This window comes from Veillonella parvula (assembly GCF_048309325.1).
In the GTDB taxonomy this organism is placed as follows: Bacteria; Bacillota; Negativicutes; order Veillonellales; family Veillonellaceae; genus Veillonella; species Veillonella parvula_T.
On record NZ_DBFBTX010000005.1, the window covers coordinates 521543 to 636885 of the forward strand.

General features: G+C 36.0%; 114 protein-coding genes and 2 riboswitches (2 of these 116 running past the window's edge). Of the genes, 28 read left to right on the forward strand and 86 right to left on the reverse strand.

Annotated features, from left to right (window positions below; translation table 11 throughout):
• On the reverse strand, nt 1-24 hold the start of the coding sequence (lgt, locus tag ACMKPP_RS07240; protein ID WP_418369552.1) for a prolipoprotein diacylglyceryl transferase. 801 nt of this gene lie to the left of the window's left edge; only the first 24 of its 825 coding nucleotides appear in the window; the start codon lies at nt 22-24; its stop codon lies beyond the left edge, outside the window.
• 156 nt (nt 25-180) lie between these two features.
• On the opposite strand from lgt, the gene ACMKPP_RS07245 reads away from it, so the two are divergent.
• The 3 genes from ACMKPP_RS07245 to ACMKPP_RS07255 all read left to right on the forward strand — a co-directional run bounded on the left by ACMKPP_RS07245 (nt 181) and on the right by ACMKPP_RS07255 (nt 4985).
• Nucleotides 181-1863, forward strand: coding sequence for a glycosyl hydrolase family 18 protein (locus tag ACMKPP_RS07245; RefSeq protein WP_418369553.1), 1683 nt, complete (start codon nt 181-183; stop codon nt 1861-1863).
• Nucleotides 1864-1953: 90 nt separating this feature from the next.
• Entirely contained in the window at nt 1954-4422 is a 2469-nt protein-coding gene (gene leuS, locus ACMKPP_RS07250; protein ID WP_418369554.1) for a leucine--tRNA ligase, read from the forward strand.
• Between the two features lie 83 nt (nt 4423-4505).
• Entirely contained in the window at nt 4506-4985 is a 480-nt protein-coding gene (locus ACMKPP_RS07255) for a deoxycytidylate deaminase (RefSeq protein WP_004697136.1), read from the forward strand.
• 78 nt (nt 4986-5063) lie between these two features.
• Here ACMKPP_RS07255 and ACMKPP_RS07260 read toward each other — a convergent pair whose 3' ends face one another.
• Nucleotides 5064-6293, reverse strand: coding sequence for an aminopeptidase (locus ACMKPP_RS07260; protein ID WP_418369555.1), 1230 nt, complete (start codon nt 6291-6293; stop codon nt 5064-5066).
• Between the two features lie 111 nt (nt 6294-6404).
• Here ACMKPP_RS07260 and ACMKPP_RS07265 point away from each other — a divergent pair, with 111 nt between their 5' ends.
• The 6 genes from ACMKPP_RS07265 (at nt 6405) to ACMKPP_RS07290 (ending at nt 14685) form a co-directional block, all read left to right on the forward strand.
• Entirely contained in the window at nt 6405-6974 is a 570-nt protein-coding gene (locus ACMKPP_RS07265; RefSeq protein ID WP_295815867.1) for a ComEA family DNA-binding protein, read from the forward strand.
• On the forward strand, nt 6931-9153 hold the full coding sequence (locus ACMKPP_RS07270; protein ID WP_418369627.1) for a ComEC/Rec2 family competence protein: 2223 nt from the start codon (nt 6931-6933) through the stop codon (nt 9151-9153). The genes ACMKPP_RS07265 and ACMKPP_RS07270 overlap by 44 nt, the downstream gene beginning before the upstream one ends.
• A gap of 11 nt (nt 9154-9164) precedes the next feature.
• Nucleotides 9165-10142 carry a DNA polymerase III subunit delta gene (gene holA, locus ACMKPP_RS07275; protein ID WP_418369556.1) on the forward strand — a complete coding sequence of 326 codons (978 nt, stop codon included), beginning with the start codon at nt 9165-9167 and terminating at the stop codon, nt 10140-10142.
• A gap of 2 nt (nt 10143-10144) precedes the next feature.
• Entirely contained in the window at nt 10145-13930 is a 3786-nt protein-coding gene (locus tag ACMKPP_RS07280) for a PolC-type DNA polymerase III (protein WP_418369557.1), read from the forward strand.
• A gap of 136 nt (nt 13931-14066) precedes the next feature.
• Complete coding sequence (locus ACMKPP_RS07285; RefSeq protein ID WP_278601231.1) at nt 14067-14447, forward strand: hypothetical protein; 381 nt, start codon at nt 14067-14069, stop codon at nt 14445-14447.
• A gap of 28 nt (nt 14448-14475) precedes the next feature.
• Nucleotides 14476-14685: a hypothetical protein gene (locus ACMKPP_RS07290; protein WP_418369558.1), complete on the forward strand. Its 210-nt coding sequence runs from the start codon at nt 14476-14478 to the stop codon at nt 14683-14685.
• Between the two features lie 86 nt (nt 14686-14771).
• On the opposite strand, the gene poxB is transcribed toward ACMKPP_RS07290, so the two are convergent.
• Nucleotides 14772-16514: a ubiquinone-dependent pyruvate dehydrogenase gene (poxB, locus tag ACMKPP_RS07295; protein WP_323727177.1), complete on the reverse strand. Its 1743-nt coding sequence runs from the start codon at nt 16512-16514 to the stop codon at nt 14772-14774.
• Nucleotides 16515-16806: 292 nt separating this feature from the next.
• A riboswitch (FMN riboswitch) is annotated at nt 16807-16922 on the forward strand.
• A 68-nt stretch (nt 16923-16990) separates the two neighbouring features.
• Between poxB and ribD the strand changes: the two genes are divergently transcribed.
• The 9 genes from ribD to ACMKPP_RS07340 all read left to right on the forward strand — a co-directional run bounded on the left by ribD (nt 16991) and on the right by ACMKPP_RS07340 (nt 26509).
• On the forward strand, nt 16991-18205 hold the full coding sequence (ribD, locus tag ACMKPP_RS07300) for a bifunctional diaminohydroxyphosphoribosylaminopyrimidine deaminase/5-amino-6-(5-phosphoribosylamino)uracil reductase RibD (protein ID WP_418369559.1): 1215 nt from the start codon (nt 16991-16993) through the stop codon (nt 18203-18205).
• Nucleotides 18186-18842 (forward strand): riboflavin synthase, encoded by a 657-nt coding sequence (locus tag ACMKPP_RS07305; RefSeq protein WP_418369560.1) that lies wholly within the window; start codon nt 18186-18188, stop codon nt 18840-18842. Before ribD ends, ACMKPP_RS07305 begins: the two co-directional genes overlap by 20 nt.
• 17 nt (nt 18843-18859) lie before the next feature.
• Nucleotides 18860-20062: a bifunctional 3,4-dihydroxy-2-butanone-4-phosphate synthase/GTP cyclohydrolase II gene (locus tag ACMKPP_RS07310; RefSeq protein ID WP_418369561.1), complete on the forward strand. Its 1203-nt coding sequence runs from the start codon at nt 18860-18862 to the stop codon at nt 20060-20062.
• Between the two features lie 71 nt (nt 20063-20133).
• Nucleotides 20134-20595, forward strand: a complete 462-nt coding sequence (gene ribH, locus ACMKPP_RS07315; protein WP_004697404.1) for a 6,7-dimethyl-8-ribityllumazine synthase — start codon at nt 20134-20136, stop codon at nt 20593-20595.
• 197 nt (nt 20596-20792) lie between these two features.
• On the forward strand, nt 20793-21671 hold the full coding sequence (hslO, locus tag ACMKPP_RS07320; protein WP_418369562.1) for an Hsp33 family molecular chaperone HslO: 879 nt from the start codon (nt 20793-20795) through the stop codon (nt 21669-21671).
• A 109-nt stretch (nt 21672-21780) separates the two neighbouring features.
• Nucleotides 21781-22575, forward strand: a complete 795-nt coding sequence (mtnP, locus tag ACMKPP_RS07325; RefSeq protein WP_418369563.1) for an S-methyl-5'-thioadenosine phosphorylase — start codon at nt 21781-21783, stop codon at nt 22573-22575.
• A 42-nt stretch (nt 22576-22617) separates the two neighbouring features.
• On the forward strand, nt 22618-23682 hold the full coding sequence (gene mtnA, locus ACMKPP_RS07330) for an S-methyl-5-thioribose-1-phosphate isomerase (RefSeq protein ID WP_418369564.1): 1065 nt from the start codon (nt 22618-22620) through the stop codon (nt 23680-23682).
• A gap of 173 nt (nt 23683-23855) precedes the next feature.
• Complete coding sequence (locus tag ACMKPP_RS07335; RefSeq protein WP_004697218.1) at nt 23856-25100, forward strand: adenosylhomocysteinase; 1245 nt, start codon at nt 23856-23858, stop codon at nt 25098-25100.
• Nucleotides 25101-25219: 119 nt separating this feature from the next.
• Complete coding sequence (locus ACMKPP_RS07340; protein ID WP_195394809.1) at nt 25220-26509, forward strand: amidohydrolase; 1290 nt, start codon at nt 25220-25222, stop codon at nt 26507-26509.
• Between the two features lie 70 nt (nt 26510-26579).
• Here the strand turns inward: ACMKPP_RS07340 and ACMKPP_RS07345 are convergent, their stop codons facing one another.
• Nucleotides 26580-27329 (reverse strand): class I SAM-dependent methyltransferase, encoded by a 750-nt coding sequence (locus ACMKPP_RS07345; RefSeq protein ID WP_418369565.1) that lies wholly within the window; start codon nt 27327-27329, stop codon nt 26580-26582.
• Nucleotides 27330-27478: 149 nt separating this feature from the next.
• Between ACMKPP_RS07345 and ACMKPP_RS07350 the strand changes: the two genes are divergently transcribed.
• The 3 genes from ACMKPP_RS07350 (at nt 27479) to ACMKPP_RS07360 (ending at nt 30210) form a co-directional block, all read left to right on the forward strand.
• Complete coding sequence (locus ACMKPP_RS07350; RefSeq protein WP_418369566.1) at nt 27479-28417, forward strand: DUF1848 domain-containing protein; 939 nt, start codon at nt 27479-27481, stop codon at nt 28415-28417.
• Between the two features lie 139 nt (nt 28418-28556).
• Nucleotides 28557-29465, forward strand: a complete 909-nt coding sequence (locus ACMKPP_RS07355) for an HAD family hydrolase (RefSeq protein WP_308520999.1) — start codon at nt 28557-28559, stop codon at nt 29463-29465.
• Between the two features lies 1 nt (nt 29466).
• Complete coding sequence (locus tag ACMKPP_RS07360; RefSeq protein WP_418369567.1) at nt 29467-30210, forward strand: DUF4241 domain-containing protein; 744 nt, start codon at nt 29467-29469, stop codon at nt 30208-30210.
• Nucleotides 30211-30318: 108 nt separating this feature from the next.
• On the opposite strand, the gene ACMKPP_RS07365 is transcribed toward ACMKPP_RS07360, so the two are convergent.
• On the reverse strand, nt 30319-30468 hold the full coding sequence (locus ACMKPP_RS07365; protein ID WP_008713935.1) for a hypothetical protein: 150 nt from the start codon (nt 30466-30468) through the stop codon (nt 30319-30321).
• A 210-nt stretch (nt 30469-30678) separates the two neighbouring features.
• On the opposite strand from ACMKPP_RS07365, the gene ACMKPP_RS07370 reads away from it, so the two are divergent.
• Together ACMKPP_RS07370 and ACMKPP_RS07375 are read left to right on the forward strand one after the other, a co-directional pair.
• Nucleotides 30679-31278 carry a hypothetical protein gene (locus tag ACMKPP_RS07370; protein WP_418369568.1) on the forward strand — a complete coding sequence of 200 codons (600 nt, stop codon included), beginning with the start codon at nt 30679-30681 and terminating at the stop codon, nt 31276-31278.
• 152 nt (nt 31279-31430) lie between these two features.
• Nucleotides 31431-31982: a WG repeat-containing protein gene (locus ACMKPP_RS07375; protein ID WP_316146111.1), complete on the forward strand. Its 552-nt coding sequence runs from the start codon at nt 31431-31433 to the stop codon at nt 31980-31982.
• Between the two features lie 172 nt (nt 31983-32154).
• On the opposite strand, the gene ACMKPP_RS07380 is transcribed toward ACMKPP_RS07375, so the two are convergent.
• Nucleotides 32155-32772, reverse strand: a complete 618-nt coding sequence (locus ACMKPP_RS07380) for a phosphatase PAP2 family protein (protein ID WP_008600961.1) — start codon at nt 32770-32772, stop codon at nt 32155-32157.
• A gap of 190 nt (nt 32773-32962) precedes the next feature.
• The gene (locus tag ACMKPP_RS07385) at nt 32963-34309 is read right to left on the reverse strand and encodes a VanW family protein (protein ID WP_128114435.1); all 1347 of its coding nucleotides are present in this window, start codon (nt 34307-34309) and stop codon (nt 32963-32965) included.
• 106 nt (nt 34310-34415) lie between these two features.
• Between ACMKPP_RS07385 and ACMKPP_RS07390 the strand changes: the two genes are divergently transcribed.
• The gene (locus ACMKPP_RS07390) at nt 34416-35426 is read left to right on the forward strand and encodes a site-specific integrase (RefSeq protein WP_128114436.1); all 1011 of its coding nucleotides are present in this window, start codon (nt 34416-34418) and stop codon (nt 35424-35426) included.
• 123 nt (nt 35427-35549) lie between these two features.
• Here ACMKPP_RS07390 and ACMKPP_RS07395 read toward each other — a convergent pair whose 3' ends face one another.
• Nucleotides 35550-35858 carry a LysM peptidoglycan-binding domain-containing protein gene (locus ACMKPP_RS07395; protein ID WP_105086501.1) on the reverse strand — a complete coding sequence of 103 codons (309 nt, stop codon included), beginning with the start codon at nt 35856-35858 and terminating at the stop codon, nt 35550-35552.
• Nucleotides 35859-36112: 254 nt separating this feature from the next.
• Between ACMKPP_RS07395 and lexA the strand changes: the two genes are divergently transcribed.
• Nucleotides 36113-36784: a transcriptional repressor LexA gene (gene lexA / locus ACMKPP_RS07400; protein ID WP_008600953.1), complete on the forward strand. Its 672-nt coding sequence runs from the start codon at nt 36113-36115 to the stop codon at nt 36782-36784.
• 60 nt (nt 36785-36844) lie between these two features.
• Here lexA and ACMKPP_RS07405 read toward each other — a convergent pair whose 3' ends face one another.
• From ACMKPP_RS07405 to cobU, 29 genes are all read right to left on the reverse strand, one after another.
• Nucleotides 36845-37780 carry a bile acid:sodium symporter family protein gene (locus ACMKPP_RS07405; protein WP_008713926.1) on the reverse strand — a complete coding sequence of 312 codons (936 nt, stop codon included), beginning with the start codon at nt 37778-37780 and terminating at the stop codon, nt 36845-36847.
• Between the two features lie 11 nt (nt 37781-37791).
• A complete protein-coding gene (panC, locus tag ACMKPP_RS07410) occupies nt 37792-38634 on the reverse strand; it encodes a pantoate--beta-alanine ligase (RefSeq protein WP_105086502.1) in 843 nt (280 codons plus the stop codon).
• Nucleotides 38635-38706: 72 nt separating this feature from the next.
• A complete protein-coding gene (gene panD, locus ACMKPP_RS07415; protein WP_101928273.1) occupies nt 38707-39099 on the reverse strand; it encodes an aspartate 1-decarboxylase in 393 nt (130 codons plus the stop codon).
• Between the two features lie 272 nt (nt 39100-39371).
• Nucleotides 39372-40259: a 4-hydroxy-tetrahydrodipicolinate synthase gene (gene dapA / locus ACMKPP_RS07420; protein ID WP_195394802.1), complete on the reverse strand. Its 888-nt coding sequence runs from the start codon at nt 40257-40259 to the stop codon at nt 39372-39374.
• A 21-nt stretch (nt 40260-40280) separates the two neighbouring features.
• Complete coding sequence (locus ACMKPP_RS07425; protein ID WP_004695831.1) at nt 40281-41312, reverse strand: aspartate-semialdehyde dehydrogenase; 1032 nt, start codon at nt 41310-41312, stop codon at nt 40281-40283.
• A gap of 23 nt (nt 41313-41335) precedes the next feature.
• Nucleotides 41336-42133 carry a 4-hydroxy-tetrahydrodipicolinate reductase gene (gene dapB / locus ACMKPP_RS07430; RefSeq protein ID WP_008713918.1) on the reverse strand — a complete coding sequence of 266 codons (798 nt, stop codon included), beginning with the start codon at nt 42131-42133 and terminating at the stop codon, nt 41336-41338.
• Between the two features lie 76 nt (nt 42134-42209).
• A riboswitch (Lysine riboswitch) is annotated at nt 42210-42382 on the reverse strand.
• Nucleotides 42383-42423: 41 nt separating this feature from the next.
• Nucleotides 42424-44088, reverse strand: coding sequence for a DNA repair protein RecN (recN, locus tag ACMKPP_RS07435; RefSeq protein ID WP_205112421.1), 1665 nt, complete (start codon nt 44086-44088; stop codon nt 42424-42426).
• Nucleotides 44089-44092: 4 nt separating this feature from the next.
• Complete coding sequence (argR, locus tag ACMKPP_RS07440; RefSeq protein ID WP_004695825.1) at nt 44093-44548, reverse strand: arginine repressor; 456 nt, start codon at nt 44546-44548, stop codon at nt 44093-44095.
• A gap of 320 nt (nt 44549-44868) precedes the next feature.
• Nucleotides 44869-45444: a tRNA 5-(aminomethyl)-2-thiouridylate-methyltransferase MnmM gene (mnmM, locus tag ACMKPP_RS07445; protein ID WP_008713914.1), complete on the reverse strand. Its 576-nt coding sequence runs from the start codon at nt 45442-45444 to the stop codon at nt 44869-44871.
• Between the two features lie 24 nt (nt 45445-45468).
• Nucleotides 45469-46353 carry an NAD(+)/NADH kinase gene (locus ACMKPP_RS07450; protein ID WP_024061669.1) on the reverse strand — a complete coding sequence of 295 codons (885 nt, stop codon included), beginning with the start codon at nt 46351-46353 and terminating at the stop codon, nt 45469-45471.
• Between the two features lie 9 nt (nt 46354-46362).
• Entirely contained in the window at nt 46363-47166 is an 804-nt protein-coding gene (locus ACMKPP_RS07455; protein ID WP_008713910.1) for a TlyA family RNA methyltransferase, read from the reverse strand.
• The gene (locus tag ACMKPP_RS07460; protein WP_004695814.1) at nt 47163-47642 is read right to left on the reverse strand and encodes a divergent PAP2 family protein; all 480 of its coding nucleotides are present in this window, start codon (nt 47640-47642) and stop codon (nt 47163-47165) included. Before ACMKPP_RS07460 ends, ACMKPP_RS07455 begins: the two co-directional genes overlap by 4 nt.
• 28 nt (nt 47643-47670) lie before the next feature.
• Nucleotides 47671-48549: a polyprenyl synthetase family protein gene (locus ACMKPP_RS07465; protein ID WP_008713907.1), complete on the reverse strand. Its 879-nt coding sequence runs from the start codon at nt 48547-48549 to the stop codon at nt 47671-47673.
• A 9-nt stretch (nt 48550-48558) separates the two neighbouring features.
• Entirely contained in the window at nt 48559-48765 is a 207-nt protein-coding gene (gene xseB / locus ACMKPP_RS07470) for an exodeoxyribonuclease VII small subunit (protein WP_008713906.1), read from the reverse strand.
• Nucleotides 48740-49963 carry an exodeoxyribonuclease VII large subunit gene (gene xseA, locus ACMKPP_RS07475; protein ID WP_008713905.1) on the reverse strand — a complete coding sequence of 408 codons (1224 nt, stop codon included), beginning with the start codon at nt 49961-49963 and terminating at the stop codon, nt 48740-48742. Before xseA ends, xseB begins: the two co-directional genes overlap by 26 nt.
• 2 nt (nt 49964-49965) lie before the next feature.
• Complete coding sequence (locus tag ACMKPP_RS07480) at nt 49966-50919, reverse strand: Kae1-like domain-containing protein (RefSeq protein ID WP_008713902.1); 954 nt, start codon at nt 50917-50919, stop codon at nt 49966-49968.
• Nucleotides 50919-51323: a transcription antitermination factor NusB gene (gene nusB, locus ACMKPP_RS07485; RefSeq protein ID WP_008713900.1), complete on the reverse strand. Its 405-nt coding sequence runs from the start codon at nt 51321-51323 to the stop codon at nt 50919-50921. The genes ACMKPP_RS07480 and nusB overlap by 1 nt, the downstream gene beginning before the upstream one ends.
• Complete coding sequence (locus ACMKPP_RS07490) at nt 51313-51708, reverse strand: Asp23/Gls24 family envelope stress response protein (protein ID WP_004695803.1); 396 nt, start codon at nt 51706-51708, stop codon at nt 51313-51315. Before ACMKPP_RS07490 ends, nusB begins: the two co-directional genes overlap by 11 nt.
• A gap of 11 nt (nt 51709-51719) precedes the next feature.
• Nucleotides 51720-52100 (reverse strand): Asp23/Gls24 family envelope stress response protein, encoded by a 381-nt coding sequence (locus ACMKPP_RS07495; protein ID WP_004695801.1) that lies wholly within the window; start codon nt 52098-52100, stop codon nt 51720-51722.
• Nucleotides 52101-52235: 135 nt separating this feature from the next.
• Nucleotides 52236-52793, reverse strand: coding sequence for an elongation factor P (gene efp / locus ACMKPP_RS07500; protein WP_004695799.1), 558 nt, complete (start codon nt 52791-52793; stop codon nt 52236-52238).
• Between the two features lie 15 nt (nt 52794-52808).
• Nucleotides 52809-53882 carry a M24 family metallopeptidase gene (locus ACMKPP_RS07505; protein ID WP_008713897.1) on the reverse strand — a complete coding sequence of 358 codons (1074 nt, stop codon included), beginning with the start codon at nt 53880-53882 and terminating at the stop codon, nt 52809-52811.
• 70 nt (nt 53883-53952) lie between these two features.
• Nucleotides 53953-54651 (reverse strand): pseudouridine synthase, encoded by a 699-nt coding sequence (locus tag ACMKPP_RS07510; protein WP_008713895.1) that lies wholly within the window; start codon nt 54649-54651, stop codon nt 53953-53955.
• The gene (gene cobC / locus ACMKPP_RS07515) at nt 54651-55289 is read right to left on the reverse strand and encodes an alpha-ribazole phosphatase (RefSeq protein WP_004697091.1); all 639 of its coding nucleotides are present in this window, start codon (nt 55287-55289) and stop codon (nt 54651-54653) included. The genes ACMKPP_RS07510 and cobC overlap by 1 nt, the downstream gene beginning before the upstream one ends.
• 7 nt (nt 55290-55296) lie before the next feature.
• A complete protein-coding gene (locus ACMKPP_RS07520; protein ID WP_008713893.1) occupies nt 55297-56427 on the reverse strand; it encodes a pyridoxal phosphate-dependent aminotransferase in 1131 nt (376 codons plus the stop codon).
• 24 nt (nt 56428-56451) lie between these two features.
• Nucleotides 56452-57336: a GHMP family kinase ATP-binding protein gene (locus ACMKPP_RS07525; RefSeq protein ID WP_008713891.1), complete on the reverse strand. Its 885-nt coding sequence runs from the start codon at nt 57334-57336 to the stop codon at nt 56452-56454.
• A 73-nt stretch (nt 57337-57409) separates the two neighbouring features.
• Nucleotides 57410-58303 (reverse strand): adenosylcobinamide-GDP ribazoletransferase, encoded by an 894-nt coding sequence (gene cobS, locus ACMKPP_RS07530; protein WP_418369569.1) that lies wholly within the window; start codon nt 58301-58303, stop codon nt 57410-57412.
• Nucleotides 58303-59295 carry an adenosylcobinamide-phosphate synthase CbiB gene (cbiB, locus tag ACMKPP_RS07535; RefSeq protein ID WP_004695785.1) on the reverse strand — a complete coding sequence of 331 codons (993 nt, stop codon included), beginning with the start codon at nt 59293-59295 and terminating at the stop codon, nt 58303-58305. Before cbiB ends, cobS begins: the two co-directional genes overlap by 1 nt.
• Nucleotides 59296-59307: 12 nt before the next feature.
• Nucleotides 59308-60825 carry a cobyric acid synthase gene (locus tag ACMKPP_RS07540; protein ID WP_004697395.1) on the reverse strand — a complete coding sequence of 506 codons (1518 nt, stop codon included), beginning with the start codon at nt 60823-60825 and terminating at the stop codon, nt 59308-59310.
• A complete protein-coding gene (gene cobU / locus ACMKPP_RS07545; RefSeq protein WP_004695782.1) occupies nt 60818-61396 on the reverse strand; it encodes a bifunctional adenosylcobinamide kinase/adenosylcobinamide-phosphate guanylyltransferase in 579 nt (192 codons plus the stop codon). Before cobU ends, ACMKPP_RS07540 begins: the two co-directional genes overlap by 8 nt.
• Nucleotides 61397-61459: 63 nt before the next feature.
• On the opposite strand from cobU, the gene ACMKPP_RS07550 reads away from it, so the two are divergent.
• Complete coding sequence (locus tag ACMKPP_RS07550) at nt 61460-61795, forward strand: hypothetical protein (protein WP_004695781.1); 336 nt, start codon at nt 61460-61462, stop codon at nt 61793-61795.
• A gap of 46 nt (nt 61796-61841) precedes the next feature.
• Here ACMKPP_RS07550 and ACMKPP_RS07555 read toward each other — a convergent pair whose 3' ends face one another.
• From ACMKPP_RS07555 to ACMKPP_RS07605, 11 genes are all read right to left on the reverse strand, one after another.
• The gene (locus tag ACMKPP_RS07555) at nt 61842-62357 is read right to left on the reverse strand and encodes a cob(I)yrinic acid a,c-diamide adenosyltransferase (protein WP_004695779.1); all 516 of its coding nucleotides are present in this window, start codon (nt 62355-62357) and stop codon (nt 61842-61844) included.
• A gap of 64 nt (nt 62358-62421) precedes the next feature.
• Nucleotides 62422-62829, reverse strand: a complete 408-nt coding sequence (ndk, locus tag ACMKPP_RS07560; RefSeq protein ID WP_004695778.1) for a nucleoside-diphosphate kinase — start codon at nt 62827-62829, stop codon at nt 62422-62424.
• 22 nt (nt 62830-62851) lie between these two features.
• Entirely contained in the window at nt 62852-63727 is an 876-nt protein-coding gene (gene htpX, locus ACMKPP_RS07565; RefSeq protein WP_105086512.1) for a zinc metalloprotease HtpX, read from the reverse strand.
• Between the two features lie 55 nt (nt 63728-63782).
• Entirely contained in the window at nt 63783-64697 is a 915-nt protein-coding gene (thrB, locus tag ACMKPP_RS07570) for a homoserine kinase (RefSeq protein WP_004695774.1), read from the reverse strand.
• A 2-nt stretch (nt 64698-64699) separates the two neighbouring features.
• The gene (locus ACMKPP_RS07575; RefSeq protein WP_004695772.1) at nt 64700-65989 is read right to left on the reverse strand and encodes a homoserine dehydrogenase; all 1290 of its coding nucleotides are present in this window, start codon (nt 65987-65989) and stop codon (nt 64700-64702) included.
• A gap of 24 nt (nt 65990-66013) precedes the next feature.
• Entirely contained in the window at nt 66014-66463 is a 450-nt protein-coding gene (locus ACMKPP_RS07580) for an ACT domain-containing protein (RefSeq protein ID WP_004695770.1), read from the reverse strand.
• Between the two features lie 13 nt (nt 66464-66476).
• A complete protein-coding gene (locus ACMKPP_RS07585; RefSeq protein WP_012864341.1) occupies nt 66477-67469 on the reverse strand; it encodes a lysylphosphatidylglycerol synthase transmembrane domain-containing protein in 993 nt (330 codons plus the stop codon).
• Entirely contained in the window at nt 67466-68320 is an 855-nt protein-coding gene (locus ACMKPP_RS07590; protein ID WP_120054764.1) for a ChbG/HpnK family deacetylase, read from the reverse strand. The genes ACMKPP_RS07585 and ACMKPP_RS07590 overlap by 4 nt, the downstream gene beginning before the upstream one ends.
• Nucleotides 68321-68481: 161 nt before the next feature.
• A complete protein-coding gene (locus tag ACMKPP_RS07595) occupies nt 68482-69276 on the reverse strand; it encodes a TrmH family RNA methyltransferase (RefSeq protein WP_349234007.1) in 795 nt (264 codons plus the stop codon).
• Nucleotide 69277: 1 nt separating this feature from the next.
• Complete coding sequence (locus ACMKPP_RS07600; protein ID WP_390525750.1) at nt 69278-71023, reverse strand: ABC transporter ATP-binding protein; 1746 nt, start codon at nt 71021-71023, stop codon at nt 69278-69280.
• Nucleotides 71010-72737 (reverse strand): ABC transporter ATP-binding protein, encoded by a 1728-nt coding sequence (locus tag ACMKPP_RS07605; protein WP_314050926.1) that lies wholly within the window; start codon nt 72735-72737, stop codon nt 71010-71012. Before ACMKPP_RS07605 ends, ACMKPP_RS07600 begins: the two co-directional genes overlap by 14 nt.
• A 411-nt stretch (nt 72738-73148) precedes the next feature.
• Between ACMKPP_RS07605 and tpx the strand changes: the two genes are divergently transcribed.
• Entirely contained in the window at nt 73149-73664 is a 516-nt protein-coding gene (gene tpx, locus ACMKPP_RS07610) for a thiol peroxidase (RefSeq protein ID WP_004695758.1), read from the forward strand.
• Nucleotides 73665-73774: 110 nt separating this feature from the next.
• The gene (locus ACMKPP_RS07615; RefSeq protein ID WP_004695756.1) at nt 73775-74170 is read left to right on the forward strand and encodes a phosphate-starvation-inducible protein PsiE; all 396 of its coding nucleotides are present in this window, start codon (nt 73775-73777) and stop codon (nt 74168-74170) included.
• A gap of 105 nt (nt 74171-74275) precedes the next feature.
• Here ACMKPP_RS07615 and ACMKPP_RS07620 read toward each other — a convergent pair whose 3' ends face one another.
• The 38 genes from ACMKPP_RS07620 to pknB all read right to left on the reverse strand — a co-directional run.
• The gene (locus tag ACMKPP_RS07620) at nt 74276-76180 is read right to left on the reverse strand and encodes a type I glutamate--ammonia ligase (RefSeq protein WP_004695754.1); all 1905 of its coding nucleotides are present in this window, start codon (nt 76178-76180) and stop codon (nt 74276-74278) included.
• Nucleotides 76181-76416: 236 nt separating this feature from the next.
• A complete protein-coding gene (locus tag ACMKPP_RS07625; protein WP_004695753.1) occupies nt 76417-76860 on the reverse strand; it encodes a GatB/YqeY domain-containing protein in 444 nt (147 codons plus the stop codon).
• Nucleotides 76861-76942: 82 nt separating this feature from the next.
• On the reverse strand, nt 76943-77122 hold the full coding sequence (gene rpsU / locus ACMKPP_RS07630; protein WP_004695751.1) for a 30S ribosomal protein S21: 180 nt from the start codon (nt 77120-77122) through the stop codon (nt 76943-76945).
• A gap of 157 nt (nt 77123-77279) precedes the next feature.
• Nucleotides 77280-77624, reverse strand: coding sequence for a histidine triad nucleotide-binding protein (locus tag ACMKPP_RS07635; RefSeq protein ID WP_221740999.1), 345 nt, complete (start codon nt 77622-77624; stop codon nt 77280-77282).
• A gap of 11 nt (nt 77625-77635) precedes the next feature.
• Nucleotides 77636-78931, reverse strand: a complete 1296-nt coding sequence (gene mtaB / locus ACMKPP_RS07640) for a tRNA (N(6)-L-threonylcarbamoyladenosine(37)-C(2))-methylthiotransferase MtaB (RefSeq protein WP_024061685.1) — start codon at nt 78929-78931, stop codon at nt 77636-77638.
• Between the two features lie 24 nt (nt 78932-78955).
• On the reverse strand, nt 78956-79687 hold the full coding sequence (locus ACMKPP_RS07645; RefSeq protein ID WP_418369570.1) for an RsmE family RNA methyltransferase: 732 nt from the start codon (nt 79685-79687) through the stop codon (nt 78956-78958).
• Nucleotides 79684-80547 carry a 50S ribosomal protein L11 methyltransferase gene (locus ACMKPP_RS07650; protein WP_021148129.1) on the reverse strand — a complete coding sequence of 288 codons (864 nt, stop codon included), beginning with the start codon at nt 80545-80547 and terminating at the stop codon, nt 79684-79686. The genes ACMKPP_RS07645 and ACMKPP_RS07650 overlap by 4 nt, the downstream gene beginning before the upstream one ends.
• 55 nt (nt 80548-80602) lie before the next feature.
• Nucleotides 80603-81760 (reverse strand): molecular chaperone DnaJ, encoded by a 1158-nt coding sequence (gene dnaJ, locus ACMKPP_RS07655; protein WP_004695739.1) that lies wholly within the window; start codon nt 81758-81760, stop codon nt 80603-80605.
• A gap of 16 nt (nt 81761-81776) precedes the next feature.
• A complete protein-coding gene (dnaK, locus tag ACMKPP_RS07660; RefSeq protein ID WP_221741001.1) occupies nt 81777-83618 on the reverse strand; it encodes a molecular chaperone DnaK in 1842 nt (613 codons plus the stop codon).
• A 27-nt stretch (nt 83619-83645) separates the two neighbouring features.
• On the reverse strand, nt 83646-84191 hold the full coding sequence (gene grpE / locus ACMKPP_RS07665; protein ID WP_004696996.1) for a nucleotide exchange factor GrpE: 546 nt from the start codon (nt 84189-84191) through the stop codon (nt 83646-83648).
• A complete protein-coding gene (gene hrcA / locus ACMKPP_RS07670) occupies nt 84191-85219 on the reverse strand; it encodes a heat-inducible transcriptional repressor HrcA (RefSeq protein ID WP_418369571.1) in 1029 nt (342 codons plus the stop codon). Before hrcA ends, grpE begins: the two co-directional genes overlap by 1 nt.
• Nucleotides 85220-85616: 397 nt before the next feature.
• On the reverse strand, nt 85617-86219 hold the full coding sequence (locus tag ACMKPP_RS07675; RefSeq protein ID WP_024061690.1) for a nitrite/sulfite reductase domain-containing protein: 603 nt from the start codon (nt 86217-86219) through the stop codon (nt 85617-85619).
• An 81-nt stretch (nt 86220-86300) separates the two neighbouring features.
• Nucleotides 86301-87485, reverse strand: a complete 1185-nt coding sequence (gene hemW / locus ACMKPP_RS07680; RefSeq protein WP_418369572.1) for a radical SAM family heme chaperone HemW — start codon at nt 87483-87485, stop codon at nt 86301-86303.
• A 4-nt stretch (nt 87486-87489) separates the two neighbouring features.
• Nucleotides 87490-89289, reverse strand: a complete 1800-nt coding sequence (gene lepA, locus ACMKPP_RS07685; RefSeq protein ID WP_418369573.1) for a translation elongation factor 4 — start codon at nt 89287-89289, stop codon at nt 87490-87492.
• 38 nt (nt 89290-89327) lie between these two features.
• The gene (gene mnmA, locus ACMKPP_RS07690; protein WP_418369574.1) at nt 89328-90389 is read right to left on the reverse strand and encodes a tRNA 2-thiouridine(34) synthase MnmA; all 1062 of its coding nucleotides are present in this window, start codon (nt 90387-90389) and stop codon (nt 89328-89330) included.
• A gap of 198 nt (nt 90390-90587) precedes the next feature.
• Nucleotides 90588-91826 (reverse strand): methionine gamma-lyase family protein, encoded by a 1239-nt coding sequence (locus ACMKPP_RS07695; RefSeq protein WP_418369575.1) that lies wholly within the window; start codon nt 91824-91826, stop codon nt 90588-90590.
• The gene (gene miaA / locus ACMKPP_RS07700) at nt 91823-92752 is read right to left on the reverse strand and encodes a tRNA (adenosine(37)-N6)-dimethylallyltransferase MiaA (RefSeq protein ID WP_418369576.1); all 930 of its coding nucleotides are present in this window, start codon (nt 92750-92752) and stop codon (nt 91823-91825) included. The genes ACMKPP_RS07695 and miaA overlap by 4 nt, the downstream gene beginning before the upstream one ends.
• Nucleotides 92749-93561: a class I SAM-dependent methyltransferase gene (locus ACMKPP_RS07705; RefSeq protein WP_287508913.1), complete on the reverse strand. Its 813-nt coding sequence runs from the start codon at nt 93559-93561 to the stop codon at nt 92749-92751. Before ACMKPP_RS07705 ends, miaA begins: the two co-directional genes overlap by 4 nt.
• Nucleotide 93562: 1 nt before the next feature.
• A complete protein-coding gene (gene mutL, locus ACMKPP_RS07710; protein WP_418369577.1) occupies nt 93563-95608 on the reverse strand; it encodes a DNA mismatch repair endonuclease MutL in 2046 nt (681 codons plus the stop codon).
• Nucleotides 95608-98241, reverse strand: a complete 2634-nt coding sequence (gene mutS, locus ACMKPP_RS07715) for a DNA mismatch repair protein MutS (protein WP_418369578.1) — start codon at nt 98239-98241, stop codon at nt 95608-95610. Before mutS ends, mutL begins: the two co-directional genes overlap by 1 nt.
• Before the next feature lie 26 nt (nt 98242-98267).
• The gene (locus tag ACMKPP_RS07720; RefSeq protein ID WP_155086238.1) at nt 98268-99068 is read right to left on the reverse strand and encodes a class I SAM-dependent methyltransferase; all 801 of its coding nucleotides are present in this window, start codon (nt 99066-99068) and stop codon (nt 98268-98270) included.
• A gap of 228 nt (nt 99069-99296) precedes the next feature.
• The gene (gene miaB / locus ACMKPP_RS07725) at nt 99297-100610 is read right to left on the reverse strand and encodes a tRNA (N6-isopentenyl adenosine(37)-C2)-methylthiotransferase MiaB (RefSeq protein WP_060919772.1); all 1314 of its coding nucleotides are present in this window, start codon (nt 100608-100610) and stop codon (nt 99297-99299) included.
• Nucleotides 100611-100618: 8 nt separating this feature from the next.
• The gene (locus ACMKPP_RS07730; protein WP_004695710.1) at nt 100619-101494 is read right to left on the reverse strand and encodes an Asp23/Gls24 family envelope stress response protein; all 876 of its coding nucleotides are present in this window, start codon (nt 101492-101494) and stop codon (nt 100619-100621) included.
• Between the two features lie 15 nt (nt 101495-101509).
• Nucleotides 101510-102337 carry a PHP domain-containing protein gene (locus tag ACMKPP_RS07735; protein WP_004695708.1) on the reverse strand — a complete coding sequence of 276 codons (828 nt, stop codon included), beginning with the start codon at nt 102335-102337 and terminating at the stop codon, nt 101510-101512.
• Nucleotides 102338-102453: 116 nt separating this feature from the next.
• Nucleotides 102454-104172 carry a proline--tRNA ligase gene (locus tag ACMKPP_RS07740; protein WP_004695705.1) on the reverse strand — a complete coding sequence of 573 codons (1719 nt, stop codon included), beginning with the start codon at nt 104170-104172 and terminating at the stop codon, nt 102454-102456.
• Complete coding sequence (gene ispG, locus ACMKPP_RS07745) at nt 104166-105251, reverse strand: flavodoxin-dependent (E)-4-hydroxy-3-methylbut-2-enyl-diphosphate synthase (protein WP_278621941.1); 1086 nt, start codon at nt 105249-105251, stop codon at nt 104166-104168. Before ispG ends, ACMKPP_RS07740 begins: the two co-directional genes overlap by 7 nt.
• Before the next feature lie 18 nt (nt 105252-105269).
• Nucleotides 105270-106286: an RIP metalloprotease RseP gene (gene rseP / locus ACMKPP_RS07750; protein WP_287507821.1), complete on the reverse strand. Its 1017-nt coding sequence runs from the start codon at nt 106284-106286 to the stop codon at nt 105270-105272.
• A gap of 8 nt (nt 106287-106294) precedes the next feature.
• Nucleotides 106295-107440 (reverse strand): 1-deoxy-D-xylulose-5-phosphate reductoisomerase, encoded by a 1146-nt coding sequence (locus ACMKPP_RS07755; protein WP_004695700.1) that lies wholly within the window; start codon nt 107438-107440, stop codon nt 106295-106297.
• 18 nt (nt 107441-107458) lie between these two features.
• Nucleotides 107459-108283 carry a phosphatidate cytidylyltransferase gene (locus ACMKPP_RS07760; RefSeq protein ID WP_024061702.1) on the reverse strand — a complete coding sequence of 275 codons (825 nt, stop codon included), beginning with the start codon at nt 108281-108283 and terminating at the stop codon, nt 107459-107461.
• A gap of 3 nt (nt 108284-108286) precedes the next feature.
• Nucleotides 108287-109051, reverse strand: a complete 765-nt coding sequence (locus tag ACMKPP_RS07765) for an isoprenyl transferase (protein ID WP_008600848.1) — start codon at nt 109049-109051, stop codon at nt 108287-108289.
• Complete coding sequence (locus ACMKPP_RS07770; protein ID WP_004695694.1) at nt 109032-109283, reverse strand: hypothetical protein; 252 nt, start codon at nt 109281-109283, stop codon at nt 109032-109034. The genes ACMKPP_RS07765 and ACMKPP_RS07770 overlap by 20 nt, the downstream gene beginning before the upstream one ends.
• The gene (gene frr / locus ACMKPP_RS07775) at nt 109283-109843 is read right to left on the reverse strand and encodes a ribosome recycling factor (RefSeq protein WP_024061704.1); all 561 of its coding nucleotides are present in this window, start codon (nt 109841-109843) and stop codon (nt 109283-109285) included. Before frr ends, ACMKPP_RS07770 begins: the two co-directional genes overlap by 1 nt.
• A 5-nt stretch (nt 109844-109848) precedes the next feature.
• A complete protein-coding gene (gene pyrH / locus ACMKPP_RS07780) occupies nt 109849-110574 on the reverse strand; it encodes a UMP kinase (protein ID WP_008713845.1) in 726 nt (241 codons plus the stop codon).
• A gap of 62 nt (nt 110575-110636) precedes the next feature.
• Nucleotides 110637-111317: a translation elongation factor Ts gene (gene tsf, locus ACMKPP_RS07785; RefSeq protein WP_004695689.1), complete on the reverse strand. Its 681-nt coding sequence runs from the start codon at nt 111315-111317 to the stop codon at nt 110637-110639.
• Between the two features lie 98 nt (nt 111318-111415).
• A complete protein-coding gene (rpsB, locus tag ACMKPP_RS07790) occupies nt 111416-112168 on the reverse strand; it encodes a 30S ribosomal protein S2 (protein ID WP_004695687.1) in 753 nt (250 codons plus the stop codon).
• A gap of 253 nt (nt 112169-112421) precedes the next feature.
• Complete coding sequence (gene rpe, locus ACMKPP_RS07795; protein ID WP_008713843.1) at nt 112422-113072, reverse strand: ribulose-phosphate 3-epimerase; 651 nt, start codon at nt 113070-113072, stop codon at nt 112422-112424.
• Between the two features lies 1 nt (nt 113073).
• A complete protein-coding gene (gene rsgA, locus ACMKPP_RS07800; RefSeq protein ID WP_418369579.1) occupies nt 113074-113937 on the reverse strand; it encodes a ribosome small subunit-dependent GTPase A in 864 nt (287 codons plus the stop codon).
• A gap of 8 nt (nt 113938-113945) precedes the next feature.
• Nucleotides 113946-115343 carry the 3' portion of a Stk1 family PASTA domain-containing Ser/Thr kinase gene (gene pknB, locus ACMKPP_RS07805; protein WP_042466902.1) on the reverse strand. 528 nt of this gene lie beyond the right edge of the window, so the window shows 1398 of its 1926 coding nt (coding positions 529-1926); its start codon lies beyond the right edge, outside the window; its stop codon occupies nt 113946-113948.

Sequence of the window (115343 nt, forward strand, 5' to 3'; positions counted from 1 at the left end):
TATGAAAAATAAATATTGATGCATATAAAACTCCTTATGTGATAATTTTTATTAGTACATAAATTAAATTATAAATTACATATATCCTTCATGCAAGAAAAAAGATGAACTATATATAATATGGTATAATATAGAGATTGGTATTGTATCCCAGTATGGGACCTAGAATTAGGAGAGTACATGATTCGTAAATCTACTATTATAAAATCATTAACAGCTTTAGTAATGTCTGCATTATCTACTACAATCGTACAAGCAGAGGTATTGGTACCATTAGATCAATTTTTAGCCACTACTACACGTCATTACGAAGCAAATCAATATAAAACAGCATATACAGTATATGTTCCACAAAGTGAATTACAAGGTGATACGGTTATTTTAAATCCTGCAGCCGTAGGTGAACCTGTTAAATTGCCCATTACCAAAAAAGATGGTATATCCTATGTAGATATTGAGTCTGAGCCAGCTATGCTGGGTGTTAGCTATACAAAAAATAATGGTCAACTTATTTTAAGACCTGCACCAGAAGCATCTACGGTGAAAGCACCTTATACATTGCAAACACCATTGGCTTGGGCTTTTGATCCATGGACAACAGAGGGAATTCCGTATCAGGCCAAACTCAATACGAGTGGTGATAATATTATTTCTCCAAGTTGGTTTAAATTGCATAGCTTAGGTTTAGAAGCAAGTTCAAATGTAAATATTGATTATGTGAAAGCGTATAAGGATAAAGGCTATCATATTTGGCCGTTAATTACTAATCGGTTTGACTCTAATTTTACAAGTGGTATTTTGTCGGATCAATCGGTATGGAAGAAATTTGCTCATAACCTTGTTCAATATGCCTATATATATGGGTTTGATGGTTATAACTTTGACTTTGAAAACATTGATTATGCTGACCGTGATCGTTTAACAACATTTGTAGCTTATTTGTCTAATCATTTACATCAGTATAATATTAAAACTTCTATCGATGTGACTGGCTATTCTGATAGTCCAGAATGGTCATTAGTGTATAACCGTAAAGCTTTGGCAGATACAGTAGATTATGTAGTTCTTATGGCGTATGACGAAACTTGGGCTAAGAGTACTACTGCAGGTCCTGTTGCAAGTTATCCTTGGGTTCGTAGCCATACAGAAAGAATGCTATCTGAAGTTCCTTCTCAAAAGTTAATATTAGGCGTACCATTCTATATGCGCTTATGGCATGACACGAATGGTTATGCTAAAAGCGAAACATTGGCTATGAAGAATACAAGTAATTACTTTGCTAATTACAGGGATAAAATGACTTGGGATGATCGATTAAAGTTATATTATTTATCTATTCCAACAGCTTCTGGTTCAGATCGTATTTGGTTTGAAGATAATACATCGTTAGGATTAAAACTTGATCTGGTAAAAGAATTACACCTTGGTGGGTTTGCTGCATGGCGTAAAGGGTTTGAAGATACTTCTACGATTGCTATGATTCAAGAAAAAGATTTAGGTCGTGGTATGCCTAAATCTGCTAACCATGTTGTTCCAGAACCTAAAGTAGAAGAAGCTAAGCCGTTGTCTAAACTTGATGCTTATAAATTGCGCTTAGAAGAAAAACAAAAAGAAAAAGAAGCTAAAGCGGAAGCAAAACGGAAAGCTAAAGAAGAGAAAGAAGTTGCTAAACGCAAAGCAAAAGAAGAAGTTGAAAAAGTAAAAGCTGAGAAAAAACGCTTAGAAGAAGAGGCTAAAGCTAGAAAAGAACACAATAAACAAACTGTTAAAGAGCAAAATGATTTATATACTAGTCATAGTTCTGGTCAAAATACAAGCCCTAAAAATGATTTAATAAAAACTATTCAAGTCGTAAAACGCTAGTGTTTGACTGCTTTTACAGTACGTAGTAAAATAAAAACATTAATTATAAAATGGCAACCTATGAGGTTGACCATATGAGGAGGCCCCTACATGAACGAAAAGTATGTAGCCCAAGATATTGAAAAAAAGTGGCAACAGTATTGGGAAAATAACCATACATTTAAAACAGAATATGATGAATCTAAAGAAAAATACTATGTATTAGAAATGTTCCCGTACCCATCTGGTAATTTACACATGGGGCATGTGCGTAACTATTCCATTGGTGATGTAGTAGCTCGCTTCAAGAAAATGAAGGGGTTCAACGTGTTGCATCCAATGGGGTGGGACTCCTTTGGTATGCCTGCAGAAAACGCCGCGATTAAACATGGCATAGCACCTAAAACATGGACTCTTGATAACATCGAGAACATGAAATTGCAACAAAAAGCACTTGGTTTGTCCTATGATTGGGACCGCGAAGTAGCAACATGTAAAGAAGATTACTATAAATGGACTCAATGGTTCTTCCAACAATTTTATAAAAAAGGCTTAGCGTACAAAAAAGAAGCTAAAGTAAACTGGTGTGAAACTTGCCATACTGTATTGGCAAACGAACAAGTTATTGACGGTGCTTGCTGGCGCTGTGATAACCCAGTTGAGAAAAAAGACTTGTCTCAATGGTTCTTGCGCATCACTGAATATGCAGATCGCTTGTTAACTGATTTGGATACTCTTGATCACTGGCCACAACGCGTTAAATTGATGCAAAAAAACTGGATTGGTCGTTCTGAAGGTACAGAGTTCTCCTTTGAAGTACCATCCATTAATAAACGCGTATCTGTGTATACAACTCGTGTAGATACTATTTATGGCGTAAGCTATGTAGTATTGGCTCCTGAACATCCATATGTAGAACGCCTCATTGAAAACGCTCCTAATAAAGCTGAATTAGAAGCTTTCATTACGCGTATGCGGAATATGAGCGATATTGACCGTACATCTACAGAGGCACCTAAAGAAGGTATGTTCACAGGCTCTTATGCAGTAAACCCTATGTCTGGCGAACAAGTTCCAGTTTGGATTGCTAACTATGTATTAGTAGACTATGGTACAGGCGCTGTAATGGGTTCTCCTGCACATGATGAACGTGACTGGGAATTTGCTCATAAATACGATTTGCCAATTAAACAGGTTGTAGCTTGTGAAGGCGAAGAATATAGCCTTGAAAAATGGCAAGAATGGTATCATGAAGATGGCATTCTAGTTAACTCTGGCGATTATAACGGCCAAACATCTGAAGTGGCTCGTAAAAATATTACAGCTGCTCTTAATGAACGCGGTATTGGTGAAGGGAAAGTCAATTTCCGCTTGCGTGACTGGTTGATTTCTCGTCAACGTTACTGGGGCGTGCCAATTCCTGTAGTATACTGTGAAACATGTGGTGAACAACTCGTTCCTGAAGAAGAGTTGCCAGTACGCTTGCCAGAGGATGTTACATTTGAATCTGGTGCCGTATCTCCATTGGCTACATCTGAAAGCTTTATGCATGCTACTTGTCCTAAATGTGGTGGTACTGCACGTCGTGAAACAGATACAATGGATACATTTATCGATTCTTCTTGGTATTTCTTGCGCTATGCAGATGCTAAAAATGACCAAGCTCCATTCGATAAAAAAATTGCTAACTACTGGATGAACGTAGACCAATATATCGGTGGTATTGAGCATGCTATCTTGCACTTGTTGTACTCTCGATTCTTTGTGAAAGTTATTCACGATTTAGGCCTTATCGAATCTAACGAACCATTCCGTGGTTTGTTAACACAAGGTATGGTACTTAAAGAAGGCAGCAAAATGTCTAAATCCAAAGGTAATGTAGTTTCTCCAGAAGAAATCATCAATACTTATGGTGCAGACACTGCCCGCTTGTTCATTTTATTCGCGGCTCCTGTTGATCGTGACCTTGATTGGTCTGATCAAGGCGTTGAAGGCTCTTATCGTTTCTTAGGTCGTGTATGGCGTATCGTTGATGCGTACAACGAAGAAGGTAAGAAAAATGTAACTGGTGAACTTACAAAAGACGAATTTGCTTTGCGTCGTGAGTTACACCGCGTCATCAAAAAAGTTACGGAAGATCTCGATAACAACTTCAACTTCAATACAGCTATTTCAGCCATTATGGAACTTGTTAATGCTATGTATGCACATAAAGACAAAGCAGAAACAATTAATAGCGCCTTAGCTAATGAATTGATTCGTTCTTTATTGCTTCTATTAGCACCATTCGTTCCTCACATGACAGAAGAGTTGTGGCATGAATTAGGTGAAACTACATCTATCCACACTGAAAACTGGCCTGTATACGAAGACGCTGCTCTCGTAGTTGACGAAGTAGAAGTAGTATTGCAAGTAAATGGTAAAGTTCGTGATAAACTAACTGTTTCTGTAAATATTACGAAAGAAGAATTAGAAACTATGGCTAAAGAGTCTAGCCGTGTTCAAGAGTTTACAGAAGGTAAAAACATTGTAAAAGTTATTTATGTACCAGGTAAACTTGTAAATATCGTTGTTAAATAAATATAAATGATGATATTTTTGGTTAATAATGTAAGCCCCCAACTACATAGGTAGATGGGGGCTTATTTTTAAGAGAGGTAACTATGGCAAAACGTAACGATTATATTTCCTGGGATGAATACTTCATGGGTGTTGCCATTTTAGCGGCACAGCGTTCTAAAGATCCAAACACACAAGTAGGTGCCTGCATTGTGAGCAATGATAATAAAATATTGTCTATTGGTTATAATGGGATGCCTTTAAATTGTAGTGATGATGATTTCACATGGGAACGCGATACGGCGGATGATAATAAATACTTTTATACCGTTCATAGTGAACTCAATGCCATACTTAATTATCGGGGCGGTTCTTTAGAAGGTTCTAAAATATATGTAACACTTTTCCCTTGTAATGAATGTGCGAAAGCCATTATTCAAAGTGGTATTAAGGCCGTTATCTATCGTGATGACCTATATAAGGATACGAAAGAGGTTAAAGCTTCTAAACGGATGTTGAAAACCGCAGGTGTAGAAATTATTGAATACAAGCCTACAGGCCGCACATTGAATATTACATTGTAATGTAATAAAAATTTAATTGCTTTTAAAATCCCCTATATACAGTTGTATATGGGGGATTTCGTTATCTTTTATTTATGTTTATATTTGTAAGCGACCGTCAATCATAATATCAACTTCTTGGCCGTCACGAGTGTAGCCTTTGATATTCATATGTTTATGACCAATCATAAAGTCTACATGTGTTAAAGAGTGGTTCAAACCACGTTCTTTTAATTCGTCGTCAGATAAACCATCACTGTTTTTGAGGCATGTAGGGTAAGAGGCACCAATTGCTAGATGGCATGATGCATTTTCATCAAATAATGTTTCATAGAAGATTTGATTAGATTGGCTGATTGGACTAAAATGATCAACTAATGCAACTTCGCCAAGGTAGTGTGAGCCTTCATCTGTCTCAACTAATTCTTTTAGTACTTCATAACCTTCTTTTGCAGTGTATTCTACAATTTTACCTTTTTTGAAAGTGAAGGAGAAATCAGAAATCGTATTGCCATGGTAAATTAAAGGTTTTGTGCTATATACAATGCCGTTTACACCATTGTACTGTGGTGCAGAGAAAATTTCTTCGGTAGGAATATTAGCATTGAAGATAGTACCATCTTTAGACGCTTCTTCACCGCCTTGCCAAATATGACCTTCTGGTAATTCTAGTAAGAGGTCAGTACCATTTTCACAAGTGTAACGTAATGCTTTTAAGTCTAGTTTATTAATTGCTTCGCGACGACGGCGTAATTTAGCCATGTGGTGACGGTATGTATCCTTTGCCTCAATGCCTTCGATGCGACAAAGTTTAAGCAAAGTTGCCCACAATTGGTCGATTTTTTCTTCATCGGTACCTTCATAACCGAGTAAATCTGCCCATAAAACAGTTGGCACAGAAGCAACGCACCAAGTAACAGAAGAATTCATAATGGCTGTGTGATAGAAGGATAAGGCTTTGTTTAAATTGCGTGACTGTAAAGAAATACGTTCTGTCGGGATGCCAGCAAGGGCTTTAGGGTTGGCACTAATTAAAGATAAGAATGCCGCTTTATCATCGATGTATTGTTTGTAGAATTCAGGAATCCAGTTAGCAGGTTTTTCTAAGACTATTTCTTTGGCATGCATTAAACGTTGACGTGCAATAGGTGAACAGCGCCAGTTGAGAACAACCTCTTTAGCCCCCAATTGATAGGCTTCTTCTGTAACGATAACTGCAAAGTCTTTATTTTCCACATCAACAGAAATAACTAAAGTTTGATCTTGTTGTAAATTTACGCCGTATTGTAATAATGTACGGGCATATTTTCTTAATGTATCTTGATTCATTGAGTCTCCTTATATTCGACATCAATTATAAAACTCCTACTTGTGTGACCAATAGAGTCAACAGTAGGAGTTTACTTTTATATTGGAAAATCCTTTAGTAGGAGGTGCATTATGAAAAGTAAATTGAAGCCGTATACGATAATTATATTAATCCTATGTATTTTAGTAGGAATTTATTTCCTATGGCCTATTATAACAGATGAAAGCGATTCTGTCCTAGCTGAAGGGGCAATAGATGGAAATTCTTCTATATCAAATGTAGAACAATTGCCCAATAAACCAATTGCGTATATTACAGGTGCTGTTGTATCACCAGGATTGTATGAATATGAAAATTCAGCTACTTATGGAGATATGGTAAAGCTTGCAGGTGGGCTACTACCTTATGCTGATGTAGAATCAGTCAATATGGCAAAACCAGTAAATGCGGGAGATCATATCCATATAGTATTTAACTTTCACGGTAATCCAGAGGTTTTATTGCGCGGTAACAAAATTAATATCAATACGGCAACTGCAAAGGAATTAGATTCATTACCAGGTATTGGTCCAGCTATGGCGAAGAGAATTGAAGAATATCGTTCGCAAAAGGGTCCCTTTACATCCATTGAAGGTATTAAGGGGGTGAAGGGCATTGGTGACGGAGTATTTAAGAAGATTAAAGACAAAATTACGATTTAGTCATCAAGATAGCAAGAATGATGACCCCTTCTTTGATGCAAATGATTTTAATTGGAACACTAAGGTTTTAACCTATAGTCAATGGGCACATACTATATTGGGTTCTATAATTATGGGTACAATATTAGGCTATGGTCAGTATTATCCTGTACTTATGCAGATGCACTACATCTTTGCTATTGGGTTAGCTATTATAGTTGTGGGTATTTTCAAAGCATTACAATCGTCTGATAGATGGCATTCACTTAGCAAGTTAATCATCTTAGTCTTTGTTTTAGTTGGTTTATCCTATTATCAAACAGATTTACAAATTATTAATTATAATAGCTATACATCATACTATTTACAGCAAGAAGGAGAATATCTAGGTACTGTTGTATCATCTCCTGAAATAGTAAATCTAAATGGACAGGAATATTACAAATATAATGTTACTCTTCATGGATTACATCCCTATAAAGATAGCGCAAAAAACTCCTATATAAAGGCTCAAGGTCGTTTACAAGTATACTCTAAGGTATCAGCTACAAATAACAAAATAAGATTGGGAGAACAAGCCATTATTGAAGGAACTCCAAAGCCTTTATTCCTAATTGAAGAGGAAGGTCGAATTAATCTTAGAGGCAGATATATGAGCTCTAATACAAGAGGGCGAATTTATGATGGAGTTTATCGACCTGCCAGTGCTAAAGATTTACAAACATTTTCATATAAAGAGAGTATTAATGAAGAAATATATGTGAGAAGTTTATATCTATGTGGTCAAATACGAGAATCTATAGAAAAGAATATTGCTAGTAATCTAGATGGTCCACAAAAGGTATTAGCACAAGCCTTATGTTTGGGTGGTCATTATAGTGAATTAGGGGAAGATCGAATGAAAGATTTTGCCTATACTGGCCTGATCCACATTCTATCTATATCTGGCTCGCATATTGCTTTACTATTAGCTTTAATTTATGGTCTAGGAAGGTTTGTTAAATTACGGAAGCGTACATGTTTAATTTGGGGTATATTAGTAGCTTGTATATATTGCTGTATCGTTGGTGGAGATGCACCAGTTGTACGTGCAACGATGATGAGTATACTCATGTGCATGGCTTATGTTAAAGGGCGATTATATCAAGCTAAACAGGCTTTATGTATATGTGCTATTCTATATCTAGTATATGATCCTTTTTCTTTGTTTGATGTAAGCTTTCAACTATCCTTTGGTGCAACCTATGGTTTACTCATATGGGTGAAGGTACTGTATGAACGGATACAATGGCTTCCAAGATGGATAAAAACACCTCTTGTATTATGTGTATCTGCACAGTTACTCATATTGCCATTACAACTCTATTACTTTCACTATATTAGTATTGCTAGCTTACTCGCTGCTTGTGTTGTAGCACCTTTACTAGATATATCTATTGTTTTAATTTTTATAAATACTTTAGTTAGTTATGTACTACCTGTATCATTCTTATGGATTTTAGTAGATCTATTATTACGTGTATCTTTATATTTAAATCATGTTTTAGGGCGAAGTGGTAGTCTACTTTGGCTTGGTATGATGCATCTTTATTGTGTTTATATATATTATGCTTTTCTAGGTTTATTTACGTATTTTTTGACACATAAGAAAAAGTATACTGTATATGTAGTGATGTCCTTATTATGTATGGTTGCAACCTTTGGGTCTTCATACTATGTGACTCAGCATCACAAGGACACAAAAATCCATTATATTCCTATGAAACAATGTAATGTGCTGTTGTGCATAGCTCCAAACCATAAAAAGGCACATTTATTAATAGATGCACCAGATTATATTAAAACTATACCTAATGAAAGACTTATTAATCAGGCCATAAGGGCATATGGTGTAAATCCTAAAGATGTAAAAGTTGAGTACTTTCACAGTAACGGTTCTGCACAGGTGGTATATAAAAATGGTATGAACCAAATCGTCGTATATAATGGACAAAGTAGAGAAAAAAATCTAAAATTAAATGATAAGATTAATTCATTATATATAACGAGTCGATCTAGTGTAATGAATGAAATAGGGCGTATTTCTCCTCATAGTACAATTCTATTTGGCAGTCCACACGGTGCGTTACGCGATGTGGATCCTTCGTCAGAACACATGTATATTATGGGGTATAGCTATATTAAGGATATCTATCTGTGAAAGGAGGCACTATGGCACATATTGAACTCATTTATGGTGATGAGCCACAATTAATTGAAGAAGAAAAACGCAAATTTTTAAGTGCCTATCCTGACCTACCGGTGACTGTATTAGACGATGAGGCGGGCCCACAGAAGATTAGTGAAAAGCTCTGTGAAGATTCACTCTTTGGGGATCAAAAAGTGTTTTGCTTAGTTAACTTGCCTATCATTCGTAAAAGCGGTAAAAATAGCGATGCTTGGATTCCATTATATGAGCTCATCATGGAATATAATGGGGATAATCCAATTGTTTTGATTTATCATGACATGATAGATAAACGAATCAAGCAGAATAAAGAGCTTTTAAATAAAATACCGAATCGTGAATGTAAGCGTCTTGAAGGGGCAGACCTTGTGATGTGGATACGTCAGTATTGTACGTCTAATGGATTTAAAATGACTTCTGATGCACAGGAATATGTAGCTCATCTCATCGATTTGTGGCAAGATGTACCTGTTTCTTTTATGAGAACTGAGTTTGACCGATATTTCTTGCAAATTACTGGAGAAAAAGTAATTACCAAAGAATTCTTAGAGGAAAATGGCAGTGACTATGGAGCTAAAAATATATTTACCTTTAAAGAGGCTCTGTTAAAACGAGATATTGATACATTACTTGAACTATTTCCATTTATGTTCGGCTATAAAGAATTAGACCGTGCTATGAGCTATATTGAGGGGCAATTACGTTTACAGCTACTGGTCAGTGAATGTCGACAAGCGGGAATGACTGTTCAAGCTATACAGAATTTATGTAAGGACCATGATTCGTCATTTAAACCGTATCCGATCAAACTGGCTTATGAAGCGAGCTCTCGGATTTCTACTAAAGCATTACGAGCTTTATTAAAAGGTTTGTATGAGATTATTTTAGATAGTCGTAGTAGTAAGGGCGATATTTGGAGATTTAGAGATTTATGTATTACCTATTGTGGGTATAAGGGATAAAAATGAAAGTACGTTATCGTGTTGTACCAAAACAGAATAAGAAATCATCCTTCTATGTGAACTGTCATAGCCAACATGTGACGATACAAGCTGCAGACTCTGCATTTTCTACGCTACTAAGCCTACGTGACAGATTATCTGCATGGTATAAGGAGAAGAATATATCCTTTGACGATATTCCAACAAATACGGATACAGCATGTTGTTTTGCTTGGAAAGTAGATACTGAAACAGGGGAAGGGTTAGATACCTATTATTATGGCGGTGGATGTGGTGCTGGTGAATGGATTGAGGCCGCAGAGGCGCAACGTGAGGCTGAAGAGGCTAAAAACCAAGCGCCTAAAGGTAAATCCTTTGCTGGCTATGATTATGAAGATGACTATGCCGAGTTTGATGATTTTGCACCGTTCGTAGAAGCTGTAGAACTTGGTTATTTCAATAATAGTCCAGTCGTCCTTTCTCGACCTCATCAAACAGCTGCAGCATCTAGTGGTAATGATACCGTAGCATCTGTTAGTAGCGCACCTAAAACAAGTAAAGGTTTTGCTCCTAAAAGCGCTACCAAATCCACATCTAAAGGTAGTGAAGGGGATGAAAAATATCCTCGTCGTGCACCGAAGGATGTTCCTACAGATGAGGGCATGATTGTAGGCCCTAAAATTGAAGGGGTCGCTTCTAAAATTATGGGGACCATGGATACACCTAGTGTTATCTTTGAAGGTGTATTAGTAGGCTTAGATAAACGTGATACTAAGACTGGTAAAAGTATCGTTAACGGCAGCATTGTAGATGATACGAATAGTATTAAGTTCATCAAGTTTGCGAATAGTCCTGAAGAAGGGGACGCCTTACTTAAACAGTTAAAAGGTTTAGAACGCGTTCGCGTACAAGGCAGCGTAAACTTTGATGATCGCTTTGATAAAGACTATATCCTATCTATTCGTAGTATTGAAGCTTTGGAAACGACTAGTGTAGAACGTACTGAAAACCGTCCGGACTCTCGTGTAGAGCTTCATTTACATACTAAGATGAGTGATAAGGATGCCCTTGTATCTGTTAAAGATTTATTCAAAACAATAAAAAAATGGGGTCATCCAGCAGTAGCTATTACTGACCATGGCGTTGTTCAAGCCTTTCCAGAGGCGCAAGCTCTTGGTAAGGAGTTGGGCGTTAAGGTTATTTATGGTGTAGAAGGTTATCTCATTGATGATGAAATTGTTGCTCGTGATGAAGAACCTGTAGTAGATAAGAAGAAGAAAAAAGAAAAAGATAAACGTTACCATATTATCTTATTAGCTAAAAATATGGTAGGTTTGCGCAATCTGTACAAGATGATATCTATTTCTCACCTTGAACACTATAAGGTACGTCCTCGTTTGCCGCGTTCTGTTATTGAAGAACATCGTGAAGGCATTATCATTGGTTCTGCTTGTGAAGCTGGTGAACTTATGCAATCCATTGTTCGCGGCGCTACAAAGGAAGAACTATTAGAGGTTGCATCTTTCTATGATTATTTAGAAGTTCAGCCACATACAAATAATATGTTCTTGGTTCGTAAAGGCCTTATGCCAGATGAGCAAGCTCTTATCGATATGAACAAAACGGTGATCGAATTAGGTGAGGCCTTAAACAAACCTGTATGTGCTACTTGTGACGTTCACTATTTAACGCCAGAAGAAAAGATTTATCGTGAAATCATGTTGACTGCCTGTGGCTATCCAGATGCAGATGAACAACCAGATTTACATTTACGTACAACCGATGAAATGTTGGCATCCTTCCCTTATTTAAGTGAAGAAAAAGCTTATGAAATAGTTGTTACAAATACGCGTGCTATCAATGATAGCATTGAAGATATTAAACCAGTTCCAGATGACACCTATTCCCCTAAGATTGAAGGTGCCGATGAAGCTTTCACAGAAATGTGTTATAGAAATGCAAAGGCCATTTATGGTGATCCATTGCCTCGCGTAGTACAAGAGCGCCTCGATTATGAACTAGATTGTATTATCTCCAATGGTTATGGTGTATTGTATTACATCGCGCATAAACTAGTAAAAAAATCTCTTGATGATGGTTATCTCGTTGGATCTCGTGGTTCTGTAGGTTCTTCCTTTGCAGCAACCATGTCTGAAATTACAGAGGTAAATCCATTACCGCCACATTATGTATGCCCTAATTGTAAGCATTCTGAATTCTTTGAAAAGGGTGAATACGCAGGTGGCTTTGACTTACCACGTAAAGATTGTCCTGAGTGCGGTCATGCGCTGCAAACTAATGGCCATGATATTCCGTTTGCTATCTTCCTTGGTTTCGAAGGTGATAAGGTTCCAGATATCGACCTAAACTTCTCTGGTGATTACCAAGCAAAGGCACACAAGTATACGGAAGAACTATTTGGTCGTGACAATGTATTTAAAGCGGGTACAATCGGTACTATTGCGGATAAAACAGCATTTGGTTATGTTAAAAAATACGCCGAAGTTCGAGATATTCAAGCCCGTAGTGGTTTCTTTGAACATCTAGCAAAAGGCTTTACCAATGTTAAGAATACTACTGGTCAACATCCTGGCGGTATCATGGTATGTCCTCGCGATATGGATGTGCATCACTTTACGCCTATACAGCATCCTGCGAATAAAAAGGAAAGTGGTGTATTAACAACACACTTTGACTATCACTCCATCGAAGGCCGTATGACTAAGCTCGATATTCTGGGCCATGATGATCCGACTATCATTCGTATGCTAGAGGATTTGACAGGTATAGATGCTAAAACTATACCGTTCGATGATCCTCGTACTTTAAGTCTATTCTCTTCCACAGAGGGTATTGGCTTAACACCTGAGCAATTACAAGGTGACCAAGTAGCTAGCTTGGCTGTGCCAGAATGTGGTACGAAGTTCGTACGGGGCATGCTTGAAGACTCTCGTCCTCAAACGTTCTCCGACTTAGTACGTATCTCTGGTTTCTCTCATGGTACTAATGTATGGCTCGATAATGCGCAAGACCTCATTAAAAATGGTACTTGTAAATTGAACGAAGCCATCTCTACTCGTGACGATGTAATGAACTTCTTGATTCATCGCGGTATGGATCGAAAGCATAGCTTCTTCGTAATGGAAAACGTACGTAAAGGGAAGGGCATTGAAAAACGAAATAAACAAGGGCAAGCGACGACTGAGTTTGAAGCAGAAATGCGGGAAAACAATATTCCTGAATGGTTTATTGAATCTTGTAAAAAGATTTCCTATCTGTTCCCACGTGCCCATGCGGTAGCTTATGTAATGATGGCCTTCCGTATAGCCTGGTTTAAGGTATACCACCCATTGGCATTCTATGCAGCGTATTTCTCCATTCGAGCAAAGGCTTTTGATTTGCGCATTATGACGGGTGACCTTAAAACACAAATGACTGAGTTCAATCGTATTAAGGCTCTTGATCGCGCCGCCAGTCCTAAGGATAAGGACCTTATGAGTGCCTTAGAAGTATCTATGGAAATGTACCAACGTGGTTATCGTTTTGTTAATGTAGATATTCAACACTCCGAAGCTAGACGCTTTAGCATTAAAGATGGTGCTTTATTACCGCCATTCCTGGCTATTGACTCTTTAGGTGAAACAGTAGCTGATGCTATTGTAGCTGAACGAGAAGAACGTCCGTTTACATCTCTAAAAGACTTACAACGCCGTTGTAAAGTATCTAACACCATCATTGATCTTATGAAAGAACTCAAATGCTGTGGTGAACTACCTGAAGACGAACAAATGTCACTCTTTGGGGCATAATGAAATACAAGATAAAACTTAAATACAAAATAAGCACTATACCTAAAGTGGATATAGTGCTTATTTTACTATATTTTGCTAAAATACAATTAATAATTAATAATGTTACCTACTATAACTATACTACGAGGAGAAAATGATTTTTCTTTTTTTAACATTAATGGCTGTTATTACAGTAGTAGTTCTAGCTAAATCAAAAGAAATATATTTTGTATCTGCTTCTTTTAAAAGAAGTAAATCTTTTTTACTTATACAAATCTTCCAAGTTTTAGTAATTTATTTAGGTTTAATTTTTGCTGATTATAGTAATAAAATATTTGCTATAGTTCTATTCTTAGTATCTATATCCGAAATGCTTAAATTGGTTTATTTGAAGAAGATTGTAAATAAAGAGATTAATAAAGAAACCAATATGCCTTATAAATTAACTGATGTTATTAGTAGATTAAACATCTATAGTCGAATTATCTTTATTATTGTATTCAACACTTTTGTTAATTTTCTTGTATTTAAGTAGATTTTTCTGATAAAGGGAGTGTTCGGACATGATAAATAAGCATAAAAATCAATCTGTAGAAATAGAATTTTGGGATATTGAGCCAGAGGATATACCTGTTTTAGAAGAATCAGATATTCCAGGTGTATACTTTAACGAATTCCGAGAATATGTTGATGAAGAGGGGAATGTGCTATCCCCATCAGAGGTGGATGCAATACGGTATAAAGACGATTACGAGGACGATTATTATAGATAAAAAAGGTGTCATCATTTGATGACACCTCTTTTTTTGAAAGTTTTGCAGTTTATTTATTTTGACAGAGTTTGAATATTTGGCAGATTTTAGAACAGAGATTTATATTTCATCCAATTTGTTTTGGCCATTTCTTTAAGTTCTGTACCGCGGCCATCAAGGATTGCATTAATCAAGTATTTACTGAAGCCTTTCGCTTGTTGGTAAGCAATTTTTGGAGGCATAGCAAGTTCTTGTTTATCTACGCGAACATTGACGATAACAGGACCATTATGGTTAAGAGCCTCCATAATTTTTTCGTCTACTTCACTAGAATTTTGAATACTTACACCTTTAATACCAGCCGCTTCTGCAAGTTTTCCGAAGTCTGGATTTACAAAGTCTGTAGCATAGTCTAAGTAACCAGAAGCTTTCATTTCCATTGCAATGAAGCTAAGTTCTTCATTATTAAATACGAAGATTTTAATTGGTAGGTTTAATTGTTTTAACGTTAGCATTTCACCCATCATCATAGTGAAGCCACCATCACCGGAGAGGGAAATGACTTGACGGTTTGGACATGCATTTTGAGCTCCGATGGCATGCATCATAGCATTGGCCATGGAACCATGGTTATAGGAACCTAAGATGCGACGTTTACCATTTGTTTTTAAGTGACGCGCAGTCCAAATAACTGGAGTACCTACGTCAAAGGTAAAGATGGCATCTTCACTTGCTAGCTTATTCAAACGATTAACGAAATATTGTGGATGAATTGCTACACCATCTGGTTCAGCCGCAGCATAGCTATCCAAATTCTCTCTGAATTTTGTATATTCCTTACGTATTGTATCAATAAATTCAGTATTTTCACGTTGACCTACGAGAGGTAACAACTCTTTTAATGTATCTTTTACTGTACCAATAATCCCTTGTGTAAGAGGTACACGGCGACCTAACGCACTAGGATCTCTATCCACTTGAATTACTTTTGCATTTTCTGGATAGAATGGACGGTAAGGGAAGTCTGTACCAAGCATAATGAGTGTATCGCAATGCTCAATAGCACGATAACCAGATGTATAGCCTAATAGGCCTGTCATACCTACATCATATGGGTTATCCCATTCAACCCATTCTTTACCTCTGAAGGCATGTACTACAGGAGCTTGTAAGCGTTTTGCTAATTCTACGACCTCATCATGTGCACCTTCACAACCTGCACCACAGAAGAGGGTAATGCGTTCACCTTTTTCTAAATGAGCGGACATTTCTTCGATATCTTCCCGTTGTGGAACGATATGAGGTAAGCGAGGGTGATGCCATACTGGTAATTCATCTATTTCCGTTTCCATTACTGCTACATCGCCAGGAAGGACGATAACAGCAACATCTTGGTTGCCAACTGCTGCATTCATAGCACGGAATAGAATTTCCGGCATTTGTTTTGGATTAGAAATAAGTTCACAGAAACAAGAACATTCTTTGAATAAGTTTTCTGGATGTGTTTCTTGGAAGTAATTTAAGCCTACTTCAGATTGCGGAATATGAGACGCAATAGCCAATACTGGAACACGATTGCGATGACAATCGAAGAGACCGTTGATCAAATGTAAATTACCAGGACCAGAACTACCTGCACAAACTGTAAGTTTTCCAGTTAAAGAAGCTTCTGCACCTGCAGCAAAGGCTGCTGTTTCTTCATGTCGAACATGTTCAAAAGCAATCTTACCATTGCGACGTAAACTATCGTTTACAGAATTTAAACTATCGCCAGTGATACCATAAATGCGTTCGATACCCGCATTGGCTAAGACTTCTATAAGTACATCAGAAATTCGTTTTTTTGCCATATTATCACCTATATTTAATAAATACTATCAATTGAGTGTAATTCTCAAAACCATATATATTATATTAGACATCTTTGTAGTGTAATTATATGATAAATGTTACTATTTTATGTATACATAATATATATATGTTTATATTGTTATTATAATATATTTTCAATCTAATAAAAATAGAAATATTATAATAGTTATTTTACTCTAGGTTATATATTTAACATCTTTTCTCAATACAAAACTCTTATTGTTGCATAACGTTAATAAAAGTGTTACTATTAATTCAGAAACAAAATAGATGAGTCTTTGGGGATAGGTGAAATTCCTTACCGGCGGTATAGTCCGCGAACCTTTTAGGTATGAATCGGTGTAATTCCGATACCGACAGTACAGTCTGGATGAGAAAAGACGAGGCACATTTGACGTGCGTATTTATGATTACCCAAGGACTATGTATATAGTCCTTTTTTTATTGAGGTGATATGGTGGATGACGTAGCATATATGAAACGCGCCATTGCACTGGCAAAATTAGCCACAGGTCACACTTCGCCAAATCCTTTGGTGGGTGCTGTAGTGGTTAAAGACAATACAATAATCGGTGAAGGTTATCATCACAAAGCTGGTACAGCTCACGCTGAGGTTCATGCCCTAAATCAAGCTGGTGATAATGCTAAGGGTGCTACTTTATATGTAACATTAGAGCCATGTTCTCATTATGGTAAAACTCCACCTTGTGCGCTGCGTATTATCGAGGCTGGTATAGCTAAAGTCGTAGTAGGTAGTACAGATCCTAATCCACTAGTATCTGGAAAGGGCATGGATTTACTCCGTGAAGCAGGCATAGAGGTTGTTTGCCCCGTATGTAGTGAGGAATGTGCTGAACTAAATGAACATTTCTTTACATATATACAGACAGGTAAACCTTTTGTAACTATTAAAAGTGCCATGTCACTAGATGGTAAGATTGCCACTTTTACAGGTCAATCTCAATGGATTACGAATGAGTCCTCCCGCCGAGATGGACATGTACTGCGTGCCACACATGATGCTATGCTCATTGGCATTGGTACAATTTTGGCAGACAATCCTCAATTAAACTGTCGTTTAACTGATACTGAATTATCAGAAGCTTTATTAGATACAAGCATACTTGATGAACCGATTCATGTTCATCAGCCTGATGTAATTATCTTAGATAGTCTAGGTAGAACACCTACGACTAGTCGTGTGTTTGAAGTAGAAAATCGTAAGGTTCATATCTTTGTATCTACAGGTTGTCCAAAGGATCGAATTCAAGCTTTAGAAAACGCAGGTGCCATTGTTACGGTTGTCGAATCTATATCTACTCGTAAAAGTAAAAGTACAGATATTGTAATAGATATTAAAAAATTATCCATTGATGATATTTTAACTAAACTTGGTGAAATCGGTTATACCTCAGTTCTTGTTGAAGGTGGTTCAGCTATCATTAGCTCCTTTGTAGAAACGATGAATTTTGATAAAGTTGTAACTTACATAGGAAATACAATTATCGGTGGTACTGAGGCAACGCCCGCTGTAGGTGGTCGTGGCTTTGAAAGTTTAGAATCTTCTCCACAGTTAACTTTTACAAAGACTAACATATTAGATAATAACATTCGCATCGAAGCGTATCGTCAAGGAAGGAGGGGTACTTATGTTTACGGGAATCGTTGAAGAAATCGGCCGTGTAGAGAGCATTAAAAAGGGCCCTAAATCCTTAGCCATAACAATTCGGGGGAATAAAATATTTAGCGATTTAAAAATAGGTGACTCCGTAGCTGTTAATGGTGTATGTTTGACGGCTACAACGATTGGTAATGGCGTATTTACAGCTGATGTTATGCCTGAGTCAATCAAGATGACTACTTTTATAAATTTGAAAGTTCATCAACCAGTCAACTTAGAGCGTGCTATGCTCGCTAACGGTAGATTTGGTGGTCACATTGTGGCAGGTCACGTAGATGGGACGGGCCGCATCATTAATCGCGAACAAACGGATAATGCTATTATCTTTACCGTAGAGGCCCCGAAATCCGTAATGGATTACGTTATTTATAAGGGTTCTATTACAATCGATGGTATTAGCCTCACAATTATGCGACGAACGGACAGCAGTTTTTCCGTATCTATCATTCCTCATACCCTGAGCGAAACAATTTTAGGCTCTGCCCATATTGGTACGGAGGTTAATTTAGAAACGGATATCGCTGGTCGATACATTCGTCATTTTATGAATCTCGGTAGCGAAGCTACTGAAGACAAACCTAAGAAATCTATGCAATCCCTCTTAGTAGAGAATGGATTTATATAAAAGTAAGGAGCGTTCCTATGAGCGAACAATTACATTCTATTGAAGAGGTCTTAGAAGACCTTAAAGCTGGCAAACCTGTTATTATTGTTGATGATGAAAGCCGTGAAAACGAAGGCGATCTTATCATTGCAGCTGAGTTTGCTACACAAGAAAATATTAATTTTATGGTTAAATACGCGCGCGGTATTGTATGTACCCCTATGCGTCGTGAAGCTTTAGAAAAACTTGGCATTCCTGCCATGGTTACCAAAAATACAGATAACCATGAAACTGCTTTCACCGTTACTGTCGACCATGTAGATACTACAACAGGCGTTTCTCCAGCAGAGCGTGCTTATACAATTCAAAAACTATTAGATCCTAATGCTAAGCCTGAAGACTTCCGTCGTCCTGGTCACGTGTTCCCTCTAGTATATAAAGAGGGGGGCGTTCTAGTACGCCAAGGTCATACAGAAGCATCTATCGATCTTTGCCGATTAGCAGGTCTACAAGAGGCAGCTGTTATTTGTGAGATTACAAAAGATGATGGTGATATGGCACGTCTACCAGATCTCATGGAGTTTGCGAAAGAGTATGATTTGAAAATTGCTTCCGTAGCAGAGCTTATTGAATACCGTAAACTGCATGAAGATATGGTTGATCTTGGTGCTTGTTCTAAATTACCTACTAAATTTGGTGATTTCAGTATTTTTGTATTCAAAAATGAATTAGATAAAAAAGAGCATTTAGCTATCGTCAAAGGTGATGTGCAAAACTGTAGCGATGTTCTTGTACGTATTCACTCTGAATGTTTAACTGGCGATGTGTTCGGCTCTAAACGTTGTGACTGCGGTGAGCAATTAGATAATGCGTTACGTGCTATCGAAAAAGAAGGTCAAGGCGTTGTAGTATACATGCGTCAAGAAGGTCGTGGCATTGGTTTAACAAATAAAATTAAAGCCTATGCATTACAAGAGCAAGGCCTTGATACTGTAGAAGCTAACGAACAATTGGGCTTCCCTGCAGATATGCGTGAATACTCCTTAGCAGCGCAAATCATTCGTTTCTTAGGGATTAAGAGCATTCGCTTGTTAACGAACAATCCTGAAAAACGCCATGGCTTAGAACATTGGGGTATCAATGTAACTAGTCGTGTACCGCTCATCATTGCGGCAAACAAATTCAATGCAGGTTACTTGAAAACAAAAGAAGAAAAAATGGGTCATATGTTAGATGAATAATATTTATCTGTTAGCATATTACTCAATCGTTACATATACATTTCCTAAATGGAATATAGGAGGTCATTATCATGATGGTTCAAGAAGGTAACTTATTAGGTACTGGTAAAAAATTTGCTATTATTGGTTCTCGTTTTAACGAGTTCATTACATCTAAATTAATCGGTGGCGCTGAAGACTGCTTACTTCGTCACGATGTTAAACAAGAGGATATAACAGTAATTTGGGTTCCAGGTGCTTATGAGATTCCTTTGATTGCTAAGAAAGCAGCTTTATCTGGTCGTTATGATGCAGTTATTTGTGTAGGTGCTGTTATTCGTGGGGCCACTACTCATTATGATTATGTATGCAACGAAGTAGCTAAAGGGATTGCTCATGTATCTTTGGAAACTGGTATTCCTGTTATGTTTGGTGTAGTAACTACTGAAAACATTGAGCAAGCTATCGAACGCGCAGGTACAAAAGCGGGTAATAAAGGTTATGATTGTGCGATGGGTGCAATCGAAATGGTTAACCTTATCGATCAAATCTAAGAATTGTATATATAACACTCAGTATCTTATGGTACTGGGTGTTTTTATATCATCGAAAATATGTTCTTTTGAATTTAAATAAGACTAGACGAACATATATTCTCTATTATTGAAAGTTAAATATTTGACATGATATACTATATAAGCAATATAAAAGTAATACCTTAATAAAATAAGTAGAAATAAGGAATGATAGAATGGATTATATAAAACGTTTTACAACCCGAGAAGGGGTTCGTATGTCTTTAGCGGTAACAACCGATACAGTTGAAACAGCTCGTGTACGTCATGATTTATGGCCTGTAGCAACAGCTGCTTTAGGTCGTGCTATGACGGGAGCTATTTTGTTAGCTGGGGATTTTAAAAACCATGAGAACGTAAGTCTTCGTATCAAAGGTGATGGTCCACTAGGTGTAGTTCATGTAGATGCATTCTCTGATAATACGGTTCGAGGCTATGTAGATGATCCACATGTTGATGTACCTTTAAAGCATGCTGGTAAGCTAGATGTTGGTGCTGCCGTAGGTCATAATGGGGAAGTGCAAGTGACTCGTTTCACGCAGTTAGCGCAAGACTATACTTCTACAAGCCCGATTCAAAGTGGTGAAGTAGCAGAGGATTTGGCATATTATTTATATGCATCTGAACAAGTACCGTCTACGATTAGTTTAGGTGTATTAGTAGATCCAGATTACCATACAGTTGTAGCTGGAGGTTTTATCGTACAAGCCTTACCGGATGCTACAGATGAAGCATTAGCACAAGTAGAAAAGAATATTAATGAACTTGGTCCTATTACAGAATATTTGAAAGCAAATCCAGATGGTAAAGGTCTTATGGAACGCGTTCTCGATGGTTTAACTGTGAATGAAGTATATAATGAACCAATTCATTTCCAGTGTCGTTGTGGTCGTGATCGCTTTGCCAGTGTGCTAATGACATTACGTGAAGAAGATAAGAATGCTATTTTGGAAGATGACGTAACAGAGCTTGTTTGCCATTATTGTAATGAAAAATATCATTTCACACGTGAAGAGTTACAAAATATGTTCACCCAAAAAGGTCCAATTCAATAAAAACTTTATAATATGTAGAAAAAATACAGGCTACTAGGTTTTTCCTATAGCCTGTTTTTCTATTCTATGAGAAAATAAAAGATAGAGTTATTAATAATAGGAGGTCACAATGAGTGCAATTGGCGTAATTGGTGGTACTGGTGTTTATGATCCGTCTATCTTTGAAAATATACATGAAGAATCCTTAATGACACCATATGGTGAAATAGATTATGTACAAGGTACATACCATGGGAAAACTGTAATCTTTGTAGCTCGTCACGGCAAAGATCATACAATTCCTCCACACAAAATTAACTATCGTGCTAATATTTGGGGCCTCAAAAAACTAGGCGTTACATTTATTATCTCCACGACAGCAGTAGGTTCTTTAAATGAGAACTTTAAGCCAGGTCATTTTGTGTTGACTGACCAATTCTTAGATTTTACAAAGAACCGCATCACTACGTTTTATGAAGGTGGGAACCGTCCAGTGGCACATCTTGATGTAACAAATCCATACTGCCCTGAATTACGTGATATTCTTCAAAAGGTAGGTACGGAACAAGGCCTTACAATACACAATGGCGGTACCTATGTATGTACTGAAGGCCCTCGTTTTGAGACTCCTGCAGAAATCAAAATGTTCCACATGCTCGGTGGCGATACAGTAGGTATGACAAATGTACCGGAAGTAAATTTAGCGAATGAAGCTGAAATGGCATATGCTACAATCTCTATGATTACCAACTATGCAGCAGGTATTTCTGAATCTGCTTTGACACATGCGGAAGTTGTAGAAATGATGGGTAATATGGCGACTCAATTAAAATCTCTTATCTTAGGAGCTATTGATGCAATCGATGTGGATGCTCATTATGATGCTCATAATCGCATGCATGAATATGGTGGTTTTAAACTATAATCAACTCATAATGATACACAATAGTTCATCGAAGGAGAAGTTATGATTAATATTGAATGGCGTAAAGATACGCTGGTACTATTAGATCAAACTAAATTGCCTACTGAAATTACATACGTTCACTGTACAGATTGGCGCCAAGTGGCCGAAGCTATTAAAATGCTTCGCGTTCGTGGCGCACCTGCTATTGGCGTAGCTGCTAGTTATGGTCTCATTTTAGCTGCTATGGAAGCAGGACGTTTAGAGGCGCCATTTAGTGAACAACTTACAAGCTTGTATGAGTTTAGTGAGATCTTAAAAGAAACTCGCCCTACGGCAATCAACTTAGCTTGGGCTGTAGATCGTGTCATTTCTCTTGTGAAAACTAATGTTGACAGTATGTCCTCAATGAGTGAAGTAGTAGACCTCATTACAAAAGAGGCTATTATCATTCACGAAGAAGATGTGTCTTTGAATAGACGTATGGCCGAAGCAGGTTCTACATTATTTGAAGGTAAAAAGAATATTCGCATCTTAACTCATTGTAATGCGGGTGCACTAGCTACAGGTGGTCTAGGAACAGCACTTGGTGTTGTTCGTAAATTACATGAAAATGGACAACTGGAACGCGTGTATGCTGATGAAACACGTCCATTATTACAAGGTGCTCGACTCACAGCCTTTGAACTTCACGAGGAGGGTATTCCTATTACTCTTGAAACAGATAATATGGCAGCCTATGCGATGCAACATGGATTAATTGATGCCGTTATCGTCGGTGCTGACCGCATCACTACAAAAGGAGATGTAGCCAATAAAATTGGTACCTATGGTGTGGCCGTACTAGCTAATTTCCACAATATTCCGTTCTATGTAGCCGCTCCTTATAGTACATTTGACTTTACTCTGGAAAATGGTGGAGATATTCCTATTGAGATGCGCAATGATGATGAAGTAACAGCTTTACACGGTGTTCAAATAGCCCCTAGTGGTATTGGTGTACTTAATCCTGCATTCGATGTAACACCTCATGAACTTGTAACAGCGATTATCACCGAAGAGGGAGTATTGACTCCAAATTATGAAGAGTCAATTGGTAAGCTACGCCAGATTGTAGAATCTAAATAGTCTATTATCTTAATGATTAACTTATTAAGCATTCTATATAAGCAATATATTATCTATATAAGTAAGTATCTACAACGATATTAACAAAATTATATAGTATCAATAAATCTAAGTAGATTTACTATCAACTATTTATTTTATTGTATCTACTTGTATGAGTAAAAGGAGATATTATGCAATCTTTAATTAGAGATATAAATTTAGCAACAGAAGGTCGCAAAAAAATTGATTGGGTTTCTAACTTTATGCCTACATTAAACACATTAGGTGACCGTTTTGAAGCAGAACAAACTTTCAAAGGCCAAACAATTGTTGTTAGTGTTCACTTGGAAGCAAAAACAGCATACCTTGCGACTGTATTAAAACGCGGTGGTGCAGATGTAATTGTAACGGGCTCCAATCCGTTGTCTACACAAGACGATGTAGCTGCAGGTCTTGTAGATATGGGCATTACTGTATATGCTTGGTACGATTGTACTGATGAAGAATATTTTAACTTCCTCCATAAAGCACTTGATCATAAACCACATATTATCATTGATGATGGTGGTGATTTAGTAAATCTATTGCATACTACACGTCAAGATGCAAAAGAACGTTTGTTAGGGGGGAGTGAAGAAACCACAACAGGTGTACATCGTTTATATGCATTAGAGAACGCTAAACAATTAACATTCCCTATGATTGCTGTAAATGACTCTTACTGTAAATATCTTTTCGATAATCGCTATGGTACAGGTCAGTCCGTTTGGGATGGTATCATGCGCACTACGAACTTGACTGTAACAGGTAAGAACGTTGTTGTTGCTGGTTATGGCTGGTGTGGTAAAGGCGTTGCAATGCGCGCAAAAGGCCTTGGTGCACACGTATATGTAACTGAAGTAGATCCAATTAAAGCTATAGAGGCTGTATTTGATGGTTTCAAGGTATTGCCTATGATTGAAGCCGCTAAGGTTGGGGATATCTTCTGTACTGTAACAGGTTGTAAAGATGTTATTGTAAAAGAGCATTACAAAGTGATGAAAGATAAAGCTATCTTATGTAATGCTGGTCACTTTGACTGCGAAGTGAATGTTTCTGATCTTACTGAACTTGCTGTAAGCCACGAAAGGGTTCGCCAAAACATCGAAGGCTATACTATGTCTGATGGTCGTAAACTCTATGTATTGGCTGAAGGCCGTCTAGTAAACCTTGCAGCTGGCGATGGTCACCCTGCAGAAATTATGGACTTGTCTTTTGCTATGCAAGCCCTTGCTGCAGAGTATATCTTGAAAAACGGTAAAGAAATGGATCCAAAAGTATACGTATTGCCTCATGAATTAGATGTGGAAATCGCTAAACTTAAGTTGAACTCCATGGGCTATGACTTAGATTCTTTAACACAAGAACAAATCGATTACCTAACAAAAGTAAACTAATACTGTATTGAAATATAATGGTTTCTGTAATACATTTTGTATCTAAACTATTACTAGCTTTCAAATTAAACAAATATAACCGAGCTATCATGGCTCGGTTATACCTATGAGGGAAGACTATGTCTGATTTATTGATTACTCATGTAGACGTCCTCACCGATGAGGGGGTTTTAAAAAATCATGCCATTGAAATTAATAATGGTTATATTACAGCTATTTTAAACGATAGTGAAGCCGAAAAGGTAAAAGACTCTGCTAAGGAAGTACTAGACGGTAAAGGTCAATTGGCTACGCCAGGTTTTATAAATACACATACTCATATTGCGATGGGTCTATTTAGAAACTATGCAGATGATCTTGAGCTTATGGAATGGCTTGAAACGGCTATTTGGCCAACAGAAGCAAAATTAAATGACGATTATGTACGGTACGGCACACAACTCGGTATTGCTGAAATGTTGCGCACTGGCACCACTACATTTAGCGATATGTATTTCTTTATGAATACTACTGCTGAGGTGGTAAAAGAAACAGGTATTCGCTCTGTATTGTCACGTGGCTTAGCCGGTGTATCCCCAACAGCAGATCAAGCATTAGTTGAAAATGCTGACTTATTCCGCACTTGGAACGGCTTTGATAATGACCGCATCAAAGTATTGCTTGGACCACATGCACCATATACTTGCCCTGATGATTATATGGAAAAGGTGATTGCCTTATCTCATGAATTAAATTGTGGTATTCATATGCACTTGTCCGAAACAAAAGGAGAAGTGGAGACTGTTATGAAAGCTACTGGTAAGACACCAATTGCGCATATGCATGATTTAGGTTTATTCTGGAATACTACCTTAGCCGCACACTGCGTTCATGTGACAGACGAAGATATGGCTATTATGTCTGAAAATAATGTAGCCGTAGCTCATAACCCACAATCTAATTTAAAATTAGCTAGCGGTATTGCACCAGTACCTGAAATGATTGCCAAAGGTATTACGGTTGGTCTTGGTACAGATGGCTCCGCTTCTAATAATAATGCTGATATGCTTGAAGAAGTACGTCTTGCAGCAACATTACATAAAGCACGTCTTTATGATCCAAAGGCTATTCCTGCTCAAGCCGCATGGAACATGGGCACTGTAGAAGGTGCAAAAGCATTGGGATATACAGATCTTGGTGTATTAGATAAAGGCTATCGTGCAGATATCGTGCTATATGATGTATCTGGTATGCACTGGATGCCTCGTTACAATGATTTAGCAGCTCTTGTATACTCTGCTAATAGCTCCGATGTAAATACTACAATTGTGGGTGGTAAGGTTCTTATGAAAGACAAAGAACTGCTTACAATTGATGAAGAAAAACTACGGGCAGAGATTGATAAAGCTCAGGTATATTTTAGTAATTAGCAGTTAATCTAAACACAAAACCCACTCATGATAATCATAGAGTGGGTTTTGTGTTATATACTATATAGATTTATTTAATTGCTTTCACCAAGAACATGGGTACAGGAATATAAAACTCGTCTTCCTCATTGTAAATGCGCGGACCTACAGTTAGATCAATGGTAACAGAACTAGCACCTAATTTAGTAAGTAGTTCTTTATCCCATTGAGGTCGTGTATAAGAAGAAATATCGAGCATATGATAAATGGTGTGACATCGTTCTTTTAATTCGTTGCTTACATGTTCATGGGCATGATGAACAGATTGTGATACATTATGATGATTACGAGCATGTTCCGCATCATAGTTTAAAATCAAACCGCCTGGGCGAATGACGCGAAACCATTCAGCATAGGCTTTGTCAGGATGGGGTAAATTCCACGTTACATTTCTGGCCACAACGATATCAAAAGTATTAGTAACAAATCCTAGATTCTCTGCATCCATCACGGAGAAGGTTGCATCACAATCGAGGGATTCTGCTAGTTGATTTGCCTCATCTATCATATTAGGTGTAATATCAATGCCATGCACTGTATGACCAAGCTGGGATAGTATAATACTAAAAAAGCCGGCTCCACATCCAATATCCAATATTCGTAAAGATCTATCAGAATCAAATATATGACTAGTTAATTCTTCTCTCCATAATTTCAGTTTGGGACTTTCTAATTCTTTTGCACGTAAAGCACCAAAATCGTGAGCTCGATCTGCCCAATAGGATATAATAAATTCTTTATCATCCTTCATAGGATGGTTGCGTTCAAAAATATCATTCATAATTTAGTTCTCCTCATATTCTATAGTATGTATAGTACCATAAAATAATAATGAACTATACAGCAAAAATCACATTAACTCCATAAATACTTACTATTAGATATGATATAATACTTCTATGTTTTTATTTTACTGAAAGGGCAGGGACTATGATATTACAGACTGGGCAACGTACAGATATTCCTGCTTTTTATGGGCAATGGCTAATCAATCGTATACGTGAAGGTTTTGTAGATGTTCGTAACCCTTATAATCCCCTACAGGTGACACGGTATCCAATTAATCAAGAGGTGGTAGATGGTATTGCATTCTGTACAAAGAATCCTTTACCGTTTATTCCACTACTAAATAAAATTGTTGATTACAGACAATACTGGCATATGACTATAACGCCTTATGGAACTGATATTGAACCCTACGTGCCAACTTATGCGTCTGTTATAGAAGGGTTTAAACACATTTCTAAACTACTTAATCCTCAATCTATGGTGTGGCGTTATGATCCTATCATTTTAACCAATGAGTATACAGTAGATTTTCATTTTGAAAGCTTTCACAAAATGGCTCAAGCCCTTAAGGGCTATACAGATACAGTTGTTGTTAGTTTTTTAGATATATTTGATAAGGTGGCTCAGAATTTTCCAGAAGGATATAGACCAAGTTTAGATGTTCAAACTAAGATCATTAAAGAATTTGTTTCCATAGCTCATTCCAATCATATGAATCTTAAAACCTGTGGAGAAGGGGATATCTTTAAAGAGCTTGGTGCTGATACAGAGGGGTGTTTAACCTTAGATTGTTATGAAAGAGCTTGGAATATAAAATTAAAAGCACCTAAACGTGCGCCAGCACGACCAGAATGTAATTGTTATTTACATGGCGATATTGGTGCCTACGATAGCTGTAGCCACTTTTGTCGATATTGTTATGCCAATACTAATCAAGCGGCAGTTCGATATAATCGTTTACATCATGATCCAAATTCTAGTTTACTGATTGGAAGACTTACAAAAAGAGAAATTATTAAAGAAAGTACGGAAAAGAGTTGGATTATAAACGAAACTGTAACACAAGATAGCTTATTTTAGAGAGAATTACGAGGAATTATTAAATTAAATGAATTGACTTATCGTGTAAAATAGATACCAAAGGGGTTGTCAAGCAGGTATCTCAGGAATATAAGAGAGTGTAAATGTATTTTTGTTTAGTTTAAAAGGAGGTGCATTTATGATAACGTATAAGAGAGATAGTAAAGATAATTTACAATCATCTGACTCATCTATGCCCGTGTTAGCAATGTGTTACGACTTTGATAAGACTTTAACCCCTGACGATATGCAGGCACAAGGATTCATTCAATCGGTAGGCTATAACGAAGAGCAAATCAAACAATTTTGGCATGAATCAAATCAATTGGCTAAAAAACATGATATGGATAATAACTTAGCCTATATGTACAAAATGATTCAAGAAGCTGTAGGCCATTTCTATGTAACAAAAGATAAGCTCATGGAATACGGCAATCAAGTAGAATTATACGAAGGGGTACGGACTTGGTTTGAACGCATTCGTCAATATGGCTTAGAACAAGGCGTTAAGATTGAACATTATATTATTTCGTCTGGCTTAAAAGAAATGATCGAAGGCACTGAAATGGCAAAAGAGGGGGCTTTCACTAAAATCTATGCCAGTGCATTTATGTTCGACGATAAAGGTGTAGCTGTTTGGCCTGCACAAGCCATTAACTATACGAATAAGACACAATTTTTGTTCCGCATTCAAAAAGGAATTCTCGATATTAATGATACTGGTGTTAATGATTACATTAAGCCTGAAAATCAACGTGTGCCGTTCCGTAACATGATTTATATTGGGGATAGCGATACAGATATTCCTTGTATGAGTCTTGTGAACGCTAATGGGGGTCATTCTATAGGTGTATATGATCCATTTAAGAAGGATAAAGAAAAGGTATATAAGATGATGCGTCATCATCGTATCCGTTATTATGCACCTGCAGACTATTCTAATGGTTCAAAACTAGATACATTAGTGAAGCAAATAATTCGTAAAACCGCAGCCTATGAAGTATTAGAAGGCGAATATATTCATTGTAAATACGAAGCCGAGGAGTAATATGGAACAATCTAAATTAACTAGCGAATGGATTCAAACCTTTAACCGATTAGGTTCTGAAGGTAAATTAAAACCTACCGTACCATATCACGATTTATTTAACCGAAAAGAGTTAAAAGGATTTCCGTTACACACATTACCTATGTGGACGGTAAATTTTCCAACAGGTTATATTACGTGTTGTGATCCTCTAGTAACATTGCCAAGCAAACCAGATACATATCTTAGACAGGTAACACCAGGTACGTATTTGTTAGAGACTAAGATAATTGAAATGGAACCAAATGAGTATCGTTATGTAGCTAGTCGAGTTATTTTTAGTGGCAATGAGCCTGTATACTATGAATTAGCATTAAAAGGGACAGAGGACTTAACCGATTTAGATGATGGAGATACCTATATTGGATTTCCTGTAGATTCGGGTTTAGCTACAATTGTAGATGCACAAACAATTGAAACATATAATAAGTTTTATGAACAATGGCATATAAACTATCCTGAAAAAAATATATACGATGACTATTATAGTGATTTATTCCAATTAAATGCTATGGCATATCCACAATACCAACGTTCTAAAGGCGATTGGATTAACTTTACAATTCCTGATACAGAATTGACAGTACCGATGATTCAATCTGGATTTGGCGATGGTTTATATCCAGTATACTGGGCATTTGATAAAGATGGCCAGATCTGCCAAATTATTATGGAATACATTGATTGCAGTGAAGCATATGAATAATACACTAGGTGGTGCAGTTAAGAAACCAATTTTATAAATCAAAAAATATAAAAATAAGGCGCTTAGATAACTAAGCGCCTATTAATATGTTCATATTCATCTGAGAAATTAGATACCAAAAATCCAGTTAACTAACACGCGAATAATACTTAAACCAACAACCATTTCAGCAAGAAATCTTAAAGAACTCTCCATGCCATTTCCTAAATGTTTTAAACCGCCAATTTTGGCTTTACTTACAATATCACACCAGCACATAAAATTCCTCCATAAGAGTATGAGTAAATTAGATAATTTATATTACTATTTTACAATCTGATTCTAAAAAATTCAATATAAATTTTATGTAATAATAATACTTTATTGGCATACAGAATAATTAAGAATATGAAAAGTATAGTTTATTTAAAGAATATAAATATGTTAATATGAAATCAACTATTGATGTGTTGTGTAATGGAGTGCTTTATGAGAAAGTTTATATTAAGCTTTGCAATAGCATTGGTTGCATGTAATATAATAGCTGCAAAAGAATATATTACATTAGAATCCCAAACTGGCAATACCATTGTTGATGAAAAAGGACAATGGATATTGGGCCCATATGATAACTTACATGTGGAGTATATAAAAGGATATAATAATAACTATGTATATGGATCATTTTATGAAAATGGTCAAAAACGATATGTAAATTTAGTTGAACTAGCCTATTTACCAGTAGGGTATGAATATGAGTTCTATTATAAATTTGCTAAAGCTTTCACTAATGGGGGCTTTAAATTATTAAACTTAGATGGTACATATGCTATTAATGATGTGATTACTGATTATGATGATTTAAGTGATACTATAATATTAGGTAAAAAAGGAGAATATTGGTATGTATATAATAGAGTAAGCGGCAATCCAATTATTGATAGTCCTATTAGAAGTATCAATGAGAGTATTACCAAATATTGGTCTAGAAAAGATAAAAAATATCTTTATAAATTATATACTATAGATGATTATACAAAATATCTTACAGAAAATGGTGTTTTATACTTAGTGTTGATGAAGCTATAGACCTTATTAACAGAAATGATTATATAGAAATACGTAATAATGATGGTGCGGGAGGTGATTCATATTCTGATGAGAATTTTTATAGTAGAGCTCCATCAGATGTTTATGATTTATTTTCAGAAGTAGATGATAAAGGTAATACTTTATATGGTATGAAGACAAAGGATAATATAATCGTTATTCCTCCTAAATATAAATCTATAAAACATTTAGGTAAAGAGTTTAAGTACTTTGTTGTGACTGATGAAAATAATAGGTATGGTATTGTAGACTCATTAGATCAAACTATAGTTGCTACGAATAACTATTCTTATGAAAGATTAAGTGATCGTAGCTTTATTTTGAAAGATTCATATGGTAATAGTATTTTTAATGCTAGTTCAGGTGTATTTTATGCTGATGTTTTTGATAGTATAGATACATCAAAGCCTAATTATGTATTAAATAAAGTTACTACAGCAACTTATGATAAAATAAAATATGTAATTGATACAAACTCAGGTTATAAATTATTTAAATTACCACATTATGATGACGATATAACATCATTTTATAAAGCTTTATTTGTTTATAAATCTAAAGGGAAATATGGCCTAATGGATTATAACGGTAATATAATTATTGAACCTAAGTTTGATAAAGTTACTATTGATGAACCTGAGTTAGCGGAATATATAAAAGAAATAGATTCATATGATAAATAATTAATTTTTTACTGATTATTTTGATTAACTAAAATAAACTAGCTTATAGACTTATAGGCTAGTTTTTGTTTTTAATATAAATAACTTCCGATAACGATATATTATCGGAAGTAATTTGATGTCAAAAATTGGGCCTAAATGGCCCAATCCCTTGTGTTATATAGTTTTTTGCTTATTTACGTTTAAATGTGTATGGTTCGTATTCTACATCATTATGGCGGTTAGTCCACCAGTTCCAGCCGATTCTTGCTAACTTCCAGGCAATGAATCCTACGATGATTCCTAATACTAAACCAGTTAATACATCTGTTGGATAATGTGCAAATAAGTAAACTCTAGAGAATGCTACTACTATTGAACCTAACAATGCTAAAATCCCTAAATATCGCTTCTGAGGTGCTATTTGACCTAAGCCTAGGTAAATAGTCATGGCTGATGCGAATGAACCAAAGCTATGACCTGAGGGGAATGAATAGCTTGTAGCTTTTGGTAGTGCAGATTCCAACGGTACCGTTACATTTGGAAAATCAACAAATGGTCTTAATCTAGCTACATTTGGTTTTAAACCTTGGTCGCCAATTATAAATACAAATCCTAAAGCAATAATAATCGCCACGCCTAAAACACGATATTTTTTTTGTAGCATTAATAATAAGGCTATTATAATCCATAATGCGCCATTACTTGTAATTTTTGAAATAAATGCCATAATTGGTGTTAAAAAACTATATACAAAATGTTCATGTACATAGAAGATTAAAGAGTGATCAAATTGTAAAATTGTGTCCATAAATTCCTCTTCTATTCTACTCTCATCTAAATGATAATTATTGAGAATGTCTTATGCTTTTTATTTTAATAATTAATCTATACTAATTTATTTACGTCTATAATGATTTCTCATTTACAACCCAAATTATAGCCTAAACTATTTATATCTAATGGTCAATAGTTTAGGCTATATTTCATAAAAACTATAATTATGTTTTCTTTTTGTCACCTTTTTTTACTGTTGCTTCAGATGTAGTAGGCATTGTAATAATTGTATCTACTGGGTCATATACAGACTCAAAGGAATCAGTTTGAGTAACCCAGTTGCCATATGTAATGGTTCTATATGTATTCATTTTCAAGCCTACATGCCCTTCTTGTACCTCTTTTTCTTTTAAAGATGGATCTACCTTTGTTATTGTTTTATTAGGAATCTCACTGTAATCACCTACAGAGATAGATACATTCTTTGGTTTATCTTGGGCTGTACCTATAATATAAATAGTTAAGGTTCCATTATTCATAACGCTTAAGATATAAATAGAATGCTGATATGGATTTCTAAACTTAAAATCTAAATAGCCCCAAGCTACTGTAGCATCTCTGCCAGCTTGAATATATCCAACTGGCTCAAAATGAGGAGTTCGTTCAACAATATTCATTCCGGATAATAAAGCTGTATTAAAAATAGTAGAACTTACTTGGCAAATACCGCCACCAATGCCAGGAACTAATTTGCCATCAATCATAACAGGTGCATCATCATAGCCAGCTTCTGCAGTACGTTCGCCTACAACATCGTTAAAGGAGAATTGTGCGCCTGGCTTAATGAGTGTACCATTTATCTTATCAGAAGCTAGTTGGATATTATGTGTTCTGCTTTCATTACCTGGATTATACTCCGTTGTGAAAGATGCTAATACAGTATTTAAAGGTTTTAGATCAGTATCGGTAACTTTTACTGTATTCTGCGTAGTAAATACCATAGAAAGTGAATTTATACTATCGCCAGATTGTAAATCATCTTTCAGCTTTTTGAGGGTGGCATCGATATCAATACGTTTTCCTTCTTTTGCGGGATGTATTACTACTTGTCCATTTTCAACAGTAAGATATGCATCATGACCAGGTGTATCTATTGTTTTTGCTAACTCAGTGAGATATGTTTTCCCCTTTACTTCGTCTAACTTATATTGTGGTTTAAAATGATGACCATAAAATAAGCCATTAAATCTATGTGACAGTACTGTCCACATATCATCCTCATAGCCGTATGTGGAAATAGCTTTTACCATACCCTCTGTATCGAATTGAATGCCTAAATCATGATATGTAGCTTGTTGTTTTTTATTATTTCCCATATCGATAGATATAGTCTGAGGTATCTTATCGTTCAACTCTTGTAAACGCGCTTGTAATTTGTTCTTTGGTGTATTTGATAGATCTGTATCATTATAATATACACCATAAGAAATATTTTCTGTTGGAATGTATGAGCAGCCAGTTGTACCTAAAAGAACAAGGACCGTTCCTACTAATATGTATTTTTTCGTCATATATTGGTAAATTCTCCCGAATAAGTTATCATATACTCTAATTATAGCATATATAGATCTAATCTATGGTACAATTATATTGATATTTTAGGGGTAAGGGTGAATTATGTCAGAGTCTAAGAAACAACAAAAACATTTCTATTTGCGCAATAACGATGCGCTTATGAATAGTACAAAGTTGTCTATGAAAGCAAAACAAAGCATATTGTTATCTAAGGCCGAGAATACTGTTGATGCTTACGAATCGGATTGGGACGATTTTGTAGATTGGTGTACCTATCAAAAGGTATCTTATTTTCCAGCTACACCAGAAACAATAGTAAATTATATTAACGATCTAGCAGATTATGCAAAGGCAAATACAATTTCACGTCGTATAAGTGCTATATCTGAAAATTTTAATGCTTCTGGTCAAAGAAATAATCCATGTATGGCACCTATTGTAAAACAGGCCTTACGTGGCATTAGACGGTTAAAAGGAACGTTTCAACAAGGGAAAACACCAGTTTTATTAGAAGATATTGAAGATATTATAGACTGTATGGCTAAGCTAGATGTTCCGGAACTTCAATTATTGCGTGATAAAGCTATTCTTTTGATTGGCTTTATGGGTGCCTTCCGTCGCAGTGAGATTGCGGCTATTACAGTAGAAAATCTTCAATTTTCACCACAAGGTGTTGAAATCTTTGTAGCATCCTCTAAGGCCGACCAAGAAGGTCAAGGTGCAGTGGTAGCTATCCCACATTTATCTGGTTCTCCGTTAGATGCAGTACGAGCCTTACAACAATGGTTACGTGCTTCTGGTATTACTGAGGGACCTGTATTTAGAGGGTTTACAAAAAATATGTCTTTACGTAAAACAGCTATATCCGATAAGATGATTTCAGAAATCGTAAAAAAATATATTTCTCTTATTGGTCTAGATCCGACTATGTATGGCGCTCATAGTTTACGTCATGGCTTTGCAACGACTGCAGCAGCTTATGGTGTTGAGGAGCGTAATATTATGCGTCAAACCCGTCATCATAGTGTAAATATGGTTCGTCGTTACATTAATGAGGCAAACAAATTTGTAGATAATCCTATTTCAACGATCTTTGAAAAACGATTTAGATAACAATCATAAATCAGTTGATTTAGACAATAACTATAAATCGTTTAATAACATACATTAGATAACAAAAAGCAGCTATCTCTGTTAGAGTAGCTGCTTTTTTGCGTGGGATTAACCCATATATATTTAGTTTTGAGCCACATAGTCCAAAGCTCTAACTGGACTATCAGATTTCTTTGTTGGTACTTTTAAAACCGTACCAGGTACAAGAGCACCAGAATCACTAATATTGTTAAGTTCCTTCATGGTATATACCATTTCACGAACATCCATATCTTTATGAGCTGTACGTGCTGCAATATCCCACATTGTATCGCCTACTTGAACCTTTACTTCACGTACATTATGTGTATTTACCTCTGTTGCAGGATTTGACATATTATAACCAAATAATACTGTTAAGCACATTCCTACCATCATCAATATATTTTTCATCTCATACCTCACATTTATATCGAACATAATATCTGAGAACATTTGTTTGTTTACATGCTTATAATAGCACACGAACGAATGTTCGGTCAAGTGTTTTAGAACAAATGTTTGCAAAAAATTTTAAAATTGCCTATAATAGGTATATAAGTTAAGTAAATATCTTATATTTTTATTATATAGTACATTATGTGGTAATTTTTACTCATAGATATATTGATACTATTTTGACCTTAGATTGGCTTTGGAGGTTTATCATGAGACGCCCTGCTACAGATATCAATACAAAACAGCGCCGTATATTAGAATTTATAAAAGATTCATTACATAATGAATATCGTTGTCCTACAGTTCGTGAAATCTGTACACATGTAGGGCTAAGTTCTACTTCCACCGTTCAATCTCACTTAAATACTTTAGAAAAATTTGGTTATATTAAACGTGATCCCAATAAAAATCGTGCTATTACTGTATTAGAAGATACTAAACCTTCTATTTCAGTAGCCGGTAATGAAACGTCTAGCTCTGATAACTTTGAGTTTTTAGGTGCTGGACTTAAACAAGTACCTCTTATCGGCACTGTACAAGCAGGTATGCCTATTACTGCAGTAGAAAACCTAGAGTCCACGCTTACATTGCCAGTTCAATTGACTGGTGATTCTGACTGTTTCTTATTACGTGTTCAAGGCGAATCTATGATGAATATAGGTATGTATGAAGGTGATATGCTCATCGTGCGGCATCAAAATACTGCTAATAACGGCGATGTTGTTGTTGCTCGTATTGATGATGAAGCTACAGTAAAACGTTTTTATAAAGAAAATGGTCACATTCGTTTGCAACCTGAAAATGATGACTTTGATCCAATCATTGTAGATGATTGTCATATTGAGGGCCTTGTAATCGGTCTTGTACGAGATAGAATATAAGCAACAAAAAAACGGCAACATATTGTTGCCGTTTTTTTGTTGCATGTAAAAAGTTTATTTTTAATGTAAACTATTTTCTCTCCGTAGAGTAGCAAAAATAGCACCTGATATATTATGCCATACACTAAAAATAGCCCCTACTAGCGTTGCTAATGGATTTAATGCAAAATTTGTTGCTGCCAATGTTACGGCTAAACCACTATTTTGCATTCCTACCTCTATTGCTAGCGCTGTAGTTTTATCATATCTTAATTTAAGCAGTGCTCCTACACCTAATCCTAGTAGTAGACCTAGTATATTATGTATACCAACAACAATAAGTGTTTCAAGCCCAGAAATCAATAGTTTATCTTTGTTGATAGCAATAATGGCTGCTATTAACAGTATAATAGCAATCATTGAGAAAATCGGACTAATGCTGGTTAAAGTATTGATATGTGATTTACATACATATTGGATTACTGCGCCCAATAAGATTGGCACAATAATAACTTTTACCATAGTAATCATCATAGGTAGAACTTGAACATCTACCCATGCGCCACCGATATATAAGATTAATAATGGTGTAACTATGGGAGCTATTAATGTTGAAGTAATTGTCATTCCTACAGATAAAGGGACATCACCATTGGCAATATAGGTTATAACATTACTGGCTGTTCCACCAGGACAACAACCTACTAATATTACACCAATAACAATATCTGGTGATAATGTGAATATATGGCAAATTCCCCAAGCTAATAGAGGCATTATCGTATATTGTGCAAGTACACCAATACAAATATCTTTTGGATGCCTAAGGATACTACATAAGCTTTCAAACTTAATAGTAAGCCCCATTCCAAACATGGCTATACCAAGTAAAAAAGGTGTATAAGCGATTGCCCAAGTAAAGTATTCTGGTACTATATAGGCAATGCATGAAAAGCCGAGGATTATAAAAATCAAGTATTTGGAAAGAACGTTGTTGAGTGTAAGTAAATGATTCATAACCTCTCTCCTTATTTTGGATCGTATGAGAAGTTATCAATAAGTCGTGTAGGACCAATATATATGGCCATAGCCACTAATACTGGAGCAGTAACCTCTTGTACAGGTTGCATAGTCTTAGCATCAACAACTGAAATATAATCTATTTTAGCAAGCGGTTCGGTTTGTATAGTGTCTGTCATAGTATCAATGATACATTTAGCAGAGCAACCATATTGTATAGTTTGTTTTCCCAATTGAATAGCTTTATACAATATGGTAGCGGCTTTCCGTTCTTCACTAGACAAATATGTATTACGCGAAGATTTTGCTAAACCATCTTTTTCACGAACAATGGGAACACCAATAATATTGACAGGAAAATTTAAATCAAAGACCATTTTACGTATAATGGCTAATTGCTGTGCATCTTTTTCACCAAAATACGCATTTGTTGGTTGAGTAATATTAAAGAATTTTGCCACCACAGTGCAAACGCCTTTAAAGTGAATTGGTCTGCGAATACCACACAATGTATCAGATAAATCCGCAATGTTTACAAATGCCTTTTTATCTTGGTACATTTCCTCCGGATTTGGAGCAAAAATAAGATCGACACCATGTGATTCACATAACTTTTTATCACTATTAATATCACGAGGGTAAGTACTCAAGTCTTCATTTTCTCCAAATTGAATAGGATTTACAAATATAGAGACAATGACCTTATCGTTATTTTTTCTAGCTTGATCAATTAATGCAGCATGTCCTTCATGTAAGAATCCCATGGTTGGTACAAAACCAATTGTGTAACCTTCTTTTCTCCAGCTATTTACTATATTCCGTACATTTTCGATAGTTGTTATAAATTCCATTATATTCCTCCGTTATATTGTAAATACGAAGATAGTCTCCTATACAGTCTACTGTAATTCGATCAATGACAATTATTTTTGATCAACTAATAAACCATGTTTCTCATAGTTTTTTATATGACTTATCTTGTTATTGTTATCTACAAATACAACGAGAGGATTATGGCTCTCAACTTCGTTTTCATAAAGCTGTGCATAACACATGATAATTATCTTATCATGTACTTGCACATGTCGTGCAGCAGCACCATTTAAACATATAACACCACTACCTGCTTCTCCGGCAATAGTATATGTACTAAAACGTGCTCCATTATTAATATTTACAATTTGAACTTGTTCATATTCTCGTATTCCGGATGCATTCAATAAATCTGTATCAATTGTAATACTCCCTACATAATCAAGCTCTGCTTGTGTCACAGTAGCTCTGTGAATTTTACCTTTTAACATTGTTAGTATCATGCTAAACTCCTTGTGTTTTAAATGTACCCGCCATATTGGTCGGTTCGAACTTTCACAATTTATCTGTTTATCATGAATTAACAGTAGACTAGAGTATAGTTAAAAATACTATCTCCAGAGAAATTATACCATAATTATAAATTTTTACATTAAAATACAATTAATATAATACAAATAATGTCACTCTAATCAAAAATAACAGTAAGATTGTAGTGTAAAATAAAAACCAGTAGCTACAATGTAGTTACTGGTTTTTATTTTATACTGATATTTTATTTTAGATATTCTGCTAATGCTTTATCAATATATGCTGCTTCATCAGCCGTTGGTTCACACATTGGTAAATTAAATTTTCCCACAGGTAAGCCAATTTTACGGGCTGCATATTTAACAGGAATCGGATTTGTGGTGATGAACATCGCTTTTATAATTTCTGATAAAGCTTGATGAATACGAATCGCTTCGTAGTTATGGCCAGATTCATAAGCTTGAATCATAGCATTCATATCTTTGCCTGCAATATGAGATACTACGGATACTACCCCACATCCTCCAATAGAAAGCATCGGTAATGTAAGACCATCATCCCCACTATAAACCATGAAATCATCTCCAGGCATTAAGCGCTTAATTTCAGAAGCAATCATTAAATTACCACTTGCCTCTTTGATAGCACAAATATGTGGATATTCGTTATGTAGTTGAACTAAGGTAGTTGGGAAAATACCTGTCCCCACACGACTTGGTACATTATACACCATAATTGGCAATGTAGTAGCTTCTGCAATAGTTTTAAAATGCAAATATTGGCCTTGTTGGTTCGGTTTATTGTAATAAGGTACTACAACTAGCAAACCATCGATACCATCGATTTTAGAGACTTCCTTTACAAATTCTGCAGAAGCCATTGTATCGTTACTACCTACGTTAGCAATAATCGAACCTTTATGTCCACATTCTTTTGCAATCGCATTAAATAGAGCTAATTTTTCGTCTCTAGACATAGTTGGGTTTTCACCCGTTGTACCACAAACCACAAGACCATCAGAGCCATTATCTAACAGATGATTGGCGATAGCAACACAATTTTCAATATTTACGGATCCATCACTATTAAAGGATGTCACCATAGCTGTTAACACTCGACCAAAGGTTTTCATATATGTCCTCCCCTTGATAGATTAAAATGCTTGTTTTTCCACCAAGTACTCAGCAATTTGCAACGCGTTAAGAGCTGCACCTTTACGAATTTGATCCCCTACAATCCAGAAGTTCATACCTTTGTCATTATATAAGTCTTTACGAATACGACCAATTTCACAGTCGTTTTGATTAGATGTATACAATGGCATAGGGTAAATTTGTTCAGCAGGATTATCTTTAACTTGTAAACCAGGGAATTTTTCACATGCCGCCTTGAAAGCCTCTACAGATACAGGCTCCGCTGTTTCTACCAAGACAGATTCAGAATGGGAGCGATATACAGGAACACGAACTGTAGTTGGGACTACTTGAATAGTTTCGTCATGAAGAATTTTTTGCGTTTCGTAAACCATCTTCATTTCTTCTTTAGTATAATCATTTTCTAAGAACACATCAATTTGTGGCAATAAGTTAAATGCTACAGGATAGTGTTTAGGAGCAGAGCCGGTTGGCAACAGATTTGCTGTCATTTCTTCGCCTGCAGTATATTGTTTTACTTGATTTTCAAGTTCTTCAATACCTTCTTTACCTGCCCCAGATACAGCTTGGTATGTACTTACAACTACACGTTTAATTGGAGAGAGATCATGAAGAGGTTTTAATCCTAAACTCATGATAATTGTAGAGCAGTTAGGATTTGCAATGATACCTTTATGTTTCAAGATATCTTCTGGGTTAACTTCTGGTACTACGAGTGGAACTTCAGGATCCATACGGAATGCACTAGAGTTATCGATTACAATAGCACCGCGTTTAGCGGCTTCTGGCGCTAATGTTTTAGATATAGAGCCACCTGCAAATAGCGCAATATCAATATTATCAAAAGATTCAGGTTTTGCTTCTTCTACAATATATGTTTTACCATTCACAGTAAGTTCTGTACCTGCAGAACGAGCGGAAGCTAATAGTTTTAAGTTTTCATAAGGAAAGTTACGTTCTTCAATAAGTGTAATAAATTCAGCACCTACTGCACCAGTAGCACCTAGAATTGCAATATTAGGTTTTTTCATTGATACATCTCCTTGCACAAATATTATAAATAATGTTCTAAACCGTATGTTAAGCCAGTTTTAGAACTAATTTTTTTACATGCTAATACTACGCCTGGCATAAAAGATAAACGGCTTAAGCTATCATGACGTATGGTTAATGTTTCATCATAACCACCAAATAATACTTCTTGATGAGCCACATAACCTGGAAGGCGTACACTATGAATTGTTACATCGTCAACCTTAGCACCACGAGCACCTAGTAAGCTTTCACGAGTTAAATCCTCATCAGCAGTTACCTTAGCAGCTTGTTTAGCATCGTTAATCAATTTAGCTGTTAAAATAGCTGTGCCAGAAGGCGCATCGTATTTGTGATTATGATGTAATTCTATAATTTCTACATTAGGGAAATATGGAGCGAGCTCTGCAGACACTTTCATCATCATTACCGCCCCAAGAGAAAAGTTTGGAGCCACTAAGCAATTCGCTTGATTGGAACGACCTATTGTATCAAGTTCATCACGTTGTTCTGCGGTCAATCCTGTAGTACCGATGACTACATGAATACCAGCGGATAACATTTTCTTCGCGTTTTCATAAATAACTGCAGGATTAGTGAAATCTACAATCACATCAGGTTTATTTGTATCTAATACCTCATCGATGGAGGCATTCATCTTGATACCTAATTGTTCGATTCCTGCTACAGAGCCTACATCTTCCCCTGCCTTAGTCGGATCAATACCACCAACTAATGTTAAATCAGGATCGTTATGTACTGCTTTGACCACTTCACGACCCATTTTGCCGCCAGCGCCATTTACCATTACTCGAATCATATATACCTCCAAAAAAGCCAGTGGATGCATCCACTGGCCTTATAGATTATATAGCTATATATACTCTTACGAAAAGCTCAATGATAGCACTCCACCAATACAAGATTGATGACAGTTGTCTATCTATTAAATAGACAACCAGAACGATGAGTCGCAATCATCGAACTTCGGCAAGCATCCCTTTTATCATGGATCAATGCATGCCTACTCCTCATGATTACTCTTAATACTCGCACCTCTATCAACATATTCATTTAATACTATTAGTATAAGTAATTATGCGATTTTAGTCAATTAAAATGGTCAATAAGTTCTTTCGCCGCCGCAAGTGCTGTAGCAGACATTCCCTTACCAGACATCATAGACGCAATTTGTGTTACTCGTTCTTCCTCATTTAAGACTACTAATGTAGAGATTGTACGATCATCTTGCTCGATTTTAGATAGATGATAGTGTTGTTTCGCAATACTTGCAGTTTGAGGCAAATGGGTAATACAAAATACTTGATTTGTTCTAGATAAATTAAGTATTTTTTCTGCCACCTTAAGTGCTATATCACCACTGATACCAACGTCAATTTCGTCAAATACCATCGTTTTAAAAGCGTCACTGCGGAATACTGATTTAAAGGCTAATGCAATGCGAGCTAACTCACCGCCAGATGCTACTTTATGTAGAGGTAATAACTGTTCCCCTTTATTCGCAGAGAATAACATTTCAATAGACTTTGCACCTAATGAGGATAACTCAGTCCCCTCTTCAATATGAAATTGAATATCCCCTTTGGGCATCCCTAGATCCACTAATTCTTGATGTAAGGCCGTAGCAATATCTTTTGCATTTTTTTGACGTACCTCGTGTAAAACTGTTAACGCTTCTTCTGCTACCTTTTTTGCTTCTTCAAGACGAGTTTCTAATTCATCTTGAGCAAATACAAGGCCTTCTAGTTCTTCTAAACGAGATTGCGCCTTTTCTTCGTATGCTAGAATATCTTCTACGGTTTCACCATATTTTTTCTTTAAGCTATAAATTGTGGTATCTCTGTCTTGGCAATACTTATAACGCTCTTCATCGTAGCTGATAGTATCCCTGTAACGATCTAAAGATTGTGCAGCTTCTTCTAGTTGGAAATAAGCAGAGTCCACCATTTCTGAGACTTCTTTTAACTCGCTGTCATATTTTACTAGATCATTAACCTCTACCTTAATCGAGTTAATCGTATCAAGTAATGGTTGACGTCCATTATAAAAGGCATCATAACAAGAACCTAAAACCTTATCAATATGTTCAAAACTGTCAAGACGCTTAAGTTCTTCTGCAATAGTTACATCTTCACCAACACTCAGACCAGCATCTTCAATTTCGTCGATTTGGTATCTAAGCATATCAAGCTCCCGGGCTCGCTCAGACATATTTTCTTGTAAATGATCTACATCTTGTTTTGCTTGCTTATACATTTTATACGCATCAGTATAAGCTTTATAGGCTTCTTTTCCTTCTTTATTAAAAGTATCTAAATATTCATGATGTGTATCAGCGTCTAGTAAACGTTGGTTGCTATATTGTCCGTGAATATCTGCTAAGTATTGACCAATCTCCTTTAAAGCTTTTAAAGGTATTGGTTGATCATTAGCCAATATACTAGATTTGCCATTACGGTTAAAAGATCTAGATAGAATTAACTGGCCTTCTTCTATCATGATATTTTTAGACTCTAATAGGTCTTGAATACTTTGGTGATTAGCAATATCAAATATTCCATCAATAACAAAACTATCTTTACCGTGACGAATAAACTCGCTACTTGCGCGTTCTCCTAATAGGATACTAAAGGCATCCATAAGAATGGATTTCCCTGCCCCAGTTTCGCCGGTAAAGATAGTAATGCCATCATTAAATGAAATATTCATTTGCTCAATCAACGCAAAGTTGCGAATGCTCATTTGCGTTAACATATTATTAGTCCTTCATTAAATCTTGAATTTTCGCTAAAATTGCTGGAACTTCAGCTTCGGATTTTGCAATTAACAAAATAGTATCGTCCCCTGCTAATGTACCAATAATTTCAGTCCATTTTGCATGGTCGATAGAAAATGCTACAGATTGAGCAGAACCAGGGATTGTATGTAATACAACTTGGTTTAAACTGTGATCAACCTTAATCAAAGAATCTTGGAATAGTCGGTTAATACGACTACGAGATAAAACTACATTTTCCTCTGGAGATAATGCATAACGATAATGTCCATCGCCTGTAGGAATTTTGATTAACATTAATTCCTTAATATCACGAGAAACTGTAGCTTGTGTAACTTCAATACCTTCTTCTAGTAAAGCCGCAGCTAATTCCTCTTGTGTTTCAATCGCCTTGGACTGCACGATCTCTTTAATTTTGTTATAGCGATAGCGTTTCATTTTGAACTCCCTTTTTTAAACCTTGCACATAAAAGAGAATAGTATCTTTCTGATAATATTATACCATATATTCATAATTAATATATGGTATAAATCGCATATATTATACGTCTTATGCATATTATATTAATATTTAAAATATTGTTAATATTCTATATATTGATAACGTGCAAATTCATAGCTCATAAGGTTCATCTATTTATAGGGAATTAATAATTTAAAAATAAAAAAATATACATGTATAATTAAAATCCCCTATAAAGGGGGTTTTACTAACTGAGTATGAGTTTTATTCATAATGAATAAAGATATATTTCGTTTTATCGTTTTTGCAATATAAATAACTCAGGTGGATTATGTATTTGGTTCATCGGATGCCAATGACATACATTATATATTTTCTGATTTAAATCTGATAAATACGATTTAAGAGACTGCATTTCTTCAAATCCCTCTGTTGTTCCAGGGTAAGCAACTATTGTAATAACTCCAGACTTGGAAAGTTTGTGTAAACCTTCATTTATGGCATCAATGGTTTGATGCGGTTTTGTTACAACCTGGTGATCTCCTCCAGGTAAATATCCTAGGTTAAAAATCATTAAATCAATAACTTCATCCTTTAATTGATGAGCTACCGCCAAATCATGAGAGTCATGAATAAATGTTAAACTCACTTCTGGCGCAATATCATTTGATTGTAAAAGCTCCTTGCTAGTTTTAATAGCTTTCATTTGAATATCAATTCCATATAGATGGCATGCTTTTTGTGCCCGTTTAGAAAGGTATAAAAGATCATGGCCATTACCACATGTAGCATCTACTACCACTTTGGCATTTTCCATACATCTATCCCAGATTAAATGTTGGAATTGAACAGCATTGTTAATGTTAATCACAAAACCACCCCACTTGAGATTTGGTTATAACAATTCATCTCGACGAGATGCTAACTTTTTAAATAGTGTACCAAAGAAACATTGATCCTTGAATCGTACAAATAAACAATATACAGGGTTAGAGCTTATATGTAAGGTTTCTTTATTTGTAAAAGTATAGTCAAATGTACCATCAATACAAATATGTAATTGTGGTTCTCTTTCCGGCATTGTAATTTGAATCGTATCATGTTCCTCTAAAACAAGGCTTACACCTTGAATTAAATGTGGTGCTACTGGGGTGACAATGATAGATCGATTATCTGGTTTCATGATTGGACCACCAGCCGATAGATTATAGCCCGTAGAACCTGTAGCAGAGGAAATAATTAAACCATCCGATGGATACATTTGCGTGTGTTGATTATTTATGGACATATTAATTCGAGCCATTTTAGCAGGCTCAGCACGAGTGATAACAATTTCGTTAATGATAGGAACTAGTTCTTCCTCTTTACCCTCATGACGTTCTATATAAGCATATAAATGTCCACGCTTTTCAATATTATAATCACCATTAGCAATACGTTTAATATGACTTTGCATTTGATGAATTTCAATTTGATTTAAAAAACCTAGTTCGCCAAGATTAATACCACAAACAGGTACATTATATGGATAAATTTGTCTTGCAAGATGGATGATGGTACCATCACCACCAAAACTAAAGGCAATATCTATTTGTTTGAAGATTTCTGGGCGACTTAAAATATGAGTTTCAGGAATCTTAAGTACTCGTGCAGGTGCATCTGATTCGAGATCATCTGGCAAAAATACTTCGATACCTTCATCTTTACAAATATGTGCAGCCATTTTTAGAACTGCCATAATATTGCTTTTCCCCATATTGGGGAAGAATCCGATACGCATAGTAATCTCCTATAATGAATGAGCTTCTGCAACCACTGTATCAATCAAAGTATCATCAATGGTTAAGGCCCCTTCTTCGTACTTTTTAAAATAACCTAAAAACTCTATATTACCTTCCATACCTTTAATTGGTGAGAAAGTTAAGCCATGTGTATACAATCCACAATCATACGCAACATGTAGAATACGATGTAATACTTCTTTATGGATTTCACTATCTCGCACTATACCGCCCTTACCAACATTTTCTTTACCAGCCTCAAATTGTGGTTTTATTAAGGCCACAAGTGAGCCCGTATCTTTTAATAAATTAGTAGCTACTGGTAAAACTTTGTCTAAAGAAATAAATGCTACATCAATAGAAATAAAATCAACAAGTTCACCTATTTGTTCAGCAGTAACAGTACGGATATTTTGCTTCTCCATATTAATTACACGTGAATCTTGGCGTAATTTCCAAGCTAATTGATTATATCCTACATCGATGGCAAAGACCTTAGACGCACCGTTTTGTAATGCGCAATCTGTAAAACCACCTGTACTAGCTCCTATATCAATCATCACAGCCCCATGTAAATCGATAGGGTAAGTTTGAATAGCCTTTTCTAATTTAAGTCCTCCACGGCTTACATAAGGTAAAGTATTGCCTTTTACAATAATATTAGCATCCGCAGGAATCTTGGTGCCTGCTTTATCTATGCGCGTAGTATCCATAAATATAAGGCCCGCCATAATAGCTGCTTTTGCTTTTTCTCTACTTTCAAAAAGGCCTCGATTAACGAGGAGTATATCTAATCGTTCTTTATTGTTCATATTACACCATGATAAATACAATAAAACTGAATAAAGGCCACAAGAATACCGAGAATTAAACCACCAAATACTTCGATAGGTGTATGTCCCAACAACTCTTTTAATGCTTCTTTACGTGTAATGACAACAGGTATATTCTTTTTGGTAAAATAATCTACAATTTGATTAAGTATTTGAGCTTGTCGTCCTGCCTCTAATCGTACACCAGACGCATCATACATAACAACAATTGAAAATACTAAGGATAATATAAATAGATCCGTTACACCATTTTTAAGGTAAATCGCTGTTGTTGTAGCAATTACAAATGATGTATGTGAACTTGGAAAACCACCAGATCCAACAAGGCGCTCTGGTCGGAATTTACCATGTCTTAAGAGTTGCCATACAAATTTGATAGCTTGAGCCGTAAACCAGCCCCAAAATGCAGCTTGTGCGATATAATTATGTGCTATTTGTGGTAATATATCAATCATTGTTTATACCTTCTACAGGTAATACCCATTAATTCGTACGTTCTAAAAGATAATCAATTAATGCTGATAGTATAGTTGTATCATAAGAAACCAAGTTTAACGCATCATGAGCTTGGCTACCTACTAGGTAGGCTTGATGTTTTGCTTGCTCTAAACCTAGTAAAGATACATAGGTAGATTTATGTTGGCGAATATCACTACCGGGTGTTTTCCCTAATTCTTCAATAGTACCGGTTACATCTAAAATATCATCAGTAATTTGGAATAATAATCCCAGGCAATTAGAATATTCCATAAGGAATGTTCGCGTGGTATTATTAGCACATCCAAGAATAAGACCTAATTCTACAGAAGCGTTAAATAGTGCACCTGTTTTACCAGTATGTAAAACCTTTAATTCTTCTAAAGGAATATGTTTATCTTCACTGAGCAAATCAAAGGCTTGTCCCCCAACCATACCTTCTGGACCAGCCGCAGTAGCAACACATTGTATAGCATCTAGTTTTTGCTGTGCACTAGCAACTGTATTTGAAGTCATCAATTGAAAGGCATATGTTAATAACCCATCACCGGCTAAAATAGCAAGTCCCTCACCGTATACTTTGTGATTGGTCAAATTACCTCTGCGATAATCATCATTATCCATAGCTGGTAAATCATCATGAACTAATGAATACGTATGGATACACTCCATAGCACATAGAAATTCCTTATAATCAGCTGGCTCTTTATGAAGCATTTCTAACACAGCCTTAGTTAAAATAGGTCGTATTCGTTTGCCACCTTGCATTAAACTATAATTCATAGATTCATAAAGTTGTTCAAATTCTTGATTTGGGCTATTAAGTACTTCGCCTAACCATTGTTCAATATTTTGTTTGCTAGATGCTAAATAATCTTTGAACATAGAATCTCCTTATTCGCTGATGCGGACTTCTTCGATAATTTGTTGTACTTCATTTTCAACAGAATCGAGCATTTCAGCACATTCTTTTACCAAAGTTAAGCCCTTTTTATATTGTGATAAAAGCTCAGAAATGGTCATATCCCCATCATCTAATTGCTTAACAATATCTTCTAAGGCCTTATATTTTTTCTCATAACTTTTTAGTGATGCGGCCATCCTTGTGCGCCTCCTTTACCGTAGCAGTAATATAACCATCAGCTAGTGTAACTCGTATATCGTCATTTGGTTGTAATTGGGCAACCGAAGTAATAGGTTTGTTATCATGCTCAACCTTTGCAAAACCTTTAATCATCATTTGTAATGGATTTAGTGACTCTAACTGTTGTGCCAATAATGCTAAGCTATGTCTCTCTGCATTACATCGTTCTTTAGTTGCATTAGTTAGAGTTTGAGAAAGCTCTTGTAAGTGTGATTTTTGCTTATGTAAAAATTGCAGAGCTGGAATGCCAAGTTTTCGATTAAAGAGCAATGTTAAATCTGTACGTTTTTGTTGTAGTGTATAGCGTATATATTCGTGTAAATACTCTTCTTTTTCTGTCAACTGATCTTGTAATATAGTAATTGGAAGTACTGCCATTTCTGCAGCATGGCTAGGCGTAGCACCACGTACATCAGCTACATAATCACATAAGGTGTAATCTGTTTCATGACCTACCGCCGAAATAATCGGTGTATGAGCATTATAAATTGCCTCTACAACAGCTCTATCATTGAAACACCACAAGTCCTCCATAGATCCACCACCACGACCAACGATGATGACATCAATATCTGGATCAGCATCTGCCGTAGCAATTCCTTTTGCTATAATTGGGCCTGCGGTACTACCTTGTACAGGAACGGAAAACAATTTAAATTGAACTAGTGGATTGCGTTGTTTACTAACATGTAGAATATCATGTAATACAGCACCAGATTGGGATGTAACAATACCAATGCAACTCGCCATATAGGGTAAACCTACTTTATGGCTATCATCAAAGTACCCCAAAGCAGTTAACTCTCGTTTTAGAGCGTCAAATTCGAGCTGTAACGGACTTTTAGCACCTATTTGCATATCTGATGCAATGAGATTTAAACGGCCCATTTTATTGTAAAAGTTAACAGATGCTTTTACAGTTACTAATAAACCATTTTGAATGGCATTAGCTAGTCCCTTTTGCATGACGGTACTAGACCACATTGTCACATCAATAGCAGATTCCTCATCTTTTAAAGAAAAATACATATGACCACTGCTATGACGTTTTGCATTAATAATGGTACCACTTACATATACATTCTTTAATAGATATTCACGATCTAAGGTACGTTTTATGAGATTGTTTAATTGTGTAATGGTTAATACATTCACGATTATCCTCTAGATTCTTGTAAATAAGCAGCACCAAAAGCATTACCTGTGGCATTATCAACAGAGAATTGTGGTTGCGCCACATGTAATTGGAGATGATTTCGTTTACAATAGGTTTCCATCCGCTTACGAAGTAAACTATTACTCATCACACCACCTACAGCAATGAGTGCACGTACAGGTTTCTCTTTAGTATGATAAGTAATCATTTTTTCTAGAGCATTTCCAATGGAAGTAAAAACAGCTCTAGCTAACTTAGATTTATCTATATCACTCATAGCGTTATTTATACGCCGCATAGCAGCACTACAAGGACCGGCAAAGCTAATCCATCCGTCTTTTACAGATGATGGCAATGGTTCATATTCTGTAGTTTGTAATGCTAATGCCTCTAAATGTTTACCTGCAGGAAATGGTAAGCCCAACGCGACACCTATGCGATCAACATATTGTCCCCCTTGTAAATCTCTAGAACCACCAACGATATGAGATTCAAAAATACCGTTTCCTTGATAATGGCAATATAATAGTTCTGTCGTGCCACCTGATAGATGTAATGCCAAAAATGGGTCATTAGGAATATTTTTTAAATCCCTCAAAGCAGCTAATATATGATTCTCTTGATGTGCAAAAATATGTAAAGGCACATTCATAAGATGACTCAAGGTTTGCCCCTGTCCTAACCCGACCATAAAGGCAGGCATATAAGAGCGTTCTTCACGGCGCGGAAAGCCACTAACACCTATGCCGCTAATTGGTACCTGAGGCAACTCTGACATTAACTTAGGCAACGCCTTTGTATGCTGAAAGACCATATTTGATTGTTGTAGTCCTCGCTCACCCAGTTTTACCTCTAAGATTTTACGTGCTTCCCCTACTATGTGAAAGTCGCTATCTACAATGGCACAACTTGTGGTGTAACAACTCGTATCAATGCCTAAGTAATATCGTTTCATTATTTACTCTTATTATATGCGTCTAAGATTGCATTAATTAATTTATAAGATGCATCAGAGCCAAACTCTTTAGCTAATTGAATGGCTTCATTAATAGCAATAGATGGCTCTAAAGGTTCCACTTTATTGTTCATTTCCCAAACTGCAATACGTAAGATAGAACGATCCACCTTATCTAAATTTGCTACTTTACGAGATTTACAGAATGGCTGTAATGTAGCATCAATTGCTTCAACATTTGATAGTACACCCTCTATAATACTATTTGCATATGCCTTATCCATTGCTTTATGAATGTTTCCTTCGGGAAATTGAACATCATTTTGATCAGTATGAAATTCATTGGCATATAACATTTGGAATGCGTATTGACGAGCCTCTCGCCGATTTCGCTTAGTTACCATGTAAAACTGGCTCCTTTTCTTTTACAATACCTTCAATATGCACATCAACCTTAATATGATCAAGATCTAGCATATTTTTTAAGGTTTGTTTGATTTCTAATTGCAATTGTTTCGATAATTCAATGAGATTATATCCATACAATGCTTTAATATAAATATTAATTTCAATAAAACCTTTACGATGCTTTACATTGATACCAGGTAAGCTACGCTGACCAAAAGCATGGGTAATACCCTCTACCAACTCATCGTAAAAGCGTGGGCTTAAAGAATGAATACCAGGAATGGTTCCTAAAGTTTTTGTTGCTACATCAATGATGACAGAATCTGCAATATCAATGGTATCCGTGTCTAAACCATAATTTAATTGATTATCTGAACTCATAGAGATACCTCCTATGGCTGTTGAGGTGTTACTAAATCATCAAAAATAATGTCTTGTACAACTACATCAATAGTTTGAACCTCAATTTCTGTATAAGAGACTAAAGCAGTTTTAATGCGCTCTTGTAGACGTAAAACAACATCAGGAATACGATATCCATACTGAATGCACACATATAGTGTAACTGATATTGCTCCTTCATCGTTAAAGGATATCTTAACACCTTCATGATCGGATTTACGTCTAAAAAAAGTGTTAACGCCATCATTAAAGGTGGAACTCATATGATGAATTCCCTTTGTGTCAAGCGCTGTCATTGTTACAATTGTAGCATATACATCATCATTAATCTTAATCTTACCCGACTCTAGTTCAGTATTTTTCTTGGTCATACTGGCCTCTTTCAAAAAAAGCACCTGTCCCTATATATAATTACATAGACGACAAGTGCTTACAGTGCAAATGTTACGATATATGGGGAATAAGATTCCTTGAAAAGATCTTGCCCCAATACATATCAATGAGTATTAGGCACGTTCGATGTATTGTCCTGTACGAGTATCAATACGAAGTACATCATCTACTTCAATGAAGAGAGGTACTTTTACAGTGTAGCCTGTTTCTAATACGGCTGGTTTATTACCACCAGTTGCAGTATCGCCACGGATACCAGGATCTGTTTCAACTACGCGAAGTTCAACAGCTACAGGTAAATCAATACCGATTACGATACCTTGGAAGAACATGATGGATACTTCCATATTTTCAAGAAGGAAGTTTTTAGCATCACCTAATTGTTCAAGGGTAAGTTCAACTTGATCATAAGTTTCGTTATCCATGAATGTATAAGAGCCATCAGATTCATATAAGTATTGCATACGACGACGATCAACATGTGCTTTAGGCACTTTTTCACCTGCATTAAATGTACGCTCAACTACAGAACCAGTTTGCAAGTTTTTCATTTTAGTACGTACGAATGCAGCACCTTTACCTGGTTTAACGTGTTGGAAATCAACTACTTGCCATACATTACCGTCAATTTCAACGGTTACACCTGGACGAAAATCATTACTGGAAATCATCTAACTCTTCTCCTTCTAAATACCTATTTCAATTAACTCTTTTGGACTATGTGTCAACACCTCATAGCCGTCAGATTTGACGATGACACTATCCTCTATTCTCAATCCGATAGTACCTGTTATATAAATGCCAGGTTCTACCGTAATGATCATATTTTCTGTAAATACCGTATCGGATTTAGTATTGGCTACTGGTTCTTCGTGAATCTCAAGACCTACGCCATGTCCAGTACCATGATTAAATTCCTTGGTATATCCATGTTCTTTAATATAATCACGACAAACTGCATCAAGTTCTTTACCAGTAATACCAGCCCGAACTGCAGCTACGCCACGTTTTTGTGCTTCTAAAACTATACCATACAGCTTCTTTTGTAATTCAGAGGCAGGCCCCATTACAATAGTTCTAGTCATATCAGAATGATAACCCTTATATACTGCACCAAAGTCAAAGGTAACAAAATCACCTGCTTCAATGACCTTATCACTGGCTACACCATGAGGCATACTAGAACGATTACCAGAAGCAACAATGGTTGCAAAGGAAGGTTCCTCTGATCCACGTTTTAACATTTCTGATTCTAATATAATGCGCGCTTCGTTTTCTGTCATCTCTACCTTTAGTTGTGGTAGCAAGGCAGCAAAAGCATCATCACCAATTTTAGCGGCTTTACGCAATAAGTCTAATTCGTCTTCACGCTTAACCGCACGTAGTTTTGCAAAATTGATAGATGTAAAATTAAAGCGTTCATCTAATGTATCACATAAAGTTTCATACGTATCCACAGGCATTTGTTTGCCTTCTATACCGAATAAACCTTCGTGAATATGATGTTCATTGAATATATCTACAAGAGTATCCATAACAGTTGTTTCATATTGAATAACTGTGTACCCTTCACATTGTTTTGTTGCTTGTTCAGTATATCTGAAATCAGTAATCATAAAGGCTTTATCTTGAGTAATGATAGCAAAGCCTGTAGTACCAGTAAAGCCTGCAAAATAATGTAGATTTATAGGGCTTATTAAAATGACGCCTGTTAATTCTTGCTCTTTAATATACTGTTGTAGCAGATTTAATCCATTCATAATCTTGCTCCTAGTCTATAAAGTACAATTAATCTTACCATAAAATACCTATATTGAATAGAATTTTATGCTATTTTTTAAAGCCCTCTATCTGTTCAACGGTCAATTCCATTGCAGAACCAACCTCTTCAATGCCACTTAAATCAATATGACCAATCGTAAGACGTTTCAAATATGTTACAGTACCACCTGCAGCACCAATCATGCGCTTAACTTGATGATACTTACCTTCTTCAATTGTTACATGTACTGAATGTAACGATACAAATTCAATTTCTGCCGGTTTACATTGCGTACCATCTCCAAGAAGAATTCCCTCTTTAATACGTTGTATACCTTCATCAGATAGCGTTCCTTCAAATTCTACGTAATAAACCTTAGGCACATGTTTATTACCATTGATGATAGAATGTCCCCACACACCATCATTAGTTAATAGTAAAAGTCCTTCTGTATCCTTATCTAATCTGCCTACTGGAACTACTCCCATTTTTATGAATTCTGGAGGGAGTAAATCCATAACAACAGGGTGACTAGAATCTTCTACGGCGGTAACATAGCCCTTTGGCTTATGAAATTTTACATAATATAGTTGAGTAGTACTAACAATCTTACCATCAACAGCAACTATATCAACATCAATATCAATATGAGTATCTTTTTTCGTTGTTATACTACCATTGATGGTAACCCTTCTATCTTTTATGATTTGATGGACTTCTTTTCGACTACCATAAGCTTTATTGGCTAATAATTTATCTAGTCGCATTATGCATGACCTTGTAATACATCTACGTGTGCTGTATCATTGAGCAAGTTTAAAATATTATGATCAAATTCTCCCATGCCATTATAGAATATACGATTTATTGCTGTATTACCTTGACTAAAATTCCAACAATGACTAATGGAAATATCTAATAATTTACACAATAATGTTCGTATAGTTCCACCATGACAAGCAATGAGAAGTGTTTCCTCCTCATTATTAACATTGATGAATTCCTCTAGACCTGCCCATGCACGGTCTTGTAAATTCTTAAAGCTTTCACCATTAGGAACCTTAACTAGATGTGGTCGCAAATACATTTCATCTATCAAACCAGGCCAACGATCTTCGATATCTGAAAATAACATAGCTTCCCAATCACCAAAATTAAGTTCTCGTAAGCGTTTATCTACCGTAATAGGAGTAGTACGTTCACCGCGAATGACTTCAGCTGTAACTAAAGCACGACTCAAATCACTAGATAATATGCGATCAAATTTAACATCTTTAAGAGCCTGACCACATGCCTTTGCTTGATTTAAACCATTTTCATTAAGTGGAACATCTGTGATGCCTTGGTATTTTCCCATTTTGTTCCAATCAGTTTCACCATGGCGCACAATATACAATGTTTTCATAGTCTTCCTATACTTTCAAAATATCTGTTAATTTTTCTACTAACTTAACATTAGTATCATGATCTTTTATTGCAACGCGAACCCATTGATTATTTAATCCCATATAAGAATCACAGTTGCGAACAATCATATTATATTTTTTAAGCGCTTCATTAATCGACTCTGCTGTTATTCCTTCTTGTTCAATGTGGAACAATATAAAATTAGCTGAAGGCGGATATACAGTAATACCATTTATAGTATCTAATGAGTTATACATAAAAAGTTGCTCTTCATGTAATACTTGTTTTGTTCGTTTCACATACTCTACATCATTCAAAGCCGCCTCTGTATAGGATTGAGCTAATGTGTTAACAGACCAAGTTGGAATAAAACTATTTAGTTGCTCAATGATAAGAGGATTGCTGAAAGCAGCACCAATTCGTAGCCCTGGCACGGCATAGAATTTTGTAAAAGAATGAACCACGATAATATTATCAAACTCGTTAACTAGGGAGCGCATGGAGTATTCATTATCTTGTAATGTGTCGTTACCAACAAAATCGATAAAGGACTCATCTATAACAAGTAAACTATTAGCATCTTTCAGCATGCTTGCAATAGTACGAATATGGTTCTTATCAAGTAACGTACCATCTGGATTATTGGGATTACCTAGAAATACAATAATACGACCATCTTGCCCTTTTAACTCGGCTGCAAAAGTTTCTAATGCTAAATAAGGAACCTCAAAATAAGGTTTTCCATGTTCATCTTCCCGTGGTCTATAATAAATATCGCGTACTGGAATTCTACTTGCTTCTAAAGCCGCTTTATATTCAGAAAAACCTGGTGCGGGAACAAAAGCGCCCGTATAGCCAGGTAACCGACAAATTGCATATAATAGCTCTGCCGCTCCATTGCCAACTACAATTTGATTTTTATTCATACCATAGATATCAGCAATGGCATTTAATATATCATCATTTGTAGCATCCGGATAATGTGATATATATCGCAATTGAGGTTCTAATGCAGATAAGCCACGTTGGCTAGGGCCTAGTGGATTGATATTAGCACTAAAGTCAATAACCTCATATGGTTCAATTCGTTGTTCATGGGCAAACTGAAAGATATTGCCCCCATGTATTTTAGACATACTATTCTCTTTCTATGAAATACTTTATCGTTTGATATAAGTTAATCCTTCATTCGTAGTTTCAACCGTATCTACATAGGATAATTGTGGCAACTTACGCAAAATCTCATTCTTACAATCATTAATACGACCATAATCAACGGGGAATAATAGTCCCATAATGGTTCCGCTATGAGCGATGATTGTTCCTACACTATTATAAGAATTACCTACATCGTGAAAGTCATATAAATTAGGTTTATATAAAATACGCTGATTGCCAAAGGCACTCAATGTAGCAGCTTGGCCAATAAGCTTTATATCATGCGTTGTAAGCCCCTGTTTAAACAAATCAAAGGATTCTTGTATAATAGATTCTTTTTCTAAAATTTTATTTTGTAAATCTGCTTGTTTATTAAAGCTAACTGTATCAATGCTACCGCCTTCGTCAAAAACGAGGATTTTTAAAGGTGGGCACATACCTAATGGCTTAGAGATAGTCCCTTTAATATAATCAAACTGAGTTACACCTTGATAAAAAGAGGCATCTGTAGGCTCTACAGATAGACAAATTTGCTCAAGTTCTTTTAATGATAAATCATAGTCCATGGCCAAAGCTGTAGCCATAGCTGTTACAGAAATATCTGCCGAACTTGAAGCCATGCCTTTTCCTTGTAGAATATCAGATCTTACATACACAGGCGGGCAAATTTGATTTTTATTTTTTTGTTGGACCAACTCTTGTACTAATTTACGAGCTTGTGCAGACTTTGGTTGAAGTGCACAAAATTCTTTAGAAAAAGGTTGTATTACATTACTCAATGCATAGGAGTATCGATTAATTGGACATGTCACTAAAAATGACTGACCATCAATAGAACCTTGTAGAAATTCCCCACATGTACCTGGGGCTCTTACATAATAGGTCACATTAAACTCCTTTCACATCAAATAAAGTATACGTTCTAAAAATATTAAAACTTTGAAAATCAAAAATTTAGAGTTAGAACATAGTTGGATTATTAACTACCGTAGCTGATAGTATAGATACAATTATGCTATATACCAATATCAATAATACTTCAGTTACTTCCACAACAAATCCATATGTATCACCAGTAGTGCCACCTAACGCTTTTACAATATAGCGGTTTAATAATCGGTTAATAATATACGTAATAATCATGCTAACAATATTGATTTGGAAAATACCTATAGTAGCATATACTAACACACCTAATCCTACTAAATACCCTACATCAGGTGCTGAAAAAATTGCATAAGCACCATATAAAAGTGTATATAATACTAAACCGATTAATAGTAATAGAATAGGCATAAAGAACGTAGATATGGTGTTATAAGTAATAACATGTTTAGGTGCTAAATTAGCAAATGCTGCCCCCATCCCCTGTTCTCTAGCATATGGATAGGATCGAATACTAAAAACCATAGACCAACGGCTCATTAAAGGCATCATAATGAGTGCCATAGATATAAATTCAGCCGATGGAATCGAAGCTAATAATTGCCATTTCAAAAGTGTAACAAATACAAAAGCAACAACTCCAAAGGAGCCTATACGACTATCTTTCATGATTTCTAGTTTACGTTCTCTTTCACGGCCGGAAAACAAACCATCGCTTGTATCCATCAAACCATCAGCATGAAGGCCACCAGTTATTAAAAACTCAGCCACAACGATAATTAACATCAATGGCATAATCGGAATAAATGGCGATAATACGCCATATAATATAGCTAATATGAGACCAATAATAAGGCCCACATAAGGAAATGCTACAACAGATTTACCAAAGTCCTCTACAGACCATTCAGTTTGATTTACAATTTTTAAACGCGTTAAAAATTGTAGTGCTATAAAAAAAGGTGTCATTATACATTCATCCCATAGGTAATGACTGTACTAATGATAACCATTAGTATAGTCGTAACATACATCATATAAATTGTTCGAGTAATATGGTTACGGTTTAGCTTTTCAATAGGATCGCCCATATATTCACGGAAGGTCATTTTTTTGAAATACTGATTGTAACCACCTAAACGGATATGTAAGGCCCCTGCCACAGGTGCTTCTGCATACCCCCCATTAGGACTAGGATGTTTTTTTGCATCACGTAAACCGATTTCTATTGCCTTTTTAGCATCAAAGCGTAAAAAGAATGCAGAAATTACAAATAATACAAAGGTAATTCGGGCAGGAATCCAATTTAATATGTCATCAAAGCGTGCAGCTACGCGACCAAAGTACAAGTACTTTTGATTCTTATAGCCTAACATAGAATCCATAGTATTAGCAGTTCTATAAAGAATAGCCCCCATAGGGCCACCGATAATAAAAAAGAAAAAAGGTGCAATAATACCATCTACCGTATTTTCCGCAATCGTTTCTACTGTAGCCCGAGTGATTTCGCTTTCATCTAAGTCTTCCGTATCTCGTCCCACAATCCATGATAAACGTTTGCGAGCATCTACAATATTACCTTGTTTTATTAACTGACTAATGGTAAAACCTGCGCCAGCCAATGAACGTGGAGAAATGGCAATGTAGAGGATCACTACTTCGAAAGCATAGTATACCCATTCGTCTACTACTCCACCTAGCCATAACAATAAAGATACTATGATATATACCGATATAAGAATTAAACCTACTGCAATACCACCGTACCACAATTTCTTCGTATCATTATCAGTGTCTTTATAAAGAACGGCTTCAAAAAAAGATATTATACGTCCAATAATGGCCACTGGATGATATTTACTATTGGGATCTCCAATAATTAAATCCAATAAAAATGCTAAAACTGGTATGCACACAAAGTTATACTTTGAAAACCAGTGAAAAATTGCTAAATGTTCCATATATCTCCTCTACTATCCCAAGGTAGACATAATATAATCCATATCTAGATGTTCCTCCACAATATCAGCTAAGCGATTATATGCCGCATTTTTATGGTCAAAATAATGGAATACTACATCTAATGGTTGTAATCCCTTGCGTTCACGTAATTGATTGATAATAAAACGTCTAAACTCGTCATTATCAAATACACCGTGAATATATGTACCCATTACTTGATGATTACCATCAATAAAACCATCAATAACATTGACAGCCTCTTCACTGCGACTTGTAATTGTAAAGCAACGAGACACCGAATCTGCTAGTGGCGTAGTATCCCCCATATGAATTTCATAGCCTACTAATTTTTCACCCCTGAAAGTACCATTTAAAAACTGTAAATTAGATACATTGAATTGTACTTGATGGGTAGTTTTTTGAGCCTTCATAGTCGTGGAGGATTCAACAAGGCCAAGTCCTTCAATTTCCTCGATATCACCTTCCATATGATGCGGATCATAAATAGTTTTACCTAACATTTGGTTACCGCCACAAACACCGATAACAGGTGTACCTTGAGCAGCCAATTTTTTGATTTCATCAGCAAAGCCTGTATCACGTAAATATGTTAAGTCAGCCAATGTATTTTTAGAACCAGGTAATATAATTAAATCTGGCGTACCGATAACATCTCCAGGGCCTACAAAACGGACAGATACATCTGGCTCATAATTAAGTGCATCAAAGTCTGTAAAATTAGAGATTTTAGGTGTTTGCATAACTACGACCTGAATATCTTTAGTACCACTATTGCGTTTGTTCTCTAATGCAACAGAATCTTCTTCATCAATATCGAGGTTCTCAATGGCAGGAATAACACCTACCACTTTTTTACCTGTTTTTTCTTCAATAAATGTAAGAGCTGGTTCTAATAGTTTGATATCACCACGGAATTTATTGATAACGATACCTTTAATAAGATCGCGTTCTTCTGGTTCTAATAATTCTAAGGTACCAACAATGGACGCAATAGCACCACCTCGGTCAATATCTGCAATGAGAAAAACTGGAGCTTGAGTCATCTTGGCAATACGCATATTTACAATATCATTTGCTTTTAAGTTAACTTCTGCAGGACTACCGGCACCTTCGATAACCATCATATCAAAATTTGAGTCTAAGAAATCAATAGATTCTTTAACCTTATCTAAAGCGGTTAGTGAATATTTTGTATGATATTCTTTGGCACTATATACGCCAACAGGTTTCCCCATCAATACAACTTGAGACGATTGATTTCCTGTAGGTTTTAATAACACAGGATTCATTTGAACAATTGGATCAATACCAGCGGCTTCGGCTTGAGCGACTTGAGCACGGCCAATTTCATCGCCCCATTTTGTCACATAAGAATTGAGGGCCATATTTTGTGCTTTAAAAGGAACGGTCTTAAAACCTTTTCTATAAAAAATACGGCATAATGCAGTACAAAGAATACTTTTACCTACATTAGAACTCGTTCCTTGAAACATGATTTTCTTAGCCATTTATATGAACCTCCTGTGATTTCAATTCAATGGTAACACCACTAATTGTTAAATAGAGTTTATCTGCAACAGAAGCTACTGCTCGATTCACACGACCAGCAATATCTCTAAAATATCTAGCCAGTTTATTATCCGGCACAATACCTAACCCAATTTCATTGGTCACAAATATAACTGTTTTACCTTCACATGATTGTATCGAGTCTAATAAAGTGTCTAATTCTGAAAGTATTGTCTGTTCTAATCTATTAGCATCTTCTTGACCACGAATGGAGCCATAAGCCATCATGTGATTGGTAGTGAACATGGTTAAACAATCTATAAGAATTACATCTGCTGATTGACTGATATTTTCCCATTCATCAGCTAAATGTAAAGGTACTTCAAAATTATTCCATATTTTTCCTCGTCGCTCTTGATGTTTTTTGATGCGATCCACCATTTCCTCATCAAAAGCTTGGCCCGTAGCTACATAAGCTTTTGGCCCCTTTGTAGCCAATGCTAAACGTTCAGCAAATTCACTTTTTCCACTGCGTGCCCCACCGGAACACAATATAATTTGTGATTTCATAATGCACCTATACAAGAATTTATAATTTCAGTATCATTATAAGTATAACAAAGGAGCGATACTATGGAAATTATGAATATGAAACTAAAAATGATGGCTACGCTATGGGATAATACATATCGTGTTGCCATCGATGACGGACAAGGTAAATATATTGGTACTGCACGAGTAGTAGTAAATGTTCCTCTACCACCAGAAGCTTTACCTGAAAACGCACCGCAAGTTGAAGCACAACTATTAGTATTAGTTGAAGACTTTGATTTCGGCGCTGATAAAATTATAAACTTTGAAACAACATTAGCCAATTTATTAAGAGAAAAATTCCGTTATGAAATTCCTCATATCTTCTTTTACTATCCTAGCCCTCAAGATGTTTTAAACCAAACAATTTCACAATAGGTCTATAACGAGCAAAAAGCTATGTAAAATACATAGCTTTTTTTGTTTATTCAGCCCCAAGTTCTTCCTCTACACGACACAAGATAAAGCAAAGGTCGGATAGACGATTTAAGTATTTTAAATTAGATTCGTGAACACTTTCACCAGCGTCTAATACTCGCCATAAAGCGCGTTCCGCACGTCGAGTAATCGTTCTAGCTACATGTAAATAAGCAGAAGATTGTTTTTCACCGGGAATGACAAAACTAGATAAAGGTTCTAACTTTGCATCAAAGCGATCAATAACTTTTTCTAAATGCTTTACATATTGCTCAGTAATTACCGGAGCAGTATTTAAACTTGCAATATCGGCCATTAATGTCCATAAGTTTCGCTCAATATCGTATAATTCAGCAGCAACACGTGGATTTTCAGCATAAGCGCGAGCCAATCCTAAAAAAGCTTGTAATTCATCGATTGTACCATAAGCTTCTACGCGTAAAGATGATTTCTGTACACGTTCTCCCGTGTATAAACCAGTTGTACCAGCATCACCTGTTTTTGTATAAACACTACTTGCCATATGATTACCTCCTATAGATATACATGGATGTAGAAATAAAAGCTAAATAATACCAACCTTGAGATTATTTGTATTCAGGGAACCAAAGATGAATTTCACGAGCAGCAGCTTCTGGAGAATCAGAAGCATGTACTACGTTAGCATCCATTGTTAGGGCATAGTCACCACGAATACTACCAGGGGCAGCATCTACAGGATTTGTTGCTCCGTTTAAAGCACGTACGGATACAATTGCGTTCTCACCAGCTAACACAAAAGCAAGAACTGGGCCTGATGTAATAAAATCAACTAATTCACCAAAGAATGGCTTTTCCTTATGTTCTGCATAGTGTTCTTCCGCTAATTCACGAGGTACTTGTAAAAGTTTTAATGCTTTAATAACAAGGCCTTTACGTTCATAACGGCTAAGGATTTCACCACTTAATTGACGTTTAACTGCATCTGGTTTAATTAAAACTAATGTTTCTTGCATGATACCCTCCAGTAGATACTAATTATAATATTGCCTTTTCTTTATACTTTGGATTCATAGCTTGTTTCTTTAACTTTTGAATACGTTCTTCCGTGCGAGGATGTGTACTAAAAAGATTGCTCAAGCTTTCACCAATTCCCATCATAGGGTTAATAATAAACATATGGGCTGTAGCATTACTTGCATTAGGCAATGCACCATGTTTAGAGTAGTAGTCAATTTTTGCAAGTGCAGAAGCCAGTGCTAATGGGTTGCGACACATATCTCCGCCTCCCTCATCAGCTAAAAACTCACGAGTACGGGAAATACTCATCTGAATAAGACCAGCTGCGATAGGTGCAATAATGATCGTACCAAGAAGCGCCAAAGGGTTAGTGCCTTCTCGATCATCAGAGCGCCCAAATATGGCAGTGAATTGAAGTATATTGGCTATCATAGAAATAGCACCAGCCATCATAGCTGCAATTGTACTAATCAATGTATCTCGATTCTTAACATGTGTTAATTCATGTGCAAGCACACCTTCTAATTCTTCATCAGTTAATAGACGTTGGATACCTTCTGTAACAGCAACTGCTGCATGACTAGGATTTCTACCTGTTGCAAATGCATTCGGTACTTCACTGGGAATGATATAAACCCTTGGCATTGGTAAATTACCATTTTTAGTCAATTTCTCTACCATTGCATATAGTTTTGGATTAGACTGTGCAGTAACAGGTTGAGCATTGTATTGGGCTAAAACGATTTTATCGCTGTACCAATAAGACATAAAATTCATACCCATGGATATGACAAACATCATAATCATACCGCTTCTGCCGCCAATCATATCACCAATAACCACTAAAATGGCCGTTAGCGTAGCTAACAAAAGTGTTGTTTTTATATTGTTCATAGTTTCCTCCAATTATTGTTATGGACTATGCCTAACACTATAATTATACCATAAACTATATAATTAACGCTCCAGTTGTATCAGCTTCTAAGCAATATATTTTATTTTCAATCTCATTTGCTGTGAATACAGCCCCCATAGCCTTTGCTACCTCTTGTACATGAGCTTTATCAACATATGCAATTAGAGTAGAACCCGATCCACTGATAGTTGCACCGTAAGCTCCAGCAACTTTTGCGGCTTCAAAAACTTCATCACAATGAGGAATCAATGTCTTACGATAAGGTACATGCAAGTTGTCATCTAAGGCAACAGATAAATTACTTAATTGATGCGTAATTAAGCTTGTTACAAATAATGAAGCATGACTTACATTTTGTACAGCTTCTTTGAATGGAATATGATTTGGTAGCACAGAACGAGCATACTCAGTAGATACCATGACTTCTGGTACTACAACAGCAAAATGTAGCTCCGGAGGAATAGAAATGACCGTGTTTAGTACCTTATTTTTTAAACCTGTAGCACAACATAAATTTCCGTAAATAGCTGGCGCTACATTATCTGGATGACCTTCCATACGATTTGCTATAACCAGTAACTCTTCTTTTGAAAGTGGATGCTTTACTAATGCGTTCGCCAGTAAAAGTCCCCCTACTATAGCCGTACTACTACTACCTAGTCCACGAGAGGGAGGAATCAAGGTTTCAGAAGTTATATGACCATATCGAATTGGTTCTTGAGCAGTAGCAAAAACTTGATCCATAGCGAAACCAATTAGATTCTTTTTAGGATCTTCAGCGCGTAAAATATCTGCACCAAAACCTTCAAAAGTATATGTATATTCTGTAGCATTTTCATCTGGTGTAAAGCTGAATATATTATAAAGATTTAGTGCTAATCCTAAGCAATCAAAACCTGGGCCACAGTTTGCACTAGTGGCAGGTACTTGTACACGAACAGTATTCATAATTAAGCTTCCATAATACGAATAACACTATTAACAGCCTTAACGGAGCGCAAGCTATTAAAAGAGTCTATAAGATTTAAAATATAAGATCTTGGGCATTTAGATGTAACAATGGCAAGAACTGCAGTTTCTGGATCCATATTTCGTTGAACGATGGATAAAACAGAAATTTTTTGTTCTGCTAATTTTGCAGAGATTTTTGCTAGAACACCTGTTTTATTATCCACTGCTAAACGCAAGTAGTAGCTAGATTGGATTTTACCTGGAGAATAAATATCTTTTTGATCATAATAGAACGGTTTCAAGCGCCCTGTTTCATTATAAGAGACATTCTTTGCCACTTCCATTATGTCAGATACTACAGAACTACCTGTCGGTAAGCTACCTGCACCACGACCATATAGCATGACATCATCGATACCATTGCCCTTAACATAAATTGCATTGTAGGATCCTCGAACAGATGCTAATGGATGTGTCGTAGGAATAAATGCAGGATATACATTTAAAGATAATCCTTGAGCAGTTTCTTTAGCAATACCTAATAATTTAATATTGTAACCAAACTCTTTCCCAAATTTTATATCTTCAGTATCAATACAAGTAATACCTTCTACAGTTACATCTTCAAAGAAAATACGACGGTTAAAGCTAATAGATGCAAGGATTGCCAATTTACGAGCTGCATCAAGGCCTTCTACATCAGCTGTAGGATCTGCCTCTGCATATCCTAAATCTTGTGCTTCTTTTAATACATCTTGGTAGCTTAAACCTTCTTCAGACATTTTAGTCAAAATAAAGTTTGTAGTACCATTCATAATACCAATGATTTCAGTAATACGATTACCGGCTAACGATTCATATAATGTGCGGATTATAGGAATACCACCTAGAACAGATGCTTCAAAACGTAGATCTACCCCATTTTTACTCGCTAAGTCTAATAAGTATGGACCAGCTTCTGCTAATAAGTCTTTATTGGCAGTTACCACATTCTTCTTAGCTTTTAAAGCTCCTTCTACGCAATCCTTAGCAAAGCTTGTACCACCCATCAATTCCACTACCATTTGGATGGAATCGTCTTTTAACACTTCATCAATATCAGTTACATATTTAGCTGTTTCTGGTAATGTAATATGACTATATTTTTCTGGATTTCGTACATAAATTTTTGAAATTTCAACATTGACACCTGTACGATTTTTAATTAATTCAGCATTGTCTTGCAATAAGTTAAAAGTACCTTGTGCAACAGTACCAAAACCTAATAAAGCAATTTTTATAGTGGTCATAATCGTCCTACTCTCTTAATTAGCCTATGCTTGGCCTAAAATTTCTACCTTGATAATACCCTTCATAGAGCGAATATCTAGCAATAAATCTTCTAATGAACCTTGTAAATCCTTGGTTTCAAAAGAAATGCTACTATTCGCAATGCCTTGTAATGGAATATCTTGATTAATCGTTAAAATACTACCGTTACGTTCAGCAATGGCTTTCAAAACGCTTGATAACATACCAGATTCATTTGACATAGAAACATAAATACTAACAATTTTTCCTTGAGCAATTTCAAAAAATGGAAAAACATAATCCTTGTATTTATAATACGCAGATCGACTTAAATCCATTTTTTCAACTGCTTCGTTAATTGTTTTAACCTCACCTAGTTTTAGAATTTCTTTTACTTTTATCGTCTTTTTTATAGCCTCTGGTAAAATATCTTCTTGAACCAGATAAAATTTATCTTTTTTTGGTTTAGACATAGAGCACACTCCCTTATTGTTTTCTTGAAGTTTCTTGGGCAACGAATTGTCGTCCATATAATGTTAATACTGCATACATACCGATGAAGAATGGCATATACTCAGCCACAACACGCCATCCTACAGCGATGATTCCCACTGTTCCATTAGGTACAAAGGCACTAAATAATACTACAAATAGACCTTCTGCAATGCCTGTTCCCCCTGGGGTTGGTGCAAAATACAAAATAAGATTTAATAAAATCATGCGATCTAAAATATCGATAATAGGAATATCTGGTGTGAAAGCATACATTAAGGCGGGTGCAATACAATATAAGCATAATAAACTCAAACCAGATTCAATAAAAACTATTAAAGATTGGACAGGTTGTTTATAAAGTAAACCAAGACCTTGATTTAGTGTTTCTAATTTAGAAAGCCAATCTTTAGTGTTATGTGCTTTAAATCGTTGTGCTAGATTATAGACAAATTGACGCATATACTTAGTCTGTAATATATAAGTTCCCACTAAGGTCGCTATAACAGCAAGCACGGCAAAAATCAAAAGCATATCACGAGAGATATATGGAATTTCAATAGCATCTCGTAAGAATACTAATGGCAGCATAATGACCAAAAACATAATGGAAAATACGGTACGTATTAATACAATCGGTGTACCTTTAGATATAGGTACGCCATAACTTCTCAACACCAGTACTTGCGCGACAGCACCACCGCTAGCTCCAGGTGTCAACATAGCCATAAAATAATTACTAAAAATAACTCGTAGCACTGCTCGTATCGATAACTTGTAACCACCAATTTTTACGAGCCTTTGAAGTCGTAATCCATCAAAATACATACCTGCTACTAAAGCAACTAAAGCTAATAATAAGGAAATACTATTAAAAGATGATATGGCTTTCAATGCATCTAAATCAATAGTATAGTAAATAATACCAATTGATACAGCCAATAACAAGAGAAACATAAAGATGCCTCTCTTCATCATTTTACTCATACCAAGTCTCCATAATTAATGAGCTCTATATCATGTTGACTTATATATAATCGCGTATGACTGGAACAGAGTGCATGCAACTCATCTTCCCAATGATAACCCCAATTATAAAGCTTACTAAGAATACTACTATTACTACCTGGGTGAACCATCAATTCATGTGTACCAGAATGTTTATTTACCGCTTTTAGGATACCCATTAGAGATTTCTGATTTATATGACCTCCATTTACCATGCCCCAAAAATATTGGGTTGTAGTCATACAATTATTTCGTATGATTGGTCGCGCATTAGCCGCAACCGTTGATAAACCAACTTTACCAAGAAATCGAATTGGGGAATACATATAATTCATAAAACCAGTAGACTCATCGGGTATACGTATAGCATGTATACCAAAGGATTTTGCCTGTTCAATCACAATTGGCAATACCGTTGGTAACACATGCAAATGTTGATGTCCATCAATATGAGTTACCCTTAAGCCGGTATCCATTATTTGAGCTATTTGTGCATGAATCTCTTTACGTAATTCACTATAATTGATTTTGCCAGAGTAAATACGTTTAATAAATTCTACATAGTTCTCTGGAAATACACCTTCTGGTGTGAGAAGTGATGAAACTTCTGATGGATCACATACTGGTTTGACCCCACCCACCAAGGTAATATGAATACCAATGCCCAACTTAGGGTTTTGTTTTGCCATACTTACGGCTTCTGTAAAAGCTTCTCCTCCTGCCATTAAAGAGGTACTGGTAATAATACCTCTACGGTGACCATCAATAATACCAGCATTAACTGCACTATGAAGGCCAAAATCGTCTGCATTTACAATTAATTTGGACATAGTTATCTTCCTTTTCATGAAAAAAAGGGAGAACTTTGTTCTCCCACAAAGGATATATGTTATTTTACCAAATACACAACTAAAAAATCAATACAAAAGCCCTCTACTTGTTTACTAGTAGAGGACTTTTTATAAGGTCATAAAATTTTATCATATATATACTAAGGCATTAATTGTTCTTGTACTTTATACATACATAATGCAGCAGCTACGCTTACATTTAAGGATTCCATATCACCATACATAGGAATCATAATACGATTTGTACATAGATTCATAACCCCTGGTGTTACACCATTTCCTTCGTTTCCTAATACTAGCATAGTTCGCTTAGCATAACTTACAGTATGATAAGGATTGGAATGTTCTAAAGCTGTTACATAGCTAGTCATATTAGACTCGGTTACCATATCATGTAACAGAGATAACGTAATGTCTTCATATAAAGGTATTTTATGTAAGGCGCTCATGGTACTGCGGACTGTCTTGTCATTAAAAGGGTCCACAGTTCCTTTCATCAAAAATATCCCTTTAACACCTGCTGCAACAGCAGTACGAATAATGGTACCTAGATTGCCGGGATCTTGAACACCATCTAATGTAATATATAAACCATCCACAATAGAAATTGATTCAATATCATATGTAGGCTTTGATACAATAGCAACTACACCTTGTCCATTTACGGTATTATCTACTTTATCAAACACTGGATCTTGTGCGATATATTTAGGTACAGATTGAACAGTATCTAAGTCTAATAAATCTAATATATTTTTATCTTGCGCTTTAGATTCACGTATAACGATTGTTTTTACTGCACCCATAGCTGCAATATCTCGAATAGAGCGAATGCCTTCAACGATGTACTCTCCATTTTTTTGGCGATTTTTACGTTGCCTTAATGAGATAATTCGCTTAATCGTTTTATTATCTTTAGATTGGATAAATTCCATACTAACTCCCACTGTGTTGATTATTCCATAGATTATAAAAGGCCCCTTTTAAGTTGATAAGCTCATTAAAAGATCCTTTTTCTATTATTTTACCATATTCCATATACACTATTTTATTGGCATCTTCTACTGTTGAAAGACGATGAGCAATACTTACGATTGTTTTACTACCTCGAATATTTTCAATACTTGCTTGAATTTGCTTCTCCGTATGACTATCGATATTAGCCGTTGCTTCATCTAGCAATAGAATTGGTGTTTTTTTAATCAAGGTACGGCCAAAAGCCAATAATTGTTTTTGCCCATCAGATAATAAGGAGCCTAAATAACCAACCGGTGTATCATACCCTTCCGGAAGTTGTTCAATCATAGAATCCAAATTAACTTGTTTTACTGCATTGATCATTTCCTCATTAGAAATTGATGTATCAAAAAGTGTTAAGTTATCTCTAATGGAACCCTTAAATAGATAAGCTTGCTGAAAAACATATCCCATTAAATGACGAAGCACAGAACTATCATATTGGGCAATATTTATACCGTTAATATAGATAGCCCCTCTTGTTGGTTTGTAGATTCCCATCAACAATGATAAAAGTGTTGATTTACCACTACCAGAAGGACCTACAATACCTATGAATTCTCCAGCTTTAATAGTGAATGTAAAGTCCTCTAGCGCATAAACGTCGTTATTTTCATAGGAAAACCATACATGCTCGAATTCAATAGTCTCTATATGTTTAAATTCATCAGGAACTTCATTAGCCATCTGACGCTCTTCTTCCTCTAATAAGGGAACTAATCTTTCAGCACCAGCTAATGCGCTTTGTAGAGAGTTATATTTATCTGCAATTTCCTTTAATGGTTGGAAGAATCGGTCCATATATTGTATAAAGGCAAATACTGTACCAGCATCAGCTACGGAGTCTATTAAATTCGTAGTTGTAAAAATAACAATTAGCGCAACAAAGAATAGACCATCTACGAGCGGTCTAAAAATAGAAAATGTGGTAACCTCAAAAAGACCTGCTTCTAAGAAACCTTTATTAACAGTATTATAACGTTCCTCAATTGCTCTTTCGCCACCATAGGATTTTACGATTACAATATAATTTAACAGTTCCTTGATGCTTGCATTAGAAGCAGCTACAGAACGTCTTACCTGACGGAATGCTTTGCGAGAAAACTTTTGAAACACCCAAATAATTCCACCCATTATAGGTAGTAAAATTGTCATGATTATTGCTAAAGGTACATTAATGGCATACATAAATCCTAATATACCAATAATCATTAAACCGCTACTTGCCAAATTCAGAATTACATCTGTATATAATGTACGTAATGACTCTACATCATTAGTAATGCGAGTTACCCAATTCCCAATTGGCAACTTATAAAATTCATCATGTGGTTTATTAAGAATCTTTTGGAATATAATACTACGAATATTATAGATAATTTTTTGACCAAAACTTTTTAAAAAGTAATTCTCTACAAAAATAAATAAAACACTACCAATGATAGTAAGGCCATACATTAGAGCATAATATTCAATAACAGCGATATCATTAGTGGCAAATCCAAGATCGATAACTTGCTTAGTTAAATATGGGCGTAAAAGTAATAGTACTAAATTTCCTGCGAGCGCAACCGTTGCTAAAAATAGAATACCTAAATAAGGCTTAATGTAGCCAGTTATATAGGAGAATAGAGCCCAGTCATTTCTTAGATCACGCTTCTTCATGATGGCCCCCTCCATTCTGCGCTTCATATAAGGTACGGTATAAACCATTGTTACCTAATAATTCTTCATGAGTACCTTCTTCTACGATACGCCCCTCATCAAATACTAGTATTTTATCTGCTTTCTCTACAACCTCTAATCGTTGTGAAATACATAGAATCGTCTGATCTTTTACATTATGTAATGAATTTAATATGGTTGTAACTGTTACTGCATCTAAAGCGGAAAAACAATCATCTAGTAATACATATGGCGCATTTTTATAAAAGCCGCGAGCCATATTGATTCGCTGCTTCTGTCCACCTGATAAATCATGACCTTCTTCAGCAAGCTCATGTAAATCATCGTTTAACAAATCGCCTAAATCTCTATATAAGTCTGCCTTTTGTGCTGCCAACTCTACAGTTTCATGCATGGATAAAGCTTTACCAAATTTAATATTATCAGCAATGGTCGTACTTAATAGGTAAGATTGTGTCGGCACATAAGCAATTGAGTTTCTAAGCTTTGATAAAGAAACAGTAGCTAAATCTTGACTGCCAAAATAAATAGATTTTTCCGGACACTCTTGTAATCCAATAAGCAATTTAAACAATGTACTTTTGCCAGAACCGGGTTTACCAACTAAACCAATAAAAGAACCTTTTGGTATTGTCGTTGTCAACTGAGATAATGCATGCCCTTTAGAGTTTTCATAAGTAAAATCTAAGTATCGAATATGAATATCCTCAAGCGGCAGTACTTCATCGGTATCATCTATTGTTTCTGTAGGCAAATGTAAGAAGTCCATGATACGATCTAAAGAAGCAAGACCTTTTTGTACAATAGAAATAAGGCCACCAAACCCTATTAAAGGTCCCACAATTAACATTATGAATGAATTAATAGTAACAAATTCGCCTATAGTCATTTTGCCTTCTACAGCTAAATGTCCACAAATAAAAATACTAATACTGATACAAATAAAGGGTGCAATTCTTGTCAACGGTGTTAATATTGCATCTAGTAGTGCAACATCCATATTCTTCTTATAATTAAGTTTATTTATTTTTTCAAAAGAATTAGAGATAATGCTTTCACGATTAAAAGCGCGAATAACATCCATCCCTTGAAATAACTCTTGTCCAAACTCTGTTAAATCGCTATAAGTAGCTTGTGCACTACGTTGTTTAATACGTAGCTTTCTGCCTAGTACAAATATAGCCACAATAATTAAGAATACAGGTGTCATAATTTTAAAAGCTAATACAGTATTAATCTTTTGAATTAAAATTATGGAACCCACAATGGAATAGAAAATAATATCCACTATAATCATTACACCTAGACCAAGGGCAACACGTAGCGATGTTACATCGTTAGTCATGAGCGCCATAACCTTACCAGGTCCATTAGCCTCATAGTACGTTGTTTTTACTTGTAATGCTTTACTACACAAAATCTCACGAAAAAGATACTCCATGCGACGAATAGAGCCTAATAGGGTTCTGCGTGAGATAACTTTTAAAATAGTGATAATAATAAATAATAAAATGAAATAAAAAATATAAGTGACTAACCCTTCCTTATTATTGCTCAACGTATCTATAGCATTACCAATAAATTGGGGAACAAATAAAAAAGCCACATCAATTGCCATCAACATAGTTAAGCCAATGGCATAGATCCAGCCTTCACGCCGGAAAAACTGCATAAATAAATCTATTGGTTTCATAGGTCCTCTCTAACATATCCTATTAAGTCTAATCAAAATCATTGCCTATATAATTACTAGTATCATTATATTGTAAATGAATTTAAATCAATACTGTAAAAGCTAAATCAACAAATTTTATTACGTTAACTTTTCTCTTTATAGTATACACATTTTTTATGATACATTAATACACCTATACGTATAACAGTTAGATTAAATATTTTATTACAGTAGTAGTTCTATTTCATCAATATTAATATTAGTTAAATGGCCTCTTTAAATTTTTACAGTAATCAATCGTAACGATCTTTTTAATTAATACTATATCGAATTTTTTAGTTTACTTATGGTAATGTAAATGTTATACTATGCATATAAAGAAATTATATTTTACATAATTAGAATTAAAACTCTTAGGAGGAATACAACATGGAAAAACGTACTGGCGTAGTAACATTTGCAGGTGGCCCTATCACATTAGTTGGCCCAGAAATTAAAGTAGGTCAACAAGCTCCAGACTTCACTGTATTGAGCAATGACTTGCAAGCTAAAACTTTAAAAGACTTCGAAGGTAAAGTAAAAGTTATCTCCGTTGTTCCTTCCCTTGATACAGGTGTTTGTGATGCTCAAACTCGTTGGTTCAACCAAGATGCAACAGCACTTTCCGAAGATGTAGTCGTATTGACAATTTCTATGGACTTACCATTCGCTCAAAAACGTTGGTGTGGTGCTGCGGGCGTAGATAAAGTTGTTACTTTGTCTGACCACAAAGATGCTTCCTTCGGTGAAAACTATGGTTTCTTGATTGAAGAGCTTCGTCTTTTAACTCGTGGCGTTGTAGTAATCAACAAAGATAACAAAGTAACTTATGTTGAATATGTACCTGAAGTAACTCAAGCAGTTAACTTCGATGCTGCATTAGAAGCTATTAAAGCTGATATCTAATTCGTAGATATTCATTTGATTATAGTACAATGTAATCGAAAAAGACCGTACGGTGTACGGTCTTTTTTATGTAGTATAGTATTTAGATTTTTATTGTAGGTAAATTATATATGTGGATTCGTATTTCTAAACTATTATTAACGATAAAAAATATAGCCCTTGTAGGCGTTGGTATTGCACTTTGTATTGCACTTATTAATACATTGATTAGTCTTGTCTATGTTACGTGGGCGAATATTCAAGGTTATAGTACATACTCTTTATTGATTGAAGAACTAATTACCTTCTTTCTATACTTTGAGTTTATTGCACTCATCGTCAAATACTTTAAAAATAACTTCCACTTTCCACTTAACTTCTTTTTATACATTGGTATAACTGCAATTGTAAGACTTCTAATTATCAATCATGAATCATCATTTGATAATTTAATTTGGTCTGTTGCAATTTTTGTACTTGTATGTAGCTTAGTATTAGTAGAAAAATTTATTGGACATAACGAATAAAATTTGAATCGTTATGTTTGAATATATCTAATTTATTTAGATATATTTAAATGAAAAATGGCCTCTACCGTAGTAGAGGCCATTTTTATTAATAAATTGATTTTATTAGAAGATATTTTTAGCGTAGTTAGCGTACTTAGCTTCTAATTCTTCCATTTTATCATTCATTTCAATTTGTAATTGGGATGCTAGATCATATTCACCATCATTAAGTGCATCAATTAAACGAGTGAATAAGGATTTACGATCGTCACTATCTTTAGCAAGGTAGAAACGTAAGTCATTAACTTCTGCAAAGCGTTTATCATCTACACTATTTCGGCTATCAGTATGAATTGCAACCATGCTACGAACTGTATCCAAATTATTTGGAATTAAGCGATTAGCCAATACTAGTTTCCAACGTTTAAGAATGGAGGCAATAAAGGAGTCCATTAAATCTTTAGCAAATGCATTGCCTTGAGCCAATGTTTCTACTAATTCAGGATTATTTTGGTAACCCTTTATGTTTTCCCATACAGTAGCTGGAGCAACACCAAACATTTGATTACGTTCTTCTTGTGTGAAATCATCAAACACATCTTTTTCAGTACGGTATGCACGATTTGTAGCAAGATAATCAGATGTTTCACCTACTTCTTTGGAAAGCTCTGCTTCCAATTGAGCTTGTGTTTTACCAGATGTAATGGCATATTTCATACCATCAAATGCAGAAATAAAGATCAATGCTAAAGCAGTATATGTATTGGTGTAAGGATTTGGAGAACGCAATTCATAACGTGTCGCCATAGGATTATCGATATCTCGAATTAAACCGCAAAGGATTGTACGGTTACGGCTAGGTTCAGATGGATCAGTACCTAAAGATGTAACAATACATACTGGCGCTTCAAACCCAGGTTTTAAACGGTTTAAAGAATCTGTTGTAGAGCTGATGAATGGATTAATGGCTTCATAGTGTTTTAAAAGTCCCATAATTGCACCAATGCCTAAAGAGCTAGCAGATTCTTTACGCATATCTTCTGGGCTAAATAAGTTAACAACTTTACCAGATTTTAATTTAGCCATAACACCAAAATGAGTATGTTCACCAGAACCAGCTACACCAATTATTGGTTTTGCATTAAATGTTACATCAAGACCATTTTCACGGAATACTTCACGAACAATGATACGAGCTTGTAATTCATTATCTGCTGTTTGTAATGGATTATTTGAGAATTTCCAGTCGATTTCTAATTGTTCTAATACAACTGCTTCATGACCATCTTCATCAAGTTTAGCTTTAACGCCACCTACTTCTTTATGACCCATTTCAGCAACCATACCATATCTATCAAGGCGTTCAACAGCTTGTTCTAAAGCAGTGCGAACTGTACCATGAGTACGTTGCCAGTATTGTTCTTGTAATTTTTGAGATACGGATAATTCTTTTTTTGTAACTGTTCTAGATGGAGTTTTTACCCAGAATTCTAGTTCTGTTGCTGATGTGAAAATGATATCTACAACTTCATCAGCTTTCACATGCGGCATACCGGGTAAGCCATGTTCTTTAATCAAAGCCAATAATTCAGCACGAACATAGTCGCAGCTGCGTTTCAAAATAGAACGAGAATCTACATAGCGATAGTTATGCATCAAGAATGCAGGAATACGAAGTGTACCAGTTGGTAATCCTGTAACAGGATCAATATTTTCGTAGTTGTAATCAACAAACCAGTTTACACTTGGATCGCCCCACATATCTACACGAGCATTATTTAATGTAGCAATATTTGTAAGTACTACAGAGGAACCATCTGTTTGAACAGCACGACCTTCAAAGAAAGATTCGTAGTCATCGAAGAATGCTGACATAGGAATCTTTTCATCAGTATCATTACCTGCTAAGTCAATCCCTACAAGAGATACGAACTTGATTTCAGGATGTTGTTCTAATAATGCAAGAACGCCTTCTTTCCCATATTGACCCGCTGGAATGTAATATAATAATTCGTTAGTTGTCGACATATTTGTTCCTCCTAAAAGAAAAAGACTCCAACAAATAAATATATAAATCTATATATCTAAAGTGGAGTCTTCGTTGACCAATTATTTTATTGAGTTCATATTATCATATGTTGAAAATATATGTCAATAACTTTCTATAGAATTTCATTATTCTCTTAAAGTTACATCTAAAACACTCAATACTATCAACTCTAATCAATAACTGTATATAGAATGGTCGTTGATATCACTATATATTATCCAAGTAATTCTTTAACAATATTATTGACAACCTTACCATCTGCACGCCCTTTTGTTTTTGGCATTACATGTTTCATAACATTGCCCATATTTACGTTATCACCACATGCAGCAATGGCTTCTTGTACAATTGTACGAATTTCATCTTCTTTCAATTGCTCTGGTAAGTATTTTTGCAATACAGCCATTTCTTCTTTTACATGACTAATTAAGTCCTCACGTCCCGCTTTTTCAAATTCTGTTAAGGAATCTTGACGAGTTTTCATTTCCTTAGCTAAAATGCCAAGAATGCCAGCATCATCTAACTCAATTTTGTCATTGATTTCTGTATTTTTTATGGCACTATTGACCATACGAATTACAGATAACGCTGTTTTACCTTCTTCACGAGCTTTCATAGCTGCTTTCATATCTTCCTTTAATTGATCTTTTAAACTCATATTTCCTCCTTATGTATATAATAAAGAAACCCTAATTCTGGATTTCATAAAGCCATGAAAAGGCAGAATTAGGGTAATCATCTTATGCTCTGAATTTGCGTTTTCTTGCTGCTTCAGATTTTTTCTTTCTTTTTACGCTTGGTTTTTCATAGTGTTCGCGTTTTCTTACTTCAGACAAAACACCCGCTTTTTGGCAGGAGCGTTTAAATCGACGAAGAGCACTTTCAAGCGTTTCGTTTTTACCGACTTTGATTTCAGACATCTATATCCCTCCCTCCAAAAATAATCTCGGGAAGTGCTGATAATTTACATACGCACATATAATATTATATGTATAGGTATAGATGTTGTCAATATTTTCAAGTATATTTTATAGGTTTTTTAATGAGTATTATAAAAAGAATACATAATACTCAAAATTAGGCTTCTGGCCAGCCCATTTCTTCTCCACCTAAAAGGTGTGCATGCATATGGAATACAGTTTGACCTGCTTTTTTACCAGTATTAAAAATTAAACGATATCCATCTTTAGAGATACCAAGCTCTTTTGCTACATCACGAACAAATGGCAGTAACCCTTCAACATAATCTGCATTCTTTTCATTAAGATGTGCAATATTAGACACGTGATTTTTAGGTACGATTAATACATGAACTTTTTTTACAGGTTGAATATCATGAAAAGCATAGAATTTATCATTTTCTAACACTTTTTTAGACGGAATTTCACCATTGATAATTTTGCAAAAAATGCAGTCACTCATAATCTAACTCCTTACTCAATAATTAAATAATTATCTTCTAAACCTACAACAGTTCCACCAACGAGATCACCAATTTTACGTGTCCCATCTGACTTAACTTTACCATTTATATATTCATTTGTTAAGCCCATGTAGTATCCATTCTCTTCCTTTTCGATGAGAATCTCACCAGGCTTACCAATGCGTGATTTTGCGTATCGTTCATAACCAGATTGGCTAAGACCATTTAAAAGTGCTACACGAGTTTTCTTAACAGCTTCTGGTACTTGATCCGCCATAGTGGCTGCAGGTGTACCCTCACGAATGGAGTATGGGAAAGCATGAATGTGCGAAAATCCAATTTCACGTACTGTATTCAATGTTTCTTCGAAGTCTTCATCAGTTTCTTGAGGGAAACCAGCAATAATATCAGTTGTAATTGATAAATCTTTAATACGAGAACGTAAACTTGTAATTAAATCTTTATATTCTTGTAATGTATAATGGCGTTTCATCAACTTTAATACATGGTCAGAACCTGCTTGTAACGGTAAATGTAAATGTGGACAAACACGTTTATTCGTAGCCATTAATTCTACTAACTCATCAGAAACCTCTACGGATTCAATGGATCCGAAACGAATGCGGTATAAATTAGGAATCTCTAATAAAGCTTTTACCACATCAGCTAATGTTGGACGACCTGGTAATTCGACACCGTAATTACCCAAATGTATACCAGTTAATACGATTTCATGGAATCCATGATCTACTAAACGTTTTGCCTCTTGTACAATATCATCAACTTTACGAGATTTTAACTTTCCTCGAGTATAAGGAATGATACAAAAGGCGCAATAGTTATTACAACCTTCTTGAATTTTCATGAACGCACGAGCTTTGTCAGATTCATTACCATATAACGGCATTTCCTCGAAGTTAGATTCCTTCATGATATCCCGAACAGCATTAATTTGTCGTTCTGTAGATTCTAATTGCTCTACTAATTCAACAATTTTAGAACGATTATTGGTACCAATAACGAGATTAACACCATCTATAGCGGCAATCGCATCTGGATCAAGCTGAGCATAACAACCAGTTACAATAACATAGGCATCTTCATTTTGACGTTTCGCCTTGCGGATTAATTGACGGGATTTCTTTTCCCCCATATTCGTTACAGAACAGGTATTAATTACATATATATCAGCTTTTTCATCGAAGTCTACCGCTTCGTAATTATTTTGTAAAAATAAACCTTTCATGGCATCTGTATCATATTGGTTTACGCGACACCCTAAGGTTGTAAAAGCAACGGTTTTCATTGCACCTCTCTATTCGTATTTTATTTATAATTCTAATTCATATTGAATCATCGCTAACGATCCAATAGCAGCAGTTTCAGCCCGTAAAATTGTATTTCCTAGCGATACTGATTTTCCACCATATTTTATAATAGCATTGATTTCCTTCTCTTGATAGCCCCCTTCAGGACCTATACAAATTAAAACATCAGTTACAGACTTATCGGAATGTAAAGTTTTAAGTACATCTTTGATAGTCTGCCCTGCTTCATTTTCATAGGCTACCAATTTCAACGCCTCAGATTCAATGTCTAATGCTTGTAAAAGCGTCTCTCCTACTACGAGTGTAGGCAAGTGATTTCGTCCACATTGTTGAGCTGCTTCTAGCATTATTTTTTCCCAACGATTTACTTTTGATTGAAGCTTTTTTTCATCATATTTAGCTACGCAGTTAGCTGTGGGCACAAGATAAATTGTATCCACATTTAACTCCGTCGCCTTTTGTAACACCCATTCTAGCTTTTCACCTTTTAATAATGATTGAACTAGAATAGTACGATACGATGCTAGATTTGCATCTACATATTCAATCAGTTTTGCTTGCGCTTTACCGTCTACTTCTTCTGTAATTTGATATGTACCACAACGATTGTCACTACCTGTTACAGTTATAGGCTTCTCAATATTATGGCGAAATACATGTAGTACATGATGGGTCACATCTTTCGGCAATTCTATTATTTCATCTAATGGTGTAGGAATAAAAATCTTTTTCATCGTTTTTCTAGCGCAAATGTATGCCAAGGTCCTGCAACGCGCTCCTCAATAATATGCCAATGAGCCTCAATATATGGCATGATTTCATCATAACGATCATCAATAATGCCACTAATAATCAAAATGCCCTTATCATCCAGTTTCTTACCAATTTGAGGTAATAGTATTTTAAGGGGATCTACTGTTAAATTAGCTAAAATTAATTGGGCAGTACTATTGAAATCACTATCCAAATTACCACAAATGATTTCAGCAGATACATGATTATTCTCACAGTTAATTCGAGCTTGATTTGCAGCATACTCTTCTATATCTATACCAACTAAATTTTTAATACCTAAATGGGCTGCTACTAATAAAAGAATACCTGTGCCAGTACCAATATCCAAACAAGTAGCTGTATCAAGATCCATAGATTCACTATAGGATTTTAATAACTCTGCACAAGTCCGTGTTGTCTCATGAGACCCGGTACCAAAGGAAATATCTGAATCGATTATAATAATAGTTTTATTATCTACATTATTGTATTCCTGCCATGCTGGTTTAATGACTAAGTTAGGTAAAATTTCTGTAGGTTCAATATACTGTTGCCAAGAGTTTAACCAAGTTGACTCATCAAGAATATGTGTATCTATCGATATAATTCCAATATTTGCTTCTGTAAGACGTTTTTTCAAATCAGACTTAATCATATCGTCATCTAGTGATGGATCACTGTACATAGACAATTTTATTAAATTAGGCTGATCTTCAACATCTTCTTCTATAATTCCATTGTCTGCATAATTGTCAAAAAGAGTAGTCACCTCATCGGTGGCTACTCTTTCACAGACAACGGATATTTCTATCCATTGCATATATGCTCCTTTATAGGGAATGTGATGGAACAAACCATTCCTTCACATGAGCTGTTCATTTCGTTAAACAGTCCTTGATTTTTTCAAAGAGACTTTTGCTCACTTGTAAGTTATTTACATCTTCATTACTTTCATTTGCAAAGCGTAACAATAGCTCACGTTGAGTGTCTGTCAACTTCTTAGGCGTTTGGACGGTTACCACAATGTGTTGATCACCCCTTTGGTTAGGGTTACGCAAATATGGAATACCTTTGCCCTTTACGCGGAATGCCGTTCCCGTTTGAGTACCTTCCGGAATCTTTAACTCTACTTTACCATCTAAAGTGTTAACTTGTATAGTCGCACCAAGAGCAGCTTGAGCAAAGCTAATATTTACACGGCTAATAACGTCATTACCATTTCGTTCAAATTCCTTGTGAGGACGAACAAAGATATATACATAGAGATCCCCTTTAGGACCGCCTAAAATACCAGGTTCCCCTTCATTAGCTACACGTAAACGAGATCCGCTATCTACACCAGCTGGAATCTTAATGGAAATCTTCCGTTTAGCCAACATTTCACCAGTACCACGGCATTTAGAGCAAGGTTTTTCAATGCTTTTACCCGTACCATGACAGCGGGAACAAGTGCGAACGGACTGCATACGTCCAAATGGAGTATTTTGAATAACCGCTTCTTGACCAGAACCATGACAGTTTGGACAAGTATCGACACGAGAGCCTGGTTCACCACCAGTACCATGACAGTGATCACATTCTTCATGACGATGCACTTCAATTTCCATAGATTTACCAAAGGCTGCATCTTCAAAGGAAATATCGATATCTTCACGCAAGTCATTACCTTTTTGAGGGCCTTGTTGTTGGCGTCCACCACCAAACATGCCACCAAAAATGTCGCCAAAGATATCACCAAAGCCTCCAGCTTGACCACCAAAACCGCCAAAGCCACCTTGGAAACCACCGGCACCAGCGCCGCCTCCTTGTTTGAAGGCGTCGTGGCCGAATTGGTCATATTGAGCTTTTTTAGTTTCATCAGACAATACTTCGTAAGCTTCGTTAGCTTCTTTAAACTTTGCTTCCGCTTCCTTTGGATTATCTTTATTTACATCTGGATGGTATTGGCGTGCCTTTTTACGGAAGGCTTTTTTGATTTCATCTTGAGAGGCATTTTTACTAACCCCTAGGATGTCATAATAATCTCGTGCCATTCGTTACCAACCCTTCTTATTTCTTGTCATCATCCACTACTGTGTAATCAGCATCAACTACATTGTCATCAGATTTTGTTTGTTGTTGACCTTGTTCAGCACCACCAGCTGCTTGTTGAGCTTGTTGAGCTGCTGCATACATTTGTTCTGCTAATTTATGTAATGGTTGTTCCAAAGCTTCACTATCTTTTTTGATATCTTCGATATTGCCAGCTTCAATAGATTTTTTCAATTTATCTTTCGCTTCTTCTACTTCTTTCATCAAAGCAGCGTCGCCTTTACCTTCAAGGTCTTTCAATGCTTTCTCAGCTTGATATACTAGGGAGTCCGCATTATTTTTAATATCTAATTCTTCTTTTCTAGCTTTATCTTCCGCTGCATGAGCTTCAGCTTCTTTAACCATGCGATCAATTTCTTCTTCTTTCAAGCCGCTAGAAGAAGTAATGGTAATCTTTTGTTCCTTTTGAGTACCTAAATCTTTAGCTTTTACATGTACGATACCATTAGCATCGATGTCAAATGTTACTTCGATTTGAGGAACCCCACGAGGAGCAGCTGGGATACCATCCAAGTTGAAACGACCCAATGTTTTATTATCTGCTGCGAACTCACGTTCACCTTGCAATACATGGATATCTACAGATGGTTGGTTATCTGCGGCAGTGGAGAATACTTGAGATTTAGATGTAGGGATTGTAGTGTTACGATCGATAATACGTGTGAATACGCCACCCATTGTTTCGATACCAAGGGACAATGGCGTTACGTCAAGTAACAATACGTCTTTAACTTCACCTACTAATACGCCACCTTGAATAGCAGCACCAATAGCTACACATTCATCAGGGTTAACGTTTTTAGTTGGTTCTTTATCCAATACTTTTTTGATTGCTTCTTGTACAGCTGGGATACGGCTAGAACCACCAACTAACAATACTTTATCGATATCGGATGCAGATAAGCCAGCATCACTCATAGCTTTACGAGTAGGTTCTATAGTAGCTTGTACCAAATCAGCAGTTAATTCTTCAAATTTAGCACGAGTCAATGTTACATCCAAATGTTTAGGACCAGTAGCATCAGCTGTGATAAATGGCAAGTTGATATTTGTGCTAGCTACGCCAGACAACTCAATTTTTGCTTTTTCAGCAGCTTCTTTTAAACGTTGATCAGCTAATTTATCATTGGATAAATCGATACCAGTTTCTTTTTTGAATTCTTCGATAAGGTAGTTCATAATGCGTTGGTCGAAGTCATCCCCACCAAGGTGGTTATTACCAGATGTTGCCAATACTTCAAATACACCATCACCAAGTTCAAGGATAGATACGTCGAATGTACCACCACCAAGGTCAAATACAAGAACTTTACCATCTTCATCTTTATCTACACCATATGCAAGAGCAGCTGCTGTAGGTTCGTTGATGATACGAAGTACTTCAAGACCTGCAATGGCACCAGCGTCTTTTGTAGCTTGACGTTGAGCATCTGTAAAGTATGCAGGAACTGTAATAACAGCTTGTTTTACAGGTTCGCCCAAGTAAGCCTCTGCATCAGCTTTGATTTTTTGAAGAATCATTGCAGAAATTTCTTGAGGAGTATAAGATTTACCTTCTACAGTTACTTTGTAGTCTGTACCCATGTGACGTTTAATAGAAATGATTGTATTTTCTGGGTTGGATACAGCTTGACGTTTAGCCAATTGACCAACTAAACGTTCTCCATTTTTTGCAAACCCAACAACGGAAGGAGTTGTACGTGCACCTTCTTGATTTGTAATAACCGTAGGTTCGCCGCCTTCCATAACAGCAACACAAGAGTTTGTTGTCCCTAAATCAATACCAATTACCTTTGCCATAATATATACCTCCTAAAACTTTATAATCTATTCAACAACTTTTACCATTGCTGGACGTATACAACGACCATCAACAGTATAGCCAGTTTGCAAAACTTCACACACCGTATCGGATTCATATTCATCTGACGGTACACGCATAATCGCTTGATGGAAATTTGGATCAAATGGTTGACCCACAGCTTCAATAACAGCTAAACCATGTTTAGATAACATAGCCATCAAATTTTGATGAATCATAATGAATCCATCGAGGAATACTTTTGCTTCCCCTTCTGCAGGACTTTGAACGGCCCGTTCAAAGTTATCCAATACAGGAAGAAGGTCCGTTAATACATCCCCTTTTACATATCCAGCAAGTTGCTCTTTTTCTTGGTTAGTACGACGTTTGAAGTTTTCAAAGTCCGCTTGTAACCGTTTATATCGATTATCAAAGTCGGCTTTAAGTTCTTCTAACACTTGAGCAGCATCAGCCACAGCTTCTTCAGTTTTTTCAACAGTTGGCTCCTCTACATTCGTAGTATCCTCTGTTTCCTCCACTGTTTCTTGTTTAATGTCTTGTTCTTCAGCCATTATTTGCCCTTTCTGTTTTGTTCTTTTACCATAGTTTCCATTATATGTTTCATATGGGACAACATGCCGATGATACGTCCGTATTCCATCCGCGTTGGACCAAGAATAGCAAGAGTTCCGATAAGCTGATCTTGATTCGTAAAATCAGCTTGTACCACACTCATTGAATGTAGCGCTTCAGTTTCATTCTCAATACCAATCTTGACCTTAACAGGTGTTGGAGAATCATCTTTTAATAACTGTCCTAATTGATTTTGTTCTTCCACTAAGGAAAGCAAGGGTTGTACTTTCTCAACAGACTTAAACTCTGGTTGATTTAACAACTCTGTGGTACCTACCGAATAGAACAACTTACGTTTATTAATAGCTCGTAATAATGTCTCCGAAAGGATTAATAAAATTCCCTGCGGTCCTTCCATATAGACCAATATAGATCCTAAAGCCTCAGCCGTTATATGACCAATACTTACATTCTGTAGTGCATTGCTAAATTGTATGGCTAGACTTTGTAAAAGCTCTGGTGAAACACTTTCACCAAAGTACATCAACTCATTATCGAGTGCTCCTGTTTCAGTAATAACTACCATAATGGCTTGCTGACTATCTAGCGGTAATACATGAATGTATTTGATTAATGCTCTATCATGGGCTGGTGCCAAGAATAAACTCATGCTATGACTTACCTGTGAAAGTAGTTTAGCCATATTTAGAAAGAGTTCACTCGTTGATCCATTGGAACGTTTCCATAACATTTCAATTTTTTCAGCATCCTGTAATGGAACAGGTTGTCGACTCAGCATAGAATCAACATATAAGCGATAGCCCTTAGCTGAAGGAATACGTCCAGCCGATGTATGAGGTTGCTCTAAATAGCCTAATTCCTCTAAATCGGACATTTCGTTCCGCACCGTAGCAGGACTGATGCCAAGATCATAATTTTTAGCAATCGTTCGAGATCCTACAGGTTCTGCGGACTTAACATAGTCTTCAATTATGGCTCGCAAGATGCGCTGTTTTCTTTCATCCATAATGACACCTCTTGTTAGCACTCATTAACTTTGAGTGCTAATCGCATGTATAATATTATCATATTCCAAAAAAATGTCAAGCAGAAAAATCCTTAGAAAGTCAAATAATATCTATTTAGTCAAAAAGACAATTAAATATTTTTAATTAATTGGTCAAAAAATCAAAGTGCAACAATAAGAAAACACTTATACTATCTACGTTTATGTCATATCCTAAAATTTCAATATTAGAATATATTGGTCTAATAAAATTTATATTATTAAAACCTGAAATAGTATAAGTGTTTATATATAATAATTTAGTTGTCAATAAACTCTTAGTTAAAATACTTTTTTGGCCCAAGTATTTACGGACTATAAACTATAAATCAATTAGAATTAAAATGTACTAATTGATTTATAGTTCTACCCCTTCTAATGGATTGCCGAGACGCTCTAACAGTTTCCCCATACGTTCACGAGGTTCACCATATTTAGCATACCAATCAATCAAAATATCTACAGCTTTTTTAGATTGCTCAATAGTTAGTTTTCTTGCTAAAATTTTTCCTGCTTCAGGTCTCATGCCTGTATTACCACCAACAGCCAACATAAAACCTTGAGATGTACCGATAAAGGCAATATCCTTTACCATTGCATCTGGGCAGTTACGTCCACATCCACTGATGCCGATTTTGCACTTGTGAGAGGTTTTTCGGCCGTAATGTTTTCTCTCTACATAATCAGCCAATTCTTTAGTTTCCATTTGTCCATTTTTACAATGGCCTTTACCTACACAAGCAATTAAGGAATTAACACCTCTATGAATAACAGTTGTCACGCCATCAGGCAATTCAGAAATAAACTGTTCCTTATCATCTTTTTCAATACCTGTAATTTGTATACCTGTTACAACATGACGGAAGGATCCACCATATTTTTCAGCAAGTTCTATGCATGCTTTCATTTGATCTAAAGTAAATTCATTATGTAAACCGTGTAATATTACAGATGTCTTCATCGCTCCTCCTCAAATCTAGCATGCTTATTCACCATCATCCTATTTATACTAACATATTAGATTTTGAGAAACTGTGAGAAATTACTCACGAATAAATTGACTAAATACATAGTTCCCATGCTTGGCACCTTCAGCGGTTAAATGATAACTTCCATTTTGATACTCTAATAGACCTTTACTAACTAAATCATCTAAAGCAGTACCAAATAAATCATGGACAGATACGCCAAATTTATCTTCGAATTTTTGCTCATCAAGGCCCCATTTAGTGCGAAGGGCTAAAAAGGAAAAATCCTCTTGAGCTCGCTCTAAAGTAATCGTCTCCGTATCAATAGTAGGCATAATATATCTGTCAACAGATTGTATATAGGGCATTACATTACGATTATTACTACGGCGTACTCCGTCATAGAAGGAATGAGCACCAGCACCAAAGCCTAAATAATCTATATAGTGCCAATATTTTAAATTATGACGACTATAGGAATTAGCCTTGGCGAAATTTGAAATCTCATATCGTTCAAAACCCAATTCTTTTAAACCAGCCATCATTGTATCATACATTGATTCATCTATACTTTCACTAGGAATAAAAATAAGATTTTTCTGAACTAAATGATATAAATAGGTCCCCACTTCTACTTGTAATCCATAAGTAGAAATATGATTAATAGGCAACTCTTCTACGACTGCTAAATTACGTTTAATATCGTCTAAGGATTGTCTTGGTAATCCATAAATCAAATCAATATTAATATCAGCAAAGCCCGCCTCTTTAGCATCATAAACGGCTTGTTTTGCCTGTTCCCCGTTGTGACTGCGATGAAGCATGGTAAGTGCCTTATCGTCAAATGTTTGAACACCAAAGCTAATACGATTAAAACCAAGTTTAACTAATTTCGTTAAATAATGTAAATTTACTTCCCCAGGATTCGATTCAATAGTCATATGACAATCGTCAGTAATTGTAAAAGTGTTTTTGATTTTATCAAGAATCATCTGTAGATGTTGAATCGATAATTCTGTAGGCGTACCTCCACCAAAATAAATTGTATCAATAGCTTTAGATGTTGACTCTGGATGTTCAGAGACCCATAAATCGATTTCTTGAACTAAAGCATATACATAGGTTTCGTAATAATCTTGTAAATTTTGGTAAGCAGGAAAATCACAATACATACATTTCTGTTTACAAAAAGGGATATGGACATATAGCCCCATATCCCTCAGTGTAGACAGATTCAGAATATCAGAATCTGTTTTCATTTTATTAGTCCTCAACCTTGAGAATAGCCATGAATGCTTCTTGTGGAATCTCTACGGAACCGACAGACTTCATACGTTTCTTACCGGCTTTTTGTTTTTCAAGTAATTTACGCTTACGAGAGATATCGCCACCGTAACATTTTGCCAAAACATCCTTACGCCAAGCTTTTACAGTTTCACGAGCCACAATTTTTGTACCTACCGCCGCTTGAATAGGAATTTCAAACATTTGACGAGGAATCAATTCTTTCAATTTCTCAGCTAATGCACGACCACGTGTAGCTGCACGGTCTTTGTGTACAATAATGGACAATGCATCCACAGGATCTCCATTTAAGAGAATATCCATCTTAACCATTGGAGATTGTTTATATCCAATCAATTCGTAGTCAAGGGATGCATAACCCTTTGTAGCGGATTTTAATTTATCAAAGTAATCATAAATGATTTCACTCAATGGCAAGTGATAAACGACAGATACTCGTGTTTCATCCAAATATTCCATAGATTGATATTCACCGCGTTTATCTTGGGACAACTCCATAATAGTACCAACAAAATCTTTAGGTACGATTGTTGTAGCCTTTACATAAGGCTCTTCAATGTAATCAATTTCAGTTGGAGGTGGTAATTTAGCAGGATTATCGACTTCGAGCATTTCCCCATTTGTTTTGTGCACTTTGTAATTTACAGATGGAGCCGTCGTAATAAGGGTCAAATTATATTCACGTTCTAAACGTTCTTGAATTACGTCCATATGCAAAAGGCCGAGAAACCCACAACGGAAACCAAAGCCCAATGCCAATGATGTTTCTGCTTCATATTCTAAGGCAGCATCATTAAGCTGTAACTTTTCTAATGCATCCCGAAGGTTTTCATAATCTTTAGATTCTGTTGGGTAAAGGCCACAGTACACCATAGATACAGCCTTACGATAACCAGGCAATGGCTCAGTTGCAGGATTATTAGCTAATGTTACAGTATCGCCTACATGGCAATCTTTTACATTTTTGATGCTAGCTGCAATACAACCTACTGAGCCACATTGTAATTCTTGCACAGGTACAAGATTTGGAGTAAAAATACCGAGTTCTGTAACATCAAAGTCCTTTTTATCATGCATCATGCGAATTGTATCTTTTGCTTTTATAGACCCTTCTTTTACGCGGACATAAGCAATAGCACCTTTATACGCATCAAAACGGCTATCAAAAATCAAGGCTCTTGTTGGCTCATCAGATTTATCTGGTGGTGCAGGAACTTTATTTACAATAGCTTCTAAAATATCAGGGATACCGATACCTGATTTGGCAGAGCATAATACAGCATCAGATGCGTCTAAACCAATAATATCTTCAATTTCTTGTTTAACGCGATCAGGATCTGCTGACGGCAAATCAATCTTGTTAATAACAGGAATGATTTCAAGATCATGTTCTAAAGCGAGATATACATTTGCCAACGTTTGTGCTTCCACACCTTGTGCAGCATCGACTACGAGTAATGCCCCTTCACAAGCTGCAAGAGAACGAGATACTTCATAGCTGAAATCGACGTGGCCCGGAGTATCGATGAGATTCAAAATATATTCTTCACCGTCTTGAGCTTTATACAAAATACGAACAGATTGCGCTTTAATAGTAATGCCGCGTTCACGTTCAAGGTCCATGGAGTCCAAAACTTGAGCCTCCATTTCACGTTTTTGTAATGTACCAGTATATTCAATTAATCTATCAGCGATGGTTGATTTACCATGGTCGATATGAGCTATAATACAGAAGTTTCGAATCTTTTTCGTTGACATACTATGTAAACAAGTTCAAAGAACTTGTATTCTCCTTTCTAACATACGCGATCGATAACAGCACCTCCCAATAATTGAGTGCCATTATAAAAGGCTACAGACTGACCTGGGGTAATAGCCCGTTGTGGTTCTTCAAAAATAACCTCCATTGTATCGTCATCTAAAATACGTGCTGTGCAAGGAGAAGGGTTAGCTGCATAGCGAATTTTTCCTTCTGCCTTCAATTCCTTATGAATTGTATCATCTAAGAAGTTATAGAACTTACAAATCATACGATTTGTAAAGAGACGTTCATTAGGACCCACGATGACCTCATTACGATCCCCATTAAATCCAATAACATATAAAGGGTGTTTATAAGCAATACCAAGGCCTTTACGTTGACCAATCGTATAATTAAATAAGCCGTCGTGCTTACCTAATACCTCACCATCTTCGGTAACGATATTACCAGACTCTGGCTTACCCTTCATTTCTTCTACCACAAGCTTTTGATAATTCCCATGAGGCAAGAAACAAATATCTACACTATCTGGTTTTTTAGCGACTGGCAAATCATATTCAGTAGCTAATTTACGTGTTTCAGTCTTACATTGACCACCTAATGGGAACATAAGATGACTCAAAATACGTTGGTTCATATTGTACATAACATAACTTTGGTCTTTTGTAGGATCAACACCTTTATGTAACTCATATAGACCTGTTTCTTCATTATAATTTACTTGTGCATAATGACCAGTTACCATATGTGTGGCACCTAATTCAAGAGCACGATTAAGCATCAAGTCAAACTTGATGTTCTTGTTACAAAATACACAAGGATTTGGCGTACGACCATAGGCATATTCTTTTACAAAGTAATCTACTACGTTTTCGTAGAATACATCACGAGCATCGATAACATGATGCTCGATACCAAGAAAATCACACATCTTCTTAGCATCAGTTACGGCAAGAGGCACCTCATCATAGGGCGTACCACTCACCCATAACCATAGGGTAATACCAAATACTTTATAGCCTTGTTTTAATAGCATTGCAGCAGTTAAAGAACTGTCTACGCCGCCACTCATAGCTACAGCGATAACTTTTTCCATACTTTCTCCTTTTAATGATCTCTTGATCATAAAACTAATCAGGGTGAAAGCCTGACGTGTAAAACACTAGTTCGGTGTAAAAGTCCGAGTAGTATTGCTATAAAATTATAGCAACTTATATTATAGCCTAGAAATAGGTATATTGAAAAGATTTGAAATAAAAAGAATCCCTTTCACAAAAGAAAGAGATTCTAAACATTATCTATGTTTTAATAGTTCTTCAGCAGCTCCTAAAATACCAAGCATGGAATGTTCAAACACTAGGCCACCCTGCATGAAAATTGTATATGGTGGACGTATAGGACCATCGGCACTGAGTTCAATAGAGGAACCTTGTACAAAGGTACCACCAGCCATGATGATTTTATCTTCGTACCCAGGCATATCCCCAGGAATAGGATGTACGTGAGCATCTACAGGAGAATAGGCTTGCATACCTACACAGAAATGCTCCATTTCTTCCCCATTTTTCAGATTAATGGCTTGAATCAAATCATAGCGATCAGCATTTACCTTAGGGAATACATCATAACCTAGTAACTCACCTACAGCAGCCGTATATACAGCACCTTTAAGAGCTTGTAATACTACGTGAGGTGCCATAAATAAACCTTGGAAGAACAAGCGATAACCAGGAGCATATGAACCCATATGATCGCCAAGTCCAGGAGCTGTCAATTGATACGCTGCATCCTCTACAAGGTTTTCTCTACCAACAATATAACCACCAGTTGGTGCTAAACCGCCACCTGCATTTTTAATGAGAGAGCCAGCCATAATATCAGCACCAGCTTCTAATGGTTCTTGCAGCTCTGTAAATTCACCGTAACAATTATCTACGAAACAAATCGTTTTAGAGTTTTTAGCTTTTACAGCATCTACAATAACCTTAATATCTGCAATAGATAAAGGTTCACGTGTGCTATAGCCTCGAGACCGTTGAATCACTACTACCCGCGTATTATCGTTAACAGCGTTAGCAATAGCTTCAACATCATAGGTATTATCTTTCAATGGAACCTCAGTATAGGTAAAGCCTTTTTCTACTAAAGAACCACGTACTTCACGAGCGGCACCGATAACGGATTGCATTGTATCATAAGGAGCCCCTACGGCATAGATAAATTCAGTACCTTTAGAACCATTGCCCATCAAAGAAATTAACGTCGTTGCTAATGCATGTGTACCAGAAACAAAGTGAGGCCGTACAATAGCCTTTTCACCTTTAAATACATAGGCAAATACTTCATCTAATTTCTCACGGCCTACATCGTTATAACCATAACCAGTTGTGCCCGTAAAATGATAATCAGATACTTGGCACTCTTTAAATGCTTCTAATACCTTTTTTGTATTTTCCAATGCAATAGGTTCAAACTTTTTGAATTCAGGTTCAGCCATTTCAAGGGCTTTACTGCGTATTTCTTCTAATGTCATGCTATTCCTTCTCTACGGATTAAATCCATAGCTTTATTAAATATAAAATCTTTAGATGTATTGCTATCAATATGTATCCATTCTATATATGGCATACGTTTATACCATGTAATTTGGCGCTTAGCAAAATGACGTGTATTCTTCTTAATTAAGTCACGACACTCATCTAATGTCATATTGCCATTTATATAGTCTACAACCTCTTTATAGCCAATACCTTTAAAAGCTTGGCAATCTGGATTCACTCCAGATTTTATGAGTTGTTCCACCTCTTCAATCAAACCTGCATCAAACATCATATCAACGCGTAAATTAATACGTTCATATAATTTATCACGATCTCTTATGAGACCGATAACAGGTCCTTTATAGGATACACCATTTTTTGTCTGATTTCGCAACGAATCTACATCACCATGATGCAATATCTCAATAGCTCGATACAAACGATGTTTATCGCTATATTGTATCTCTATATTATGCTCTTTACCTAATGTGAAAGCATAGTTTCGTAAGCCTTCAATACCTTTTGTACTATAGAGCTCATCGAGTTCTGCTCGCAAATATTCGTCAGGTTTAACATCATTAAAGTTGTAGTTCTCCAATAATGATTGGACATACAGGCCTGTACCACCAGACAGAATAGGAAGAATATTTCTATCTTTTAATCTTGCAATTATTTCTTTAGCTTGATCTTGAAAAATAGATACCGAATATGAATCATTTGGTTCCAGTATATCGATGAGATGATGTTTCACCCGATTAAGTTCATCCACCGATGGTTTAGCGGTACCAATATTAAGTTGTTTATAAACCTGATAAGCATCACCAGAAATAACCTCAGCATGCAGCTGTTCTGCTAGGTCCAAGGTAAGATCTGTTTTGCCTACCGCAGTAGGTCCAACGATGGTAATTAAGGGATTCACAATAACTCCTTCATATATACACCATAGCCTATGCGGCTATATTTTCCTCCTACCCATTTATGAGGTGGATATTTCTGAAAAACAGAACTAAATGGTCGTTCTTTAATGATAACACCATAAGAGGCAACACGCATAGCTTCCTCCATAATTTTATCATCAATATGACTTTCCACAGTATATCCACGAAGTGGTTTAAATTGAGGACTATCCTCTACAGGGACCTCAAACATGGGGTCAAAATAAATAATATCTACACTTTCATCTGGTAGATTAGGTACATAATTTTCAAAGGTATCATAACTTACCTCAATACGACGTAATGCGTCCGTCACACTTTTCACATTATGCAAATAATGAGCTAAACCATAAGATGTGGCAAGCCATATAGGTAAAGAACCTTCTAGGCCTTTTATTTTAGCCTGAGGAAAAGCATAGCTCACCACGATACTGTCACTACCAAGACCAATTGTACAATCAAGAAACGAAAATTCTTCTTTATCAGTTATTTCATTAGTACTTAGTATTGTCTGAACAGCATTAATTAAATGATCTCCTTCTCCACGTTGCAAACGTAGTATACGTAATTGAGCCATGGATAAATGAAAGCTATGTTGCTGATTATCAGGAAAATGAATAGTTAAGCCATTACCAGAAAGAACAGCAATAAAATCACATGGATAAGCATTAAATAATGCTGGTATAGATAATTTTCCTCTTTTTATATAGGTCATATGCATAGAGGAAGCCAACGCTTTGGCTTCCTCTTGAATGGCCTCATTAGATTTTTGAGCTGTAGTTAATATATTCATATTAAGACCGTAAGAATAATTTACCTAATTCATCAGGCGTAAATTTGATGATCGTAGGACGACCATGAGGACATACATATGGTTTTTCGGTACTAAATAAGTCCTCAATTAAGGTAGTCATTTGATACATATTTAAATTATGACCTGCCTTGATGGCCCCTCTACAAGATGCATAGGCTAACATTTCATGTCGTAATTGAGCCTTAGTAGGCTGTTGATGATCATGCAAGTATGAAAATACATATTGGAGAATTTCAAATGCTTTTGACTCTACTAAATCTACAGGGGCTCCCACAAGTTTTATCTTAGTAGGACCACCCAATTCTACATCAAAGCCAAGATCGAGTAATGTTTCTCGTTCGTCCTCTACTAAATTCATTTCATCATCTGTGGCCTCACTATACTGAGGAACCAAAATAGATTGCATAGGAATCGATTCAGAAGACTTACACAACTTATCATAACGCACACGCTCATGTGCGGCATGTTGGTCTATGATATATAGATCATCACCTTTTTTAGCTAATATATAACAAGATGCAACTTGCCCCATTGGTAAAAAGCCCGAGTTTTGAATTGTACGACCTTCTATCTCTTCGTTACGAATATCGTGAGACAAGGATTTAAACTTTTCTACATCTTCCGTAGTATAACTAGTGTATGCAGTAGGAACAGCTTCAAAACTTTCATCCACGAAAGAGGATTGTTCATAAGTAGCCTTAGGTGCAGGTGGTGTATACCCCTTAGTTTTAAGGTTCTCCAGAAACTGTGAAGTTTCATCGCGCAAAACTTCATAGCCTTTTGTACGGCGTTCACCAAAAACCTTATCATAATCTATAGCTGTTGCTATATGTTCAGCAGACTGCATCGAATCGTGTACAACAGTAGGTGTTTGATAAGAATCATAAGTAGTATTACCGGCTAAGGATGTACTATTAGAACTAAAATTCTTAATATTACTATCACTATTACTAGCAATATCATTACCATATTTATCGGATATATTATCAACTGTACCAGTCATATAAGATGATGACTCTCGTTCGTATCTCTCATGGAGTGGATTATTTAAAGCATTTAAGATACCGTGATATACGGCTTTAAATATAATCTTATCATCTGAGAATTTAACTTCACTCTTGCGAGGGTGTACGTTTATATCAACCATTCTCGCAGGCACAGTAATATTTAGTACCACCAAAGGATGACCATTTTTCGGTAATAGTGCATGGTATGCATTATCGATAGCCTTCATTATGGTTTTATCAGAAATCACTCGATTATTGACGATAATAGTTTGCCATATCCTTGTACTCTTAAGAAGTGTAGGCTTACTCACTACTCCATCGATATAGATAGAATCACTTTCATAGGCAACAGTAAAAATATCATCTTTAGTTTTATATCCATATAGCGCAGCTACAGTATCACTAATATCGCCATTTCCTGGTGTAATAATAGCTACCCGATCATCGATGATAAGCTTAAAAGAAATATGTGGATTACTTAGAGCTAATTTCCCTACAATATCTTGAATTTTAGAGGCTTCTGTACGCTCCGTTTTTAAGAATTTACGACGAGCCGGCGTATTATAAAATAAATCTTTAATTTCGATAGTTGTACCAGGTGCCGCACCATAAGGAATGCAATCGGTAAAGGTGCCGCCATCAACAGTAATACGAGTCCCCAAATCAGAGTCTGCTTTACGAGTAGTCAAAGAGAAATGAGATACAGAGGCAATACTAGCCAAAGCCTCCCCACGGAAGCCTAGGGACGCAATATCAAAGAGGTCCTCTACTTGTTGAATTTTAGAGGTTGCATGACGTAGAATCGCCAAACGAGCATCTTCCTCCGTCATACCGATACCATTATCAGTAATCCGCATATAGGCCACACCGCCTTCACCAATTTCAACCTCAATATTAGTGGCAGACGCATCAATAGAGTTTTCAATGAGCTCTTTAATAACTGATGCGGGACGTTCAACGACTTCACCGGCAGCTATCTTATTGATTGTCGTTTCATCCAATACGTGAATGGTTGCCATTATTTCCCGCCTCCTTTACGAGCCTCCTCTTGTAGTTCATATAATTTATTTAATGCTTCAATTGGAGTCATGCTCATTACATCGACTTCCAGTAAGCTATCTACTACGGAATGGGTAAATAAATTGCCTAGTGGAGAATCACTAACTTGCTTAACCGCTGGTTTTGCCACATTAGTAAGTTGAGCACCCATAACTCGATTATTTAAGTCACTTGCATCATGACTTTGATCTTCCAAGGATTCTAAAATCACTTCAGCTCGTTTTAATACAGAGTTAGGTAGGCCCGCCAGTCTGGCAACATGGATACCATAACTGCGATCTGCACCACCTTTAATGATACGACGCAAGAAAGCAACATCTTTCCCTTTTTCTTTAACTGCAACGGTATAATTTTTTAATTTACTATAGCTTTCTTCTAAGCAAATCAATTCATGGTAGTGCGTTGCAAATAAAGTCTTGCTATGAATATGCTTACAAATATGTTCCACTACGGCTTGTGCGATACTCAAACCATCAAAGGTACTCGTACCCCGACCAATTTCATCGAGAATAATTAAACTATTATGGGTAGCATTTTCTAAAATATACGCTACCTCTTTCATTTCTACCATGAACGTGCTTTGACCAGTAGAAATATCGTCGCTAGCACCGACACGTGTAAAAATACGATCCACAGGTGAGATAGATGCCTCACGAGCAGGGATAAAGGAACCAATCTGTGCCATAATCATTAAGATAGCCGCTTGACGCATGTAAGTAGATTTACCTGCCATATTAGGGCCTGTAATGAGTAAGAATTCCTCATCATCATGATTTAGAACGATATCATTTGGTACAAATACCTCTCGTTTTAAAAACTTTTCAATAACTGGATGACGACCATCACGAATATTGATTTGACCATTCATCACAATAGTTGGACAAATATAGTTTTCTTCGTATCCAACTAATGCTAATGAGCATAATACATCAAGGTCTGCAAGAGCACGAGCCGTTTCTTGCACATCTTTGATAACGAGTTTAATATCATTACGCAATTGTTGATATAGTTCGTGCTCTAAAGCGATGATTTTATCTTTTGCGCTGAGAATTTTAATTTCAAACTCTTTTAACTCAGGCGTAATATAGCGTTCAGCATTGGCCAGGGTTTGTTTTCGTATGAAATAGTCTGGTACTTGTTCTGATTTACTATGGGATACCTCGAAATAGTAACCAAACACTTTATTGTAACCAGTCTTAATTTTTGAAAGCCCTGTAGCTTCTTTAATATCCGCTTCCATCTTAGCAAGCCATTGCTCGCTATTAGTCGCTAAAGAACGTAGCTCATCTAAATCAGCATTAAATCCATCTTTAATAACACGACCGTCTTTTAATGTCAACGCTGGTTGCTCTGCAATAGCTCGACATAATAAGTCATAAATATCTTTATGATCTTGCATGCGCTCATTAATAGATGTTAAAGCTAGACTTGAACATGTACCTAATACATTCTTAATATCAGGTAGAACTGCTAATGACTCACGAAGAGCCGTTAAATCTCTAGGAGACACAGATCCGGTTTCAACACGACCAACGATGCGTTCAAAATCGTAAATACAATCTAAAAAGTTACGAATATGAGAACGTTCAGCACCGCGTGTAATAAGTTCTGAAACGGCTACTTGACGACGTTGTATTTGATTTATATCAGTTAATGGACTTTCAAGCCATTGTTTTAAAAGGCGTGCCCCCATTGGTGTCAACGTACGATCTAGTACATCCAGTAAAGTACCTTTTTGTCCACCATCGCGTAAATTATGAGTAATTTCAAGGTGCCGCAAAGAAGATGTATCAAGAATAAGGCGATTACCTACACTTAATTGATGTACATAGTTGATATGAGAAATTTCAGATTTAATGATATCCTCTAAATATAAAAGCATATAACCTAAAGCTTCCCATACATCCTCTTCCATAAGGCCTAAATCACCGAAATGAGTTACAGCTTTTTCAGCTACTTCACGTTGTGTATAGTATGTAGAAAAAGGAGAAAATACGACATTACTAAATTGATTTTCAATAAAATCCCGAATATCTTGCGGTAATATCGTTCCTTCAGGCAATATGATTTCAGTGGGTCTATACATGCTGAGTGCATCGTACATATCACTGCGTTTTTCACAATCAGTGATGCGGTGCCAAATAACTTCCCCTGTAGATACATCAGAAAACACAAGAATCCACGTATCTTTTACCATATAAAATAATGATAAAAAGTTATTTGACCGTGCATCGTTACCATTTTCTGTCATCACTGTACCAGGAGTAACAACTTTAATAACATCCCGCTTAACAATGCCTTTAACTGCTTTAGGATCTTCTAGTTGTTCACAGATAGCAACTTTATATCCTTTTTTTACAAGCGTTTCTATGTAGCTTTCAGCCGCATGAAAAGGAACGCCACACATCGGTGTGCGTTCCTCATCTCCTGTAGGACGACCTGTTAAGGTAATATTAAGTTCACGTGATGCGACTAAAGCATCCTCATTAAATAATTCATAAAAATCACCTAATCGAAAGAACAATAATTCTTCAGAGTATCTAGATTTAATATCTAAATACTGCTCCATCATAGGTGTTTGCTTTTTACTCATATTCACCTCATATATTATGAGTCATATCACAGATTCCGCTTATATTCGTATATTCCCATACGATTATTAAACAAATATATAAACGGGTATAATAATTTATAAACAATAGGTGCTAAGGATAACATACTTCCTGTAAAATTAATCAGTCCAGTCTGTTTAAGCTTAGGATTCATAACTACAATTTCATGACCGTCCTTAGTTCCCCACTGAAAAGAAACATTCATTTTACTAAGCATATCATGTTGTTTAGTGCGTTTCGCCACATATGGAGAAATCATATCAAGATATAACGTAAATTCTTCAAACGAATCTGTCAGTAAACCTAAAAACTGCTTCATTTCATCCAGTGTAAGATACATAACTACACCTTCACTAACAAGCAATAGTTTTCGTCCATTTATCTCAATATTTTTAGTCCACAATTCATCAGTTATAGAACTCACTAAATTATGGACTCGTTCATGAGGCTCAAAAAAATGTGTACGTGCCTCAATCACTCCAGCAAAATCGATATTATACCAATCAATATAACCGTTGTCGACTCGATAAAACATAGTATCTAAACCGGCACCTAATGATACGACGATACAATCTGGATATAGAGATATAAACTTTCGTATCTCATCATCGATTACTTTTGCTCGTCCTAAAATTCCATAATAAGACATCTTAACATCTTTAAATTGATCAAAATCATAATCAATATGCTTTAAAATATCCCAGGATTTCTGATCCTTTAATACAGATTGATCTGACTCATAATCTTTCGCTCTTGCATATAGTGTCAATAATGCCGTTTCGCCTACAGCGTTTAAATCAAGTTTCATAGTTACACCTTCTTTGTAAAAATACAAAATGTAAATGGTGTTCATACCTATGAATATCTTCAATATACAACTTTTATATTATTCTATTATTATAACACATATAATTTCTAATCAGCATCTATGGTAAAAAAGAACATCGCCACCACATGTTTAGCAAACTAATTTTAGATAAAAAATCTAACCTTAGAGTTAACATAATAGTGACGAGTTCTTTTTGATTCTAATAGTTTATTTTACAATACTACCATAACAAACCCATGTTTGAGCTTTATCGATATGAGCTGGTACAGTTTGACCAATTGATAAGGAGTCATCCTTAGGGAATAAAACCATTTTATTACCAGATGTACGACCGAACCACATGTCTTCATCACGAGGACTTGGTCCCTCTACAATAATATCAAATACTTGTCCTTCCATAGGTTTATTTAATTCATAAGAGATTTCATTTTGTACATCCATCAATGTTTGTAAGCGAACGCGCTTAATCTCTTCTGGAATTTGATCATCCATAGTTGCTGCTGGCGTTCCGGAGCGCTTAGAGTAGATAAACGTATACGCCATGTCATAGCGCACATCTTTTAATAATTGTAATGTAGCTTGAAAATCTTCCTCAGTTTCTCCTGGGAAACCTACAATGATATCCGTAGTCACCACCACATCTTTTATTTTTTCACGGCAATAAGAAAGTAATTCTTTATAATGCTCTACCGTGTAATGACGATTCATTTTCTTTAAAATACGATTGGAACCAGATTGAATAGGTAAATGTAAATGCGTCACAATATTGGATGACCTACCAAGAGCATCAATCATAGACTTACTCATATCTTGAGGATGACTTGTCATATAGCGAATACGTTCTATACCAGGAATACCATCAAGAGCATCAACTAATGTACCAAAATCTGTACCATCTTTAAAATCTAGGCCATAAGAGTTTACATTTTGCCCCAATAAAGTGATCTCTTTAAATCCTTTAACCCCTAGGTCTGTAACCTCTTTAACAATGGCCTCTACAGGACGGCTAATCTCTCTACCACGTACATGGGGAACAATACAATAGGTGCAAAATTTATTACATCCATTCATAATAGGTACCCATGCATAAAAAGAGCCATTTGGTTTTGCCTCTAATTCAGGCAATACAGAGTTATCCATATCTACGCTAATTTGATGCGTATGTCCATGTTGTACTTCTTCAATCATCTCGTTAATATGTTGAATATTATGAGTACCCAATACAATATCAATATGAGGAGCTCGTTTAAACATTTCTGCTTGATTTTTTTGAGCCATACATCCTGTGACGGCGATAATCAAGTTTTTATTATTACGTTTTAGTCTTTTTAGCTCACCTATGCGCCCATAAACTTTAGTTTCTGCATTTTCACGCACTGCACAAGTATTTAGCAGAATTAAATCTGCAGTTTCAACATTCTCTGTTGGTATATACCCAACAGATTCAAGCTGATGCGATAATCGCTCAGAGTCGGCGGTATTCATTTGACAACCATAGGTGTAAATATAATAAGACTTCATTCTAACTCCTACACTTTAACAATCTTACGTTTTGTTTCAATAATATTCTTAACTTTAATGGACATGCGTTCAATAGACATGCCGGTAATATATTCAATTTCATTGCGAACAGATTTTTGTACCTGTTGCATTAACGGTTTAACAGGATATCCATGTTCAATAACTACAGCCATATCAACAACAAGACCGTTTTGACCTTTGTCGCTTTTTTTAAAAGAAATTATACTGGTCTCATCGACACCAGCTACTTTTTTTAACCCATTTCTAATCAATTTAATAATTACTTCATCGTCAAAAGTGAGTCGACCATAGTAGCTAAAAGCTGGCCGTACAACAGAACGTTCAAATCCTTCAGAACCAATTTGACCTAAGGTATCTTGATCTTGTTTTTTCAAAGTCCTGCGGCGCCACATGGTTTTGATTGGATCAATCAAATACCCCCTAAAGTGTGGCTTTAATTCCATAGTCGGCACAGGAATTATATGTTTACCCTCTTTAAGACGTGCATGTTGTGCCTTTTCAATTTCCTTAGGTGTTGCAACATCTTCTATACGAATATATCGATCAGGTTCTTGTAAGCCTAAAGCTTTAGTAATCTTCTTAACCATATTATCAGAAGTGCCGATAATCATAAGCTTATTAGGTTTAATCTTATCTAATTGTTCTCGTACGGATTTAACTTGTACTTCGTCTTGAAAAATAGCACGACGAACAGCTTTTAAACGACTAGACTCTTTTTTTGCAGAAAAGCCAGCTACAATTTTATTATCATGAATCAAAATACCATCATCGATGATACATTCAATTTTATTTTCATGAGCAACTACGAGGGCACGATGACTTTTACCTGTGCCACTACTACCTACAAACGCAACGACTTCCATAGTCTACCTCGTCATTTATAACAAACTAATAAATTCTGATACATCCTTACCAGATACTAAGTAATCACCAAATCTATCAGGTTTCTTGCCTACAATACCATGGTAATCAGAACCACCAGTAATAAATAGCTTATGCTTTTTAGCGAATTCTTTATATCGCTCCACATCATCATCATTATGCTTTGAGTGATATACCTCCATACCATCAAAATCATAATTTAACATTTCCAACACATATTCATCACTGGTAACCAATTTAGGATGAGCCATAACAGCAAGTCCTCCAGCTTTATGTATAATATCAATAATATAAGGAACCTCTACTTTTACCTTAGGAACATAGCAAGGACTATCTTTTCGAAGAATACCTTTAAATACATCATTAATATCCTTGGCATAACCACCATCAATTAAAAGTTTACCAATATGTGGGCGACCATAAGCTTTAGTATCAGGAAATTGTTTAATGAGCTCTTCTTTTGTAATATAATATCCTTCATTGTTACAACGACGGATAATTTCATCGATACGTTCTTCACGTTTTCCTTTAAAAAACGTAATAAAATCGATTAAATCTTTATTATTTTCATCAAAACAATATCCTAAAATATGAATTGACTTATCTTTATAATCAGCACTAAATTCACAGCCATTTACGATTTTAATAGATTCATTAGGATCTAACTTCTTTTGAGCAGCACGCAATGCTTGAATGCCGTCTATTTCATCATGATCGGTTAAAGCCATCATAGATACATTACAGTCTATGGCATGTTGCAATAGATCTTTAGGTGTTTCAACACCATCTGAAAAGATGGAATGCATATGAAAATCTACAAGCATATAGCACCTCCATTCCAAATATTCTATCATTTAATTATGACTTATTTAATCTATTAATTCAAGTTTAGAAAGAAAAATTGCGACCCTAATGAACATTCACTAGAATCGCAATTCTATTATAAGTTTTGAAGCAATTCTGTTACTTTATCAGCTACAGAATCAATAGCACATGGAAGAGCTTCTCCAGACTTACGGATTTGAATTTCTACTTCGTTATTCTCAAGAGTATTTTTACTTACTGTAATGCGAAGTGGATAACCAATCAAATCAGCATCTTTGAACTTAACACCTGCACGATCTTTACGATCATCTAACAATACATCTACACCAGCATTTTGTAATGCAGTATAAATAGTTTGACTAGTAGACATTAATGCTTCGTCTTTTGCATTAATTGGGACAATAACTGCTTCAAATGGAGCGATAGAACGTGGCCAAATAATACCATTTTCATCATGATATTGCTCAATAGCAGCAGCTAGTGTACGAGATACACCGATACCATAGCAACCCATAATCATTGGATTAGGACGACCATTTTGATCTAAGAATGTAGCTTGTAATGCTTCAGAATATTTTGTACCCAATTTAAATACTTGACCTACTTCAATGCCTTTAGCATGTTCTAAAGCACCACCACATTTAGGACACACATCGTCCTTCGTGATCAAACGAATTGGAGCAATAATAATGTCTTCTACATTAAAGTCCCGTTTTGGATTGATATTAACATAGTGAGCATCTTTTTTATTAGCGCCACCACAAACATTGTAAGTTTCCATAACAGATTCATCAACAACAATAGCAAAATCTTCTGTTTGTTTTAAACCAATAGGACTGATGAAGCCAGCTGTTAAACCTACTTTTTCTAATTCTTCTGGTGTAGCCATCTCAGGCTCTACAGAGCCAAGTACGGCATGTTGTACAGCGACTTCATTTACTTCATGGTCACCACGAACGATGGCTAATACCACTTTACCATCAATAGAGAACACTACAGCTTTAATAGTTTTATGTAGTGGTAAGTTTAGCATTTCCGCAACAGCTTCAATAGTGCTAGCATTAGGAGTATCCACAACGGATAACTCTTGAAGAGCTTCTTCGTCTTGTTTCATGATACCAGGCTTGCCGATTTCAATGTTAGCTGCATAATCACACTTAGTACAATATACGATATCAGCCTCACCAGCTTCGGCAATGGCCATGAACTCATGCGTACCACTACCACCTATTGCACCACTATCAGCCTCTACTGGGCGGAATGTAAGACCACAACGTGTAAAAATACGTGTATATGCATCGTACATAGATTTATAGGATTCATCTAAACCGGCTTCATCTACATCAAAAGAATAAGCATCTTTCATAATGAATTCTCGGCTACGCATCAAGCCATAACGTGGACGACGCTCATCACGGAATTTACTTTGAATTTGATATAAGTTAACTGGTAATTGACGATATGAGTTAATCTCATTTTTAACGAGGGTTGTAATCATCTCTTCATGTGTTGGTCCTAGACAGAATTCATTATCATGACGATCATTGATACGCATCATTTCTGCGCCATATGCGTTCCAACGGCCAGACTCTTTCCAAATTTCTGCAGGCTGTAAAATTGGCATCATAATTTCTTGAGCACTAGCACGATCCATTTCTTCACGTACAATAGCTTCAATCTTTTTGATACTTCTCCAACCTAATGGTAAAAAACTATATAAACCATTTGCAGTTTTACGCATAAAACCAGCGCGAAGCATAAGCTGTTGGCTTACTACATCAGCGTCAGATGGAACCTCACGCAATGTAGGTGCATATAATTTAGTGGCTAACATAAAGACTCCTCATCTAAATTTTCTAAATATTGGTCAATTTCTCTAAACAATGTATCTACTAATTCGGCTTCTGGTACAGTCTTAATAACTTTCCCTTTACGGAAAATAATACCTTGACCATCACCACCAGCAATACCAAAGTCGGCCTCACGCGCTTCCCCTGGACCATTTACAACACACCCCATAACGGCAACCTTAATTGGCGCTTTTATGGCTGCTAGACGTTCTTCTACAATACCAGCCATATCAAATAAATTTACTTGGCAACGGCCACATGTAGGACAAGATATCATAGTGGCCCCAAAATTTCTTAATCCTAAACTACTTAAAATACTTCTACCTACTTCAATTTCGTGAATTGGATCTCCAGTTAAGGATACCCGTAATGTATCACCAATGCCATCGAGCAATAATGCACCAATCCCCATAGCAGATTTAATAGTGCCTTGTTTAATAGTACCAGCTTCTGTTACACCTAAATGTAACGGATAAGGAATCTTATCAGATAACTTACGATATGCTTCCACCATTAGAGGTACTTCTGTTGCTTTAATAGATAATTTCATTTGACGATAATCGAGTTTTTCTAAAATTCTTACGTGTTCTAAAGCTGTTTCAACCATACCATCCGCTGTAGGATGTCCTCCATGAGCATCGAGAATATGCTTTGGTAAAGAGCCTGCATTAACACCAATGCGAATTGGGATTTGTTTAGGTTTTGCCTTTTCAATAACGGCTAAAACCTTATCTTCACCACCAATATTTCCTGGATTAATGCGCAATCCATCAACATTATTTTCAATAGCTTCTAAAGCTAATCTATAATCAAAGTGAATATCGGCGATCAAAGGAATTGAAATGCCCGCTCTAACAGCTTTTAAAGCCTTTGCAGATGCCATTGTAGGAACGGCAACACGAACCAGTTCACAACCAGCCTCTGCTAAATGATTAATTTCTGCAATTGCCTTCTCTGTATGTACTGGATCCGTAGTAATCATAGATTGAATACTTACCGGTGCATAATCGCCGATTTTAACTGTACCTACATAGATACCATTTGTTGGTTTACGTACAATCATTGTAATCTCCCATCTGTCTTATAGTAAACGGAAAATATCCTGCGTTGTTACATATAAGAATAATGCTACCATTAAGGCAACCCCAACCATTTGTATATACATAAGAGCTTTAGCAGGTAATCTACGGCCTGTTATAGCTTCCGCCAAGATAATAATCAAGTGACCACCATCTAAAACAGGTAATGGTAAAAGATTAATGACCCCTAAGTTAATACTAAGAAATGCAGCAAAACTTAATAGTGGTGCAAATCCTGATTGTGCAATAGCACCTGCCATTTGGGAAATTCCTACTGGACCAGATAATTCGGCTGCTTGTGTGCCACGAATCATATCGTAAATCCCACTGACCATAGCAACAATAGTTTGCCCCGTCCGACTAACAGCAAGGCTCAAAGATTCACCAATGCTATAAGTTTCACGAGTAAAGCTAGGGTAGATGCCAATCTTAGGACTATCTTGTTCCATTTTAGGTATTACCGTAGTCTCTATAGTTTGTCCTTCACGCTCTACAACAACAGTTACACCATGGTTTGCTGTGCCTTGTAAGCTAGGACGAATATCATCCCAAGTACTAATTTTTTTACCATCAATCGTAATAATTCTATCGTTAGCTTCTAAATGAGCCTGTTCTGCAGAACTACCTGCAATAATGTTACCAATTACAGGTTCATTTGTATATGTAAGATTTCCTACAGTCACATTGAGGCCAAAGAAAAGTACAATGGCTAATATAAAGTTAAATACAGCCCCTGCAGAAATAACAATAAATTTTTTCCACGCAGGTTTATTATAAAAGGAGCGCTCATTAAGAGGCTCGTCAGGTGTCATACCAGCAATACGATTAAATCCTCCAAGAGGAATTATACGAATAGAATATAAAGTTTCCCCTTTTTGTACTTTAAATATGGCTGGACCAAAACCTATAGCAAATTCATCAACTTGCATACCTGACATCTTAGCTGTAATAAAATGGCCTAATTCATGAATAAACACGATTAAACCAAATACAAATATTGTGGCTAATGCCGTAATCATATATTCTCCTATAACATCAACGATGTTGCCTTTTCACGGGCCCATCTATCGATGGATAATAAATTATCTAATGTAAAATCATCTTCTGGTCCCATAGATTCAAGAACAGAAGTAACGACTTTATAAATATCACCAAAGGCGATTTTATCTTCTAAAAAGGCATATACTGCCGTTTCATTAGCTGCATTAAATACAGCAGGTTTAAATCCACTAGCACGTCCCACCTCATACGCAAGTCGAAGTGCAGGAAAATCGTCATACCGTGGAGGTAAAAACTCCAATTGTAGTGCTTGAGTAAAATCAAGATGATTCATACTTAAAACTTCACGTTTTGGATACGTCAAAGCATATTGAATGGGTTCGCGCATATCTGGATTACCCATTTGCGCTAATATCGCACCATCCTTCATACGTATCATAGAATGAACAATACTTTGAGGATGTACTACTACATCAATATGATCAAAATCAAAACCAAATAACCAATGAGCTTCTATTACCTCTAAGCCTTTATTGAATAAAGAGGCAGAGTCTATAGTTATTTTATTACCCATATTCCAAGTAGGATGTCGCAAACAATCTGCAGCAGTTGCAGTTTGAATTTTACTAGAATCCCATGTGCGTAAAGGACCACCAGAAGCAGTGACAATTAAAGAATCAACATTGTCACGTTTCTGTCCTTCTAAGCACTGAAATATAGCACTATGTTCACTATCGATAGGTAGGATTTGCACGCCATGTTCTTTAGCTAAAGCCGTAATTAATGGACCTCCAGCAACAAGAGTTTCCTTATTAGCAAGACCTATAGTCTTACCTTGTTTTATAGCTTCCACTGTGGGCTCAATTCCCGCAGCACCTACAATAGCAGTAACAATCATTGTTGCTTCTTGAATTGTAGCTGCTGCAATGAGGGCTTCCTTACCACCTATCAATTTTGTAGGACCTGTATAGCGTGCTTGTAATTCTTTAAAAGCACCTTCATCTACAAGACCCGCCACCAAAGGTTTATATTCTTTAATCTGATGTTCTAAGAGGTCAATATTATGATGTGCCACTAAGGCAACCACCTTGAATTGATCTGGATGTTGAGACACCACATCAAGCGTCTGTGTACCGATAGAGCCAGTACTACCAATAATACTTAGGTATTTCATAAGTGTACCTCTATGAAATTAGTACAAAAATAGTAATATATATACTAATGTAATAGGAGCCGCAAATAATAAACTATCAAAGCGATCCAATACACCGCCATGACCTGGTAATAATGTACCAGAATCTTTTACATTACATAGTCGTTTAATCTTTGATTCAAACAAATCACCTAATGGTGCTAATATACCGCTAATCATACCTACATGGATTCCCATCCACCAAGGAATGCCAACGATATACGAAAATACTGCACCTGTAAGGATACAGCCGATAAATCCACCAATAAAACCTTCTAGTGTTTTATTAGGACTAATGGATGGTACTATTTTACGTTTACCAAAAGCTCGACCTGAAAAGTATGCAAAGGTATCGCTAGCCCAAGTAGTAAACAATAATAACCAAAGTGTAATAGTGCCCCAGTTATATAGTTCAAAAGGCATTGATAAATTCATGTAAATTGAGTCATGACGAATCAAGAGCAATGAAGTCATACCCATACCAATATATAATAAACCAAATACACTAAAGGATACACTAGACATCGAGTACTTAGTTTCACCAAATGTACACAACATATAATTGGCAAATAAACTTAATACTAAAATAGCTATAGCTATAATATACTGATGACATGCAAGAGCAATCATTAGCAATAAAATGCTAATATATCCCCATATAATGGATATCCGAACACGTTTAGCTTTACCAAGTAATACAAACTCACGCCACCCTAATAAAGCTAAAAGTGTAATTAGCACATCATACACTAATCCACCAAATGTAATGGCCCCTAAGGCAATAATAAAACCAATAACAGCGGTAATAACACGTGTTTTTAACATTTTTTATTCCTCATCACATAAGCCACCAAATCGGCGTTCTCGTTTCTGATATGCCGCCACAGCTTCAAGTAAAGTTTCCTTAGTAAAATCTGGCCAATGCAAATCGGTAAACCAAAATTCAGCATACGCTAGTTGCCATAACAAAAAATTACTAATTCTAAAATCACTACTAGGACGAATTAATAAATCTACATCACTAAACTCTTTAGTGAATAATTGAGAACTTACATATTCTTCAGTAATTTTGTCCATTGTAATAACGCCATCCGCAACGGATTTTACAATGTCGCGGATAGTTCTAACTATTTCATCACGCCCACCATAGTTAATCGCTAACTGTAATGTGAGGCCTGTATTATTCTGAGTTAATAATTCTGCATCTTGAATGATTTTTTGTAGGTCTTCTGAAAGCCCTCCAATAAAACCAATAAATCGAATGCGTACATTATGTTCATGCATATACTTAACATTATTATTTAAGTATTCTTTTATGAGAGACATAAGTAAAGAAACTTCCTGTTCAGGACGTTTCCAGTTCTCCGTGGAGAAACCATATACCGTAAGAGCTCTAATTCCGATCTCATCTGCGGCCATAACAATTTCTTTTAATACATCTGCACCAGCACGATGCCCCATGGAGCGCGGCATGCCTCTGCGTTTAGCCCATCGTCCATTACCATCCATAATAATAGCAACATGTTGTGGAATTATATTACGATCAATGACAGGCGTATCAGAACGTTTACGGTTAAATAATTTCTTTAGCATAGTCTACCTCGATAGAATTTCCGAAGTCGCTGGCAATCATTGGTCTATATAGTAGTATATGTAAGCACTCATCAACCTTTGTAATACGTGCCACATAAAATCCTTTATCTGAAATTTCAAAGAAGCGATTAAAGGATCCACCAATCATTACCTTAAAAGGAATATGGGCAGCCTGCAAACGAGACTTTGCAAGCTGCCATGGTATTCCAATAAGGCTATTAGAATCTAACATTATACTTCTAATACGTCCTTTTCTTTTACTGCTTTTAACTCATCGATTTGCTTAACTTTAGCATCGGTAAGCTTTTGGATTTGATCTAAACCGTCTTTAGCATCATCTTCAGTAATCGTTTTAGCTTTCTCTTCTTTTTTTAATGCTTCATTTACATCGCGACGAATGTTGCGCACTGCAACTTTTGCATCTTCAGCCTTTTTATGAACTACTTTAACGATTTCTTTACGACGTTCCTCAGTTAATTGAGGAATACTTAAACGAATTTGTGCACCATCATTACCAGGGTTCAAACCTAAATCAGATTGTAAAATTGCTTTTTCAATAGCACCAATCATTGTTTTATCCCAAGGTGCAATCACAATCATTCGAGGTTCAGGCACGGAGATATTCGCAACTTGATTAATGGGTGATAGACTTCCATAATAATCAACCATTACTTTATCAAGTAGTGCTACACTAGCACGGCCTGTACGAATAGATGCGAATTCATGTTTTAAAGCCTCAATAGACTTATTCATGCGGTCTTCTGCTTGTTGTAACAATTCTTTAATTTCCATATGAATTATTCTCCTCGAACAATGGTCCCTATCTCTTCACCTTTAGCAGCTTTTGTAATATTACCAGGAATATCCATGCTAAATACAATAATAGGAATATTGTTATCTTTACATAAAGTTGTGGATGTAGCATCCATTACTTTTAATTCTTTTGTGATAATCTCGTTATATGTTAATTCGTCAAATTTAACGGCATTAGGATTTGTCTTAGGGTCAGAATCATATACGCCATCTGCAAATTTCTTTGCCATTAAAATAGCATCGGCTTCAATTTCAGCAGCCCGTAATGCAGCTGTTGTATCTGTAGAGAAGTAAGGTTTACCAAGGCCAGCACCGAAGATAACGATACGTTTTTTTTCTAAATGACGAATAGCGCGACGACGAATATAAGGTTCTGCAATTTCTTGCATTTCAATAGCTGTTTGAACACGTGTATCTACACCAGCTTGCTCTAATGCATCTTGCAATGCTAAGGAGTTCATCACTGTTGCTAGCATCCCCATATAGTCAGCAGTAGCACGATCCATACCTTGATTGCTACCAGCTAAACCTCTCCATAGGTTACCGCCACCAACAACAATCGCGATTTCTAAATCAGTGGATTTTGCTAAAGCAGCAATTTCTTTTGCAAATTCTTCAACAACATCAGGATTAATACCAAAACCTTGTTCACCTGCTAATGCTTCACCACTCAACTTTAAAACAATACGTCGAAACTTTCTTTTTGCCATATTTTTACTCCTCTATTGCAAAATAAGAGAACACTGTACGGTGTTCTCTTATTGTTTATTAATTATTTACCAACAGATGCCATTACTTCTGCTACGAAGTCATCTTGGCGTTTTTCAATGCCTTCACCTAAACCATAGCGAACAAAACGACGTACGTTGATGTTTTCACCGATTTTTGCAATACTTTCATTAATGATGTCTGTAACAGTTTTATCGCCATCTTTAATGAATACTTGTTCTAATAGGCAATTTTCTTTATAGAATTTTTCAATACGACCTGCAACCATTTTTTCTAAAACAGCTTCAGGTTTTGGTTTACGACCAGCTTTAACGTCTTCTTCAGCTTCTACTTTAGCTTGTTCCAATAATACTTGTTTTTCGTGTTCAATTACTTCAGTAGGAACTTCTTCACGGTTCAAGTATGTAGGATTTACAGCTGCAATTTGCATTGCGATGTCGCGTGCTAAATTTTGGAAATCATCAGTTTTTGCAACGAAGTCAGTTTCACAGTTAACTTCCACTAAAACACCGATACGACCACCAGCATGAATGTAGGATTGTACTACACCTTCAGCTGCAATACGACCAGCTTTTTTAGCTGCCGCAGCCAAACCTTTTTCACGAAGAAGGTCAACCGCTTTATCGATATTACCGTCAGTTTCAACCAATGCTTTTTTAGCGTCCATCATACCTGCGCCAGTCATGTCGCGCAATTCTTTTACCAAAGCAGCAGTAATTGCCATTATTTTGTTCCTCCTAGTATTAATTAAGGTAAGGATATAGTCCTTACCCCAATTATATATGTTATAGATTTATCTTTCAAATGCTAATACGACAACGATTAAGCTTTACCGTCTCGAACCATTTCTGCGGAATCAGCTACCATGTTATCTAATGCTTCTTCAAAGGATTCGCCTTGACGACCTTCAAGAACAGCGTCAGCCATTTTACCAGCCAACAATTTAACAGCGCGAATAGCGTCATCATTTGCTGGGATTGGGAAATCAACTTCGTCTGGGTCGCAGTTAGTGTCAACTGTTGCAACTACAGGAATACCCAATTTTTTAGCTTCTGCAATAGCGATTTTTTCTTTTTTAGGATCTACTACGAAAAGAGCACCTGGCATTTTAGGCATATCTTTAATACCGCCAAGGTATTTTTCCAATTTATCCATTTCATGACGAAGACCGATAACTTCTTTTTTAGGCAATACTTCGAAAGTACCGTCTTCTGCCATAGCTTCCAATTGTTTTAAACGTTTAATACGAGTTTCAATTGTTTTGAAATTAGTCAACATACCGCCCAACCAACGTTCGTTAACGAAGAACATGTTAGCACGGATAGCTTCTTCTTTAATAGCTTCTTGAGCTTGTTTTTTAGTACCTACGAACAAGATTACTTCGCCTTGGGAAGCAACTTCACGCAAGAAATTGTAAGCTTCTTCTACTTTTTTAACTGTTTTAGACAAATCAATGATATAAATACCATTGCGTTCAGTGAAGATGAATTTCGCCATTTTAGGGTTCCATCTTCTAGTCTGATGACCAAAGTGTACACCAGCCTCTAATAATTGTTTCATTGATACTACTGCCATTGTGGCACCTCCTGTTAATTAACCTCCGCCGCTTCATCCTTCGGGTCACCCAAAATTAGGCACAGTACCGAAGTCCACTGACGTGCATATTTTTCATACCTAATAATTCTAACAAAAAATCATGGCAAAAGCAAGCAAGGAGTGAGGAATTCTTTAAGTATGCCTCACTCCTTATTTTAAATACATTCTCTTTCTTATTGATGTACGATCTTATGTTCAAATTTGAATTATAGAATATTATGAAAATATTTATTTAATTATTGCGAATGAATTCAATCATACTTGCACGATCTTCAGCACCAAATACTGCAGAACCAGCAACTAAAACTGTAGCCCCCGCTCTTTTAATCGGTACACAAGTAATATCGTTAATACCACCGTCCACCTCAATGACTGCCGTTGAATTGTCTACTTCTTCTAACAATATCTTAGCTTGTTTAACTTTTTTTATGGCATTTTTAATAAAAGATTGTCCTCCAAATCCTGGATTCACAGACATAATTAAAATCATATCTAAATCTGCAGCTACATCTTCTAGTAGAGATACAGGTGTACTAGGATTCAATGCTACACCAGCCTTCATCCCACACTGCTTGATATGTTGAATCAAACGATGCATATGAGGTACAGTTTCTTGATGAAAAGTAAAATATTCTACACCAATTTTTGCAAATTCTTCTACATAATCACCAGGATTAGTAACCATCAAATGCACATCAAATGGTAATTTTGTATATGGACGAATGGCTTTCACAATGGGAGCACCAAAGGTTAGATTAGGAACAAAGTGTCCATCCATGATGTCGATATGTAATAAATCAGCCCCCGCTGCTTCAATAGATTTTAATTCCTCGCTTAACACCGCAAAATTTGCGGAAAGCATAGATGGTGCAATTTTTATCATATTAAAACCTCTTTCGTTGACTTTCTATATCATTACGTATAGACATATAAGCATCATATCGTCCTTGATGAATATGACCAGCTTCTAGAGCAGCTTTAATCCCACAAATGGGTTCATGTTCATGATAGCAAGGACTAAATTTACAAGTATCAACATATTCACCAAATTCTGGGAATAATGTAGGCAATCTTTCAAGGGAAACATCATTAAATTCAATAGCACTAAATCCAGGTGTATCCATGATAAAAGAATCTGCATCTAAACTATATAAAGAAGCGTGACGAGTGGTGTGTTTGCCACGTTTAATCTTATCACTTACCTCCCTAGTCTGGAAGGCGAATTTTGGGTCTACTGCATTTAAAAGACTACTCTTACCAACACCAGATGGACCTGCAAAAGCTGTTACCTTATGTTGAAGCACATGACGTAAATCATCGATGCCTGTCATATTATATGTGGATGTCATCAAAACCTTATAACCAATTGATTTATAAAGATCAACCATAGTTTCCGTCTCTGAATCCATCAGGTCACATTTATTGATACATAGCACGATAGGTATATCCGCATGTTCAATCATAACGAGCATTTTATTAAGTAATAGCTCATTAATATCTGGTTCATGGGCAGCCACAACTAATACAACTTGGTCAATATTAGCTACTGCTGGACGTACCATCGAATTATGACGTCCATGGATGGATTCAACGAACCCATCCTCCGAAATCGTAACGCGGTCACCCACAAGTAAACTATAACGACCTTTCTTAAGTCTGCCACGAACCTTACATTCATGAATGGTGCCCGTATCATCTTGTACATAAAAGTACCCATTCATATTTTTGACAACAATGCCTGTAATCATAGTACCTCTTATAATGCAGTTTCTTGCACTAATGCACCATTGAGGTATACCTCAATACGTACATTACCTACACCGGACACTTTTCGAACAATACGATCTCCAGGTTTATTGGTATCATCATAAATTACTGCGGAACCTTCATCATCTTTTACGACAATTTTAAGTTCTTGATTTTTAGAACCAGCTGGTACAGTAACATCTATAGTACCAGTTGTTTTATTACCACTGTTTCCATCTTTTTTATCAGATTTCTTTTTATCATCTTTGAACTCAGTCGTAAGATTTAATGTGGAGCCTTCGTCAATTTCATCGCCAGCTTTAATGCTTTGCTCTATAACCACAGATTTTTCTTCCACAGATCCAGATACTTGGTTTACACCTAGTTGAATATTACTCAATGTATCACGAGCATCTTTTAATGTCATACCAACAAGATTAGGTACTTTGACTTTCTTAGCCTTCGCTTTATTTACAACGAGATCAATTGTTGTCCCTTTAGACACTTTAGAATCTCCGGAAGGACTCTGAGCAATGATTACACCATCTTTTTTACCATCTACAGATTGCTGTGTTATTTTCCCCACAACTAAACCTAAATCTTTAAGTCGTTGACGGGCTTGATCCACAGTTAAATCAGTTAAATCTGGCACCGTAATATCGCCTACACCTTTAGAAACCACAAGATGGATTGTTCGTTGCTCTTTAACCTTCTCTCCAGCTCCAGGAGTTTGAGAAATAACTTGACCAGCTGGCACATCTGGATTTGTGACTTCACTTGTAGACACACGCAAATGTTTATCTTCTAAGATATTTTTTGCTACAGAAACTTGTTTGCCTACCACATTAGGTACATCTACTGTTGTATTACTCCAGAAATTACCGTAGCTTAAGAAAGCACCTAAAAATGCTACTAAGAAAATGACAGCAGCACCTAGAACGATGTATTTTTGTGGAATCGATGCAATTTTACTTAACATACTCTTCTTTTTACCCTCTTCTTTTCGTTCTTCTTGAATCGTACTAAGATCTTCAAGTGCTTCAGGATCAACAGCAGGAATCATTTGTGTAGCAAAGTCATATGGTTCATGACGTTGTGTTTTGCCCATCGTAAAACCTTGAGATAATCGCAAATCACTGATCATATCAGAGATAGAATCAAATCGATCAGCAGGATTTTTAGATAATGCTTTCATAACAACAGCTTCTAAAAGCGGAGGAATTGATGGATTATATCGTGTTGGAGGTTCTACCTTCTCACGAACATGTTTTAATGCTACCGCAATTGGCGTTTCCCCTTCAAATGGTACACGACCTGTAAGCATTTCATACAATACGACACCCAGAGAATAGATATCTGTATTGCCGTCTACCGGTTTACCACTAGCTTGCTCTGGTGATAAATAGTG

Bases quoted from the DNA above. Each gene is read 5' to 3' on its own strand.
- ACMKPP_RS07245 (WP_418369553.1), top strand. From the start codon at position 181: ATGATTCGTAAATCTACTATTATAAAATCATTAACAGCTTTAGTAATG.
- leuS (WP_418369554.1), top strand. From the start codon at position 1,954: ATGAACGAAAAGTATGTAGCCCAAGATATTGAAAAAAAGTGGCAACAG.
- ACMKPP_RS07255 (WP_004697136.1), top strand. From the start codon at position 4,506: ATGGCAAAACGTAACGATTATATTTCCTGGGATGAATACTTCATGGGT.
- ACMKPP_RS07260 (WP_418369555.1), bottom strand. From the start codon at position 6,293: ATGAATCAAGATACATTAAGAAAATATGCCCGTACATTATTACAATAC.
- ACMKPP_RS07265 (WP_295815867.1), top strand. From the start codon at position 6,405: ATGAAAAGTAAATTGAAGCCGTATACGATAATTATATTAATCCTATGT.
- holA (WP_418369556.1), top strand. From the start codon at position 9,165: ATGGCACATATTGAACTCATTTATGGTGATGAGCCACAATTAATTGAA.
- ACMKPP_RS07280 (WP_418369557.1), top strand. From the start codon at position 10,145: ATGAAAGTACGTTATCGTGTTGTACCAAAACAGAATAAGAAATCATCC.
- ACMKPP_RS07285 (WP_278601231.1), top strand. From the start codon at position 14,067: ATGATTTTTCTTTTTTTAACATTAATGGCTGTTATTACAGTAGTAGTT.
- ACMKPP_RS07290 (WP_418369558.1), top strand. From the start codon at position 14,476: ATGATAAATAAGCATAAAAATCAATCTGTAGAAATAGAATTTTGGGAT.
- poxB (WP_323727177.1), bottom strand. From the start codon at position 16,514: ATGGCAAAAAAACGAATTTCTGATGTACTTATAGAAGTCTTAGCCAAT.
- ribD (WP_418369559.1), top strand. From the start codon at position 16,991: ATGGTGGATGACGTAGCATATATGAAACGCGCCATTGCACTGGCAAAA.
- ACMKPP_RS07305 (WP_418369560.1), top strand. From the start codon at position 18,186: ATGTTTACGGGAATCGTTGAAGAAATCGGCCGTGTAGAGAGCATTAAA.
- ACMKPP_RS07310 (WP_418369561.1), top strand. From the start codon at position 18,860: ATGAGCGAACAATTACATTCTATTGAAGAGGTCTTAGAAGACCTTAAA.
- ribH (WP_004697404.1), top strand. From the start codon at position 20,134: ATGATGGTTCAAGAAGGTAACTTATTAGGTACTGGTAAAAAATTTGCT.
- hslO (WP_418369562.1), top strand. From the start codon at position 20,793: ATGGATTATATAAAACGTTTTACAACCCGAGAAGGGGTTCGTATGTCT.
- mtnP (WP_418369563.1), top strand. From the start codon at position 21,781: ATGAGTGCAATTGGCGTAATTGGTGGTACTGGTGTTTATGATCCGTCT.
- mtnA (WP_418369564.1), top strand. From the start codon at position 22,618: ATGATTAATATTGAATGGCGTAAAGATACGCTGGTACTATTAGATCAA.
- ACMKPP_RS07335 (WP_004697218.1), top strand. From the start codon at position 23,856: ATGCAATCTTTAATTAGAGATATAAATTTAGCAACAGAAGGTCGCAAA.
- ACMKPP_RS07340 (WP_195394809.1), top strand. From the start codon at position 25,220: ATGTCTGATTTATTGATTACTCATGTAGACGTCCTCACCGATGAGGGG.
- ACMKPP_RS07345 (WP_418369565.1), bottom strand. From the start codon at position 27,329: ATGAATGATATTTTTGAACGCAACCATCCTATGAAGGATGATAAAGAA.
- ACMKPP_RS07350 (WP_418369566.1), top strand. From the start codon at position 27,479: ATGATATTACAGACTGGGCAACGTACAGATATTCCTGCTTTTTATGGG.
- ACMKPP_RS07355 (WP_308520999.1), top strand. From the start codon at position 28,557: ATGATAACGTATAAGAGAGATAGTAAAGATAATTTACAATCATCTGAC.
- ACMKPP_RS07360 (WP_418369567.1), top strand. From the start codon at position 29,467: ATGGAACAATCTAAATTAACTAGCGAATGGATTCAAACCTTTAACCGA.
- ACMKPP_RS07365 (WP_008713935.1), bottom strand. From the start codon at position 30,468: ATGTGCTGGTGTGATATTGTAAGTAAAGCCAAAATTGGCGGTTTAAAA.
- ACMKPP_RS07370 (WP_418369568.1), top strand. From the start codon at position 30,679: ATGAGAAAGTTTATATTAAGCTTTGCAATAGCATTGGTTGCATGTAAT.
- ACMKPP_RS07375 (WP_316146111.1), top strand. From the start codon at position 31,431: ATGAAGACAAAGGATAATATAATCGTTATTCCTCCTAAATATAAATCT.
- ACMKPP_RS07380 (WP_008600961.1), bottom strand. From the start codon at position 32,772: ATGGACACAATTTTACAATTTGATCACTCTTTAATCTTCTATGTACAT.
- ACMKPP_RS07385 (WP_128114435.1), bottom strand. From the start codon at position 34,309: ATGACGAAAAAATACATATTAGTAGGAACGGTCCTTGTTCTTTTAGGT.
- ACMKPP_RS07390 (WP_128114436.1), top strand. From the start codon at position 34,416: ATGTCAGAGTCTAAGAAACAACAAAAACATTTCTATTTGCGCAATAAC.
- ACMKPP_RS07395 (WP_105086501.1), bottom strand. From the start codon at position 35,858: ATGAAAAATATATTGATGATGGTAGGAATGTGCTTAACAGTATTATTT.
- lexA (WP_008600953.1), top strand. From the start codon at position 36,113: ATGAGACGCCCTGCTACAGATATCAATACAAAACAGCGCCGTATATTA.
- ACMKPP_RS07405 (WP_008713926.1), bottom strand. From the start codon at position 37,780: ATGAATCATTTACTTACACTCAACAACGTTCTTTCCAAATACTTGATT.
- panC (WP_105086502.1), bottom strand. From the start codon at position 38,634: ATGGAATTTATAACAACTATCGAAAATGTACGGAATATAGTAAATAGC.
- panD (WP_101928273.1), bottom strand. From the start codon at position 39,099: ATGATACTAACAATGTTAAAAGGTAAAATTCACAGAGCTACTGTGACA.
- dapA (WP_195394802.1), bottom strand. From the start codon at position 40,259: ATGAAAACCTTTGGTCGAGTGTTAACAGCTATGGTGACATCCTTTAAT.
- ACMKPP_RS07425 (WP_004695831.1), bottom strand. From the start codon at position 41,312: ATGAAAAAACCTAATATTGCAATTCTAGGTGCTACTGGTGCAGTAGGT.
- dapB (WP_008713918.1), bottom strand. From the start codon at position 42,133: ATGATTCGAGTAATGGTAAATGGCGCTGGCGGCAAAATGGGTCGTGAA.
- recN (WP_205112421.1), bottom strand. From the start codon at position 44,088: ATGTTAACGCAAATGAGCATTCGCAACTTTGCGTTGATTGAGCAAATG.
- argR (WP_004695825.1), bottom strand. From the start codon at position 44,548: ATGAAACGCTATCGCTATAACAAAATTAAAGAGATCGTGCAGTCCAAG.
- ACMKPP_RS07450 (WP_024061669.1), bottom strand. From the start codon at position 46,353: ATGCGTATCGGATTCTTCCCCAATATGGGGAAAAGCAATATTATGGCA.
- ACMKPP_RS07455 (WP_008713910.1), bottom strand. From the start codon at position 47,166: ATGAACAATAAAGAACGATTAGATATACTCCTCGTTAATCGAGGCCTT.
- ACMKPP_RS07460 (WP_004695814.1), bottom strand. From the start codon at position 47,642: ATGATTGATATATTACCACAAATAGCACATAATTATATCGCACAAGCT.
- ACMKPP_RS07465 (WP_008713907.1), bottom strand. From the start codon at position 48,549: ATGTTCAAAGATTATTTAGCATCTAGCAAACAAAATATTGAACAATGG.
- xseB (WP_008713906.1), bottom strand. From the start codon at position 48,765: ATGGCCGCATCACTAAAAAGTTATGAGAAAAAATATAAGGCCTTAGAA.
- ACMKPP_RS07480 (WP_008713902.1), bottom strand. From the start codon at position 50,919: ATGAAACGATATTACTTAGGCATTGATACGAGTTGTTACACCACAAGT.
- nusB (WP_008713900.1), bottom strand. From the start codon at position 51,323: ATGGTAACTAAGCGAAATCGGCGAGAGGCTCGTCAATACGCATTCCAA.
- ACMKPP_RS07490 (WP_004695803.1), bottom strand. From the start codon at position 51,708: ATGAGTTCAGATAATCAATTAAATTATGGTTTAGACACGGATACCATT.
- ACMKPP_RS07495 (WP_004695801.1), bottom strand. From the start codon at position 52,100: ATGACCAAGAAAAATACTGAACTAGAGTCGGGTAAGATTAAGATTAAT.
- efp (WP_004695799.1), bottom strand. From the start codon at position 52,793: ATGATTTCCAGTAATGATTTTCGTCCAGGTGTAACCGTTGAAATTGAC.
- ACMKPP_RS07505 (WP_008713897.1), bottom strand. From the start codon at position 53,882: ATGAATGGATTAAATCTGCTACAACAGTATATTAAAGAGCAAGAATTA.
- ACMKPP_RS07510 (WP_008713895.1), bottom strand. From the start codon at position 54,651: ATGCGACTAGATAAATTATTAGCCAATAAAGCTTATGGTAGTCGAAAA.
- cobC (WP_004697091.1), bottom strand. From the start codon at position 55,289: ATGAAAACATTGTATATTGTGCGCCATGGTGAAACTGATTGGAACAAA.
- ACMKPP_RS07520 (WP_008713893.1), bottom strand. From the start codon at position 56,427: ATGTCTAAAATACATGGGGGCAATATCTTTCAGTTTGCCCATGAACAA.
- cobS (WP_418369569.1), bottom strand. From the start codon at position 58,303: ATGACACCTTTTTTTATAGCACTACAATTTTTAACGCGTTTAAAAATT.
- cbiB (WP_004695785.1), bottom strand. From the start codon at position 59,295: ATGGAACATTTAGCAATTTTTCACTGGTTTTCAAAGTATAACTTTGTG.
- ACMKPP_RS07540 (WP_004697395.1), bottom strand. From the start codon at position 60,825: ATGGCTAAGAAAATCATGTTTCAAGGAACGAGTTCTAATGTAGGTAAA.
- cobU (WP_004695782.1), bottom strand. From the start codon at position 61,396: ATGAAATCACAAATTATATTGTGTTCCGGTGGGGCACGCAGTGGAAAA.
- ACMKPP_RS07550 (WP_004695781.1), top strand. From the start codon at position 61,460: ATGGAAATTATGAATATGAAACTAAAAATGATGGCTACGCTATGGGAT.
- ACMKPP_RS07555 (WP_004695779.1), bottom strand. From the start codon at position 62,357: ATGGCAAGTAGTGTTTATACAAAAACAGGTGATGCTGGTACAACTGGT.
- ndk (WP_004695778.1), bottom strand. From the start codon at position 62,829: ATGCAAGAAACATTAGTTTTAATTAAACCAGATGCAGTTAAACGTCAA.
- htpX (WP_105086512.1), bottom strand. From the start codon at position 63,727: ATGAACAATATAAAAACAACACTTTTGTTAGCTACGCTAACGGCCATT.
- thrB (WP_004695774.1), bottom strand. From the start codon at position 64,697: ATGAATACTGTTCGTGTACAAGTACCTGCCACTAGTGCAAACTGTGGC.
- ACMKPP_RS07575 (WP_004695772.1), bottom strand. From the start codon at position 65,989: ATGACCACTATAAAAATTGCTTTATTAGGTTTTGGTACTGTTGCACAA.
- ACMKPP_RS07580 (WP_004695770.1), bottom strand. From the start codon at position 66,463: ATGTCTAAACCAAAAAAAGATAAATTTTATCTGGTTCAAGAAGATATT.
- ACMKPP_RS07585 (WP_012864341.1), bottom strand. From the start codon at position 67,469: ATGAGTAAAATGATGAAGAGAGGCATCTTTATGTTTCTCTTGTTATTG.
- ACMKPP_RS07590 (WP_120054764.1), bottom strand. From the start codon at position 68,320: ATGTCCAAATTAATTGTAAATGCAGACGATTTTGGCCTTCATAGTGCA.
- ACMKPP_RS07595 (WP_349234007.1), bottom strand. From the start codon at position 69,276: ATGGAATTTATCCAATCTAAAGATAATAAAACGATTAAGCGAATTATC.
- ACMKPP_RS07600 (WP_390525750.1), bottom strand. From the start codon at position 71,023: ATGAAGAAGCGTGATCTAAGAAATGACTGGGCTCTATTCTCCTATATA.
- ACMKPP_RS07605 (WP_314050926.1), bottom strand. From the start codon at position 72,737: ATGAAACCAATAGATTTATTTATGCAGTTTTTCCGGCGTGAAGGCTGG.
- tpx (WP_004695758.1), top strand. From the start codon at position 73,149: ATGGAAAAACGTACTGGCGTAGTAACATTTGCAGGTGGCCCTATCACA.
- ACMKPP_RS07615 (WP_004695756.1), top strand. From the start codon at position 73,775: ATGTGGATTCGTATTTCTAAACTATTATTAACGATAAAAAATATAGCC.
- ACMKPP_RS07620 (WP_004695754.1), bottom strand. From the start codon at position 76,180: ATGTCGACAACTAACGAATTATTATATTACATTCCAGCGGGTCAATAT.
- ACMKPP_RS07625 (WP_004695753.1), bottom strand. From the start codon at position 76,860: ATGAGTTTAAAAGATCAATTAAAGGAAGATATGAAAGCAGCTATGAAA.
- rpsU (WP_004695751.1), bottom strand. From the start codon at position 77,122: ATGTCTGAAATCAAAGTCGGTAAAAACGAAACGCTTGAAAGTGCTCTT.
- ACMKPP_RS07635 (WP_221740999.1), bottom strand. From the start codon at position 77,624: ATGAGTGACTGCATTTTTTGCAAAATTATCAATGGTGAAATTCCGTCT.
- mtaB (WP_024061685.1), bottom strand. From the start codon at position 78,931: ATGAAAACCGTTGCTTTTACAACCTTAGGGTGTCGCGTAAACCAATAT.
- ACMKPP_RS07645 (WP_418369570.1), bottom strand. From the start codon at position 79,687: ATGAAAAAGATTTTTATTCCTACACCATTAGATGAAATAATAGAATTG.
- ACMKPP_RS07650 (WP_021148129.1), bottom strand. From the start codon at position 80,547: ATGCAATGGATAGAAATATCCGTTGTCTGTGAAAGAGTAGCCACCGAT.
- dnaJ (WP_004695739.1), bottom strand. From the start codon at position 81,760: ATGGCACGAGATTATTATGACATCCTAGGGGTTAGTAAAAATGCCTCT.
- dnaK (WP_221741001.1), bottom strand. From the start codon at position 83,618: ATGGCAAAGGTAATTGGTATTGATTTAGGGACAACAAACTCTTGTGTT.
- grpE (WP_004696996.1), bottom strand. From the start codon at position 84,191: ATGGCTGAAGAACAAGACATTAAACAAGAAACAGTGGAGGAAACAGAG.
- hrcA (WP_418369571.1), bottom strand. From the start codon at position 85,219: ATGGATGAAAGAAAACAGCGCATCTTGCGAGCCATAATTGAAGACTAT.
- ACMKPP_RS07675 (WP_024061690.1), bottom strand. From the start codon at position 86,219: ATGAAGACATCTGTAATATTACACGGTTTACATAATGAATTTACTTTA.
- hemW (WP_418369572.1), bottom strand. From the start codon at position 87,485: ATGAAAACAGATTCTGATATTCTGAATCTGTCTACACTGAGGGATATG.
- lepA (WP_418369573.1), bottom strand. From the start codon at position 89,289: ATGTCAACGAAAAAGATTCGAAACTTCTGTATTATAGCTCATATCGAC.
- mnmA (WP_418369574.1), bottom strand. From the start codon at position 90,389: ATGGAAAAAGTTATCGCTGTAGCTATGAGTGGCGGCGTAGACAGTTCT.
- ACMKPP_RS07695 (WP_418369575.1), bottom strand. From the start codon at position 91,826: ATGACATTAGAAGAAATACGCAGTAAAGCCCTTGAAATGGCTGAACCT.
- ACMKPP_RS07705 (WP_287508913.1), bottom strand. From the start codon at position 93,561: ATGAATATATTAACTACAGCTCAAAAATCTAATGAGGCCATTCAAGAG.
- mutL (WP_418369577.1), bottom strand. From the start codon at position 95,608: ATGGCAACCATTCACGTATTGGATGAAACGACAATCAATAAGATAGCT.
- mutS (WP_418369578.1), bottom strand. From the start codon at position 98,241: ATGAGTAAAAAGCAAACACCTATGATGGAGCAGTATTTAGATATTAAA.
- ACMKPP_RS07720 (WP_155086238.1), bottom strand. From the start codon at position 99,068: ATGAAACTTGATTTAAACGCTGTAGGCGAAACGGCATTATTGACACTA.
- miaB (WP_060919772.1), bottom strand. From the start codon at position 100,610: ATGAAGTCTTATTATATTTACACCTATGGTTGTCAAATGAATACCGCC.
- ACMKPP_RS07730 (WP_004695710.1), bottom strand. From the start codon at position 101,494: ATGGAAGTCGTTGCGTTTGTAGGTAGTAGTGGCACAGGTAAAAGTCAT.
- ACMKPP_RS07735 (WP_004695708.1), bottom strand. From the start codon at position 102,337: ATGCTTGTAGATTTTCATATGCATTCCATCTTTTCAGATGGTGTTGAA.
- ACMKPP_RS07740 (WP_004695705.1), bottom strand. From the start codon at position 104,172: ATGTTAGCCACTAAATTATATGCACCTACATTGCGTGAGGTTCCATCT.
- ispG (WP_278621941.1), bottom strand. From the start codon at position 105,251: ATGATTGTACGTAAACCAACAAATGGTATCTATGTAGGTACAGTTAAA.
- rseP (WP_287507821.1), bottom strand. From the start codon at position 106,286: ATGATTACGGCATTAGCCACAATATTTGTATTTGGTTTAATCGTGTTT.
- ACMKPP_RS07755 (WP_004695700.1), bottom strand. From the start codon at position 107,440: ATGAAATACCTAAGTATTATTGGTAGTACTGGCTCTATCGGTACACAG.
- ACMKPP_RS07760 (WP_024061702.1), bottom strand. From the start codon at position 108,283: ATGTTAAAAACACGTGTTATTACCGCTGTTATTGGTTTTATTATTGCC.
- ACMKPP_RS07765 (WP_008600848.1), bottom strand. From the start codon at position 109,051: ATGCTAAAGAAATTATTTAACCGTAAACGTTCTGATACGCCTGTCATT.
- ACMKPP_RS07770 (WP_004695694.1), bottom strand. From the start codon at position 109,283: ATGTTAGATTCTAATAGCCTTATTGGAATACCATGGCAGCTTGCAAAG.
- frr (WP_024061704.1), bottom strand. From the start codon at position 109,843: ATGGAAATTAAAGAATTGTTACAACAAGCAGAAGACCGCATGAATAAG.
- pyrH (WP_008713845.1), bottom strand. From the start codon at position 110,574: ATGGCAAAAAGAAAGTTTCGACGTATTGTTTTAAAGTTGAGTGGTGAA.
- tsf (WP_004695689.1), bottom strand. From the start codon at position 111,317: ATGGCAATTACTGCTGCTTTGGTAAAAGAATTGCGCGACATGACTGGC.
- rpsB (WP_004695687.1), bottom strand. From the start codon at position 112,168: ATGGCAGTAGTATCAATGAAACAATTATTAGAGGCTGGTGTACACTTT.
- rpe (WP_008713843.1), bottom strand. From the start codon at position 113,072: ATGATAAAAATTGCACCATCTATGCTTTCCGCAAATTTTGCGGTGTTA.
- rsgA (WP_418369579.1), bottom strand. From the start codon at position 113,937: ATGATTACAGGCATTGTTGTCAAAAATATGAATGGGTACTTTTATGTA.